This is a genomic window from Kaistella yananensis (assembly GCF_026107505.2).
Taxonomy (GTDB): Bacteria; Bacteroidota; Bacteroidia; order Flavobacteriales; family Weeksellaceae; genus Kaistella; species Kaistella yananensis.
On record NZ_JAPCHZ010000004.1, the window covers coordinates 288,356 to 403,698 of the forward strand.

110 protein-coding genes, 1 other RNA gene and 1 pseudogene (2 of these 112 running past the window's edge) are annotated in these 115,343 nt (G+C 38.9%); 60 read left to right on the forward strand and 52 right to left on the reverse strand.

Going from position 1 to position 115,343, the window contains the following annotated elements:
* The 3 genes from OK344_RS08325 to OK344_RS08335 form a co-directional block, all read right to left on the reverse strand.
* A protein-coding gene (locus tag OK344_RS08325) for a peptide MFS transporter (RefSeq protein WP_265144359.1) crosses the window boundary here: on the reverse strand, window positions 1-1,227 show its 5' portion. Its footprint begins 279 nt before the window's first position; the window shows 1,227 of its 1,506 coding nt (coding positions 1-1,227); its start codon is at window positions 1,225-1,227; its stop codon lies beyond the left edge, outside the window.
* A 134-nt stretch (window positions 1,228-1,361) separates the two neighbouring features.
* A complete protein-coding gene (locus OK344_RS08330; protein ID WP_265144360.1) occupies window positions 1,362-3,026 on the reverse strand; it encodes a peptide MFS transporter in 1,665 nt (554 codons plus the stop codon).
* Between the two features lie 17 nt (window positions 3,027-3,043).
* Entirely contained in the window at window positions 3,044-5,170 is a 2,127-nt protein-coding gene (locus OK344_RS08335) for a S9 family peptidase (RefSeq protein WP_265144361.1), read from the reverse strand.
* 74 nt (window positions 5,171-5,244) lie between these two features.
* Between OK344_RS08335 and OK344_RS08340 the strand changes: the two genes are divergently transcribed.
* Entirely contained in the window at window positions 5,245-5,604 is a 360-nt protein-coding gene (locus OK344_RS08340; protein ID WP_265144362.1) for a hypothetical protein, read from the forward strand.
* A 42-nt stretch (window positions 5,605-5,646) separates the two neighbouring features.
* Here OK344_RS08340 and OK344_RS08345 read toward each other — a convergent pair whose 3' ends face one another.
* The 3 genes from OK344_RS08345 to OK344_RS08355 all read right to left on the reverse strand — a co-directional run bounded on the left by OK344_RS08345 (window position 5,647) and on the right by OK344_RS08355 (window position 8,834).
* On the reverse strand, window positions 5,647-7,002 hold the full coding sequence (locus tag OK344_RS08345) for an AAA family ATPase (RefSeq protein WP_265144363.1): 1,356 nt from the start codon (window positions 7,000-7,002) through the stop codon (window positions 5,647-5,649).
* A gap of 93 nt (window positions 7,003-7,095) precedes the next feature.
* Entirely contained in the window at window positions 7,096-7,608 is a 513-nt protein-coding gene (locus tag OK344_RS08350) for a helix-turn-helix transcriptional regulator (protein ID WP_265144364.1), read from the reverse strand.
* A gap of 134 nt (window positions 7,609-7,742) precedes the next feature.
* Window positions 7,743-8,834: a TerC family protein gene (locus tag OK344_RS08355; protein WP_265144365.1), complete on the reverse strand. Its 1,092-nt coding sequence runs from the start codon at window positions 8,832-8,834 to the stop codon at window positions 7,743-7,745.
* 350 nt (window positions 8,835-9,184) lie between these two features.
* On the opposite strand from OK344_RS08355, the gene OK344_RS08360 reads away from it, so the two are divergent.
* Window positions 9,185-10,291 carry a M14 family zinc carboxypeptidase gene (locus tag OK344_RS08360; protein WP_265144366.1) on the forward strand — a complete coding sequence of 369 codons (1,107 nt, stop codon included), beginning with the start codon at window positions 9,185-9,187 and terminating at the stop codon, window positions 10,289-10,291.
* A 50-nt stretch (window positions 10,292-10,341) separates the two neighbouring features.
* Here the strand turns inward: OK344_RS08360 and OK344_RS08365 are convergent, their stop codons facing one another.
* Complete coding sequence (locus OK344_RS08365) at window positions 10,342-10,845, reverse strand: DUF4920 domain-containing protein (protein ID WP_265144367.1); 504 nt, start codon at window positions 10,843-10,845, stop codon at window positions 10,342-10,344.
* 203 nt (window positions 10,846-11,048) lie between these two features.
* Here OK344_RS08365 and OK344_RS08370 point away from each other — a divergent pair, with 203 nt between their 5' ends.
* From OK344_RS08370 to OK344_RS08390, 5 genes are all read left to right on the forward strand, one after another.
* Complete coding sequence (locus OK344_RS08370; protein WP_265144368.1) at window positions 11,049-12,458, forward strand: APC family permease; 1,410 nt, start codon at window positions 11,049-11,051, stop codon at window positions 12,456-12,458.
* Between the two features lie 197 nt (window positions 12,459-12,655).
* Window positions 12,656-12,880, forward strand: coding sequence for a putative signal transducing protein (locus tag OK344_RS08375; RefSeq protein ID WP_265144369.1), 225 nt, complete (start codon window positions 12,656-12,658; stop codon window positions 12,878-12,880).
* Window positions 12,881-13,025: 145 nt separating this feature from the next.
* On the forward strand, window positions 13,026-13,862 hold the full coding sequence (locus tag OK344_RS08380; protein ID WP_265144370.1) for a 1,4-dihydroxy-2-naphthoyl-CoA synthase: 837 nt from the start codon (window positions 13,026-13,028) through the stop codon (window positions 13,860-13,862).
* Between the two features lie 80 nt (window positions 13,863-13,942).
* Complete coding sequence (menA, locus tag OK344_RS08385; RefSeq protein WP_265144371.1) at window positions 13,943-14,875, forward strand: 1,4-dihydroxy-2-naphthoate octaprenyltransferase; 933 nt, start codon at window positions 13,943-13,945, stop codon at window positions 14,873-14,875.
* An 11-nt stretch (window positions 14,876-14,886) separates the two neighbouring features.
* Window positions 14,887-15,573, forward strand: a complete 687-nt coding sequence (locus OK344_RS08390) for a metal-dependent hydrolase (RefSeq protein ID WP_265144372.1) — start codon at window positions 14,887-14,889, stop codon at window positions 15,571-15,573.
* 2 nt (window positions 15,574-15,575) lie between these two features.
* Here OK344_RS08390 and ffs read toward each other — a convergent pair.
* Window positions 15,576-15,673: signal recognition particle sRNA small type (gene ffs, locus OK344_RS08395), an RNA gene on the reverse strand.
* A gap of 72 nt (window positions 15,674-15,745) precedes the next feature.
* Here ffs and OK344_RS08400 point away from each other — a divergent pair.
* From OK344_RS08400 to OK344_RS08435, 8 genes are read left to right on the forward strand one after another with little or no spacing between them, the layout of a single operon-like run.
* Window positions 15,746-16,321, forward strand: a complete 576-nt coding sequence (locus OK344_RS08400; protein WP_265144373.1) for a DUF4199 family protein — start codon at window positions 15,746-15,748, stop codon at window positions 16,319-16,321.
* Window positions 16,322-16,370: 49 nt separating this feature from the next.
* A complete protein-coding gene (locus OK344_RS08405; RefSeq protein ID WP_265144374.1) occupies window positions 16,371-17,321 on the forward strand; it encodes a glycosyltransferase family 2 protein in 951 nt (316 codons plus the stop codon).
* Between the two features lie 4 nt (window positions 17,322-17,325).
* Window positions 17,326-18,027: a GIN domain-containing protein gene (locus tag OK344_RS08410; RefSeq protein WP_265144375.1), complete on the forward strand. Its 702-nt coding sequence runs from the start codon at window positions 17,326-17,328 to the stop codon at window positions 18,025-18,027.
* Between the two features lie 41 nt (window positions 18,028-18,068).
* Window positions 18,069-19,787, forward strand: coding sequence for a phospho-sugar mutase (locus OK344_RS08415; RefSeq protein ID WP_265144376.1), 1,719 nt, complete (start codon window positions 18,069-18,071; stop codon window positions 19,785-19,787).
* Between the two features lie 35 nt (window positions 19,788-19,822).
* Window positions 19,823-21,076, forward strand: coding sequence for a pyridoxal phosphate-dependent aminotransferase (locus OK344_RS08420; protein ID WP_265144377.1), 1,254 nt, complete (start codon window positions 19,823-19,825; stop codon window positions 21,074-21,076).
* A 3-nt stretch (window positions 21,077-21,079) separates the two neighbouring features.
* Complete coding sequence (kdsB, locus tag OK344_RS08425; RefSeq protein ID WP_265144378.1) at window positions 21,080-21,814, forward strand: 3-deoxy-manno-octulosonate cytidylyltransferase; 735 nt, start codon at window positions 21,080-21,082, stop codon at window positions 21,812-21,814.
* 57 nt (window positions 21,815-21,871) lie between these two features.
* A complete protein-coding gene (locus OK344_RS08430; protein ID WP_265144379.1) occupies window positions 21,872-22,534 on the forward strand; it encodes a histidine kinase in 663 nt (220 codons plus the stop codon).
* A gap of 23 nt (window positions 22,535-22,557) precedes the next feature.
* Complete coding sequence (locus tag OK344_RS08435; RefSeq protein ID WP_265144380.1) at window positions 22,558-23,127, forward strand: glutathione peroxidase; 570 nt, start codon at window positions 22,558-22,560, stop codon at window positions 23,125-23,127.
* A 42-nt stretch (window positions 23,128-23,169) separates the two neighbouring features.
* Here the strand turns inward: OK344_RS08435 and OK344_RS08440 are convergent, their stop codons facing one another.
* The 3 genes from OK344_RS08440 to OK344_RS08450 all read right to left on the reverse strand — a co-directional run bounded on the left by OK344_RS08440 (window position 23,170) and on the right by OK344_RS08450 (window position 27,933).
* Window positions 23,170-24,624 carry an LptF/LptG family permease gene (locus OK344_RS08440; protein WP_088469237.1) on the reverse strand — a complete coding sequence of 485 codons (1,455 nt, stop codon included), beginning with the start codon at window positions 24,622-24,624 and terminating at the stop codon, window positions 23,170-23,172.
* A gap of 99 nt (window positions 24,625-24,723) precedes the next feature.
* Window positions 24,724-25,371 carry an outer membrane lipoprotein periplasmic chaperone LolA1 gene (lolA1, locus tag OK344_RS08445; protein WP_265144381.1) on the reverse strand — a complete coding sequence of 216 codons (648 nt, stop codon included), beginning with the start codon at window positions 25,369-25,371 and terminating at the stop codon, window positions 24,724-24,726.
* Window positions 25,372-25,434: 63 nt separating this feature from the next.
* Complete coding sequence (locus tag OK344_RS08450; protein WP_265144382.1) at window positions 25,435-27,933, reverse strand: FtsK/SpoIIIE family DNA translocase; 2,499 nt, start codon at window positions 27,931-27,933, stop codon at window positions 25,435-25,437.
* A gap of 184 nt (window positions 27,934-28,117) precedes the next feature.
* Here OK344_RS08450 and OK344_RS08455 point away from each other — a divergent pair, with 184 nt between their 5' ends.
* From OK344_RS08455 to OK344_RS08480, 6 genes are all read left to right on the forward strand, one after another.
* Window positions 28,118-28,375: a hypothetical protein gene (locus OK344_RS08455; RefSeq protein WP_265144383.1), complete on the forward strand. Its 258-nt coding sequence runs from the start codon at window positions 28,118-28,120 to the stop codon at window positions 28,373-28,375.
* A gap of 36 nt (window positions 28,376-28,411) precedes the next feature.
* On the forward strand, window positions 28,412-28,705 hold the full coding sequence (locus OK344_RS08460) for a hypothetical protein (protein ID WP_265144384.1): 294 nt from the start codon (window positions 28,412-28,414) through the stop codon (window positions 28,703-28,705).
* Between the two features lie 120 nt (window positions 28,706-28,825).
* Entirely contained in the window at window positions 28,826-30,814 is a 1,989-nt protein-coding gene (hutU, locus tag OK344_RS08465; RefSeq protein WP_265144385.1) for a urocanate hydratase, read from the forward strand.
* A 149-nt stretch (window positions 30,815-30,963) separates the two neighbouring features.
* Window positions 30,964-31,914 carry a fasciclin domain-containing protein gene (locus tag OK344_RS08470; RefSeq protein ID WP_265144386.1) on the forward strand — a complete coding sequence of 317 codons (951 nt, stop codon included), beginning with the start codon at window positions 30,964-30,966 and terminating at the stop codon, window positions 31,912-31,914.
* 87 nt (window positions 31,915-32,001) lie between these two features.
* A complete protein-coding gene (locus OK344_RS08475; protein ID WP_265144387.1) occupies window positions 32,002-33,576 on the forward strand; it encodes a TonB-dependent receptor in 1,575 nt (524 codons plus the stop codon).
* A 72-nt stretch (window positions 33,577-33,648) separates the two neighbouring features.
* The gene (locus OK344_RS08480; protein WP_265144388.1) at window positions 33,649-34,395 is read left to right on the forward strand and encodes a TonB-dependent receptor; all 747 of its coding nucleotides are present in this window, start codon (window positions 33,649-33,651) and stop codon (window positions 34,393-34,395) included.
* 24 nt (window positions 34,396-34,419) lie between these two features.
* On the opposite strand, the gene OK344_RS08485 is transcribed toward OK344_RS08480, so the two are convergent.
* Both OK344_RS08485 and pncA read right to left on the reverse strand, forming a co-directional pair.
* Window positions 34,420-35,961, reverse strand: a complete 1,542-nt coding sequence (locus tag OK344_RS08485; protein WP_265144389.1) for a S41 family peptidase — start codon at window positions 35,959-35,961, stop codon at window positions 34,420-34,422.
* 110 nt (window positions 35,962-36,071) lie between these two features.
* A complete protein-coding gene (gene pncA, locus OK344_RS08490; protein ID WP_265144390.1) occupies window positions 36,072-36,677 on the reverse strand; it encodes a bifunctional nicotinamidase/pyrazinamidase in 606 nt (201 codons plus the stop codon).
* A 211-nt stretch (window positions 36,678-36,888) separates the two neighbouring features.
* Here pncA and OK344_RS08495 point away from each other — a divergent pair, with 211 nt between their 5' ends.
* Genes OK344_RS08495 through OK344_RS08505 form a run of 3 tightly spaced genes read left to right on the forward strand, consistent with a single transcriptional unit; the run spans window position 36,889 to window position 38,323 of the window.
* Complete coding sequence (locus tag OK344_RS08495; RefSeq protein ID WP_265144391.1) at window positions 36,889-37,347, forward strand: DUF1569 domain-containing protein; 459 nt, start codon at window positions 36,889-36,891, stop codon at window positions 37,345-37,347.
* Window positions 37,344-37,718 (forward strand): bacillithiol system redox-active protein YtxJ, encoded by a 375-nt coding sequence (gene ytxJ / locus OK344_RS08500; protein ID WP_265144392.1) that lies wholly within the window; start codon window positions 37,344-37,346, stop codon window positions 37,716-37,718. The genes OK344_RS08495 and ytxJ overlap by 4 nt, the downstream gene beginning before the upstream one ends.
* Window positions 37,719-37,732: 14 nt before the next feature.
* The gene (locus tag OK344_RS08505; protein ID WP_265144393.1) at window positions 37,733-38,323 is read left to right on the forward strand and encodes a Crp/Fnr family transcriptional regulator; all 591 of its coding nucleotides are present in this window, start codon (window positions 37,733-37,735) and stop codon (window positions 38,321-38,323) included.
* Between the two features lie 42 nt (window positions 38,324-38,365).
* Here the strand turns inward: OK344_RS08505 and OK344_RS08510 are convergent, their stop codons facing one another.
* From OK344_RS08510 to OK344_RS08520, 3 genes are all read right to left on the reverse strand, one after another.
* Window positions 38,366-39,232: a sigma-70 family RNA polymerase sigma factor gene (locus tag OK344_RS08510; protein ID WP_039354162.1), complete on the reverse strand. Its 867-nt coding sequence runs from the start codon at window positions 39,230-39,232 to the stop codon at window positions 38,366-38,368.
* Between the two features lie 157 nt (window positions 39,233-39,389).
* Window positions 39,390-39,803 (reverse strand): DUF6157 family protein, encoded by a 414-nt coding sequence (locus OK344_RS08515; protein ID WP_265144394.1) that lies wholly within the window; start codon window positions 39,801-39,803, stop codon window positions 39,390-39,392.
* Between the two features lie 89 nt (window positions 39,804-39,892).
* Entirely contained in the window at window positions 39,893-41,356 is a 1,464-nt protein-coding gene (locus OK344_RS08520) for a T9SS type A sorting domain-containing protein (RefSeq protein ID WP_265144395.1), read from the reverse strand.
* Window positions 41,357-41,449: 93 nt separating this feature from the next.
* Here OK344_RS08520 and OK344_RS08525 point away from each other — a divergent pair, with 93 nt between their 5' ends.
* Both OK344_RS08525 and rbp read left to right on the forward strand, forming a co-directional pair.
* Window positions 41,450-42,313 (forward strand): aldo/keto reductase, encoded by an 864-nt coding sequence (locus tag OK344_RS08525; RefSeq protein WP_265144396.1) that lies wholly within the window; start codon window positions 41,450-41,452, stop codon window positions 42,311-42,313.
* 141 nt (window positions 42,314-42,454) lie between these two features.
* The gene (rbp, locus tag OK344_RS08530) at window positions 42,455-42,799 is read left to right on the forward strand and encodes an RNA-binding regulator (RefSeq protein WP_055043157.1); all 345 of its coding nucleotides are present in this window, start codon (window positions 42,455-42,457) and stop codon (window positions 42,797-42,799) included.
* 70 nt (window positions 42,800-42,869) lie between these two features.
* Here the strand turns inward: rbp and OK344_RS08535 are convergent, their stop codons facing one another.
* The 3 genes from OK344_RS08535 to OK344_RS08545 are packed head-to-tail and all read right to left on the reverse strand — an operon-like array spanning window position 42,870 to window position 45,749.
* On the reverse strand, window positions 42,870-44,645 hold the full coding sequence (locus OK344_RS08535; RefSeq protein WP_265144397.1) for a DUF4153 domain-containing protein: 1,776 nt from the start codon (window positions 44,643-44,645) through the stop codon (window positions 42,870-42,872).
* A 23-nt stretch (window positions 44,646-44,668) separates the two neighbouring features.
* Window positions 44,669-45,142: a BlaI/MecI/CopY family transcriptional regulator gene (locus OK344_RS08540; protein WP_265144398.1), complete on the reverse strand. Its 474-nt coding sequence runs from the start codon at window positions 45,140-45,142 to the stop codon at window positions 44,669-44,671.
* 4 nt (window positions 45,143-45,146) lie between these two features.
* Window positions 45,147-45,749: a phosphatase PAP2 family protein gene (locus tag OK344_RS08545; RefSeq protein ID WP_265144399.1), complete on the reverse strand. Its 603-nt coding sequence runs from the start codon at window positions 45,747-45,749 to the stop codon at window positions 45,147-45,149.
* 119 nt (window positions 45,750-45,868) lie between these two features.
* On the opposite strand from OK344_RS08545, the gene pdhA reads away from it, so the two are divergent.
* The 8 genes from pdhA (at window position 45,869) to OK344_RS08585 (ending at window position 55,053) form a co-directional block, all read left to right on the forward strand.
* Window positions 45,869-46,873 carry a pyruvate dehydrogenase (acetyl-transferring) E1 component subunit alpha gene (pdhA, locus tag OK344_RS08550; RefSeq protein ID WP_265144400.1) on the forward strand — a complete coding sequence of 335 codons (1,005 nt, stop codon included), beginning with the start codon at window positions 45,869-45,871 and terminating at the stop codon, window positions 46,871-46,873.
* A 77-nt stretch (window positions 46,874-46,950) separates the two neighbouring features.
* Window positions 46,951-48,603 carry a dihydrolipoyl dehydrogenase family protein gene (locus tag OK344_RS08555; protein WP_265144401.1) on the forward strand — a complete coding sequence of 551 codons (1,653 nt, stop codon included), beginning with the start codon at window positions 46,951-46,953 and terminating at the stop codon, window positions 48,601-48,603.
* A 90-nt stretch (window positions 48,604-48,693) separates the two neighbouring features.
* Window positions 48,694-49,362, forward strand: coding sequence for an ABC transporter ATP-binding protein (locus OK344_RS08560; RefSeq protein ID WP_265144402.1), 669 nt, complete (start codon window positions 48,694-48,696; stop codon window positions 49,360-49,362).
* A 72-nt stretch (window positions 49,363-49,434) separates the two neighbouring features.
* Complete coding sequence (gene radC / locus OK344_RS08565; RefSeq protein ID WP_265144403.1) at window positions 49,435-50,112, forward strand: RadC family protein; 678 nt, start codon at window positions 49,435-49,437, stop codon at window positions 50,110-50,112.
* A complete protein-coding gene (locus tag OK344_RS08570) occupies window positions 50,109-51,002 on the forward strand; it encodes a hypothetical protein (protein ID WP_265144404.1) in 894 nt (297 codons plus the stop codon). Before radC ends, OK344_RS08570 begins: the two co-directional genes overlap by 4 nt.
* Window positions 51,003-51,037: 35 nt before the next feature.
* Entirely contained in the window at window positions 51,038-51,547 is a 510-nt protein-coding gene (locus OK344_RS08575) for a DUF7935 family protein (protein WP_265144405.1), read from the forward strand.
* 9 nt (window positions 51,548-51,556) lie between these two features.
* Window positions 51,557-52,168 (forward strand): inorganic pyrophosphatase, encoded by a 612-nt coding sequence (locus tag OK344_RS08580; protein WP_088469212.1) that lies wholly within the window; start codon window positions 51,557-51,559, stop codon window positions 52,166-52,168.
* Between the two features lie 146 nt (window positions 52,169-52,314).
* Window positions 52,315-55,053, forward strand: coding sequence for a sodium-translocating pyrophosphatase (locus OK344_RS08585; protein WP_265144406.1), 2,739 nt, complete (start codon window positions 52,315-52,317; stop codon window positions 55,051-55,053).
* 77 nt (window positions 55,054-55,130) lie between these two features.
* Here the strand turns inward: OK344_RS08585 and OK344_RS08590 are convergent, their stop codons facing one another.
* Window positions 55,131-56,033 carry a magnesium transporter CorA family protein gene (locus tag OK344_RS08590; protein WP_265144407.1) on the reverse strand — a complete coding sequence of 301 codons (903 nt, stop codon included), beginning with the start codon at window positions 56,031-56,033 and terminating at the stop codon, window positions 55,131-55,133.
* Between the two features lie 89 nt (window positions 56,034-56,122).
* On the opposite strand from OK344_RS08590, the gene OK344_RS08595 reads away from it, so the two are divergent.
* The gene (locus tag OK344_RS08595; protein WP_265144408.1) at window positions 56,123-57,145 is read left to right on the forward strand and encodes a 3-oxoacyl-ACP synthase III family protein; all 1,023 of its coding nucleotides are present in this window, start codon (window positions 56,123-56,125) and stop codon (window positions 57,143-57,145) included.
* Window positions 57,146-57,177: 32 nt separating this feature from the next.
* Here OK344_RS08595 and OK344_RS08600 read toward each other — a convergent pair whose 3' ends face one another.
* Window positions 57,178-57,360: a hypothetical protein gene (locus OK344_RS08600; RefSeq protein ID WP_265144409.1), complete on the reverse strand. Its 183-nt coding sequence runs from the start codon at window positions 57,358-57,360 to the stop codon at window positions 57,178-57,180.
* 200 nt (window positions 57,361-57,560) lie between these two features.
* On the opposite strand from OK344_RS08600, the gene ppdK reads away from it, so the two are divergent.
* Window positions 57,561-60,401, forward strand: a complete 2,841-nt coding sequence (gene ppdK / locus OK344_RS08605) for a pyruvate, phosphate dikinase (protein WP_265144410.1) — start codon at window positions 57,561-57,563, stop codon at window positions 60,399-60,401.
* Window positions 60,402-60,463: 62 nt separating this feature from the next.
* On the opposite strand, the gene OK344_RS08610 is transcribed toward ppdK, so the two are convergent.
* Window positions 60,464-61,306 (reverse strand): isoaspartyl peptidase/L-asparaginase, encoded by an 843-nt coding sequence (locus tag OK344_RS08610; protein ID WP_265144411.1) that lies wholly within the window; start codon window positions 61,304-61,306, stop codon window positions 60,464-60,466.
* A 74-nt stretch (window positions 61,307-61,380) separates the two neighbouring features.
* On the reverse strand, window positions 61,381-62,268 hold the full coding sequence (locus OK344_RS08615) for a cyanophycinase (RefSeq protein WP_088469205.1): 888 nt from the start codon (window positions 62,266-62,268) through the stop codon (window positions 61,381-61,383).
* Between the two features lie 188 nt (window positions 62,269-62,456).
* Here OK344_RS08615 and cphA point away from each other — a divergent pair, with 188 nt between their 5' ends.
* On the forward strand, window positions 62,457-65,087 hold the full coding sequence (cphA, locus tag OK344_RS08620) for a cyanophycin synthetase (RefSeq protein WP_265144412.1): 2,631 nt from the start codon (window positions 62,457-62,459) through the stop codon (window positions 65,085-65,087).
* A 72-nt stretch (window positions 65,088-65,159) separates the two neighbouring features.
* Here cphA and OK344_RS08625 read toward each other — a convergent pair whose 3' ends face one another.
* Window positions 65,160-65,624: a hypothetical protein gene (locus tag OK344_RS08625; RefSeq protein WP_265144413.1), complete on the reverse strand. Its 465-nt coding sequence runs from the start codon at window positions 65,622-65,624 to the stop codon at window positions 65,160-65,162.
* 898 nt (window positions 65,625-66,522) lie between these two features.
* On the reverse strand, window positions 66,523-67,293 hold the full coding sequence (locus OK344_RS08630; RefSeq protein ID WP_265144414.1) for a hypothetical protein: 771 nt from the start codon (window positions 67,291-67,293) through the stop codon (window positions 66,523-66,525).
* A gap of 818 nt (window positions 67,294-68,111) precedes the next feature.
* Here OK344_RS08630 and dnaX point away from each other — a divergent pair.
* The 6 genes from dnaX to OK344_RS08660 all read left to right on the forward strand — a co-directional run bounded on the left by dnaX (window position 68,112) and on the right by OK344_RS08660 (window position 72,771).
* Window positions 68,112-69,197: a DNA polymerase III subunit gamma/tau gene (gene dnaX, locus OK344_RS08635; protein ID WP_265144415.1), complete on the forward strand. Its 1,086-nt coding sequence runs from the start codon at window positions 68,112-68,114 to the stop codon at window positions 69,195-69,197.
* Window positions 69,198-69,364: 167 nt separating this feature from the next.
* On the forward strand, window positions 69,365-69,790 hold the full coding sequence (locus OK344_RS08640; RefSeq protein WP_265144416.1) for a DUF8439 domain-containing protein: 426 nt from the start codon (window positions 69,365-69,367) through the stop codon (window positions 69,788-69,790).
* Between the two features lie 44 nt (window positions 69,791-69,834).
* The gene (locus OK344_RS08645; protein ID WP_265144417.1) at window positions 69,835-70,902 is read left to right on the forward strand and encodes a chorismate mutase; all 1,068 of its coding nucleotides are present in this window, start codon (window positions 69,835-69,837) and stop codon (window positions 70,900-70,902) included.
* 3 nt (window positions 70,903-70,905) lie between these two features.
* On the forward strand, window positions 70,906-71,073 hold the full coding sequence (locus OK344_RS08650) for a hypothetical protein (protein ID WP_265144418.1): 168 nt from the start codon (window positions 70,906-70,908) through the stop codon (window positions 71,071-71,073).
* 176 nt (window positions 71,074-71,249) lie between these two features.
* Complete coding sequence (gene rsgA, locus OK344_RS08655; protein ID WP_265144419.1) at window positions 71,250-72,176, forward strand: ribosome small subunit-dependent GTPase A; 927 nt, start codon at window positions 71,250-71,252, stop codon at window positions 72,174-72,176.
* Window positions 72,177-72,351: 175 nt separating this feature from the next.
* A complete protein-coding gene (locus tag OK344_RS08660) occupies window positions 72,352-72,771 on the forward strand; it encodes a nucleoside-diphosphate kinase (protein WP_265144420.1) in 420 nt (139 codons plus the stop codon).
* Between the two features lie 75 nt (window positions 72,772-72,846).
* Here OK344_RS08660 and rpe read toward each other — a convergent pair whose 3' ends face one another.
* A complete protein-coding gene (rpe, locus tag OK344_RS08665; protein WP_088469194.1) occupies window positions 72,847-73,497 on the reverse strand; it encodes a ribulose-phosphate 3-epimerase in 651 nt (216 codons plus the stop codon).
* 67 nt (window positions 73,498-73,564) lie between these two features.
* Complete coding sequence (locus tag OK344_RS08670; RefSeq protein ID WP_265144421.1) at window positions 73,565-74,641, reverse strand: M42 family metallopeptidase; 1,077 nt, start codon at window positions 74,639-74,641, stop codon at window positions 73,565-73,567.
* A gap of 57 nt (window positions 74,642-74,698) precedes the next feature.
* Between OK344_RS08670 and OK344_RS08675 the strand changes: the two genes are divergently transcribed.
* Together OK344_RS08675 and OK344_RS08680 are read left to right on the forward strand one after the other, a co-directional pair.
* Window positions 74,699-75,406, forward strand: coding sequence for a DUF4294 domain-containing protein (locus OK344_RS08675; RefSeq protein WP_265144422.1), 708 nt, complete (start codon window positions 74,699-74,701; stop codon window positions 75,404-75,406).
* A 60-nt stretch (window positions 75,407-75,466) separates the two neighbouring features.
* Window positions 75,467-76,201, forward strand: coding sequence for a S1/P1 nuclease (locus OK344_RS08680; protein WP_407936707.1), 735 nt, complete (start codon window positions 75,467-75,469; stop codon window positions 76,199-76,201).
* Here OK344_RS08680 and OK344_RS08685 read toward each other — a convergent pair.
* Together OK344_RS08685 and mnmC2 are read right to left on the reverse strand one after the other, a co-directional pair.
* Window positions 76,196-76,612 carry an NUDIX domain-containing protein gene (locus OK344_RS08685; protein ID WP_265144424.1) on the reverse strand — a complete coding sequence of 139 codons (417 nt, stop codon included), beginning with the start codon at window positions 76,610-76,612 and terminating at the stop codon, window positions 76,196-76,198. The two genes, OK344_RS08680 and OK344_RS08685, sit on opposite strands and share 6 nt — an antisense overlap.
* A 44-nt stretch (window positions 76,613-76,656) precedes the next feature.
* Complete coding sequence (mnmC2, locus tag OK344_RS08690) at window positions 76,657-77,346, reverse strand: tRNA (5-methylaminomethyl-2-thiouridine)(34)-methyltransferase MnmC2 (protein WP_265144425.1); 690 nt, start codon at window positions 77,344-77,346, stop codon at window positions 76,657-76,659.
* A gap of 84 nt (window positions 77,347-77,430) precedes the next feature.
* On the opposite strand from mnmC2, the gene OK344_RS08695 reads away from it, so the two are divergent.
* The 4 genes from OK344_RS08695 (at window position 77,431) to OK344_RS08710 (ending at window position 81,437) form a co-directional block, all read left to right on the forward strand.
* Complete coding sequence (locus tag OK344_RS08695) at window positions 77,431-78,504, forward strand: branched-chain amino acid aminotransferase (protein ID WP_265144426.1); 1,074 nt, start codon at window positions 77,431-77,433, stop codon at window positions 78,502-78,504.
* Between the two features lie 97 nt (window positions 78,505-78,601).
* On the forward strand, window positions 78,602-79,111 hold the full coding sequence (locus OK344_RS08700) for an FKBP-type peptidyl-prolyl cis-trans isomerase (RefSeq protein WP_265144427.1): 510 nt from the start codon (window positions 78,602-78,604) through the stop codon (window positions 79,109-79,111).
* 82 nt (window positions 79,112-79,193) lie between these two features.
* Window positions 79,194-80,246, forward strand: a complete 1,053-nt coding sequence (locus OK344_RS08705; RefSeq protein ID WP_265144428.1) for a peptidylprolyl isomerase — start codon at window positions 79,194-79,196, stop codon at window positions 80,244-80,246.
* 327 nt (window positions 80,247-80,573) lie between these two features.
* Window positions 80,574-81,437, forward strand: coding sequence for a phage tail-like protein (locus tag OK344_RS08710; RefSeq protein WP_265144429.1), 864 nt, complete (start codon window positions 80,574-80,576; stop codon window positions 81,435-81,437).
* A 95-nt stretch (window positions 81,438-81,532) separates the two neighbouring features.
* Here OK344_RS08710 and OK344_RS08715 read toward each other — a convergent pair whose 3' ends face one another.
* The gene (locus OK344_RS08715; protein WP_088469186.1) at window positions 81,533-82,360 is read right to left on the reverse strand and encodes an ion transporter; all 828 of its coding nucleotides are present in this window, start codon (window positions 82,358-82,360) and stop codon (window positions 81,533-81,535) included.
* Between the two features lie 60 nt (window positions 82,361-82,420).
* Between OK344_RS08715 and OK344_RS08720 the strand changes: the two genes are divergently transcribed.
* Window positions 82,421-83,518, forward strand: coding sequence for a Nif3-like dinuclear metal center hexameric protein (locus OK344_RS08720; RefSeq protein WP_265144430.1), 1,098 nt, complete (start codon window positions 82,421-82,423; stop codon window positions 83,516-83,518).
* 4 nt (window positions 83,519-83,522) lie between these two features.
* Window positions 83,523-84,302: a zinc ribbon domain-containing protein gene (locus OK344_RS08725; protein ID WP_088469185.1), complete on the forward strand. Its 780-nt coding sequence runs from the start codon at window positions 83,523-83,525 to the stop codon at window positions 84,300-84,302.
* Window positions 84,303-84,373: 71 nt separating this feature from the next.
* On the opposite strand, the gene OK344_RS08730 is transcribed toward OK344_RS08725, so the two are convergent.
* The gene (locus tag OK344_RS08730; RefSeq protein ID WP_265144431.1) at window positions 84,374-85,573 is read right to left on the reverse strand and encodes a pyridoxal phosphate-dependent aminotransferase; all 1,200 of its coding nucleotides are present in this window, start codon (window positions 85,571-85,573) and stop codon (window positions 84,374-84,376) included.
* 83 nt (window positions 85,574-85,656) lie between these two features.
* On the opposite strand from OK344_RS08730, the gene rsmG reads away from it, so the two are divergent.
* From rsmG to OK344_RS08745, 3 genes are all read left to right on the forward strand, one after another.
* Window positions 85,657-86,292, forward strand: coding sequence for a 16S rRNA (guanine(527)-N(7))-methyltransferase RsmG (gene rsmG / locus OK344_RS08735; RefSeq protein ID WP_265144432.1), 636 nt, complete (start codon window positions 85,657-85,659; stop codon window positions 86,290-86,292).
* A gap of 53 nt (window positions 86,293-86,345) precedes the next feature.
* Window positions 86,346-86,762 carry a hypothetical protein gene (locus OK344_RS08740; RefSeq protein WP_265144433.1) on the forward strand — a complete coding sequence of 139 codons (417 nt, stop codon included), beginning with the start codon at window positions 86,346-86,348 and terminating at the stop codon, window positions 86,760-86,762.
* 92 nt (window positions 86,763-86,854) lie between these two features.
* Entirely contained in the window at window positions 86,855-89,587 is a 2,733-nt protein-coding gene (locus OK344_RS08745) for a PD-(D/E)XK nuclease family protein (protein WP_265144434.1), read from the forward strand.
* 52 nt (window positions 89,588-89,639) lie between these two features.
* On the opposite strand, the gene OK344_RS08750 is transcribed toward OK344_RS08745, so the two are convergent.
* From OK344_RS08750 to OK344_RS08770, 5 genes and pseudogenes are all read right to left on the reverse strand, one after another.
* On the reverse strand, window positions 89,640-90,821 hold the full coding sequence (locus tag OK344_RS08750) for an acyl-CoA dehydrogenase family protein (RefSeq protein WP_265144435.1): 1,182 nt from the start codon (window positions 90,819-90,821) through the stop codon (window positions 89,640-89,642).
* Between the two features lie 77 nt (window positions 90,822-90,898).
* Window positions 90,899-91,642 (reverse strand): NUDIX hydrolase, encoded by a 744-nt coding sequence (locus OK344_RS08755; protein ID WP_265144436.1) that lies wholly within the window; start codon window positions 91,640-91,642, stop codon window positions 90,899-90,901.
* Window positions 91,643-91,653: 11 nt separating this feature from the next.
* Window positions 91,654-92,145: pseudogene (locus OK344_RS08760) on the reverse strand (MFS transporter); the annotation flags it as partial.
* 213 nt (window positions 92,146-92,358) lie between these two features.
* A complete protein-coding gene (locus OK344_RS08765) occupies window positions 92,359-92,538 on the reverse strand; it encodes a hypothetical protein (RefSeq protein WP_265144437.1) in 180 nt (59 codons plus the stop codon).
* Window positions 92,539-92,562: 24 nt separating this feature from the next.
* Window positions 92,563-92,847 carry a hypothetical protein gene (locus tag OK344_RS08770; RefSeq protein WP_265144438.1) on the reverse strand — a complete coding sequence of 95 codons (285 nt, stop codon included), beginning with the start codon at window positions 92,845-92,847 and terminating at the stop codon, window positions 92,563-92,565.
* Between the two features lie 201 nt (window positions 92,848-93,048).
* Between OK344_RS08770 and OK344_RS08775 the strand changes: the two genes are divergently transcribed.
* Both OK344_RS08775 and OK344_RS08780 read left to right on the forward strand, forming a co-directional pair.
* A complete protein-coding gene (locus OK344_RS08775; protein ID WP_265144439.1) occupies window positions 93,049-93,258 on the forward strand; it encodes a hypothetical protein in 210 nt (69 codons plus the stop codon).
* A gap of 14 nt (window positions 93,259-93,272) precedes the next feature.
* A complete protein-coding gene (locus OK344_RS08780; protein ID WP_265144440.1) occupies window positions 93,273-93,407 on the forward strand; it encodes a glycoside hydrolase family 30 beta sandwich domain-containing protein in 135 nt (44 codons plus the stop codon).
* 75 nt (window positions 93,408-93,482) lie between these two features.
* On the opposite strand, the gene OK344_RS08785 is transcribed toward OK344_RS08780, so the two are convergent.
* From OK344_RS08785 to gpmI, 10 genes are all read right to left on the reverse strand, one after another.
* Window positions 93,483-93,995: a hypothetical protein gene (locus OK344_RS08785; protein WP_265144441.1), complete on the reverse strand. Its 513-nt coding sequence runs from the start codon at window positions 93,993-93,995 to the stop codon at window positions 93,483-93,485.
* A gap of 66 nt (window positions 93,996-94,061) precedes the next feature.
* Window positions 94,062-94,520, reverse strand: a complete 459-nt coding sequence (locus OK344_RS08790; protein ID WP_265144442.1) for a hypothetical protein — start codon at window positions 94,518-94,520, stop codon at window positions 94,062-94,064.
* A 287-nt stretch (window positions 94,521-94,807) separates the two neighbouring features.
* Window positions 94,808-97,210, reverse strand: coding sequence for an alpha/beta hydrolase family protein (locus tag OK344_RS08795; RefSeq protein ID WP_265144443.1), 2,403 nt, complete (start codon window positions 97,208-97,210; stop codon window positions 94,808-94,810).
* A gap of 76 nt (window positions 97,211-97,286) precedes the next feature.
* Window positions 97,287-97,715, reverse strand: a complete 429-nt coding sequence (locus tag OK344_RS08800) for a DoxX family protein (RefSeq protein WP_088469172.1) — start codon at window positions 97,713-97,715, stop codon at window positions 97,287-97,289.
* 61 nt (window positions 97,716-97,776) lie between these two features.
* Window positions 97,777-98,652, reverse strand: coding sequence for a GTPase Era (gene era, locus OK344_RS08805; RefSeq protein WP_265144444.1), 876 nt, complete (start codon window positions 98,650-98,652; stop codon window positions 97,777-97,779).
* 96 nt (window positions 98,653-98,748) lie between these two features.
* Window positions 98,749-99,513 (reverse strand): class I SAM-dependent methyltransferase, encoded by a 765-nt coding sequence (locus OK344_RS08810; RefSeq protein WP_265144445.1) that lies wholly within the window; start codon window positions 99,511-99,513, stop codon window positions 98,749-98,751.
* A complete protein-coding gene (gene map / locus OK344_RS08815; protein ID WP_265144446.1) occupies window positions 99,513-100,322 on the reverse strand; it encodes a type I methionyl aminopeptidase in 810 nt (269 codons plus the stop codon). The genes OK344_RS08810 and map overlap by 1 nt, the downstream gene beginning before the upstream one ends.
* Window positions 100,323-100,334: 12 nt before the next feature.
* Window positions 100,335-100,766, reverse strand: a complete 432-nt coding sequence (locus OK344_RS08820; protein WP_265144447.1) for a BT0820 family HAD-type phosphatase — start codon at window positions 100,764-100,766, stop codon at window positions 100,335-100,337.
* Between the two features lie 86 nt (window positions 100,767-100,852).
* Window positions 100,853-101,830 (reverse strand): acyl-ACP desaturase, encoded by a 978-nt coding sequence (locus tag OK344_RS08825; RefSeq protein ID WP_088469167.1) that lies wholly within the window; start codon window positions 101,828-101,830, stop codon window positions 100,853-100,855.
* A gap of 110 nt (window positions 101,831-101,940) precedes the next feature.
* Window positions 101,941-103,470, reverse strand: coding sequence for a 2,3-bisphosphoglycerate-independent phosphoglycerate mutase (gene gpmI, locus OK344_RS08830; RefSeq protein ID WP_265144448.1), 1,530 nt, complete (start codon window positions 103,468-103,470; stop codon window positions 101,941-101,943).
* A gap of 121 nt (window positions 103,471-103,591) precedes the next feature.
* Between gpmI and OK344_RS08835 the strand changes: the two genes are divergently transcribed.
* The gene (locus OK344_RS08835; protein ID WP_265144449.1) at window positions 103,592-104,278 is read left to right on the forward strand and encodes an SIR2 family NAD-dependent protein deacylase; all 687 of its coding nucleotides are present in this window, start codon (window positions 103,592-103,594) and stop codon (window positions 104,276-104,278) included.
* A 166-nt stretch (window positions 104,279-104,444) separates the two neighbouring features.
* Here the strand turns inward: OK344_RS08835 and OK344_RS08840 are convergent, their stop codons facing one another.
* The 3 genes from OK344_RS08840 to OK344_RS08850 form a co-directional block, all read right to left on the reverse strand.
* A complete protein-coding gene (locus OK344_RS08840; protein WP_088469164.1) occupies window positions 104,445-105,089 on the reverse strand; it encodes a response regulator transcription factor in 645 nt (214 codons plus the stop codon).
* A gap of 5 nt (window positions 105,090-105,094) precedes the next feature.
* Window positions 105,095-105,820 carry a sensor histidine kinase gene (locus OK344_RS08845; RefSeq protein WP_265144450.1) on the reverse strand — a complete coding sequence of 242 codons (726 nt, stop codon included), beginning with the start codon at window positions 105,818-105,820 and terminating at the stop codon, window positions 105,095-105,097.
* Window positions 105,821-106,548: 728 nt separating this feature from the next.
* A complete protein-coding gene (locus OK344_RS08850) occupies window positions 106,549-107,103 on the reverse strand; it encodes a hypothetical protein (protein WP_265144451.1) in 555 nt (184 codons plus the stop codon).
* An 86-nt stretch (window positions 107,104-107,189) separates the two neighbouring features.
* Here OK344_RS08850 and OK344_RS08855 point away from each other — a divergent pair, with 86 nt between their 5' ends.
* The 3 genes from OK344_RS08855 (at window position 107,190) to OK344_RS08865 (ending at window position 110,539) form a co-directional block, all read left to right on the forward strand.
* Window positions 107,190-107,858 carry a YggS family pyridoxal phosphate-dependent enzyme gene (locus tag OK344_RS08855; RefSeq protein WP_265144452.1) on the forward strand — a complete coding sequence of 223 codons (669 nt, stop codon included), beginning with the start codon at window positions 107,190-107,192 and terminating at the stop codon, window positions 107,856-107,858.
* 78 nt (window positions 107,859-107,936) lie between these two features.
* Entirely contained in the window at window positions 107,937-109,121 is a 1,185-nt protein-coding gene (locus tag OK344_RS08860; protein ID WP_265144453.1) for a sigma-54-dependent transcriptional regulator, read from the forward strand.
* A gap of 56 nt (window positions 109,122-109,177) precedes the next feature.
* Window positions 109,178-110,539 (forward strand): MATE family efflux transporter, encoded by a 1,362-nt coding sequence (locus OK344_RS08865; protein WP_265144454.1) that lies wholly within the window; start codon window positions 109,178-109,180, stop codon window positions 110,537-110,539.
* A 70-nt stretch (window positions 110,540-110,609) separates the two neighbouring features.
* On the opposite strand, the gene OK344_RS08870 is transcribed toward OK344_RS08865, so the two are convergent.
* The 3 genes in view from OK344_RS08870 to OK344_RS08880 are tightly spaced (at most 20 nt apart) and all read right to left on the reverse strand, a layout consistent with a single transcriptional unit that may run on beyond the window.
* On the reverse strand, window positions 110,610-113,765 hold the full coding sequence (locus OK344_RS08870) for an efflux RND transporter permease subunit (protein WP_265144455.1): 3,156 nt from the start codon (window positions 113,763-113,765) through the stop codon (window positions 110,610-110,612).
* A gap of 20 nt (window positions 113,766-113,785) precedes the next feature.
* Window positions 113,786-114,841, reverse strand: coding sequence for an efflux RND transporter periplasmic adaptor subunit (locus OK344_RS08875; protein ID WP_265144456.1), 1,056 nt, complete (start codon window positions 114,839-114,841; stop codon window positions 113,786-113,788).
* 6 nt (window positions 114,842-114,847) lie between these two features.
* Window positions 114,848-115,343, reverse strand: the final stretch of a protein-coding gene (locus OK344_RS08880) for a TolC family protein (protein WP_265144457.1). 842 nt of this gene lie beyond the right edge of the window; only the last 496 of its 1,338 coding nucleotides appear in the window; its start codon lies off the right edge, out of view; its stop codon occupies window positions 114,848-114,850.

A 115,343-nucleotide genomic window follows, 5' to 3' on the forward strand; every position in this document is an offset into this window, starting at 1 on the left:
TGAAAGTCCGATTGGTGAAAGACAAAGTTCACCCATTGTGTGAATTACATAAAGTGCGATCAACCAGAACATGGAAACTTTGTCCATCATTCCCAGACCGTAAACAGCAAATGCAATAACGACGTATCCTAAAGAAATCAATGCAAGACCAAGGGCCATTTTCTTTGGCGAAGATGGCTCCATACCGCGGTTTCCGAGACGTAACCACATTGAAGAGAACAATGGTGCAAGTATGATAATGGCCAGCGGGTTTACTGACTGGAAGTAACTGGCAGGCATTTCCCAACCGAAAATTGTTCTGTCGGTCTGTCTGTCAGCAAAAATTGTAAGTGAAGCTCCGGCCTGCTCAAATGCTCCCCAAAAGAATATAACAAAGAATGCGAGGATAAAAATCACCATTATTCTTTCACGTTCTTCTTTAGTCAAAGATTTATCGGTAAGAACAATTAATGGCATCACAATCATAGCGCCATAAATGAGGTATCCGATAATATCCAAATCGCTTTGGAACATGGTTTTAAAGTTCATTAAGAAGAAAATAATTGCAATTGAGCCTAAAACCATTCCAAGCTGTGCAATACCAAATTTATTGGTTGGCATCCCGATTGGCTTGTTCTCGTTATCTACAAGCAGTTTGTTTTTTTGAAGCATAAAGGTTATCAAACCGATGACCATCCCAATACCTGCCGCCAGGAAGCCCCATTTGAAGTCAATTTTTTCAGCCAGCGTACCAGAAATAAGCGGTGCGAAGAAAGCTCCCAGGTTGATCCCCATGTAGAAAATGGTAAATGCAGAATCCACCCTGCGGTCTCCTTTCGGATAAAGCTGGCCCACCATCGTTGAAATGTTTGGTTTGAAAAAACCGTTCCCAATGATCAACATGGTAAGACCAATCCACATCAGCGTAATTGCTGAACTGCCTGAAGTGGAAGCACTGAAAAACATTACAAACTGCCCAAGTGCCATAAGTACACCACCAATTTCTATACTTCTTCTGTTACCCAGAAAACGGTCTGCAAGATAACCACCCAGAAGCGGCGTAAGATATACCAGCCCGGTATAACTTCCGTAGATTTGTGAAGCTTCTGCATCATCCATTAAAAGCATTTTCGTCATGTATAAAACGAAAATCGCACGCATACCGTAATAAGAGAAACGTTCCCACATTTCTGTCATAAACAAAAGATAGAGTCCTTTCGGGTGCCCTTTTTGCTCTGCTGTGTCCATATTTTTTTATTTGTTAATAATTGTTAATGAGCAAATATAGTTTTTTTTCTTTTTCAAGGGCTGAAAATTTGAGTTTTTAAAACAGAAAAGTGCCGAATTTCTCCGGCACTTTAAAAACATTGATAAAGAATGGTTTAGTTCACTCCTTTTTCTTTCATGATTTTATTCAATCTTTTCAGAATAGATAAACCAAGAAGGGTAGCGAGAAGCAATAAACCGAAATTTACGATAAAGAAATTAGCCTTGTTCTCATAATCGTACCAGAAACTAGCCAACACTCCCGATAATTTATTACCAATCGAGGTCGAAAGGAAAAATCCTCCCATCATCAGGGCAGTAAGTCTCGGTGGAGATAATTTAGAAACTAAAGACAATCCCATTGGTGAAAGACAAAGTTCGCCGACTGTAATTACCCCATAAGCAGCTACAAGCCACAGTGCAGAAACTTTGAATGCGCCATTATCTCCGGCATACACGGCTCCAACCATCACTAAACACGAGAGTGCAGAAATGAAGAGACCCAATACAATTTTAGCGGGTGTTGTAGGTTCCTTGCCACGTTTTCTTAAGAACATAAAGAAACCAACAACAACAGGCGTTAACACAATTACCCAGAATGGATTCACAGATTGGAACAATTCGGTGTTATAAAGATAAACTTTACCTTCAGGGTTAGCTTCCATAGCTGCTTTCTTCTCAGAAACTTCGTTGCGGAAATAGATGTCTTTTCCCTGTTCTTTTACCGGATTGCCAGCTTCGTCTTTTTGAGCCTGGTATTGGTCATCGTAAACATTTACCTCTTTTGAGGTATAATCTTTAGTTTCAACCAGATAAATGGCTTCCAGAGGTTTTTCAGCTACTGCAGGCACGCTTCTGTCGGTATAATAATTTGCCCATCTCGTTAGAGCGGTTCCATTTTGTTTGAAAACTGCCCAGAACATTAAACTTACCGCAAATATTGCCAGCAAAGCACCAATCGGTCTTTTATCATCTGAATTTGCTTTCACGTAAAGCATCACATAAAAGTAAACTACAGGCAAACATGCGAAGATAAAGGCATCGGTAGAATCACTTCCGAAGATATTTCCCGGAATAACCCAACCAATAATTCCCGCTATAATTGCAGGTACAAAAACTTTAACCAAAACATCAGAAATTTTGGTATCACCTGCCTGAACGGGTTTCATAACGTTGGCTTTCAATATATGCTTTCTTCCCAAAGAGAAAATAAGCAAACCAATGAACATCCCAACTCCGGCGGTGATAAATGCTTCGCCCCAACCGAATTTATTCCTCATAAATGCGGCGATTATGTTACATGCAAAGGCTCCGATGTTGATTCCCATGTAGAAAATGTTATAACCAGCATCTTTATTGAGTTTATATGGTTCTTCTTCGTAAAGATTCCCAAGAAGGGTAGAGATACTTGGTTTGAAAAATCCGTTTCCTAAAATAATTAGCGCCATTGATGTATAAAACATCGGAATTTCCTTAAAAACTCCTAAACCGATATAACCCAGTCCCATCAAGGCTCCACCGATATAAATCGCTTTGATATAGCCCAAAACGCGGTCGGCCAGAAACCCGCCGAGAAATGGGGTCAGATACGTGAGGGCAATGAAGGTTCCAAAGATATCATCTGCATTTTTGTCATTAAAAGCCAGTCCGCCGGTATCTGTAGGATCGATCATATACAGAACGAAAATTCCGAGGATCAGATAATATCCGAACCTTTCCCACATTTCTGTGAAGAAAAGATAGGGTAAGCCTTTAGGGTGTTTGTTTGTGCTTGTCGCCATTTTTAAATATTAAGAGTTTATAAATTTTCTAGGATGAAATCTGTCATTTTCTGATAAAGTTGTGGTCTGGTCTGCCCACCGAAAATGCCGTGATTTTTGTCGGGATACGCCATAAATTCAAACTGTTTTTTGTTCTGAATCAAAGCTTCTGCAAATTCCATTGAATTCTGAAAATGTACGTTATCATCTGCGGTCCCGTGAATAAGCAGGAAATTCCCCTTCAGTAAATTTGCGTATTCTGTTGGTGAATTTTCGTCGTATCCTTTAGGATTTTCCTGTGGAGTTCTCAAGAATCTTTCGGTGTACACGGTGTCGTAATACCTCCAGTTGGTTACAGGTGCTACCGCAATTCCGGCTTTGAAAACGTCTGCACCTTTAGTCAATGCTAAACTTGCCATGTAACCACCATAACTCCAGCCGAAAATTCCGATTCTGGATTTGTCGATATAAGTTTGTTTTCCGAACCATTTTGCAGCTGCAATCTGGTCTTCAATTTCGTATTTGCCAAGGTTCATGTAGGTTGATTTCTTATATTTTGTGCCTTTGTAGCCGGTTCCGCGACCATCTACACAAACAACGATATAGCCTTTCTGTACCAAATGATTAAACCATAATCCATTGCCTGCATCCCAGGAATTTGATACACTCTGCGATCCCGGACCGGAATACTGGAACATAAAGAGCGGATATTTTTTGCTTGGATCAAAATCTTTCGGTTTCAGCATCCAGGCATTCATTTGGTCGCCAGCTTCGTTCGGAACCGTGAAGAATTCTTTGGTAACCATGTTATCTGCCTGAAGTTTCTGCAGCAATTCGTTGTTGTTCTGAAGTTCTTTGATGGTTTTCCCGTTTCCGTCTTTTAAAACATAGGTGAAAGGTTTTGCCGCTGTGGAAGAAGTTTCAATAAAATAATTGTAATTCCCACTGAAACTTGCCCTGTTATTTCCTTCGGAATTAGAAATAAGTGTAGATTTTCCGTTCTGGATATTTACTTTAGAAACTACTTTATTAATGCTTCCTTTTTCGGTGGTTTGAATAAGAACTTCTTTAGTTTTTGGGTTATAACCATAATAATCAGTTACTTCCCAGTTTCCTTTGGTGATTTGTTTTTTCAGTTTTCCGTTTTGGTCGTACCAATAAAGGTGACGGTTTCCGTCTCTTTCAGAACCCCAGATAAATGAGTTGTCATCTAAAAATTCAAGCGTAACATTATCTGTATCCACCCATTTTTCATCGGTTTCTGTAAATAATTTCTGAACGTTTCCTGTCTTTGTATTTACTTTCAGAATATCAGAAGCGTTTTGAGTTCTAGCAGAAGTAATCAGAATAATTTCATCTGCTTTCGCTGTTTTGTACACATTAGGGATGTAGTAATTTTTGAATGCCGATAAATTCAGCGCAGTCGTTTTTCCGGAATCCAAACGGAAAAGCTGTGCAGAAACGACAGAGTTTTTTTCGCCCGCTTTCGGATATTTAAAACGCATTTCCGATGGGTAAAGCTGCTTGCCGTAAATCGGAATATACATTTCCGGAACTTCGGTTTCATCGGACTTCACAAATACAATGGCATCAGAGTTTTTCGTCCATTCATAAAGTTTTGCGTGCCCGAATTCTTCTTCATAAACCCAGTCTGCAAGACCGTTCAGGATATGATTTTTCTTTCCGTCACTGGTAATCTGGGTGATTTTACCAGAACTTAAATCCTGATAAAATAAGTTATTTTCTGCAATAAAAGCCACTTTAGTTCCGTCTGGAGAAAAAGTTGGCTCCTGAACGAAGTTGCCATTATTCAGGTTGATTATTTTGCCTGATTTTAAATCTTTAACATCAAATTTTCCAAGAAATGAATGTCGGTAAATGGGTTCGCTTTCTTTGAGCAGTAAAATTTTAGATTCATCATCACTAAAAATGTAAGACTCAAATCTGCCGTCTACCACATTGCCCTCTTTTTGGGATGTTTTGTAAGAATATTTAGCGATTCCAGTTGGTTCGATAACCACATAATTTTCGCCGTTTTTCAGGGAAGCGATTCCTGAGATTCCTTTGCCACGGTAATATCCGGAATAAATTTTGTCCAGCGTGATTTCCTGTGAGAAAATCATTACGGATGAAAGGATTGCCAAGGATAAAAAGATTTTTTTCATGAATAAAATTTGATAAGATTTCAAAGATAACAATTTTATTAAAAACGGTGTTAAAAGTTGAATTTTACACCGTCTTGGCAAAATTACTGGGCTCGGATTATCAATTTAAAAACACAGATCATGGAAACCTTCAATTCAGAAAAATTAAGCAGTTACCAAATAGATCATCAAAAATTGGTGACAGGTTTGCGACCTATACAGATGCCGAAAGTTACGCAGCAAAATTTGGCGGAAAGGTAGTGGAAATTGGTTTCAGAGACGGTAATGATAATCCTGAAATCACAAGTGATGGTAGACTTATCGAAAAAAACCTGCATTATTTTGTAGATGCAGAACCCAAATACAAAATTATTCACTCTTCAGATACGGGATTCAGGCACTATCTGAAACCCGCAAAAGTGTACGAAATCGCTGTGTTGCTGCCACTATCTTAAAATTAAAATGGAATTGGTAATAATCCATTGTTATTTAATGCGTTATTTATTTGTTTTTTCATCAGTTTTCGTTTGAAAACCAATAGATTTACGTGGAGTTTCTACAACCTTATAAGACTCAAGTTCAATTTTTAAAGCAGCGATTCTTTTAGGGAAATCATCGTAATTATTTACGGACACATCGCTGATAAACTGTGCGACCTGGTTTAGGTATTCTTCGGTAAGCTTCGCTGAAGCATCGCGTCTGGCAGCGTTCAGCAGTTTACTGTCGATCTTTATATTTTCAGAATTATCTTTTAAGTACTGATTTCTGATTCGTTTTTTTAAACTTTGCGTAAAATCTACGATCATTGTATTCGAAAAAACTTTCATTTTAGATGATATATCTTCCCAAAACGGGAGATGATCTGCATTGTTTGCAGTTAATATTTTCATCAGAAGCGCATCTTTTGCAAGATTTTCGGTCATAAAATATAAAATCATTTCCGAACGTTCCCGGGAATTGGGCGGAAATACAGGAATTACCACATCGAATCTGCCCGGAGCAAGAATGTCTTTGTCGATATCAGCAACAGAATTAGCGGAACCTACCATCAGCAAATCCTCTTCTTCGAACCTGCTAATATAATTCAGAACAATTTCTTTAGTTTCTTCGTCGCAGGATAAAACCGTTTTTTTCTCACTTCTTTCACGCATAATATCATCAAAATCTTCCATGAAGAGGAGAGTTTTTTCTTCCTTAAGCATCTGAATCAGAAAATCATTAAAGTTTGTTTTGAGGCCGTCAACAAAGGAAGTGCCGAGATAATATTTTTTTATTTCTTTAAACTGGTAACCAATAATTTCAGCGATTTTATTGGCCCAGAAAATTTTTCCGCTTCCCGGCGGGCCGTAAAGAATGATGCCTGCAGGTTTATGAATTCCCCAATCGGTAAGTGGAGTATTGTTGATAAAAGGATCTAATTCTTTTGAAATATGAAAAAAAAGATCCCGATAGCCAATGAAATCCCGCTCTTTTAAGCTTGTTTTTTTTCCGAAGTAATTGTAAACAAACTCGTAATTGCCGCCTAACTTATGATCGATTCCGAAACTTGAGACAGATGATTTGTACATTCCGTTGTCAAAAAGTCTGGGTTTTTCGCTTTTAATAATTTCTGCAACTTTTTCAGGACTTTGATTGATCGTTCCGGCAATATCTTCTACAGATTTGGTTTGCTCAAGATCTTTTTCATATTTTTTTAAAAATGAAATATTTTCTCTTGCAAACTTTGCAAAATCGTCTTTTACATTAAAATTTGTCGTAATACATTCTGAAAGTTCAAGATCAAAATCCTGAATGAATTTTATCATACTTTCAGGAGATATTTTAAGTTCCTTAGCAAGGTCGGCGAGTTTCATTTCAAGTATTTTTTGTGCCCAATCAAATTACAAAAATTATGCTGAAAAAGTGCTCGCTGATTTCAGAGCTGAAAGTGAGTTGCAAAAAATGTTTTAAGGTTCAAAACTTTCGAACTTTCCGTTTTCAAAGAACCAAACAATTCTTTTTATCTTATTTGCTTCATTCACAGATGTTTGCGTTTCGGTTTTCACTTCCTGTGGAGCTAATCGCTGAGAATCGGCTATTTTTTCCTGAACTGGGACTTGGGGGGAAATATTCGATTCTGGCGAAACAGATTTTGTAACCTTATCGTCTTTTTCCGTTATTCCAAAATTCTCATCTGCAATCAAAGAAAACAAATCGGGAAGTGGTGTGGGTTTTTGCACTTCGGGCGAAGGTTCTTTTTCAGGACTCTTGATCATTTCGCCTTCACCTGTAATAAGCCATTCCCATTGTAGCTCGGGGAACCGCTCTTTAATTTTAATGAGAAAATCAAGTGATGGTTTATTTCTGCCGGAAGTGATGTGCGAAATGTTCGATCGCTGCACATCAATCTCATCGGCAAATTCAGATGAAGATAACTCCGAATAGGAGATCACTTTTGATATTCTTTCGTTCAAATTCATAATTACAAATGTAAATAAATATTCAATAAGAAGAATAAACAAAAGTAAACGAACACAAAATTAATTTATTTACAGAAGTAAAACCAGCACATAAAGTACTGGTTTCATATATGTTAGATGATATTTAATCATGATTACCTGTGTAAATTGTCTTCATGTTCCGGATCAAACTTAAGCTTTCTTTCCTTTTTACGTTCAGGGAAAATAAGAGAGAATAAAATACTTAAACCTAAAATTCCTACAATAATAATCAGGGAATGGCTGGTGGTGAATCCCCAGGCTTCCAGATAACTGTGGGTTAACATCTTCAGACCTATAAATGTCAATAGAACCGATAAGCCTACCTTCAGGAACCTGAATCTGTCGATAATTCCCGCAAGCAAAAAGAACATGGAACGGAGACCGATAATTGCAAAAATATTGGAAAAAAAGACAATATAAGGATCTTTAGTAACCGAAAATATGGCTGGAATACTGTCTACAGCGAAGATTAAATCGGTAGCTTCAATGATAAGAAGTACGAGAAAAAGGGGAGTAACCTTCTTAATCCCGTCAATCGTTACGAAAAACTTATTGCCTACAAAATGATCATGCACCTTAAAGAACCTCTTGGCAAACTTTACGACAGGGTGATTTTGGGTATCGATTTTATCGTCGCCATCTTTATCAAAGAACATCTTAATCCCTGTAAAGACCAAGAATGCCCCAAATACGTACATAATCCAGCTGAACTTTTCGATAAGCGCTGCGCCTACAAAGATGAAGATAAAACGCATTACAATGGCTCCTAAAATTCCCCAAAACAGCACCCGGTGGTAATTCTTCTGGGCAACTCCAAATGCACCGAATATTAGAACCATTACAAATATATTGTCTACCGAAAGCGCGTACTCTACAACATAACCTGTTAAATATTCAAGACCTAAATTCTGGTTATACAACTGTATGCTGTGTTCCAGATCATTGGGAATAACTTTTACCGGATGATGATGTGCTGCGATAACCGATTGTAATTTCGACATACTGTCGATCCCGTGGAGTAGGTGACCGTAGGTAATAAGGATAAAGTAGAAGCACATGGACAGTGCGACCACAAAAAAACTCATCAGGCCGGCCTGTTTCATGGAAATTGTGTCGGATCTTTTCTTAAGAAGTCCTAAATCGAGAGCCAGGATAAAAAAGATAAATACTAAAAATCCAAGGAGAAAAATTGTTTCGTTATTCATATTTAATTTAAAGGGCAAATATACATAATTTATCATTTTTCATGTAATTTACAATTGTGAAAAGTCTTAAATTTAGAGCGAGCCAAAACTACTGGTCGTGTTTATGTTTTTTCCCTACAAATGGAGTTTTCCACACGACTAAGCAATTAAAGTGATTTTAAAAATAAACTTTATTTGATTTTATTTAAATATTGATTTTTAGATACTTACATATTTTAATTAAAATAAATTCAATCCACAAAATTACCAACAGACAAACTGACATTTTGACTTGTTTAATAAATTTACAAAAGTTAATTTATTGAGTTAGCAAAAAAAAAATTAAATTTGAAACTTGTAAAAAATAAATAATGCCAGAAAATCTGCAGTACCGACAAAATCCTAACTTCCCAAACCGGTATATTTCCCCGGAAAAATTATTTTTTTACCTACAGAAGAATTTCAGAAATTATATATCAGAAGTTGGTAAGTCTTATTTAGGTAAACCTATTTATAAAATGAAATTGGGAAATGGCGCCGTAAAAGTGCTTGCCTGGTCGCAGATGCATGGCAATGAGTCGAATGCCACCCATGCGATGCTCGATTTACTTGAAATTTTCAAATATCAGCCACAGTTAAAGGAAACCCTGTTTTCTGAAATAGCGCTGGATTTTATTTTCATGCTTAACCCCGACGGTTCTGAAAAGTGGACGCGTAGAAACGCGCTGGATATTGATATGAACCGGGATTTTTTAAAACTCTCCAGTAAAGAATTTCCCATACTTAAGAAAATTGCAGAAGACGGAGATTACCAATATGGCCTAAATCTTCACGAGCAGCGAACCATTTTCACAACAGATGGTAAAAATCCTGCAACATTATCTTTTTTGGCGCCTTCAGTAAATCATCAGAGAGAAATCAATGAAACCCGCAAAAAAGCGATGGCGGTGATTTCAAGAATTTATGAGAATCTTAATCCGCTAATTCCGAACCAGATTGCGCGTTATTCAGATGAATTTTATCCGACTTCTGTGGGAGATAATTTTTCAAAAATAGGCTTACCGACCATTCTTTTTGAAGGTGGACATTTCATCGATGATTATAAAAGATTCGGCACAAGAAAATACTATACTTTGGCTTTGTATGAAGGCTTAAAAGCAATTGCAGAGTTGAAAGGCGCTACAGAAAACTGGGAAAACTATGAGAAAATTCCAGAAAACAGAGAAACTCATTACGACATTATTTACAGAAACGTAAATCTGAATACAGATTTTGAGTGTATTCTGGATATTGCCGTGCAGTATCGAGAAGAATTGCGTAATGGTGATGATGAAATTTCGTTCGTCCCCATTGTAATGGAAGTGGGCGATATAGGTATTAAAAAAGGCTGGAAAGAGATCGACTGTACCGGAAAAACCTTTGTCTCTGAAAGAAAATTTCCAAAGCTGGATGCTGAAGTCGATTTTAGGATTGAATAAAAAACGGAGTCTGAAATAGACTCCGCATTATCATATATTATTTCAGAAAATTAATTCACCACTTTAATTCCATTTGCTACAAATCGGATTTCTTCCTGTGGTTTTGTAATCGCGTCAATTTCTGCCTGAGATTTTTTAGCATCTTCTGCATAATGTTTCTGCTCATCAACTGAGATAATCTTTGTTTCTGCAGAGCCTTCCAAAACTATATTTTTTCCTTTCAGGGCGGTAGGGACAAAGAATGCATAATCTTTCATCTTAACAAAAAACTTTTCGTTATCATCGGTTTCTACCGTTAACCAACAACCTTTTTTATCACAAACATCGGTAACCTTACCTTTTACCGCAACATTTTCGAGTTTTTTGCTGGATTTCAGTTTCTTTTCGAGTTTTTTCGGAGAAATAGCAGTTTGTTCTGCTTTGGCAGAAACCTGACTTCCGTAAACATCACCTATGGCAGCGTTACCGGCCGGTGGACCTGATTTTTTCTCTGCTTCCTGAGCAAATGATGCAGCTGAAAATACAATGGTCAATAAAAGAATGATTTTTTTCATGATAAAAATTTTTACAAAAATAGCAAATACTTGGACCTGAGTAATATTGTTAAGTCAAAAATTAGGGCCTAAAGATAATTAAATCTTAATTAAATAAGCAATCCGTTAAAGAAAATCAATATATTTATTGCCTTGTAAATTTAATAAACTGGAATTTACCGGAAGTCGAAAAAACGGTAAACTTCAATTAACTGAAAATTTTTATGCAAAAAAAACTCAAACTTTGGGATGCCACAATGCTCGTAATGGGTTCGATGATTGGCAGCGGAATATTTATTGTAAGCTCCGATATGATGCGGAACCTTGGCTCAGGTTACTGGCTGATAGCGGTTTGGGTCATTACCGGAATTATGACTGTTGCTGCTGCAATTTCGTATGGTGAACTCTCAGCAATGTTTCCGAAAGCCGGCGGACAATACACTTATATTACCGAAATTTTTGGTAAAATGACTGGATTTCTTTACGGTTGGGGATTATTTACTGTCATCCAGACCGGAACAATTGCTGCTGTAGCCATGGCTTTTGGGAAATTTACAGCATATTTAATTCCCGCACTTAATAACTCAGATCCTATTTTCCAGAGCGGAACTTTCAAGATTACCTGGGTTCAGATTTTAGCAATTGTTGTGATCCTGCTCCTTACATTTATCAACACCAAAGGCGTTAAAAACGGCAAATTCCTTCAAAACCTATTTACAGCTTCCAAAATAGTTTCTTTGTTAGGAATTATTGTTTTCGGATTTCTTTTCGTGAAAGATTCTCAATGGGCTTCGAACATGAGTTTTGGCTGGAACAGTTTTCAAGATTTTGGTAAAGAAGTAGGAAATGATCTTTTGCCAACCGGCTGGAAATCCATCGGAAGCATCACGCTTCTTGGCGGAATCGCTGCTGCCATGGTGGGTTCGGTTTTCAGTTCAGTAGCTTGGGAAAACGTAACTTTCGTTTCCGGAGAAATAGAAAATCCAAAGAAAAATGTCGTAAAATCAATGGTTCTGGGAACTTCTGTGGTGATGGTTTTGTATATGTTGGTGAATTTCGTTTATCTGAATGCTCTCGACCGCGACGCCATTGCATTCGCCGATAAAAACCGTCCCGCAGTTGCAGCTTCCGAAGTCATTTTCGGAAACCTTGGAACCGTAATTATGGCAGTTTTGGTGATGATTTCCACTTTTGGCTGTATCAACGGATTGGTGTTAGCAGGCGCGCGGGTATTTCAAACCATGGCAAAAGACGGATTGTTTTTTAAACAGGCCATTGCAAATAACCGGAACGATGTTCCCGAAAAATCGCTCTGGATGCAGGGGATTTGGGCTTCAGTTCTTGCGCTCAGTGGGCAGTACGGCGATTTGCTCGATATGATTTCGTTCGTCATTGTGCTGTTTTACATGATCACGGTTTTCGGCGTGATCTACTTAAGAATCAAAAAACCTGGAATCGAAAGACCTTACAAAACCTGGCTTTATCCCGTTACGCCATTAATTTATCTCATTATTGGTACTGCATTTTGCGTCCTCCTCATCTGGTTCAAACCGCAATATACCTGGCCTGGCTTTATTTTAATTTTGCTCGGTCTGCCGGTTTATTGGTACATTAACAGGAAAAAATCTGCTTAGTTTTTATTCAGGAGCAACTAAATTTCGGCTACTTCCGAAATCCCGACCTGCTGTTCATTACAATCTTTTTTCAGGTTGCGTCAGCAAAGCCTCCGAAACCTGAAAAAAGGATTTCCATTGCCATCAGGGCTAGAACTTCATTCGGTTTTTCTTACAGAATTTCCGTTTAATTATGTTATTTTTAGCAAAAAATTGAAATGTCAGCATTAGTTCCCGTTTTCCAGTCATCATATCTTTACGAAATCGAATTGGCCAAAACCAAGCTCGCTTCACGGGATATTCCCAGTTATATTAAAAACGAATACGTCAACAATATTGCTGTATTCCCGATTTCCCAAAACTATTTTCTCCTTGTTAATGAAAGAGATTTTGAAGTTGCCGCTGAGATTCTTCAGGAAAATAACGAAGTCGGAGAAGAATAAACCTTATCTGTTTCAATAAATATTTCTCTAAAAAATCCCGATAAAATTCAGTGAATTTTTTCATGTTTCTCCATCCAAAAACCCTGCGTTTTCCTTTTGAGCTGCCTTATAAATTCCTTATCTTTGGCTCAAATTTTACAAGAAAATGATTGACTGGAAAACCGTAAAAGAATACGAAGATATTACCTACAAAAAATGTGGCGCTGTAGCAAGAATCGCTTTTAACAGACCGGAAGTACGCAACGCCTTCCGTCCCAAAACTACCTCCGAATTATATGATGCTTTTTATCACGTTTCAGAAGACCCTTCTGTAGGCGTGGTGTTGCTTACCGGCGAAGGTCCAAGTCCGAAAGATGGTGGTCATGCATTTTGTAGCGGCGGCGATCAGAAAGCCAGAGGCGAACAGGGATATGTAGGCGAAGATGGACGTCATCGTTTGAATATTCTTGAAGTTCAGCGTTTAATCCGTTTTATGCCCAAAGTGGTGATTGCTGTTGTAAACGGTTGGGCTGTAGGTGGCGGACATTCACTTCACGTTGTTTGCGACCTTACTTTAGCCAGTGAAGAACACGCAATCTTTAAACAGACCGACGCCGATGTTACCAGTTTTGATGGCGGTTACGGTTCTGCTTATTTAGCAAAAATGGTGGGTCAGAAAAAAGCCCGCGAAATTTTCTTTTTAGGAAGAAATTATTCGGCCAGAGAAGCCGAAGCAATGGGAATGGTTAACGCTGTAATTCCTCACGCAGAACTTGAAGAAACGTCTTATCAGTGGGCGCAGGAGATTTTAGGAAAATCGCCAATGTCGATCCGAATGCTGAAATTTGCAATGAACCTAACCGACGACGGTATGGTAGGACAGCAGGTTTTTGCCGGCGAAGCCACAAGACTTGCCTACATGACGGAAGAAGCCAAAGAAGGCAGAAACGCATTCCTGGAAAAAAGAAAGCCCGATTTCGGTGAAAATAAATGGATTTCTTAAATAGATTTTTAGATTATCGATTAGACAGGAAATTTGTACTGTCTAAAGTTTAAAATTTAAAATTTAAAATCTGAAAATTTATGATGGATTGGATACAAGCCGCACGATTGCGCACTTTGCCGCTTTCAATAAGCGGAATTATAATGGGTTCTTTTATCGCAAGATGGCGGATTCTTGAAAACGGAGGAACCTGGGACTGGCAGATTTTTGCAATGGCGCTGCTGGTGACCTTACTCTACCAGATTCTTTCAAACTTTGCAAATGATTATGGAGACGGGATTAAAGGCACAGATAAGTTACGCATTAACGAGGCTGAACAAAGGGCAGTAGCTTCCGGAAAAATCACAGCAAACCAAATGAAGAGTGCCGTAATTCTTTTTGCTGCATTGTCTTTAATTGCGACAGTTGCACTTTTGTATCTGGCGTTTTTCAGAGAAAATCTGATGAACGAATTTTACACTTTTGTAGGACTCGGCGTAGCGTGTATTTTGGCTGCAATAGGGTATACAGTTGGTAAAAAACCGTATGGATATTTAGGATTGGGAGATATTTTCGTGTTCGTATTCTTTGGTTTTGTTTCTGTTTGTGGAAGTTACTTCCTTTTTACAAAAACTTTTCACTGGGACATGCTTTTACCTGCAACAGCTATCGGAATGATGAGCGCCGCAGTCCTTAATCTCAACAATATGCGCGATATCGAAAGCGATGCACTCAGCGGAAAGAAGACCCTTGCCCTGAGAATGGGTTATAGATATGCAATGGTTTACGAAATCGTTTTATTGCAGCTTCCTTTAATCCTGATGTTGGTTTTTATGATGATGAACGGACTGCATACCCAGGGCAATTATTACGCGTTTATCTTTTTTATTCTCGTATTTCCAATGACGGCACTTAGAAGAAAAATCATGCAGACGAAAGAACCAAAAGAACTCGATCCATATCTTAAACAGGTAGGGATTTTTACGCTCGTCATGAGTGTTTTGGTAGCTTTCGGACTTAACTATTTTAATTAAAATCAAAAAAAATGAAAATTCAGTTCCTCGGACAAAACTGCTTTTTGTTCAATTATAACGGTAAAAATATTCTTAGCGATCCATTTTATAATTTCCAGAAAGAAAAATCTAGATTTGATATTACAGCGCAAAAAATTGATTATGTGTTGATTACGCATGCACACGGAGACCATACCGCAGATGTGAAAGAAGTTTTACATCATCATCCGGAAGCACAAATCATCGCCCAGCCAGAAATCTGTGGCTATTTTAACCATCCAAATTCCATCGACATTAATTTTGGCGGTTCTGCTAAGTTTGATGATATGAAGATTTCTATGGTTCCGGCTTCGCATACGTCGAGTTTTCCAGATGGAGCTTATGGCGGTGAACCTTGTGGTTATATGTTCAGATTTCCCGGAAAAAACATCTATTTCGCGGGTGATACAGGCGTAATGGCTGACATGGCACTTTTCCCACAGTTATTCGGAGAAATAGCTCTTGCGATCTTACCGGTGGGTTCGCATTATACGATGTGTGCAAGAAAGGCAAGTTTTGCTGCTGCTGAACTCTTAAAAACAAAGAAAGTAATCGGCTGCCATTTCGATACATTTCCGCCTATTGCGATAAATCACGACGAAGCTTTGAGAATTTTTGAAGAAAAAGGAGTGGAGTTGATATTGCCTAAGTTGGGAGAAATATTTGAAATTAAGGCATAAAAAAATGGCAAGCGATCTACATCACACCGCTACAACCGTTTACCTTTGCTGCGTTCCCACCCTGGAGGATTCACAGGAGCTGGTTGTGTAGGACTTGCCGGTGCAAAGATAAGGCTTTAAATTAAAATTCAAAATTCAAAATAAAAAAAATTCAAAATTTATAAAATCTCTTATGGTTAAAAATGTTTATGGTGTTGGTTTTCTGCTGTTTATTGCAACAATGCTTATTTTCTTTTCGATGTATTTTTTCGGGATGAATGTTGATTATTTCAGCAATTCGATGCTTTTAAATGCATTTTTGCTTCCCGCAGTGTATGTTGCAGGGGCATTTTTATCCGTAAATGCTGCAAAAAAAGAAGGCGTTCCGATGGGTTTTCGGGCAGTTTTTGGGCGTGCTTTCAAACCCATGTTTATCGGTGGTTTGCTTTCGGTTATCAGCATGTTTCTTTTCCTGAATTTCATGGATAAAGATGCCAAAGATTTATTGAACTATCAGTACATCGAAAGGCAGAAAACAGAACTCAACAACGAATACGAAAAAGCAAAAAGTGCCCTGGATAAACAAGAAGAGAAGGCTGAACTCGAAAAGAAATACCAAGATCGCCTGAAAAGTTTTTCCCAGGAAATGATTAAGGATAAAGACATGTTTTCGTTCCGGCAGTTTACGTATTATTTCGCGGCAATCATGGTTTTTTACGTAATTTTATCTGTCTTTTTTGCCAGTTTCTTTAGAAGCAGAATTGAATAGAAAACCATTAAAAATTTTTCACTTTGAATCTATAATTTCAACAACTTAAATGAATTTATCCATCATCATACCTCTTCTGAATGAAGAAGATTCCCTTGAAGAATTGTTTTCAAGAATTCACAGCGTCTGCACCACCGCAAATCTTTCCTATGAAATTTGGTTTGTAGACGACGGAAGCACCGATCTTTCGTGGAGCATCATCGAAAATATGAAAGTTCAGTTCCCTCAGATTCACGGGATTAAATTCTCCAGAAATTACGGGAAATCGCAGGCACTTCATGCAGCTTTTGAAAAAGCACAGGGTGAAGTGGTAATTACCATGGATGCTGATCTTCAGGATTTTCCTGAAGAAATTCCGGAGCTGTACAGAATGGTAAAGGAAGAAGATTACGACATTGTTTCGGGCTGGAAAAAGAAACGTTTTGATAATGTAATGACAAAAAATCTTCCGTCAAAGCTCTTTAATGCAGCGGCCAGAAAAGTTTCCGGTGTCGAACTTCACGATTTCAACTGTGGATTAAAGGCCTATAAAAAGCAAGTTGTAAAATCAATTGATGTTTACGGTGATATGCACCGGTATATTCCGGTTCTGGCTGCCAATGCGGGTTTCCGAAAAATTACAGAGAAAGAAGTACAGCATCAGGCACGACCGTACGGAACATCAAAATTCGGTACAGAACGTTTTGTTCGTGGATTTCTGGATTTAATTACCCTTTGGTTTGTAAGCCGTTTTGGTGGTAGACCGATGCACTTTTTTGGCGCCGTAGGAACGTTGATGTTTATCGTAGGATTTTTATCTGCTTTCTGGCTGGGAGTTTCAAAATTAATTGATGTTTCCAGAGGAATTTATGGTCATTTGCTGACCAATAATGCCTGGTTTTTCATTGCTTTAACGATGATGATTCTCGGTACACTACTCTTCATTGCAGGATTTTTGGGTGAAATGATCATCAGAACCAACCGCGAACACAAAAATTATAATATCGACGAAGTCATTTAATCAAATGAAAAACCTGTTTATTTTACTCCTTGCTTTTTCTGTTATGTCCTGTGGCGAAATCTCTCCGAAAGGAAATATAGAAAACAAAAATATCCCGCTCGAAGAATTTGTAAATCTTAATCTTGAAGGGAAGTTTCGGCTGTTTTATATCAAAAGTGACAGCAGTTTTGTGAATGTGGAAACCTACCCGAACATTTTAAATAACCTGAAAATTAAAGTCAAAGACAAAACGCTGACTATCGAAGAGAAACGTAAGACAAAAGGCGTTGACTTTTATAATATTACCGTTTATTCCAAATATAATTTAGAAATGGTTTCGATCGCAGATTCAGTCGAAATGAACATATCAAGCGAAATTAAAACCGACAACTTTCGGCTGAATTTAAAAAATAATGGTAAATTTATTGGATCCGTAAATTCCCGCCGGGCAGAAGTGGATATGACGGGAAAAAGCCGCGCAAACTTCTTAGGCAATACAAAAGATGCCGTGCTGAAAATTTCGGATACGGCAAGCATTATCGCTCCTTACTGGATTATTGAAAATCTGAACATTGATTCTAAAAACGGAAATTATGCGGAAGTAAATGTAAAGGATTCATTAAAGGAAGATATAAAAAACACGGCGAAAATGGTGTATTATAATGATCCGATCCGCGCATTTACTATTGATAAAACAGCCACCGTACAGAACAAAAAAATGGATTAGCTCCAGATAAAATAATATAAACGCTATCAAATATAAAAAAGATGACAACTTTAGAAAAAGCAAAACTCTGGCTTACAGACACTTTCGACGAAGAAACAAAAAATACCATCCGAACCTGGATCGATACAAATTCTGATGATCTTGAAGATTCTTTTTACCGGGAATTAGAATTCGGAACCGGCGGAATGCGCGGAATTATGGGAGTTGGCACCAACCGACTCAACAAATACACGCTTGGTCAGGCCACTCAGGGTTTGGCAAATTATCTTCATTCTCAGTTTCCTGATCAGGAAATTAAGGTGGCGATCGCTTATGATGTACGTAACAATTCCAAAGAATTCGGGAAAATGTGCGCAGATGTGCTTACAGCCAACGGAATTAAGGTTTTACTTTTCAAAGAACACCGTCCGACTCCTGAACTTTCTTTCACCGTTCGCGACAAAAAATGTAATGCAGGAATCGTTCTTACCGCGTCTCACAATCCGCCTGAATACAACGGTTACAAAGTATATTGGAATGACGGAGCGCAGATTGTTCCGCCTGATGACGAAAACATTATTAAAGAAGTCTATGCTACAAAATTTGAGGATATTAAATTCAACGGAAACGATGATTTAATTGAATGGATCGGCGAAGAACAGGATGATGTTTATATCAATGCCTGCATGGAAAATTCGCTTTATCAGAAAGATAAAACCGGATACGACAATTTAAATATTGTTTTCACTTCCATTCACGGAACCACTTATAAAACCGTTCCTCAGGCTTTGAAAAAGGCTGGTTTCACAAAAGTTGACCTTGTTCGCGAACAGATGATTCCAAGCGGGAATTTCCCAACGGTTGAATCTCCGAATCCTGAAGAACCCGCGGCCCTTGAAATGGCAATGGATTTAGCACGAATCACCAACGGCGATATTGTTATCGGAACAGATCCGGATGGCGACCGATTGGGAATTGCCGTAAGAAATCTGGAAGGTGAGATTCAGTTGCTTAACGGAAACCAGACCAATACCATTCTAACCTATTATATTTTGGACCAGTGGAAAAAAGCCGGGAAAATTACCGGTAAAGAATTTATTGGATCTACGATTGTAACTTCTGATATTTTCATTGATATCGCTCAAAAATTCGGTGTGGAATGTAAAATCGGGTTAACAGGTTTCAAGTGGATCGGTAAAATGATTCGTGATGCCGAAGGTCAGGAAAAATTCGTTTGTGGAGGGGAAGAAAGTTTCGGTTTTATGACCGGAGATTTCGTGCGCGACAAAGATTCATGCGGCTCAATCCTGCTGGCCTGCGAAATTGCAGCGTGGTGCAAAGCGAACGGAAAAACAATGTACCAGTATCTGATCGATATTTACAAAGAAATCGGCATGTACTACGAAGGTTTAATTAATGTGGTAAGAAAAGGAAGAACGGGTGCTGAAGAAATAAAACAGATGATGACAGATTTCCGTGAAAATCCTCCGGCAGAAATTGCAGGTTCCAAAGTAGTTGAAGTTAGAGATTATCATGAACAGACTTCGCTGAATATTACCGACAGCAAAAAATCTGTAATGGACGGAATTCCCAAATCTAACGTACTTATTTATTACACACAAGACGGAACCAAAGTCTGCGTAAGACCTTCCGGAACAGAACCGAAAATTAAATTTTATGTTTCTGTGAAGGATTCAATCGCTTCTGAGCAGGATTTCCGTGAAAAGCTTGTTGTTTTAGAACAGAAAATTAATCAGGTAAAAGCAGATTTAAAGCTTTAAAACTCAAAAATTAAATTAACTAATTGAGCAATCATATGAAAGTATCAAAACTCGCCCAAAATCTTATAGGTTCAGAAATTATTAAAATTGGTAATCAGGTAAATGATCTGAAAACGCAAGGCGCCGAGATCGCCAATCTTACAATCGGTGATTTGGATGCCAATATTTACCCGATTCCCGCAAGACTGAAAGAAGAAATTCAAAAGGCTTACCAAAATAACCTGACCAATTATCCGCCGGCAAACGGCCTTTTGTCTCTGAGAAAAGCTGTTTCCCAAGATTTAAAAAATCGCTGGAATCTTGAATATTCCGCAAATGAAATTTTATTGGCAGGCGGCTCCAGACCTTTAATTTATGCTACTTTCAAAACGATTGTTGATGAAGGTGATAAAGTGGTTTATCCAATTCCTTCGTGGAACAACAACCATTATGCCTATTTGACTCACGCTGAAAAAATTGAAGTTGAAACGTCTCAGTCCAATAACTTTTTGCCGACTGCAGAAGAATTAAAACCTCATTTGGAAGGTGCAGTTCTGCTGGCTTTATGTTCTCCGCTGAATCCGACCGGAACAATGTTTACTAAAGATCAGCTCACCGAAATTTGTGAACTTGTTCTGGAAGAGAATAAAAAACGCGATGAGAATGAAAAACCGCTTTATCTGATGTATGATCAGATTTACGCGATGCTTACTTTTGATGAAGAGCATTTCAATCCGGTTTCTCTTTTACCGGAAATGAAGAAATACACCGTTTTTATCGACGGAACTTCAAAATCTTTTGCGGCAACGGGAGTCAGAGTAGGCTGGAGTTTTGGTCCTACGGAAATTATTGATAAAATGAAATCACTGCTCGGTCACATCGGTGCCTGGGCACCAAAACCCGAGCAGCAGGCCGTTTCGGTATTTTTAGGCGAAACACAAAACGTCGATTTGTTTGTAAAAGACTTTAAAGGTAAAATCGCTGAAAGTTTAAAAATTCTCCATACCGGCATTCAGGATATGAAATCCCGTGGGTTTCTGGTCGACAGCATCAAACCAATGGGCGCACTCTATCTTACCATTAAGCTTGATTATTTAGGAAAAACAAAACCTGATGGCTCACAGATTTCAGATTCTTCTGACCTTGTATTTTACCTGATCAATGAGGCTGGTGTTGCACTCGTGCCATTTTCAGCATTCGGAAATTCTCGTGATATGCCGTGGTTCAGGGCTTCCGCAGGTGGTTTATCCTCAGACGAAATTAAAAGAATGTTACCGCGATTAGAAAATGCACTTTCAAAACTGTCTTAACCGATGAAAATAATCGCCGTTATTCCCGCACGTTATGAAGCCAGCCGATTTCCCGGCAAACTGATGCAGATTTTAGGCGAAAAAACCGTTATTTCTACGACTTATCAGAATGTTTTGGAGACCGGTTTGTTCGATGAAGTTTTCGTGGCAACAGATTCTGAAATTATTTTTGATGAAATCATTAAAAATGGCGGAAAGGCAGTAATGACGTGGCAGCATGAAACCGGCAGCGACCGAATTGCGGAAGCAGTACAAAACATCGATTGCGACATTGTAGTCAATGTTCAGGGGGATGAACCTTTTCTGAAAACAGAACCTTTACAACAGTTGATTTCGGTTTTTAATGACGATTCCGAAGAGAAAATTTCTTTGGCTTCCCTAAAAATTAAACTGAAAAATACAGATGAAATAGGAAACCCGAACAACGTAAAAGTTATTACAGATTACGAAGGTTTTGCGCTTTATTTCAGCCGTGCGGTGATTCCTTATCCAAGAGAAATTCATCGGGATGTAGAATATTTCAAGCATATCGGCGTTTATGCTTTCAGGAAAAACGCGCTCCTCAATTTTGCGAAACTTCCTATGAAACCACTGGAAATTTCAGAAAAAATAGAATGTATCCGTTATCTAGAATATGGAATGAAGATTAAAATGATTGAAACAGATTTTATAGGTGTAGGAATCGATGTTCCTGAGGATTTGGAGAAAGCGAGAGCGATTTTAGGACAGCAGGATTAAGTGCAAAAATCGCTTAAATTCAAAAAGTATATATTTGAAAAACAAACAGACCGATTAATGAGAAAGATATTTTTAGTATTCATCATGTTGATGAGCGGAATTGTCTCCGCACAAACCGCAAAAGAAATCATAGAAAAAAATATAGAACTTTCCGGAGGTTTAACAAATTGGAAATTATTAAATTCAATCACGTTACAGGGAAGACTCACATTGGGGATTAACGACCATTATCCGATAAAGATTTTTCAGGAAAGACCCAACCTTACCAAAACGGTGATTACCATTAATAAAAAAGAAACCGCAATTGAAGGTTACGATGGTAAAAAAGGATATGCGATGAACTACGCAACCAACAAACTTCAGGAATACCCGAATTATGTTGCAGAAAGTTTTGATACCGATTTTATTGATTGGGAAAGCAAAGGATTTGAAGCCAATTATCTGGGTAAGGAGAAAGTAGGCGAAATTTTATGCCACAAGGTTGAATTGATTAAAAACGTAAACAAAACCCTATACTTTTTCGATTCGAAATCTTATATGTTGATAAAGGAAGTGAAAAGTGACGAATCCATAATTTACAGCGATTACAGAAAGGTTGGAAGTTTAATGATGCCATTCAGGATTGAATCGTCTTCGCCTAAAAAAGACAGCGATTATGTTATTTTGCTCAACAAGATTGAAACCAATAAAGTTCTTCCTGCAAATACTTTTAAATTTTAAATAAACAATTTAAAAATTTAATTATGAAAAAAATATTCATCATGCTGTTATCATTTGCGGCTTTCATACAGAGTTGCAGCCAACAGAAAAAAGAAGTTTCACAAGATAAAAATCTCGCCATGAAAAGCATTTACGATTATAAAGTTGAAAGTGGAGACGGCAAAGAAATAAATTTTGCTGATTTCAAAGGAAAGAAAATCCTGATTGTAAACACGGCTTCGGAATGTGGTTTTACGCCGCAATACGCAGATCTGGAAAAAATTTCTAAAGAATATGCAGACCAACTGGTTGTGGTAGGTTTTCCAGCGAATAATTTCGGCGGCCAGGAGCCGGGAACCAATGAAGAGATTGGCGCTTTTTGCCAGAAAAACTATGGAGTTACATTCCCCATTGCCGCAAAAGTTTCAGTAAAGGGAGATGATACCGCACCAATCTTCAAATACTTAACAGATAAGAATTTAAACGGTGTAAAAAATACCACCATCCTCTGGAATTTTACAAAGTTTTTGCTCGATGAAAACGGAAAACTGATCGACAGTTTTGTAAGTACTACAAAACCAACAGACGAAGCAATTACCAAATATTTTAAATAAATAAAAACCGCAACAATAATCAGTTGCGGTTTTTTTATTGTATTAACGGTACCTTTCGTGTTCCTTATTCTTAGAAAATATAGTAATAATCGGCTTGAAGAGGCTTTTGTATTTCTCGATATCAAAGAGTTGAGAATCTGTAAGTGCCTTGTAGGTAAGCCACGCGCCAAAAGGAAACAGCACCATATTCGGTAACCAGGCTGCCAGATAAGGATCCATTTTTCCGGACCACGCCATATTTTCTACAGAGAGATTCAGCACGTAGAAAATAATAAATACCACGATGGCAATAACTACCGGAAGTCCCAGGCCTCCTTTCCTAATGATAGATCCCAAACTTGCACCGATTAAGAAGAAAATTAAACATGTTACTGAATAAGCAAAAATCCGTTGCTGGTAAATAATGATTCGTGAAAAGTAGGCATGTAAGCCCTGGATTTGTTCAACTTTATTAATGTTCAGCTGCTTTACACTTTCAATTTTATTAAAAGCAGAATAGAGTAGCTCCAGCTTCTTTTTCTGCTGCATCGTGTCGATTTTTGGCGTTGGAAGTACTGCTTTCTTCGGTTTGGTCTTATCAATATAACTTACAAAACTGTTGGTTTGATTAATCAATTCATTGCTGATATTTCCGAGAACTACATCGTTTTCTTTTTTTGCCGCTTCAATGGTTGAATTCAGTTCTATAAAATTCTGGAACGAGTAGTCATCAGTAATTTTTTCAGACTCAATTGCTTTATTGATGATATCTGAAATATTGAAATGAGAAACAAGGGTATCAAATTTTATGGCCTGATCTGGCTGTTTCAATCGCTGTTCGTAGCTTACATTACCCAGATTATCTTCAAAAATATGACCGTTAAAAAGCACCAATTTTAAGTAATTACGGTTGTCGGCCTGCACAAATTTCCCTTTTTCAGCAACAATCGACTGCTGGTTTTCATAAGAATTAGCCATTTTATGGATAAAAACCCCTTCGAGATTCTCTCCGTTTTCGCCCGTAATTTTATCAAATTTTACACTGTACCCTGGAATTTGCTGGATAAACTGACCGGGCGTAAAATTCAGAGCAGGTTTTGTTGCCGCAATATTATAGAGCATATTTTTAGCTTTCCGCTGAAAATCGGGGATCACATTGTTTGAAAACAGAAAAAGAAACATCGAAAATATTACGGAAACAAAAAACAGCGGAAGCATAATTCGGGTCAAAGAAATTCCTGCGGCTTTCATCGCGGCCAGTTCATACCGTTCCCCAAAATCCCCAAAGGTCATGATTGATGATAGAAGTATCGTTAAAGGCAACACAAGCTGCACAACGATGGCGGAAAGATAGGAGAGGAGACGGAGAATTTCCCAGTAACTCAGCCCTTTTCCGGTAAACTGCGACAGCCGGATCCAGATGATGTTTACCACAAAAATGAAAAACAGCACACTGAAAATAAAAATAAACGGACCGAAGAAAGTTTTAATGACGTAGCCGTCGAGCTTTTTTATCATGCGTCAAATTTACCAAAAAAAATCACAGAATTTAGGATTGATGGCTTCAAAAAAAAGCCCTCTGTTTTAAAGAGGGCTTTTGAAATTTTTAAAAAAAAATTAAAGTTCAGTATAGATATAGTTTTTATAATCATTTTTATCAAAACTAAACATGTTGCTGCTCAAAGTCTGGTTCACTTTATAATCGCTGATTGCAATCACCGAAACCGAATTGTCTGTAGAAAACTGCTCGAGTTTCACAATCTGTTTCTTAGCATCATTAATAAAGAGGTTAACTTCTTTAATGCCGTTTTTAGTTGTCGGGATTAATTTGATCTGATCAGCTTTTACGCCGTTTACCGTCTTTTTTCCCAGATATTTTACGGTGTAGCCTTTTTTGTATTCACCAATATAATTCAGAGGTGAAAACATCTGCTCATTTCCTGTTGGTTTTGCAACGGTAATTTCCTGATCTTCTTCTGAAATGTTATAAATCTTATTTCCGTCGAAAATCTGCTCGGTACCCATAATTTTCAGTTTGTATTTGTCTTTGGCAGAGTAGAAGATTCCGGGTTCTGTCTTGGTTACGGTTTTACTTGTTCCGGTGCCGTAAACAAATTTAAAATAAACATTGTTCTTCGATTTATAATTCTGCGCAACGGCATCTAATAAACTTTTAGCTTTTGCATCGATTTTCTGTGCAGAAAAACTTGCCGCTGTAGCGAGTGTAAACAATCCAAGAGTAATTTTTTTCAATATGCTTTTCATTCTTTTTTTATTTTTTGGATTAAAATTTTAAAATAAAGTTAAACCATTGTTTAAAGTTTCACCCTATTTGCGCAATTCTTCCAAAAACTGTTCCAAAGAATTTAAGTCGCTAATCTGCACTTCCCTCGCCTTGGCTCCGTTGAAACCGCCTACAATACCGCTTGCTTCAAGCTGGTCCATAATTCTTCCGGCTCTGTTATAACCAAGTTTCAGCTGCCGCTGAAGCATCGAAGTGGAACCTTGTTGGGTGGAAACAATAATTCTCGCAGCATCTTCAAAAAGTGCATCTTTTTCGTTCGGGTCAAAAGCACCAACATTTGAAGTAGATTCTTCGCTGGTATATTCCGGTAGCATGAAGGCACTTGCATAACCTTTCTGTTCACCGATAAATTCTGCAATTTTTTCAACTTCCGGAGTATCTACAAACGCGCATTGAAGACGCAGGATTTCATTTCCGTTGAAATACAGCATATCGCCCTTTCCGATGAGCTGATCTGCACCTGGAGAATCTAGAATGGTTCTGGAATCTACGCTGGAAATCACCCGGAAAGCCGCTCTCGCAGGGAAGTTTGCTTTAATCATCCCCGTAATAACATTTACCGAAGGTCTTTGGGTCGCCACAATAAGGTGAATTCCTACTGCTCTCGCCAGCTGCGCAAGTCGTGCGATTGGCAGCTCCACTTCTTTCCCCGCAGTCATAATAAGATCTGCAAATTCATCTACTACCAGAACAATATATGGAAGATAACGGTGTCCGTTTTCAGGATTGAGTTTTCTTTCGGTGAATTTCTTATTGTATTCTTTTAAGTTTTTACAGAAGGCATTTTTGAGCAAATCATAACGCTGATCCATTTCAATACAAAGTGAATTGAGCGTGTTTATCACTTTATGGGTGTCGGTGATAATAGCGTCGTCACCATCCGGTAATTTTGCCAGATAATGCCTTTCGATTTTTGAATAGAGAGAAAGTTCTACTTTTTTCGGGTCAACCATAACGAATTTGAGCTCGCTCGGGTGTTTTTTATAAAGCAGGGAAGTAAGAATAGCGTTGATACCTACAGATTTACCCTGACCGGTTGCACCAGCCATAAGTAAATGCGGCATTTTTGCTAAATCTGCCATGAAAATTTCGTTGGAAATCGTTTTCCCGAAAACTACAGGCAAATCCATATCCGTATTCTGAAATTTTTGGCTATTTATCACACTGCGCATTGACACCATTGAAGGATTTTTTCGCGGAACTTCAATCCCAATTGTACCTTTTCCCGGCATTGGCGCAATAATGCGGATTCCCAAAGCTGAAAGATTCAATGCGATGTCATCCTGAAGTTTTTTAATGGAAGCTACGCGGATTCCGGCTTCCGGAACGATTTCATATAATGTTACGGTAGACCCTACGGTTGCTTTAATTTCAGCGATTCCCACATTGAAGTTTTTCAGCAAACCGACAATTTTGTTCTTGTTTTCCTCTAATTCGTCCCTGTTGATCGAAATTTCTTCGTTGCCGTAATCTCTCAGCAAATCGATGGTAGGCATCTGGAATTTTGCCAATTCAAGTTTATGGTCATACAGCCCGTGCTTGTCCACAAGTTCCTGCGATTTCTTATCAGATTCATCCAGAATATCTACTGTTTTGGCAACTTCAACTTTAAAATCAATCTCATCGGATTTTGCAGCTGAGGGAATTTCTGTTGTTGAAACTGGGCTTAAATTCAAAGAATTCCCAACACTTTCGGTAACAGTAATTTTAGAAGGTTCCCCATCATCAAATGATGTTTTGTTAGGAGTTTTGATGGTTTCAAAATCATTACTGATTTCAACCTCAGGAAAACCTTTAACCGGAATTTCTGCAGGGGTGGAAACTGTTTTTATATTCTGTGTAGCTTGATTTTCTGTGTCATCCGCCGCAAGTTCCTCAAGCTCTTCATCCGCCTCGAAATTTTCAGACGAGTTGGGCATCATGGCTTTTACCCTTCCAACCGTATTTTCGTTTAAATCATTGAGTTTCGCTTTTACATTGGATGGATTTAAATTGAATTCAAGCACAAAATACAGTGCAATACTTACCAAAAGCACCAGCCAAAGTCCGGCAGATCCGATGACTGATAATAGGAAATCCATAATTTGAAATCCGTAAACGCCACTCAAAACACCCTGTCCTTTGGTAATAGCGCCCATGAAAATCGGCAGCCAGCAAATAAAAAACAGGGAATGACCGATGGTTTTCCACGGCTTGAAATAATTTTTCTTGAAAATTAACATTCCCACAACAAAAAACAGAAAAGCTACGGCAAATGCTGCAATCCCAATACTTTCAAAAATAAAAAAATTGCCCAGCCAGTCACCAATCTTCCCGAAAATATTCGAGGATTGCACAGTTTTATCCAGCATCGTTCCGGCCTGGCTTTGGTCGGCTTTCCAGTTCAGCAGGTAAGAAACGAAAGAAAACGTAAGAACTACAGAAAGGAGAACGAAAAGAACTCCAAAAAATATACGGGGCTTAGAAAGGGTTTTATTTGGTGCAGACGCCTTGGGCGGGGTTGTTTTTGTATTTTTTTCCATAATAAGAATGTGCGCAAATTTAATAATAAATTTAAAAGATTTTTTAGAATTGCCGTAAAATTTCGGTCAAAAAAAGCTTTCCGAAAAGGCTTTTTGAGGAAGTTTAAATTCATTGTTCAATATACTGATTTTGTTTCGGAATAATATTTGAGTATTTTAAAAAAGAACGCTAATATTTGAAATCATGGATCAAAATAAAATAAAAGACTCTGAAGGATTTAAAAATATCAAAAATACTGTTGACCAAAATCCTGCTATTGAAAATAACGGTCAGGAATCATTAACCCGGCTTAAAGATATCCGTAATCCTGAAATGACGAAGGAAAATTTGGTAAAAGATGCCGAAAATGCAATTCCGCCAACGGCCTGGGAAAATCAGCAAAAAGCTTATGATGATGCCTGGGAGAATAATAAAAATCAACAGTTAGGAGAAGAAGTTTAAAATAATAACTTCAGTTTAATCATAAAATACACGATTATGGCGCCAGAAAATAACAAATCAGAACAGGATGCAAAACTCGAACAAATGAATTACAGTCCTGAAAATGACATTTTTAATAAGCAGGAGAAAATTCCATTAGATGGAGACGGAAATCCTGTTCTTAATGAAGACAATACACAGAAAAGTTTGGATGACGGGCTGGATATTCCCGGAACAACTGCTGATGATGCAATGGAAAACATCGGATCAGAAGATGAAGAAAACAATTATTACAGTCTCAGCGATAATGAAGATAATCACGAGGAGACCAATGACGATGTACTTCGTTAAAGGATTACACACTCATATATAGACTACCGCCTCAATGGCGGTTTTTTTTGCATCGATTTCTTTGGATTGTATTTTCGAAATTGAATATCTTTAAAACTTTCAAACAAAGTAAGAATTACAATGACCTTTCAGCAGCAAATACAACAGGGAATTCCCTCTGAACTTCCACAGCCAAAACCTTTTGAACCTCAAATCAATCACGCACCAAAACGCAAGGAAATTCTTAGTGAAGAAGAAGAAAAACTCGCACTGAGAAATGCTTTGCGCTACTTTGATCCGAAATTCCATGCCGAACTTTTGCCGGAGTTTCGTGATGAACTGAAAAAGTTTGGGCGAATTTATATGTACCGTTTCCGTCCGGATTATGAAATGAAAGCCAGACCGATTCCTGAATATCCCGGCAAATCTGAACAGGCAAAAGCCATTATGCTGATGATTCAGAACAACCTGGATTATGCCGTGGCCCAACATCCGCACGAACTTATAACTTATGGTGGAAACGGTGCAGTGTTCAGCAATTGGGCGCAGTATCTTCTTACGATGAAATACCTTTCGGAAATGACCGATGAGCAGACTTTGGTGATGTATTCCGGTCATCCCATGGGTCTTTTCCCGAGTCATAAAGAAGCGCCGAGAGTCGTGGTGACCAATGGAATGATGATTCCGAATTATTCAAAATCCGACGATTGGGAAAAATTCAATGCGCTTGGCGTAACCCAATACGGACAAATGACGGCAGGAAGTTATATGTATATCGGTCCCCAGGGAATTGTGCATGGTACTACCATTACGGTGTTAAATGCTTTCAGAAAAATTAATAAATCACCGAAGGGCGGACTCTTCGTTACCTCAGGTTTGGGCGGAATGTCTGGTGCACAGCCAAAAGCCGGAAATATAGCTGGGTGTATCACGGTTTGTGCCGAAGTGAATCCAAAAATTACTAAAATTCGCCATGAACAGAAATGGATCGATGAAATCCATGAAAATCTTGATAACTTAGTACAGAGGGTTCGTAACGCTCAGGAAAATAAGGAAACAGTTTCTTTAGCTTACCTCGGAAACGTGGTGGAAGTTTGGGAAAAATTTGGAGAAGCAGGCTTGAAAATCGACATCGGATCCGATCAGACTTCACTGCACAATCCATGGGCTGGAGGTTATTATCCTGTAGGGCAAAGTTTTGAAGAATCCAACAAAATGATGGCAGAAAATCCTGAATTATTTAAACAAAATGTTCAGGAGAGTTTAAGAAAACATGCAGCGGCCATTAATAAACATACTGAAAAAGGTACCTATTTCTTCGATTACGGTAATGCGTTTTTATTGGAAGCAAGCCGTGCCGGAGCTGATGTAATGGCAGAAAACCCAACCTTGGGAAGAGAATTTAAATATCCGAGCTACGTGCAGGATATTATGGGACCGATGTGTTTTGATTATGGTTTTGGACCGTTCCGTTGGGTGTGTACCAGCGGCAAGCCTGGAGATTTACAGAAAACAGACGAAATTGCTTCGAAGATTTTAGAAGAGATTATGCAGAATTCTCCAGAGGAAATTCAGCAACAAATGGCAGATAATATAAAGTGGATTAAAGGTGCACAGGAAAACAGACTGGTAGTAGGTTCACAGGCACGAATTCTCTATGCCGATGCAGAAGGTCGAATAAAAATTGCGGAAGCCTTTAATAAAGCCATTAAAAAAGGAGAGATAGGACCGGTAGTTTTGGGTCGTGACCATCACGATGTTTCCGGAACTGATTCTCCTTACCGCGAAACATCCAACATCTATGACGGTTCTAGATTTACAGCTGATATGGCTATTCATAACGTGATTGGCGACAGTTTCCGTGGGGCGACATGGGTTTCGATTCATAACGGTGGTGGCGTAGGTTGGGGAGAAGTAATCAACGGTGGTTTCGGTATGTTGCTCGACGGAAGCGACGATGCCGACCGAAGATTAAAATCGATGCTCTTTTGGGATGTTAACAACGGAATTTCCCGAAGAAGCTGGGCCAGGAACGAAGGCGCATTGTTCGCCATTAAAAGAGCTATGGAACTGGAGCCTGATCTCAAAGTTACGCTCCCGAACTTGGTTGATGATGAGCTTTTTTCTTAAATATATTTTGAATACACAAACACCTGATTATTTGGGTGTTTTTTTTTGTAATAATATCGTCAATAACTTATATAGTATATTTATATTCTAAAGTATTATATTTAGTATTATAATTTACTATTTTTACACCAACAAAAAAATATATTATTATGAAAAAATTATTTAAACTTTCAGCCTTTGTGCTTTTATTCAGTTTTTTATTCGTCTCGTGCGATGAGAGCCGAGATGATGTTGAAACACCAAATACTATTTATGAATTGGCATCGATGGATGCAGACCTTTCTAATTTGAAGGCAGCCATTGATAAAGCAGGATTGGCTTCTACCTTAAGAGCATCCGGAAGTTTCACGGTATTTGCACCTTCTAATGCAGCATTCACGCAATTTCTTGCTGATAATGGTTTTGCGAATCTCAATGATGTTCCGAATGCCGCATTAAAAGAAATTCTCCTAAACCATGTGCTTTCTAATAAAGTGATGGCAGCACAGGTAACTACAGGCTATGTCTCCACATTAGCCAAAGGAAATGCTTCTTCTTCTAAAAATCTCAGTATGTTTATTAATACCGCATCTGGGGTTAAAATCAATGGAATATCAACGGTAACCAAGACCGATATCACAGCAAGTAACGGAGTAATTCACAAAGTTGATAAAGTCATCGGTTTGCCCACGGTAGTAACCCATGCGCTTGCAAATCCTAATTTTTCATCGCTTGTATCCGCACTTACGAGAAACGATATGCCTGATTTTGCGGGAATCCTCAGCGGGACAACCAATTCACCTTTTACCGTTTTTGCTCCTACTAATGCTGCTTTTAGCTCTTTGCTAACCGAGCTGAACCTTCCGAACCTGGCCGCCGTACCTGCAGCAACTTTAGAGAATGTCCTTAAATATCATGTAGTTGCCGGAGCAAATGTTTTATCTACCGATATTACAAATAATATGAATGTTACGACTTTCCAGGGCGGTACTTTTAAAATTACAACCACTGGAGGAGTGAAAATTACAGATGCTAACAACAGAGTTTCAAATGTAATAGCAACAGATGTACAGTGCAGCAATGGTGTAATTCATGCCATCGACAAAGTTCTTTTACCATAGTAGTTTTATTATTTAAATGTTAATGTTTGATAAGCGTCCCTTTCCGCAGGGACGTTTATTTTGTAAATTGCAGAAATTCTCAACTCCATGAAATTTAAATTTGTCATTATTTTCCTCATCAGCACCTTGCCGTTTTTTGCACAAACAGGAAGTATCAACATTAATGTTGTTGATGATTTTTCTAAAAAACCTTTAACTTCAACCGTAACCATTATTTCAACCGGTCAGCAGTTTTCTGGTGATGGAAATGTCTTACTGGCAGATTTATCTGCGGGAAATTACAGTTTTCAGATTGCTGCAACAGGCTACCAAAACCAATCGCTTAACGACATTGCTGTAATCCCTAACCAAAACCTTACTTTTTCTGTAGGACTACAGAAAATGGTGGTACGGGAAAAGGAAATTGAAGGTTTGGTTCTGAAGGCCAAGGTCTATAAAAGTTCTGCAGAGAGTCCGGTTTCCCTGCGAAATATCACGAGCGAAGAAGTGCAGATAAATGCGGGTTCCAACAGAGATATTTCAAAAGCGATTCTTTCGCTTCCGGGAGTTGGAACGACTGCTACGTTTAGAAATGACCTTTTTATACGCGGCGGAAGTTCCGCTGAAAATAAATTTTATATCGACGGAATCGAGGTTCCGGTGATCAACCATTTCCAGACCCAAGGCGCGAGCGGTGGCCCGAGAGGCTTAATTACCATTGATTTTATTAAAGATGTAGATTTTTACAGCGGTGCCTTTCCCGCCAAGAGAAACGGAACCTTATCTTCACTTTTTGAATTCAACCTCAAACAGGCGCGTAAAGATAAAATGGGATACAAAGCCATCCTGGGGCTCGATGACATGCAGCTGATGATGGACGGTCCGCTGAGCAAAGACCAGTCGTGGAGTGGATTATTCTCTGTCCGTAAATCGAATCTGCAATTGCTTTTCAAAGCGATCGATTTACCGTTTTTGCCGAGTTATTATGATACAACATTTAAAGTCTCAAAGAAATTTAAAAACGGTAACGAACTGTATTTCATAGGTCTGGGAGCCATTGATGAGTTTAAATTCAATGAAAATGCTGAACCCACACTCTATAATTTGACTTTAATCGAAAGACTTCCTGTTTCGCCACAGTGGAATTATACGATGGGTGCAGGCTATCGTCATTTGGCAGAAAATGGCAACTGGCTGTTTACCTGGAGCCGGAATATGCTCGACAACCAAGCTACAAAATACTACCGCAATATCGAAACTCCTGAGAATTTGCTGATCGACTATCATTCGCAGGAAAGTGAAAATAAAATCCGTGTTGACCGTAATTTCAGGCTTGGCGATTTTCAGTTGAGTTCGGGTGCTAATGTTAATTTTGCAAGTTATTTTAATGATTCAAATTTAAAGGCGATCACTCAAAGCGGAGCCGTTGCTGACCAATATCTTTCTGAAATGAATTTGGCACAATACGGATTTTATCTTCAGAGTTCACGTAAATTTCTGGAAAGTAAATTGGAGCTTTCCGCTGGTTTCCGAATTGATGGTAGTGATTACTCGGTACTTACTTCAAATCCACTGGAGCAGTTTTCACCACGAATTTCAATGAAATACCAATTAGCTGATCAGTTTGCCCTCAACCTGAATGGCGGAATTTACTATATGCTGCCATCTTATACAGCTTTATGATATGCGCAGAACGGAAATTTAATTAATAAAAACAGTTTAAAATACATTAAAAACTCCCAGATTGTGGGTGGCGTGGAATTTAATGGAAACAATAATCTAAAAATTACTGCCGAAACCTATTATAAAAAATACAAAAACTATCCTTTTTCCCTTCGAAACGGGATTTCCCTAGCAAATTTAGGCGGTGATTTCGGAGTAGTCGGGGCGGAACCTCTCGACAGCAGAGGCGTTGGCGAAACGTATGGAATTGAGCTTTTAGCCCAGAAAAGAACCGTAAACGATTTCTATGGAATCGCTTCATATACTTTCGGCCACTCCAAATTTAGTGATCTTAATGGCGATTTAAAACCATCGAGTTGGGACAGCAGACATATCCTGTCATTAACTGGAGGGAAATATTTCAGCAGGAATTGGAACATCGGAGCAAGATTCCGGTTGCAGAGTGGTTTGCCGGAAACGCCTTACGATCTGGAGAAAAGTCAACTGGTTAATGTGTGGAATATTGCCAATGCACCGGTTTCAGATTATATTTTGCTGAATTCCCAACGCGGGAATCTGGTACATCAACTCGATATAAGAGCAGAGAAGAAATGGATCTTCAACAAATGGCAGATGACTTTCTACGTAGATGTTGTAAATGTTTACGGATCGAAAAACCCAAGCAGACTACCGGTGATCGCACTGGAACGTGACACAAACGGTAACGGAATTGTTACCAACCCTGGTGCACCGCAAAATGAGCAGATCTATCAGCTGAATTACGGGGAGGCAGACCGCACAACACCGCTGCCGTATTTCGGATTTATTTTTGAATTTTAAAAACCACAGCATCCAGCCGGAATGTTATTGGGAAGAATCTTCTTTGATTTTTTCCATAACCCAATCCAGCTGGATGTCTTTTTTTGCAAGAACTTCCTGAAGCGTCGGGATAATTTCATGATCCGGAATCACTCCTTTTTTGGTGTGGGTAAATTCAATACTTGGCTGAATCAGCATTAGACCAATTGGCAGATAGAGTTTAGAATTTGGCAGTTTTTTGGTAGAGTAGCGGCCTGCAACTGTTCCGTCGTTTGCGCCACCGGTTTCTTCACCTACCAGAAAAGCACGTTTTTCATGCTTAAGTTTTGAAGGCAGGATGGAGGCGGCAGAAAAACTGCTCCCGTTGATCAGCACGTATATTTTCCCTTTATAGGTATTTTCTTTTGGTTTTTTGAGCCCGAAAATCCCATTATTCCTGAGGTAAAAACGATCGGATTCTTTCTTTATCGACAGCGCCGTTCCCATCAGATAAAATGGATAACCCGCCACTGCAAATGGTTTTGTAAACCACGAGAATTCTGAGAAGTAATTGGCTTGGTACATTGCCGAAGGCGAGGTAATCTCAATATCATTGATAAACTGAAACTTTTCTGAAACCAAATAAGAATAAAGGTTGTTGATCTCCGCAAGCGAACCACCCAGGTTGTCGCGTATATCCAGGATTAAATATTTTGCAGGTGATTTTTTTAGCGTTTCGAAGCTTTCTCTGTAAAACTTCCGCGAATAGGTTCCCGAGAAAGTTTTGATTTTCATGTAAGCGACAGTGCTGTCTTTAACAGGAAACTGCAGGTCGCGGTTGAAACTTTTGGTAATTACATTATAATCTTTGGTTTTTCCTTTTTCGCTTTTCGTAATTTTTTTGTTGGCGTTTTCTACTTTTTTCTTTTCAGTTTTGGTGATTTTTTCTCTTTTAAGGTAGAATGTTTTAATTTCGTTTCTGTATTGGGCTTCAATTTTCACACTGTCGAGAATTCCGTGTTCTGCGGTGAAATAAGAGGGCCATCTTCTGGCAAGAATATATTTCTGGAAAGTCTGGTTTTCACCATCACTGTTCACGAATGGGCGATAACTTTCCAAGAGATCCTTTACCGGAATATCTTTTATTTTCAGAATTTCTGTACCCACATTCATATTGGGGATTTTTTCGGCATTGTCTTTTACAAATATTCTGTTGCCATCGAGCACGAAATTATAACGGCTGAGTAACCCTTTTTGCTTTTCCAGATTTTTAATTTCTTTTCGCGTTAACCGTTTTTCCAGCGGAACCAATCGAAGATGACCTTCCTTGATCTGTGCAATAACCGGCGCCAGTTTGCGGTAAAACTCATTAGGTTTCAAAGGTTGGCGAATACTGTTTTTTAAACTGTCGAATTTGTAATCCAAAGAGTCTTTAGAAATATACCAATACAGATTTGGATGAAGTTTCTGCAATTTCTTATAGCTGAAATCAACATCTTGTTTCAGTTTTTTTGGCGCAATAAGGATTTCATGTTTTGCGTTATGCTTTTTTACAGAAACACAGGAGGTGAGCAGCGCCAGTAAAAAAAGCTTTAGGGTAGTCTTCAAATTGAAAAATTTTGATAAAAATATATCTTTTAATTCAAATTTAATAATATTAAAAAAACAAAAAAACTCCTCAGATATAATGAGGAGTTAATGTTGAATTTATAAAATTTTTAACCTAAAACCGTGACAGAATTTTGCAGCAATCCGAAGATTGCATCTTTTCCGTTGTCGGGTTTTACATTCACCGCTCGCGTTCCGTTGAAGTGCAGACAAGTTATATAACCCAGCTGTACAGCATCCAGACAGGTAAATTTCACACAGTAATCCAAAGCTAAACCGACGATTTCAAGCAACTGTATGTCGTGATATTTTAAAAAATCGTCCAAACCGGTTTTTACAAAATGATTGTTGTCCTGAAAGCCGCTGTAACTGTCGACTTCCGGGTTTTTACCTTTCTGAACGATGTGGGTTACTTTATCGCGGTTCAGATCCTTATGGAAGTCAGCACCGAACGTGCCCTGAACGCAATGATCTGGCCACATAAACTGTGGAATTCCGTTGAGAATGATGGTTTCGCCAACTTTCTTTCCGTTGTTTGAAGCAAAACTTTTGTGGTTCGCAGGATGCCAGTCCTGGGTAAGGACGATTTGGTCGTATTCATTTTCTTCCATCAGCAGATTGATGTAAGGAATAATTTCGTTTGCTCCTGGCACCGCAAGAGCGCCGCCTTCGCAAAAATCGTTCTGTACATCCACTATAATGAGGGCTTTTTTCATATTTTTCGGATTTGTTTTATAATAACTTTAGGAATTACGGGAAATAAAATTCAGATTTTAAAGCGTAAATTTACGAAACTGTTTTCGCAAAATTTCAGCCAAAAGCATTCAGCAGACAAATCGTCTAAATTTAAGTTTTGAAATATAGAAAACCTGCCAAAAAAATATATGAGAATGAATATCCCCCTGCAAACCACGTCAAAGTCAAAGAATGAGAAAATCGCTTAACAATCCGAAGGATTTCGACGAAATAAAAACCCGGATTTTAAGGATTGAGGAACATGCAGAACGGAAATGGGGAAAGATGAATGCGGCACAGATGTTACGTCACTGCGACCGGATTCTGCAGGTAGGCTTTGGGAAAATAGTGCTGCCGAAGATTAACCCTTTTATAAAATCGATCGGAATTTTAACCAAAATTGAGATGAATATTTTCAATAACGGTATTCCACCGAATATGCCAACTTTTAAAGAAGTTATTATAAAAGAAAATTGTAATTTTGAAAAGTCCCGTGAGGAATTATTAGCTTCTATTGATGAGTTTGCGGAAAAATCAGCAAAAAACAATTTACTTTCGGAGCATGCGCTTTTTGGGAAGATGACAAAAGAAGATTGGGGATTTATGGAATATAAACACCTGGATCATCACTTAAAACAGTTTGGAGTATGAGTATTTTTAATAAAATTTTTGGAAGTTCCGATACAGAAAAGCCGTCACCGGAATTCTGGAATTATATAAATTCTGAAGCAGATCTAGAAAAAGCATTGGAAGAGTCGCACGAAAAAAAAGTTGCAATTTTTAAGCATTCTACAAGATGTTTCATCAGTAAAACAGTGCTAAATAATTTTGAAAAAGAAGTGGGAGAATCTAATAAAGAGGCGTCTTATTATTTTCTGGATTTATTGGCACACCGCAGTATTTCTAATAAAATTGCCGATGATTTGGATGTTGAACATCAAAGTCCGCAGCTTATCGTTGTGGAAAACGGTAAAGCCGTGAAGAACGCCTCCCATCACAGTATTTCTGTGTCTTTAATTTAATTCTGATTATTTCGATGGAAAATATAGAATCCTACCTGTCTGAAATTTTGGAGATTCCAAAAGAAGCGGTTACGCAGTGCAGTAATTTTTATGGCAGCACAAAAGTGTTAAAAAACCAATTTCTTCTGAAGGCCGGTGAAGTGTGCAACGGAACTTATTTTGTAGAAAAAGGCTTGCTGAGGATGTATTCGATTGATAAAAACGGCAAGGAACATATCATTCAGTTTGCGCCCGAAAAGTGGTTGATTTCCGACAGAAGTTCGCTTTATTTCAATGAAAAATCAAATTATTACATTGAAGCGGTGGAAGAATCTGAAATTCTGGTGCTGACGAAAGATTTTTTTGCGAATATTAATCTTGAATTTCCCAACACTGTTGAAAATAATGATTTGCTTTTACAGAAACACATCCGGAATCTTCAAAACCGCGTAAACTCGCTGCTGAGCGATACCGCGGAAGAAAGATATATGAGTTTCATCAAAATGTATCCGGATATTCTGCTTCGTGTTCCGCAGTGGATGGTAGCTTCTTATCTTGGCATCACGCCGGAAAGTTTAAGCCGGGTAAGAAAAGAGCTCGCGAGAAAGAATTTTCAGACTTCATAAAAAAAAGGAACTCGTTTGAGTTCCTTTTCAGTTTTATGTAAATTATTTACCGAGATAAGATTTCAGAATCTTGCTTCTGGTATTGTGTTTCAGTCTTTTAATGGCTTTTTCTTTAATCTGACGCACTCTTTCTCTTGTAAGATCGAAAGTTTCCCCGATTTCTTCTAAAGTCATTGGATGTTTCCCGTTCAAACCGAAATATAAACGAACCAAATCTGCTTCACGAGGCGTTAAAGTTTGCAACGCTCTTTCGATTTCGATCTGAAGAGATTCCAGCATCAAATCTTTATCAGGACTTGGTGATTCACCGGAACGTAAAACATCATATAAGTTAGAATCTTCACCCTCAACCAATGGCGCATCCATCGACAGGTGTCGTCCGGAGTTTTTCATTGATTCTTTAATGTCGTCTTCGCTCATGTCCAAAACTTCCGCCAATTCTTCCGGAGAAGGTGGTCTTTCGTTTTCTTGCTCCAGGTGTGCGTAAGCTTTGTTGATTTTATTGATCGAACCAATTTTATTTAAAGGCAATCTTACAATTCTGGATTGTTCTGCCAAAGCCTGCAAAATCGATTGGCGAATCCACCAAACGGCATAAGAAATAAATTTAAAACCTCTGGTTTCATCATATCTTTTAGCAGCTTTCATCAAACCAAGATTCCCTTCGTTGATTAAATCGGGTAGGGAAAGACCCTGGTTTTGGTATTGTTTCGAAACTGAAACCACGAAACGGAGGTTTGCTTTAATCAGTTTTTCAAGGGCAACTCTATCGCCGGCACGAATTTTCTGTGCCAAATCCACCTCTTCGTCGGCTGTAATCAGATCCACTTTACCAATTTCCTGTAGATACTTGTCAAGCGATGCAGTTTCTCTGTTGGTAACCTGCTTTGTAATTTTTAATTGTCTCATGTATAAAAACCCGTCCACTTTTGGACTGCATTAGATTATACGACACGAGAGCGCAAAAGGTTACAAAATTGTTGAAAAAATAGTTTCTAAGATGTTTTTTTGGTGGTATTTGACGATTTTTAGGTTCAAAAACAAAGAATTCCGCAGGATCAGGAAATTATTTTCTCTTGTTACGCATGGCTTTTACCTTGGTTACAGCATCATCATTCACTAAGTTTTTGTAATCTTCACCTTCCATAGGAAAAATTGCCACTTTTCCTTCACTGTTGTGGTGAATCCCGAAACCGTATCTTTTTGCCAGTGCAGAAGACCGGAAACAAGCCTGACCTTTTGAAAAAAAATCTCTTCGCGCATCGGCTCTGTCTTTTAAGGAAATATCATTTTTCTGCGCGTAACATTCGAACATTACATCATCGGAAGTGAATTTATAAGGATGTTCCGTAATCATTTCAAACTGAATATTCGCTAAAGTTCTGTTGCGTTTTACAGGTGGAATTTCAGCTTTGGAAACCGGAATATCTTCCGATGTTTCGATAAATGTATTCTTATAGTTCGTAGTATGCAGTTTCATATTATTAAATCTTAAGAGGGTTAAATGTATAAAAAAAACTCATTCTGTAGGTAGCAGAATGAGTTCAAATAAATTAATTTGAGCGTCAATTATTTAATAATTAATTTATTAGATTGAATTTTTCCGTCGGAAATATACTGCAGAAGATAGATTCCACTTTTTGCTTTGACAGAAATAGTGTTTTTACCCTTTATTACAATTCCAGAATAAATTGCTCTTCCGGACATATCATTTATTACGATATTTCCTTCCTTAGCCACATCGAAAGTGAATGTTCCGTTGCTTGGATTAGGATAGATGCTGCTTTTTAGCAGATTTGAATAATTTGTAGACATCGGCTGCGCACATAAAAATGGAGTGTAATTTACGGTCCCTTTTGTAGAATCGTCTACACTGTGGAAAATTACACTTTCAACCATGGCATCATCAGATAATTCGTTTTCTCGCCAGCAGTTATTGGTTGCGCTGAGGGGATGTGGAGTATTGTTGTAGAGTGCATAGATCTGGCCACCGTTTCCATTATTATAGAAAACATTTTCACCGATACTTCCTAAGCTTCCGCCGCCAAAATCAGCCTGAGCGGTCCCAATAACTGTAATTCCCCAAAGACTTCCCCGGATCTGATTTTTTTCTACTTTAATAGCCATTACCTGGCTTCCGCTTCCTGAAAGAGATATTCCGCTTCCTCCGTTTGCCGGAACCGGCTCTGTATTATTGTCTGTTAAAATGTTATTTGAAATTGAACCCGAAGAATTATTTCCTGCGACAGTAATTCCGTAACGGTTGTCTTTAATAGTATTGCCTTCAATCTGCGGATGATTTTCGACACCTAATAGAGTTGAAACAGAAACACCGCCAACTTTGGTTAAAGTTCGGTCGCCGATAATGGTGTTGTTAAGGATTTTGGTAATTCCGCTACCACTGGGACCCATATTAATTTGTGGACGGTTAGAGTTCAGTTTGGTGTTGCCGTATAAATAGTTTCCTGTAAATTCTAAGGCAACAGATTGGTTGGCGCCTGAAGCTACTGCAGGAAGATCATTCTCAATGAACTGGGAATTTCTAACAATCGGGTTTCCGGTGGAAAAATTAAGGGATGCTCCCGTAACAAGGCCGGATTTAAAATACCTAACAATAGAGTTTTCCATTGAAAAATTTCCGGTTAAAGCCTGTATTCCGCCGCCATATTCAAAAGTGGTATTTTTAATGGTTACGGCAGCGGTAGATTCTAATCTGATGCCTTTGAAAACAACAGCGGGATCGGTCGCGGTAACTAAAATATTCCCTGCGTTGGTGTTATAAATCCCTGCAATTGTAAGTTGTTTGCCACCATCAATTTTTAGGGTGGTGTCTTCATTCATCAAAAGAGTGTCGCCGTTTGAAATGGTGATATCGGCTGTCATTTGATAAAAAGTACCGTTATTTACAAGAACTGCAGGCGCGGCGGCAGAAAGAGAAGCTAAATTGTACGTAATCCCAGTTCCTGGACTCACAAACTGAGAAAAAGCAAAAGTCGAAGACAGCGTTAAAAATAAAAAGGAGAGTTTTTTCATTATAAATAATTTTTATTCAAATTTAGAAATATTATGCTGAAAATAGTAGAATTTAGTTATCAAAAATTTATTTTTGAATAAATATATAGTATTATGACATTTTCACCTATTATTATAGGAACCATGCGATGGGGAATTTGGGGCGCAAATCATTCAGTTAAAAATGTGCAGCATTTAATTGAAATTTCGCTTGAAGAAGAACTCTTTACTTTCGACCATGCAGATATTTATGGAAACTATACCACAGAAAAACTTTTTGGTGACGCATTCTCAGCGATGAAAATTAATAGGGAAGAAGTACAGTTCATTTCCAAATGTGGAATCGAAATGCCCTGTGAAAACCGAAATTTCAACATAAAATCATACAACTATTCTAAAAATCATATTGTAGATTCTGTTAATCAAAGTCTTAAGAATTTAAAGACCGACTATCTTGATCTTCTGCTTCTGCACCGTCCGTCACCATTAATGAATCCTGAAGAAATTGCTGAAACCTTTGATCTGCTGCGCGACCAGAAAAAGGTGCGGCATTTCGGTGTTTCTAATTTTTCAGTTTCGCAATTTGAGCTTATTAATGATGCTTTTCCTATCATTACGAACCAGATGGAGATTTCGCTAAATAATACCGATGCATTTTATAACGGAACACTGGATCAGATGCTTCTTAAAAAGCTCCGTCCTATGGCCTGGTCGGTAATGGGGGACTATTTTACGCAGCCTTCAGCACAGAATACGAGGATAAAGATAGTTCTTGATGAACTCTGTATAAAATATGGCGCGAAAGAAAGTCAGATTCTGTTAGCTTTTTTACTACTACATCCTGCCAGAATACTTCCGATAATTGGTACTTCAAAAGCACAGACAATCAAAGATTTAAAGAAATCGATGGACTTAAAATTGGAACGGGAAGATTGGTTCAGACTTTTACAGGCTTCTGAGGGGAAAGAGGTTGATTAAAAGATTATTAAAAAAATTGTTTAATTCAATTTAATTTGTAACTTGCACCCGTTTTTATATCCGAAATCAATCTTTGTTCATCAATTGTTGAGTTTCTTTTATAATTTCAACAAAGTATTAATTTTTTTAATTTTTTTTATGATGAACATTTTTGTTTCAAACATCAATTACTCTACAAGAGAAGAGTCATTGCAGGACCTTTTTTCAGAATTTGGCGAAGTATCTTCCGCTAAAATTATTACAGACAGAGAAACCGGTAGATCCAGAGGATTCGGTTTCGTAGAAATGGGCGACGAAGACGGTAAAAACGCGATCGAAGCTTTAAACGGAAAAGAATTGGATGGTAAAGAACTTAACGTTTCTGAGGCTAAGCCAAGAGAAGACAAACCAAGAAGAAGTTTCGACAATAACCGTGGAGGCGGTTACGGTGGAGGAAACCGTGGCGGTGGTTACGGTGGAGGAAATCGTGGCGGTTCAAACTGGTAAGATTTGTATTCAAAATAGTAAAGCGGCTTAAAAGCCGCTTTTTTTGTACCGTATATTAAAGGGGAGAAATTTATCTTGTGCGGATTAATATATACGCATCACTGAAATAAATATTTTCTCTCCCAAAATTTTCACGGATGAGATTGTCGAAAATGATTTTGATATGATATTTTCCCAAATCATGCTCCAGTGTTATATCTGGAACAGAAACACGCCCGGTTCTGTTGCTGTACTTTGCCATCAATACTTTTATTTCCCTACTTGCATCCCAGTTTTCATTGTTGTTTATGGTAATAACTAAAAGTTTTTCTTTTTGTTGGCTGCGTATCGTAAAAACATCCTGCCCAACAGTTAAACCTTCAGTATCCCGAAAATTGCCAACCCTCGCAAAAAAATCATAATCCTGTACAAACATTAGCTTATTTTCTGCTATAAGTTCGAAATTTTCTCCAAAAGAGTTTTTGGTTTTGTCAACATTCGAAAATGCAGACCGAACCTGACTTTGTATTCCGTAGAAATCCCCTTTATTAATCTTATTGGTTATAATTTTTTGATGTTTTAGATTCATATAATTCAAAACAAATTCTTTCTCATCACGTTTTACCAAAAACCCGATTTTATTGGAAATTTCATCTGCAACCGTGTCTGAAACTTTTACACTGAAATCAATTTTACCGTTTTTAACTAAGTTATTTTGATTAAGGATATTTTTAAGTTCCGTTTTCTGACTTCTTTTCGCTACAGAAAATGTATTGAGATAGGGGCAAACCAGCGCAAATAATCCAATCGCAAAAAGACTAATCGGGACAAATTTAATCGTCGCTTTTGGTGTAAAAATAAAATAGAAAACAACCAAAGTCAGCCAAATCGCCAGCAAAAGGACAAAATATCGTGGTTCAGTATATCCGTATTCCAAAATCCTGGTAAAAATTGCGGTGAAAAGCAAAACAAGAAGCGGAATCAGCGTGAAATAAAATATTTTCGAAAATATTTTTACCCAAGAAGTTGTTGATTCATGTTTTAAAGGATGTACAAGCAATAAAGCCAAAATCCCCACAACCGAATAAGCTAAAATTAAATACGATACCCAACCCCTTGGAAGCTCCCAGTTAATCAGGATTTTAGCCGAATATAAATAAAGAATTACCGCATAAATAAGTAAAAGCGGAATTAAAATGTATTGTGTGAAAAATTTGAGGATTACCGGATATGTTCCGTTTTTTTCCAAAGCGGACAGTCCTTTTTCATTAAACAGAAGAAAAATAAAACTGCTGCCGAAAATGGAAAGAAAATAAAAAGTTTCCAGATAATAGCGTTCATTGAAATTAAAGCTGAAAAGTTTATCGATAGCCAGAATCGCCAGTTCTACGCCACCCGTTAAAACACCGGTAAAAACACCGGTAAGAAATATATTGATGAATAAATTCTTGTTATACTGCCAGAAATTCACCTCTTTTTCTTTTCCGAAAAATGCAATAAAAGATACCAAAAGATGTGAAAGAATAAAAGCAGGTACGATTAAAAAAGCATAACGCTCCGTAAAATATTTTTCCTCTTGTGGAAGCAGAAAATAGAAAAATACTAAGAACAAAACACCTGAAATCTCCAGTAAAGTTTGCTTCCCAATCCTTTGCGAAAGCATTTTTAATGCGAACATGAGTGAAATTCCGAGACAGGAAACCAGCGCAAATTTTATAAAAACAAAAAAATAAGGATTTGAATTAAAATTGACGTGCGCAAAACACATCAGCGATAATGAACCCAAAAAAGACATGAGCAAAACCATCGGATAACGCCGAAGAATATCATCGGTTTTCCCGAAAATTTCATTAATTTTTTTTAACATCGTTTTCTTGGTGTGGTGTACGGTTATTTTTTCTTCTTTTTCTCCTTCTTTTTCTCCTTTTTCTTAGGTTTCTTGTCCGAAGTAATTTCTTTCACAAATTCTTTCACAGGATCTTTCTTTTCCGGATCAGCCGTAACTTCAGAAGTAATGTTTCCTATAAAATTCTTTAATTGCGAAGTGGTAATAAGTTGCTTATCATGAAGATATTTCACCAGCTCCTCTCCGGAATTATTGAAATAACTATTAATGAAATTGCCGAGAACGAAATTGCGGTAATTCACATAGGGTATGGCCACTGTATATTTAAAAATCCGACCTTGCTTTTCTGTGGTAAGAAATTCTTTTTCAACAAGAATTTTCATAAAAGTTGAAACGGTATTCTGGTGCGGTTTCGGTTCCGGATAAGCGTCCATTACGTCTTTCATGTATGCAGAATTAAGCTTCCATAAAATGTTCATTAATAGTTCTTCGGAATGGGTAAGCGGGTGTATTTTCATATATTTACTGCTGAAGTTGGATGTTGGTATAAAGATAAATAAAAGAAACCAGAATTGCGATGGCGGCACCGGTAACGACCTCCTTGGCGGTGTGTCTTTTAAGAATTACTCTCGTGATGCCCACTAAGATGGCTATTACTGCCCAAATTATTCCTAACAGCGCACTTTCAGCAAAAAAAAGTGCAGCCACAAAAACATTAAAAGCGGTATGCATGGAACTTTTTATAAAATAATTGCTGATTTGTAGTATAAGAAGTAAAACCATGAGGAATATCATCAGCAGATCAGGGGTTCCGGTAGTAGTGTAATCATAGATAAGATAAACCCCGATACAGGCTGAAATAAAGAAGTAAAGGCTCTTTCTCTGGTTTCGGTTCGATACATCTAAATTGGTGTAATTTCCCTTTTTTACATTCCACACAATCCAGATCACAATCGGCAGAATCGTTAAGAGTAGTATCGGCATAAAGGTTTTCAGCGCTGCTTTTGGCGCAAAATCTTGCGAGCTGACATAAATAAAAAAAATAATCAAAGAAGTCAGCGGATTAAAGAAATTCGAAATGAATTTTGAAACTCCGATAACAGCCGGCGGGTAGGTTTTTAACATACTTAAAATTATGCTTTCAAAAATAAGTATTTTTTAAATGAAGTATGATAAATTTCTCCTGTTATGCTATCAATAAAGACAAAGTTTTTTAGTATTTTTGCGACATATTTCGATTAAACATGAAAGAATTTTCAAAAGAAGTGTATCTTCAATGGTACGAAGAAATGACGATGTGGAGAAGGTTTGAAGACAAATGCCGATCTCTTTACCTTAAACAGAAAATCCGTGGGTTTTTGCATTTGTACAACGGGCAGGAGGCAATTCCCGCTGGTTTTGCCCATGCAATGGATCTTACCAAAGACAGTATGATCACCGCCTATAGATGCCACATTCACCCAATGGCAATGGGAGTTGATCCGAAAAGGATTATGGCCGAACTTTGCGGTAAAGCTACCGGAACTTCAGGCGGAATGGGTGGTTCTATGCACATCTTCAGCAAAGAAAAAAGATTTTATGGCGGCCACGGAATTGTGGGAGGCCAAATCCCTTTGGGAGCTGGAATCGCGTTCGCGGACAAGTATTTTGAAACCGGTGGGGTAAATATCTGTTTCTTCGGAGACGGTGCTGCACGCCAGGGCTCACTGCACGAAACCTTTAATATGGCAATGAACTGGAAACTTCCTGTAGTTTTCGTGGTTGAAAATAACCAGTACGCAATGGGAACTTCAGTGAAAAGAACAGCCAATCACGAAGATATTTATAAACTCGGTCTGGGTTACGAAATGCCATGCCTTCCGGTAGACGCGATGGATCCTGAAAAAGTGGCGGAAGCTGCGTACGAAGCCATCGAAAGAGCAAGAAGAGGCGATGGACCAACATTTATCGAAGCAAGAACTTACCGTTACAGAGGCCACTCAATGTCTGATGCAGAGCCATACAGAACAAAAGAGGAGGTTGCAGAACATAAAAAAGATGATCCAATTGAAATCGTAAAACAAAGAATCCTGGATAACAACTGGGCTACTGAAGACGAACTGAACGCTTTGGATGAAAAATCCAGAGATTTTGTAGAAGAATGTGTTGAGTTCATGGAGCAGTCACCTTATCCAACTGCCGATAAAGTTTACGAATACGTTTACGCTCAGGAAGATTATCCATTCCTTGACAAAATAGAAAATAACTGATAATTACATTTTAAATCCGAAGCTGGGGACCGCAAAATCTCCTGCTTCGGCTTTTTTAATCTCAAATAAGAAAAATTATGGCTGAAGTGATTACAATGCCCCGGCTTTCTGATACGATGACCGATGGGAAAGTGGCCAAATGGCACAAAAAGGTTGGCGATGCAGTGAAAGAGGGCGATATTTTGGCAGAAATTGAAACCGACAAAGCCGTTCAGGATTTTGAATCAGAAGTTAACGGAACTCTCTTATACGTTGGGACAGAAGAAGGAGGATCGTCTCCGGTAGATTCTGTTTTGGCAATTATCGGGAAAGAAGGTGAAGATATTTCTGCACTCAAAGGTGGAAATACTGCCGGAACTACTCCTCAGGAAGCAGCAGGAATTCCCGAAGAAAATAAAACCGAACAGAATATTACCGATGTAGAAACCACAAAACCTGTGGAAAAAGAAGAAGGAACTTCTTCTGCAGAAATCCCTGCCGGTGTTGAAGTGATTACAATGCCGCGTCTTTCCGATACCATGACTGAAGGTAAAGTTGCCAAATGGCACAAAAAAGTGGGTGATGATGTAAAAGAAGGAGATATTCTTGCAGAAATTGAAACCGACAAAGCCGTTCAGGATTTCGAATCTGAATTTAAAGGAACTTTACTTTATGCAGCGGTGGAAGAAGGAGGTGCAAGTCCGGTAGATACAGTGCTTGCCATCATTGGTCCGGCAGGAACAGATGTTTCCGGAATTATTTCCGGCGGAGGAAAAAAAGCCGAAAGTAAACCACAGACTTCTGAAGTAAAAACAGAAACTTCAAATACAGAAACAGCTTCAACTCCTGTTGCAGCTTCTATGGGCGAGCGCGTGGCAATTTCTCCTTTAGCTAAAAAAATGGCTGAAGAAAAAGGAATCGATGTTCATGCTTTGAAAGGAAGTGGTGAAAACGGTAGAATCGTGAAAAAAGATATCGAAAGTTTCACTCCATCAGCTCCGCCTGCGGCCGCAACTCTTGCAGCTAAAGTTGAAGCAAAACCTGCACAGCCTGCAATGAGCTTTGTTCAGGGTGAAGATTCAGAGACGCCGAATTCTCAGGTAAGAAACATCATTGCGAAAAGACTTTCTGAAAGTAAATTTACGGCGCCACACTATTATCTTATTGTTGAAATCAACATGGATAAAGCGATTGAAGCACGTAAAGAAATCAATTCATTGCCGGATACCAAAATTTCATTCAATGATATGGTGATTAAAGCAACTGCGATGGCCTTAAGAAAACACCCACAAGTGAATTCAACATGGCATGCCGATAAAATTGTTCACCACGGAAACATCAACGTTGGCGTTGCAGTAGCGATTCCGGACGGGTTAGTAGTTCCTGTACTGAAAAATGCAGACCAGATGAATTACAACCAGATCTCTGCAGCGGTGAAAGATATGGCCGGAAGAGCAAAATCTAAAGGATTGAAAGCCAACGAAATGGAAGGGTCAACATTCTCGGTTTCTAATTTAGGAATGTTTGGTATTGAAACTTTCACATCAATTATCAACCAGCCGAATTCAGCAATTCTTTCGGTAGGAGCGATTGTTGAAAAACCAATTGTGAAAGATGGACAGATTGTCGTAGGAAACACCATGAAACTTTCTCTTGCATGCGACCACCGTGTGGTTGACGGTGCTACCGGAGCACAGTTTCTACAGACTTTAAGAACGTATTTGGAACAGCCGTTAACGTTGTTGCTCTAAATTTAAACTCATAGTATGAAATCCTTCCAAATAATTTTTTGGAAGGATTTTTATTGACATATTAAAATCATTTTCCCTATTTTTGAAACCATGATAAAAGCAAGCAATATTCATAAGTCATACGGTAATTTGGAAGTTCTGAAAGGAGTTGATGTACATATTCTAGAAGGCGAAGTAGTGTCTATCGTTGGTGAATCCGGAGCCGGAAAATCTACATTGTTGCAGATTTTGGGAACTTTGGATACACCAACCAATCCTTCAGGATTCAACACCCAAATCGCGCTGGCGGGAAAATCGTTTATCGAAATGACCGACAGGCAGCTTTCGAAATTCAGAAACGAGAATATTGGTTTTGTTTTTCAGTTTCATCAGCTTCTACCGGAATTTACAGCGCTTGAAAACGTGTTGCTTCCAACAAGAATTTCAGGAAAAAACGAAAAAGAATCACTCGAAAAAGCCTATTCTCTTTTCGAAGATCTGAATATTGCACACCGCCTTCATCACAAACCCAACGAAATGTCAGGTGGTGAAGCACAGCGGACTGCGGTGGCAAGAGCGCTGATCAACTCTCCGAAAATTATTTTCGCCGACGAACCCACCGGTAATCTGGATTCCAAAAACGCCGATGATCTGCACCAGCTGTTTTTCGATCTCAGAGATAAATATAACCAGACTTTTGTCATTGTAACTCACAACACCCATCTGGCAGATACAACAGACCGAAAACTCGTAATGAAAGACGGGCAGATTATCTATTAAACTTTCATTTTATTCTGTAAAATTTGCTAACTTTAAAAATTAGTTACTCATACTTCTTAAAATTAATCGAGTATGTCCATCAAATTTTTGGCTGAAGACGACAGACCCAGAGAAAAGTTTCTGCTGAAAGGCAAAAATTCGCTCTCTGATGCCGAACTTCTGGCGATCATCATGGGCAGCGGAAACCGGGAAGATTCGGCGGTGGAACTGGGTAGAAAAATTCTGCAGTCAGTAGGAAACAATTGGCATAACTTATCGCTGCTTTCCCTCTCGGATCTAATGAAATTTAAAGGTGTGGGCGAAGCAAAGGCAATTTCTATTGCAGCAGCCCTGGAAATAGGTCGAAGGCGTGCAGCTCAGGAAGTTCCGGAAAAAATTCAGATTCGTGAAAGCAAAGACATTTATAAAGTCCTGCAGCCTTATCTTTCAGATCTTCAGACGGAAGAATTTTGGGCAATATTTCTAAATCAGAACAACCGGATTGTGGGAAAAGCCAGATTATCTTCTGGAGGAATAAACCAATCTGTTGTAGATGTGCGCATTCTGTTCAAGAACTGCCTGGAACATCTTGCTACGGCAATTGCAATTGCTCATAACCATCCCTCCGGTAATTTGAAACCCAGTCAGGAAGATTTGCGAATCACCAAGCAGATTGCAGATGCCGGAAAAATTCTTAACATCCAGTTGCTGGATCATTTAATTATTTCACAGAACGCTTATTTAAGTTTTGCTGACGAAAATATATTATGATTAGATTGGTAAAGTATAGCGATATCGATTTTGCTAAGTATAATGATTGCCTGATGAATGCTGCACAGTATAAATGTTATGCGGAACGCACCTATCTTGATATTACCGCAAGAAAAAAGTGGGATTTACTGGTTTATAATGATTACGATGCCGTAATGCCCTTGCCCTACATAAAAAAAATGGGCATCAAGTTTATCGTAAATCCCAAACTCTGTCAGCAACTCGGTGTTTTTTCAAATTCAGACTCATTAGAAATTAATGATCAGTTTTTGGAATTTTTAGAGAAAAAATTTAGAATCTGGTATTATGCATTTAATGATAAGAATTCTTTCAGCAGATCTTTAGTTCAAAGAAAAAATTTTTTAATCCCCAAAGATTTGTATGCCAACATTTACAAAAGATATTCTCCTAAAAGAAAAAGGAAACTGAGATTGGATCAGGAAGTTGCGGAAAACGCTTTGGTGATAGAAGATATCGACTTTTCCGATGCTGCTTCTTTTGTTAAGGAAAATATGTTGGGTGTTGACAAGCAGAAAGATCTTACAGAGTTTTTAAGGATCTTTGAAGAGTTTCACAGGATAGATTCACTTAAATTTTATGGTTTCATGTATCATTCAAAACTTGTGAATTTAATTGCTGTTCACCTGTCTGGTTCCTCCGCCACACTTTTGGGAACATTCAACGATAAAAACTTTGTAAAACTTTCGGGTGCATCGGTTTTAATCGACCAGGCGATTAAAAATTACGCTGAAAACAGGATTTTTGATTTTGAAGGCAGCGAAATTCCCGCAGTTGAAGAGTTTTTCAGAGGTTTCAGGCCTCAATTGCACCCTTACCCAGTCATTCAGAACTCCAGAAAAGATTTAGTGATAAACTTCTTCAGGAAGTAGCAAATAATTAGTAATTTTGCAGCCTAATATTCTCTATGATCGATTCGCCCTATTTTCCTTACGCATTTGCGTTTTTAATGGCATTGCCCTTTCTGGTTTTCATCAGACAGTTCGTGTTCAGCTACATTAAACTCAAGAATCAGGAAATTAAATTATTAACGGTAAAAGGAAATTCGGAACAGCGCGTACATGCTTACGAAAGGCTTACTTTGTTTCTGGAACGCCTGAAACCGGCAAATCTGGTGACAAAATTCGACAAAAGTTTAGCGCCGCACGAATACGTCTTCCTCATAGAGAAAACCATTAACGAAGAATTCGATTATAATGCCTCGCAACAGCTTTACCTCACCAAAAATACCTGGAAAAATGTGGTAAACTGCAAGAATAGTGTTCTCCGTTTAATACATACGACCTACGAAAATCTCAGCGAGAATGCGACGCTGGATGAGTTTAAAACCGTTTTTTTGATGAATTATATGAACGAAAAAGATTTCATTGCAGAAAGTATTGAAGAATTAAGAAAAGAAAACCTAATTGTAAATTAAAATAAATAAATGATACCAAATTTTAAAGCACATCCTTGGCACGGGATTTCAGCAGGAGCAGAGGTACCTAATGTTGTAAATGTTTTTGTGGAAATTGTACCGAGTGATACCATTAAATATGAAATCGACAAGCAGAGCGGTTACCTTAAAGTTGACCGTCCGCAGCAGTTCTCCAACATTATTCCTGCACTGTACGGATTTATCCCGAGAACGTATTGTCATGATGAAGTCCTTAAACTGGCGATTGAAAGTGGCGCAGATGATGTAGAAACCGGTGACCTCGACCCGCTGGATATCTGTGTACTGAGTTCACACAACATCCACGCCGGCGGAATGCTGATGGAGGCAATCCCAATCGGTGGATTCAAGATGATCGATAAAGGCGAAGCTGATGATAAAATCGTTGCAGTGATGAAAGGAGATCATGCGTTTGGGCATTTCCGGGATATTACAGAATTACCACAGGCAGAAGTAAAGCGGCTGATGCACTATTTCTTAACGTATAAAAATCTTCCGGATGAAGCTGCAAAATGTAGAATTCAGGAGGTGTACGGTGCAGATCATGCCAGAAATGTAATTAAAGCTTCACAAAAAGATTATGCAAACAAGTTTGGCGGCTAAGACCCTCTAAATTCCAATAAAATAACGAGACAGGTGTGTGTACATCTGTCTTTTTTTATTTTTAACTTTAGTTACGATTTTCAAATAAATTGTGTATTTTCGGTTTATGTTTTATTTAATAAAATGTTAACATCAAAAAATAACCTATGAATTTATTTATTTTAGTACCCATCTTTGGTATTATTGCTTTAATCTACACTTTTATCCAGAGTAACTGGGTAAGTAAACAGAATGCAGGTAACGACAGGATGAAGGAAATTAGTGGGCACATTGCCGATGGCGCAATGGCGTTCCTTAAAGCAGAATACAAAATCATGATGTATTTCGTGGTTATTGTTGCTATTTTGCTCGCTTTGATGGGAGCTGGTAATGCCAATTCGCACTGGAGCATTGGTCTTGCATTTATATTCGGAGCAGTGCTTTCTGCTTTGGCGGGTTTCATCGGAATGAAAATCGCTACCAAATCCAACGTAAGAACTGCAGAAGCAGCCAAAACATCACTCTCAAAAGCCCTGAAAGTATCTTTCACCGGAGGCTCTGTAATGGGGATGGGTGTTGCCGGTTTAGCAGTTTTAGGATTGGGCGCCTTATATTTAATCATCAAGCAGATTTTTGCACCGGATGCAGCCGCTAATACCCATGAAATGGAAAAAGCGATCGAAATCCTTACCGGTTTTTCTCTGGGTGCCGAATCCATCGCGCTTTTTGCAAGAGTAGGTGGCGGAATTTATACCAAAGCTGCCGATGTGGGTGCTGATTTAGTAGGTAAAGTAGAAGCCGGAATTCCGGAAGATGACCCAAGAAACCCAGCAACAATCGCAGATAACGTTGGAGATAATGTAGGTGATGTGGCCGGGATGGGCGCCGATTTATTCGGTTCTTATGTGGCAACTGTTTTAGCCACCATGGTTTTGGGTAACGAAACCGTGTCTCCGGATCTTTTCGGAGGATTCGCACCAATCTTATTACCCATGCTGATCGCCGGAATCGGAATTATTTTCTCAATGGTCGGAACTTTATTCGTAAAAATCAGTGAATCGGCAGAATTAGATACCGCTCCCGTACAGAACGCTTTAAACATGGGCAACTGGGGGAGTATTGTATTAACCGCTGTTGCATCTTATTTCCTTGTAAATTATCTTTTACCTGAAACGATGACATTAAGAGGCCACGAGTTCACCAAAATGGGTGTTTTCGGAGCGATTATCGTAGGTCTTGTAGTGGGAACTTTAATGAGTATCATAACTGAGTATTACACCGCGATGGGTAAAAGACCCGTAAAAAGCATCGTAAAACAGTCTTCCACAGGACATGCAACCAACATCATTGGTGGTCTTGCTGTGGGGATGGAATCTACTCTTTTACCTATCCTGGTTTTAGCGGGCGGTATTTACGGATCTTATCTTTGTGCTGGATTATACGGAGTGGCAATTGCAGCCGCCGGAATGATGGCAACAACGGCAATGCAGCTTGCGATTGACGCTTTCGGACCGATTGCCGATAACGCTGGTGGAATTGCAGAAATGAGCGAATTACCGAAGGAAGTTCGTGAAAAAACAGATATCTTAGATGCGGTAGGGAATACCACAGCAGCAACAGGAAAAGGTTTTGCTATCGCTTCAGCGGCTCTAACGGCGCTTGCTTTGTTTGCGGCCTTTGTAGGTATTGCAGGAATTGACGGAATTGATATTTACAGAGCCGATGTATTGGCAGGTTTATTCGTGGGTGCTATGATTCCGTTTATCTTTTCTTCTTTGGCAATTAAAGCCGTGGGAGAAGCAGCAATGGCGATGGTAGAAGAAGTTCGCCGTCAGTTCCGCGAGATTCCTGGAATTCTCGAAGGTAAAGCAGCCCCGGAATACGAAAAATGCGTAGCTATTTCTACAGACGCATCAATCAAAAAAATGTTGTTACCTGGCGCAATCGCTTTGGTTTCTCCGCTTTTGGTAGGATTTATTTTCGGTCCTGAGGTTCTGGGTGGTTTCCTTGCGGGAGCTACCGTTTCAGGTGTATTGATGGGAATGTTCCAGAACAACGCCGGTGGTGCCTGGGATAACGCAAAGAAATCCTTTGAAAAAGGAGTGGATATTAACGGTAAAACCTTCTATAAAGGTTCTGACCCGCACAAAGCTTCCGTAACAGGAGATACCGTGGGCGATCCTTTCAAAGATACTTCAGGGCCTTCAATGAATATCCTGATCAAATTGATGTCGATTGTTTCTTTGGTTATTGCACCAACTTTAGCCATTATGCATAAAGATAAAATTGAAAATAGCAGAAAAGAAAAGCTGGAATCGCTCAATAAAATGATGGGAATAACCACCGTCGCGACAGAAACGCCGGGTATGGATGCAGGAACTTCTGCTACACCACAGGAAGTTAGGGGAGGATTAAATGCTGATGGTGATTATGTATATGACACAGGAAATGTTCAGGAAGTGAAATTAACTGATAAATCCATCTTAATGGGTCAGAACAGTCAAATCTATGCGCTGTATAACGGCATTAAGCTTAAAGATCAGGCTTTATTGGATCCGAACACATGGTTCACCATCGAAAATCTTCATTTCCAAAGCGGAAGCAGCGATTTGAAGCCGGGTTCTGAAGCCCAGTTGAACAATCTTGCGGAAATCCTGAATGCTTATCCCAATGTTAGAGTTAAACTCGGAGGTTATACAGATAATACAGGTAATTCAGATACCAACATGAAACTCTCCAGCCTTCGCGCACAGACTGCCAGATTGAAATTACTCGAATTGGGAATTGCTGGCGACAGGGTGGAAGCCGAAGGTTACGGACCGCTCTTCCCGGTTTGCGAGGCTAACGATACCGATGAGTGTAAAGCACAGAACAGAAGAATTGATGTAAGAGTCCTGAGCTTCTAAAAAATCATTTTTAAAAATAAATCCCGACTGTAAAAAGCCGGGATTTTTATTTTATATGTACTTCGATTTCTAAAAACCTACCACCGCTTTCTTCTTACGTAAATAAAAGTGAGCAGCGTAATAAAGGCCATTAATCCCAACGTCATAAAATACCCCAAAGGCTGGTGAAGTTCCGGCATGTTGTCAAAATTCATTCCGTAGATTCCTGCGATAAACGTAATCGGGAAGAAATACATGGAATAAATAGCCAGAACTTTCATAACCTGGTTTGCCTTCTGGTCGCTCATGGCCAGAAACATTGATATAAGGTTCGTAACTTGGGCATTCAGATGCTCAAAATCGGCGATTACATCTTTGTGTTTGTCTTTCAGGTCGCTTATTTCAGTATCACTCAAGCTTAGGGTTTTAAATTTATCAATCCAGTCCGCAGAAATATTCAGGATTCTGGCATTCAGACCCGATTTTCTTTTCAGTTTATAAAGTCTGCGGATTTGGTTGGAATGGTTGGTCGTCTTCAGAAATATTTCATTTTCAATATTGTCCATCGTTTCCAAAAGGTTCTGTGATTCTTCATCGAACGATTTCATCACTTTTAGAGCCAGTTTCAGCGCAATGGTATCGGTACTGATGCTTTCATACTCCGGAAGGAGAATTTCTTTTTTAAATTCATAAACACTTCTGTTTTTCATCCGGTGAACGGTGATAATAATGTGTTGGAACATGAAAATCCCCAGTTTCGTAGAAATATCGCTGATGGTATTAAGGTTCGTGCGCTCCAGTTCAGTGTTTTCGCGCATCAGAAAAAATTTCACGCCATTGTCCTGCTCAAATTTCGGCAGGTGGTTCGGATCAATTGTATCCTCCAGAAGCAGCGTATTGATATTATATCTTTCATGAAGAAAATTAAGATCCTCCTGAGTTGGAGCTTCCACATCAATCCATTCGCAGTGCTCCTTACGGTAAATTATTTCTATTGGCATTCAACAAAATTAATGATTATTTTCAGTTGGTATTCAAGATTTCCGATTCCTTAAATAAAAATTATATTTGTATAAATTTTTTAATCGTCATGACGAAAAGCATTATCAAAGGAATAGGACATTATGTACCTGAAAACATCGTAACAAACGACGACCTCTCGAAACTGATGACCACCAGTGACGAGTGGATTACAGAACGCACAGGCATCAAAGAACGCCACCACCGCAAAAACCGTAACGATGCCGATGAGACTACGGCATTTTTAGCTTTCAAAGCTTCAGAAAAAGCCTTAAAAATGGCCGCACTCACTGCAAAAGACATCGATTATATTGTTTTTGCTACACTGTCACCAGATTATTATTTCCCGGGGTGTGGCGTGCTGCTCCAGGAAATGTTGGGCTGCGATACCATTGGTGCATTAGATGTAAGAAACCAGTGTTCAGGGTTTGTATATGCGATGAGCGTTGCAAATGCTTTTATTAAGTCAAAGACCTATAAAAACATTCTTGTGGTTGGGGCAGAAGTTCATTCTTTCGGGCTCGATTTTTCTGATGCCGGAAGAGGAGTTTCTGTAATTTTTGGAGACGGGGCAGGTGCCGTAATTCTTTCTGCTTCTGAAGAAGATTCTGCTGGTGATATCTTAGCGGTAAATATGCATTCCGAGGGGAAGTATGCGGATGAACTCTGCACCAAATTTCCGGGATCCAAATACGGCTGGAGCGACCGGATGCGCCTGGAACCCGAAAATGTAACCGATGCTGAAGTTTATCCGGTAATGAACGGAAATTTCGTTTTTAAACACGCAGTAACGAGATTCCCAGAAACGATGATGGAGGCTCTGGAATCTGCCGGTAAAACGGTGGATGATCTGGATATGTTTATTCCGCACCAGGCCAACCTGCGCATCGCAGAGTTTGTACAGAATAAAATGGGTCTTCCGGATAATAAGGTGTTCAATAATATTCAGAAATACGGCAATACCACCGCTGCATCAATTCCTATTGCGCTGAGCGAAGCGATAGAGCAGGGTAAAGTAAAAAAAGGAGATTTGGTACTCCTCTCCGCATTTGGTAGCGGATTTACCTGGGGTTCCGTACTCTTTAATTATTAAAGTAATAAAATGCGTCAACTGACGCATTTTTTTTATTCTGCTTTCAGGGAATCCTCCTTTTGGGCTTCATTTTCAAATGCGGCGGAATCCACTCCGGCATTTCTTCGTTCCTCTACGCTGTGTGAGTCTTTATATTCTTCCCGTTTTTCTTCTTTCTGGGCACAGCTTGCAAATGATAAAGTTCCCAAAATAGCGACTGCAAATAAAGTTTTCATAATTTTCTTTTTAATATTCTGGTTTGCGTGGGTACAAAAATGATGCAATTCTTTTTTCTTTTCATGAATTAAATGAATTTGGTGTGGATATGAAATTTGTCAATATTGATAATTGTCACACTGATATCTGGTTTTTAACTTCAGGTTCTGCGTAAATTTACTTGTATTTTTTAAAGGAAATAATTAAAAATTAACATATTATGACTACCAAAGCCAAAGCAGAACAGCAAGTGTACTCCGTAGACGGAGGAAAAGCAAACGGGAAACAATCAGTGAAAAATCCCATTGCAGAAAACGGTGTCAGCAACATTAAAGACAAGTATGTTTATTCCTTCGGAGGCGGAAAAGCAGACGGTAACGAATCGATGAAAAACCTCCTCGGAGGTAAAGGTGCGAACCTTGCTGAAATGGCGGGGCACAAAGATCTTAAACTGCCGGTTCCTCCTGGATTTACGGTAACCACCGAAGTGTGTACTTATTTTTATAACCACAACAGAACATATCCTGCCCATCTCGAAAAACAGATAAAAAATGCCCTTGCAGAGGTTGAAAAACTTATGGGCAAAAAATTTGGGGACATAAAAGATCCTTTACTCATGTCCGTACGTTCCGGAGCCAGAAGATCAATGCCCGGAATGATGGATACCGTCCTTAATATCGGTCTGAATGACGAAACCGTGAAAGGTTTAATTGAAGTGACCGGTGACGAAAGATTTGCTTACGATGCCTACAGAAGACTCGTAATGATGTATGCCGATGTAGTGATTGAAAAAGCAGGCGGTATGGAACCTGCTAAAGGCAAAGGAATCCGTAAGATTATGGATGAAAGGTTAGGCGACCTTAAAAAAGAAAGAGGGGTAGAACTCGACACCGAAATCTCTGCGGCAGACCTTAAAAAACTTGTAAAAGAATTCAAAGCCTTAACTAAAAAATATCTTAAAGTTGAATTCCCTGAAGATCCATGGGATCAGTTGATGGGCGGAGTAGGCGCTGTATTTGCTTCCTGGAACGGTAAACGAGCTATCGAATACCGAAAAATTGAGAGAATCCCTGATGATTGGGGAACTGCGGTAAATGTACAGGCGATGGTTTTCGGAAACATGGGCGATAATAGCTGTACCGGTGTAGCCTTTACCAGAAATCCCGGAAACGGCGACAACCATTTCTATGGTGAATATTTAGTGAATGCACAGGGTGAAGACGTGGTTGCGGGAATCCGTACTCCGGCACCAATTAACAACGCTTCTAAAAATGATCATTCAAAAGATCTTAAAACTTTAGAAAAATTAATGCCTGCGCAGTATAAAGAACTCAATGAAATCCAGAAACGTCTGGAAAAACATTACCGAGACATGCAGGATATTGAATTTACCATCGAGAAAGGAACGCTGTATATGCTCCAGTGCCGCGTAGGTAAACGGAATGGAGTAGCAGCAGTAAAAATGGCTGCCGACATGTACAAAGAAAAACTTATTGATGCGGATACTGCGGTAATGCGCGTAGGTCCAAATCAGTTGATCGAATTGCTTTTACCGATGATTGATCCCGAAGAAGAGAAGAAAAACAAACCGATAGCTAAAGGTCTTCCTGCCGGCCCCGGTGGTGCTACAGGACGGGTGGTCTTTTCCTCAGAAGAAGCAGTGGAATGGGGACTTAAAGGCGAAAAAGTAATTCTCGTTCGCGAAGAAACTTCCCCTGAAGATGTCGATGGCATGCACAAATCGCAGGCGATTCTTACAACAAAAGGCGGTATGACTTCTCATGCAGCTTTAGTAGCCCGAGGTTGGGGTAAGTGCTGTATCGTAGGTTGTTCAGACATTGAAATTCACGAAAAAGAAAAATATTTTGTAACCAATACGGGAAAAAAAGTTCACGAAGGCGAATGGCTTACCCTGAACGGAACCACCGGTCTGGCTTACGAGGGTGTGCTGCAGCTTTCAAATACCGATCTTAACCAGAACGCATCGTACAAAGTTCTGATGACGCTGGTGGATAAAGCTAAAAAATTAGGCGTTAGAACCAATGCAGATACACCAAAAGATGCACAGCAGGCATCGTATTTTGGTGCTGAAGGAATTGGCCTCTTCCGCACAGAGCATATGTTTTACGGGGAAGGAAGCGAAAAACCTTTATTCCTCCTCAGAAAAATGATTATGAGTACCACAGTGGCAGAAAGAAAAACTGCACTCGATGAACTCTTCAAATTTGTAAAAAAAGACATCAAGGCAACTTTGGAAGTGATGAACGGAAATCCCGTAACCATCCGTCTGTTAGATCCACCTTTACACGAATTCGTTCCTCACGACAAAGAAAAATTACAGGAACTGAGCCGCGAACTTGGCGTACGAATGAGTGTGCTGAACCGCAGAATCCTGGCACTTCACGAAAACAACCCGATGCTGGGCCACCGCGGAGTACGTTTGGGAGTTTCTTATCCGGAAATTACCGAGATGCAGGTTCACGCCATCCTGGAATCGGCAGCTGAACTTCAGAAAGAAGGTAAAAAAGCATACCCTGAAATTATGATTCCTGTGGTAATGGGACGTCACGAATTGCGTCACCAGAAAGAAATTGTCGACAGGGTTTATGATGAAGTTTGCAAACACATGGGTGTAAAAGAAATCAATTTCCTTTATGGAACCATGATCGAAACGCCACGTGCCGCACTGAAAGGGGATTCTCTGGCTACAGTAGCAGATTTCTTCAGTTTCGGAACCAATGATCTTACCCAGATGTCTTTCGGATTCTCCAGGGATGATATCGGTGGATTCTTGCCAAAATATCTTGATCTGAAACTGCTTCCTGAAGATCCGTTTGTATCCATCGACCAAAGCGGTGTTGGGGAACTCATTAAAATCGGAGTGGATAAAGCAAGATCCGTGAAACCTAAACTTAAAGTCGGAATCTGTGGCGAACATGGCGGTGACCCCGAATCGGTGAAATTCTGCCACAGACTGGGTCTGGATTATGTGAGCTGCTCACCGTTCCGAGTACCGATTGCAAGATTGGCAGCCGCGCAGGCAGCGATTGAAACAAAATAAGCTTTGCAATAATAATTTAATACGAAGAGAAACTGTCCCGGAAATGGGACAGTTTTTTTATTTTAATCGAAGACCTCGAACGTTGATCCGTCGAAGCTGGCAAAAACCATGGTTGGATGCGAATCCCGGTGAAAGAAGTTTCCGTTTCGGTCGATGGCGACGGCTCCGGCAAACCCGTCGATTTCTTTTAATTCAGCAAAAGTCTTTTCAAAAGCCTCTTCAAGATTCATTCCGTCAGTGACGCGGGTTACAATCTTCGCGGCAGTGGCATTGCTCACAATATCTTCACCAACTCCGGTACAGCTTACCGCGCAGTATCTGTTGGCATAATTACCGGCTACCGTTGCAGAATCGGAAATTCGGCCAACGATTTCAAAACCTTTGCCTCCCGTGGACGTTGCTGCTGCCAAATGACCGTTTCGGTCGAGTGCCACGCATCCAACAGTGCCTTTCCCGCCGTTTTTCACTTTCGCTTCATATTCTTTTCTGCGTTGCGGAATTTCAGTAGAATAGTCCTCAAATTCATTGGCAGTAGCGTAAGTTTTTGCTCCGTTTCCACCCAAAACCCGGTCGTTTTCTTTCATCAGAACCCTGGCGACCTGAATCGGATTTTTTACATTTTCAATATTGATGACGCCGGAGAACTTCTGGTTTTCACCATTCATCAGCGACGCACTCATCCTGATTTTCCCGTCGCTCTGGATTTGTGATCCGGTTCCGGCGTTATACAGCGTATCATCCTCCAGCAAAGAGACTGCATATACTGCTGTCTCCTCCGCTGTATGGCTCTGCAAATAGTCAAAAGCCTTGGCAGCAATTGCTTTGAGTGAATTTTGTTTGGCTACTTTTACTTCGTGGCTTTGGTCGCTTTCGGAGAAGAAGCCGCCGTGGATGATGATTTTCATGTATTTATGAATAGGATGTTAATAGCTTGCAAAAGCAGCATAGCGGAGCGAACGTAATTAAAAATTTAAATTCCTTAACGTTCCTGTGGGATTGGGCTGTACTGCGAGTTCACGATGGTGAGTTCTTTCGTCTTCAGATCGAAATAATCATTCTGGGACATCACATGAACCGTGAGATTATCAATGGAAATCGGTTGCCCCAGGTCGATCTTGGTAAGATTAGTATCTTTAATGAATCTGCCGTCCACCAGAATCACAAGTCCCGACCCAATGGCCGTCATCGTATCGCCGTGAATAAAGAGACCGGTATCTTCTCCCAGACCAATTCCCAGGGTGCGTGGGTTGTTTACCACGGCCTGAAAAAGTCTGCCGATTCTGCCTCTTTGAACAAAATGTGTATCGACAATAACATTTTCGATAAATCCTAAACCCTGGGTAGTTTTAATTTCACCTTTCAGAAGCGCTTCACTGCTCGAACCCTGATAAATCATGTTTTCAGAAGCTGCTGCAGCGCCTGCCGAAGTTCCGGCATAGATAAAATCCTGCTCCTGGTATTTAAGGAGAATAGCGTCATGGAATCTTGTCCCTCCAAGAATCGAAGTCAGCCTCAGCTGGTCGCCTCCGGTAAACATCACCACATCGGCAGCGTTGGCGCGTGCCACGATAGCATCGCTGTTCGCCTGTTCCCGGTTCTGGATATCGAGGATATTAACGGTTTTCGAACCTAAAAATTCGAATGCTTTTTTATATTCTGGGCCCACAATTTGTGGAATTTGAGAAGCTGTGGTGATGATCTCGATCACCGAATCCTCTTTCAGCCGTGACTCGTTGATGATTTTCCTGAGGATGCCCCTTTCAAAAAAGTTGAGGTTTTTTTCTACATTCTGGTCGTAATCGGTTTCTGCAAAACTGCCTTTATTTACGGCTCCACCGATAATCATTAATTTTCCAACTGGTCTCATAGGATGCAAATTTAAAAAAAATAATCAGAGGCTTAGGCGCTAAATCAAATAAAAATAATACTGAATCACTGATATTTACGCTGTTTATTTATTAATAATTCAGAGTCTGTGTAAAAAATTATGCCGAATTATACTGTTTTTCAATTATCTTTGGTTTTCATACATCAGTCACCTTACACATTTACGTTATGAAAATTGAAAAAATACAGGTTCTAAAAGGCCCGAATATTTGGAGCATCCGTAGAAAAAAACTCATCCAGATGCGGCTGGATCTGGAAGAAGTAGAGCATTTGCCAACCAATAAAATTGAAGGCTTCCGTACGAGGCTCGAAAAACTGATTCCTTCTTTAATCACACACCGCTGTTCCGAAGGGGTTGAAGGAGGCTTCTTTCAGCGTGTGGAAATGGGCACCTGGATGGGCCATGTCATCGAACACATCGCACTGGAGATTCAGACCCTTGCCGGGATGGATACCGGTTTCGGCCGTACCAGGGAAACCAAAACCCCGGGCATTTATAATGTTGTTTTCAGTTATCTGGAAGAAAATTCCGGAGTTTACGCCGCAGAACAGTCCGTGGAAATCGCACGATGTATTATCGAAGCACGAGATTACGATATTGAAGCCTGCATTCAGCAACTCCGCGAAATCCGGGAGCGCGAAAGACTCGGGCCTTCTACCGGAAGTATTGTTGAAGAAGCCGCTGCCAGAAACATTCCGTGGATCCGCCTTGGCCGCAACTCTTTGGTGCAGCTGGGCTATGGCGTCAACCAGCAGCGATTCCAGGCAACAATTACCGGGAAAACCTCATCCATTGCTGTAGACATTGCCTGTAATAAAGAACTTACTAAAAAAATGCTCGATGAGGCCGCTATTCCTGTGCCTTCCGGCGATCTGGTGACAGAACCTGAAGAACTCGAAAGGGTGATCCGCAAAATTGGATATCCGATTGTACTGAAACCCCTGGATGGTAATCACGGCAAAGGATCATCCATCAATGTCAACGACCTCGAAACGGCCAAAATCGGTCTGCAGCATGCGCAAAAGTACTCCAGCAGGGTGATTGTTGAGAAATACATTACCGGTTACGATTTCCGCGTGCTGGTTATCAACCACAAAATGGTGGCGGCAGCGCGCCGGGTGCCTGCCCATATTGTAGGCGATGGAGAACTCAGTATCCGCCAGCTCATCGATAAAGAAAATCTTGATCCCAGAAGAGGCTACGGGCATGAAAATGTGCTTACTGAAATCCTTGTCGACAAAGACACGAATGAACTTCTTGAAAAACTGAATTATACCCTCGACACCATCCCGCAGAAAGGTGAGGTGGTATATCTTAAATCTACCGCTAACCTTTCTACAGGCGGTACTTCCATCGATGTTACAGATATGATTCACCCCGAGAACGTTACCATGTGCGAACGTATTTCCAAGATTGTTGGTCTTGATGTATGCGGAATTGATATCATGGCAGAAAACCTTACACAGCCGCTCAAGGAAAGCGGTGGCGCGATTTTGGAGGTGAACGCTGCTCCCGGATTCCGCATGCATTTGGCTCCAAGCGAAGGACTGCCAAGGAACGTAGCCGCGCCGGTAGTCGATATGCTTTATCCTCAGGGCAAACCTTTCAGAATTCCTATTATTGCGGTAACCGGAACCAACGGAAAAACCACCACCACAAGACTCATTGCCCATATCGTGAAAAATAACGGCTACAGAGTAGGCTTTACCACCTCTGACGGGATTTACATCCAGAATACCATGCTCACCAAGGGCGATACTACAGGACCAATTTCCGCAGAATTTGTCCTTAAAGATCCTACCGTTGAATTTGCCGTACTGGAAACTGCCCGCGGTGGAATCCTGCGCTCAGGTCTGGGATTCAGTTCCTGCGATATTGGCGTACTGACCAACATCAAAGAAGATCATCTGGGGCTCAATGATATTCACAACCTCAAAGATTTAACCCGCGTTAAAAGGGTAGTCCTCGACTCGGTGAAGAAGGGCGGCTGGAGTGTCCTGAATGCTGACGATGAATATTCCATGAGGCTCATGCCTGATATTGATTCTAAAGTGGCGATTTTTAGTCTCGACGAGAATAATCCTCATATTGTAAAATTCGCGAAGGCAGGTAAAGTGACCTGTGTGTACGAAGAAGGGTTTATCACCATCAAAAAAGGCGACTGGAAGATCAGAATCGTGAAAGCCATCAATGTGCCTATCACCATGGAAGGAAAGGCTAGGTTTATGATTTCCAATGTGTTGGCAGCCAGCCTTGCGACATATTTACAGGGCTTTGAGATCGAAGATATCGCAAACTCACTCCGTACTTTTATTCCAAGTCCTGCGCTTACGCCGGGAAGGCTGAATATCTTTAAATTCAAGAAATTCAAGGTCCTCATCGACTTTGCCCATAATCCTGCAGGTTACGAGGCTATTGAAGATTACCTCAAAAATGTTGATTCGCCAAAGAAGATTGGAATCATTTCCGGAGTCGGAGACCGCCGCGACGGCGATATCCGCGAGTGCGGCAGAATTGCAGGCCGCATGTTCGACCATATCATCATCCGGAACGAAAAGCACCTTCGCGGCAGGACCGAAGAGGAAATCAACGCTCTGGTGATCGACGGGATGCAGAGTTCGGGTAAGGATGTAAGCTACGAAATCATTCCAAAAGAAATCGATGCGCTGAAACACGCCATGAGCCTCGCCGAAGAAAACACCTTTATCACGGCCCTGAGCGACGTCATCTCAAACGCGATCGACCTCGTGCAGGAATACCAGCACAAAGAAATTCTGGAAGAAGGCAATACGCTTTAAGAATTCGTTTTAAAATAGAAATCCTTTCAAATGAAGGGATTTTTTTATGGATAAATGTGTAATTTCTGCTTATTAATTACTCTTTTTCTTTTTGTAAAATAAAATGAAAATAATAAAGGTTAAAAGGTATAAAGCTGAAAGAGAAGCAATATAGATTTTCTGTTTTCGGTGGTGTTCCGAGAGTTGCGCATTTTCAATCATAAGTTGCTTTAATACTTTATCCGGAGCCGTAAGCAGGTCCTCATAAGATATTTCAAAGTTGTCCTGTGTTGAAATTTCTTTAGCTAAGTTGTTCTTCAGTTGCTCCAAAAGTGCAAAATCACTTACGCTTAATTGAGATATTTCCTGTGTTGCATAGCAAAATGAAGAGTAAAAGAAGGTGGTATCCGGTTCTACATTGGCAAAAATCAGAAACTTACCTTTCTCTTTAAAAATGATATCACAGGAATTGAACTGCTGTCCGAATAATGTAATTTCTTTACTCCTGAAGTCAGGCGCAGACGATTTGTAAACTTTTTCTATTTTTGCTTTCGCCAAAGAGTTTTCTACCTCCCAATATCCCGTTTTGTAGGTTGTATTTACATCATATATATCAACGGTAAATACAAAATCTGCTGATTCAAAAGAGTTCTTGATCGTAGGAGTTCACACTTACAGGCCGAAATGTTGATGGATGTCAGGAGTGAAAAAAGTAGTAAAAGATATTTCATAGACAGATAATGATGTTTCGAACTAATTTTTGAAGTGCTCAGATAGGTTTTTTCTGAAAATTATGAAGCAGTTTATTCAGGATGAGGATAAGATCAATAGAATATGTTGTGCGTAGTTTTTTATTCAGATTCTATTAGGATAAAATTCCCAGAATTGATCATTATGTGAAAATCGATTCTATAAATAAATTCAAATTTGGAATTATTATTCTTTTTAAAGGTGTAAAATGGATGTCGTTTGTTTAACATTTTTTGAAATTCCGTTAAATTGTTGTCATCTATTATTTCTTTTTCGATTACCAAACTACAATCATTATTTTTTTCGATTTTACGACTGATTTTAGAATTGCTTTCATAAAAAGTAATGGAATCATTCAAAATTCTAAACTCAAATTTTGGATGCTTTTCGAATTGTTTATCGAATTCTACTTTATATTTCCCATTTGGAAGTATACAGTTTTGTGAAAATAGATTGTTAGTGAAAAACAAAATACAAACTACAATCAAGTTAATTTTGATTGAGTTATAATATAATATTTTATCAAATATTTTCAATGTCGTTTTTCAGAATATTTGTTTAAAATTACGCACAACGTTTTGGCGCTTGGCGAAGAAGCGGATTTCGAATTACTAAACTGTCTTCAAGCACTGAACTTGATACGAAGCACAAGGCTTCATTTAAGCACTAAACCCGCTTTTTTGCCAAACTCCTGTCAGCACCAGTATTATTCTGTCGGGTTAATAATTGTGTATCCACTGTCACCATAAATTAAAAACTTTCCATTATTTATTCCTGTCAAGCCTGGTGAATAGTCGCCAAACTTTATTACCTCTTTTTTATTTCTGTCCCACGAGAAAAAACTTCTCTTGTCGTTATAGCTTGAATGAAAAATAATCTTGTCTACGGTGCTTGATATTGCTGATGTTCCAGAAAAGTCATTTGGGGTTTCAAAGCTTTCAAATTTAAAAGTGTCAAGATTAAGTTCAAATACTTTTAGGTCAGTATATGCGTAAAACAAAACTTTGTTTGTCCCGTGTTTGCAAATACAGTAACAGTCAGCAATTACCATATCTCCTGCACTTGAATTAACACCAAATTCTTGTTGTCCTTCAAAATCAAACACGGCAAGTCCATCTCCGTTTGGTCCGTCACCACCGTAAACCCCTTCGTCAAAATACGTTATTATAATTTTGTTCCGATGAACGATGATATCCTCTATTCCGTCACCAGCTAAAAATGACTTTACTAATTGTCCGCTGAATTTAGAAATATAACCGTTGTTGTCTTTCTCTGTCCGACTGTCAGCAATGAAAAATGTTTCGTTGTCAAGTCTGCGAATAATCGGAAAGCGTAAGTCGATTTCTATTTTTAAATTATGGTCGTTTGTTACAACCGTTTTGTTGTCAGTAAACGCAATGAAATTGCCTTGGTCGTCAGCGTCAAGGTTTAAAATTTTACTTTGTCCTGCGTCAATATGTGTTGTCTGTTCGGTCATTCTTAATATTGGTGCTAACTTACTTATATGTATCACTCCGTAATACAAACATCCCAAAATTTGTAGATATTGGTATCACTGTTATGATATATATGTATTCAAATATAATAAATGTATTGGATAATTATTTTTGTTTCCTCAAACTTTTGCTACTTACATGGTACTGTTGATAATAAATGCGCAGTAAATAAGGCATATAACTACAACTGTACATTTAACTGAGCATCGTTTTAAAATTAAGATGGGCGTTCCGCATCAGTTTTTATCTCAAAACAGTGGTAACTCAAACTTCTCTCTAATTTCAAGTATATAATCTACTTCCGCCATACTTTACTTTTCCATCAAATAAAATAAAATCAGCGTATACAGTTGCAGGAATCACCATTTATCATTAAATTTACAACACATTACAAATCAGCACGTTATTGCCCGATTCAAATTACCGATAATCATTTTTTTACCTGATTAATTTCTTTGTAACCCCTTTTCACAAGCAGATACCAAAGGTTGAGCCATACTTGCGCCATACTTGCGCCATACCATCGTGCAGGAAAAGTAAGGTATTCTTAACGTCTCCCTGTACATTTCTTCAAGTCTTATCCGAGTCTTGTTCGGATCTCCTTCACAAAAAGGGGTTGTTTTGGGAATCATTTCCAAAGGAATCTACAGCTTGTGTGCTTTTAATGTGATAGGTATTGAGGAGTGGGGGGATTCGGTGTATTTCTTTTAAGTTATTGATGCAGAATTAATCCATAAAACCCTCACTAATTTTCTCACAATTATTTTACTCATCTCAATAATTTCCTTATTTTTGACCAATGGAAAATTTCGTGGTTTCTGCAAGAAAATACCGCCCTCAGGAGTTCGATACTGTGGTAGGGCAGGCGCATATTACAGATACACTGGAGCATGCTATTCACGAAAATCAGCTCGCACAGGCACTCCTGTTCTGTGGTCCGCGTGGAGTAGGTAAAACGACCTGCGCCAGGATCCTCGCCCGTAAAATCAACGAAAGAGACGGTTCTACCTCCGAAGACGGCTTTGCCTACAACATATTCGAACTGGATGCTGCGTCCAACAACTCCGTTGAAGACATTCGCGAACTCACCGACCAGGTACGCTTTGCACCTCAGGTAGGAAAGTACAAGATTTATATCATTGACGAGGTGCACATGCTCTCCTCAGCGGCGTTCAATGCCTTCCTTAAAACACTGGAAGAACCGCCTGCGCATGCCATCTTTATTCTCGCCACCACCGAGAAACACAAGATTATTCCTACCATCCTTTCACGTTGCCAGATTTACGATTTCAAACGGATTACCATTGAAAACATCCAGAGCCACCTGAAGAATATTGCGGATAAGGAAGGTATCGCATTCGAAGACGACGCGCTTTACCTCATTGCCCAGAAGGCTGATGGTGCGCTGCGTGATGCACTTTCCATCTTCGACAGACTGTCAACCTTTACCCAGAAGAACATCACTTTGGCCAAAGCCGCCGAAGTCCTCAATATCCTCGATTACGACCAGTACCTGAATATTGTGGACCTGGCGCACGAAAACAGAATTCCCGATGTGCTTTTCGCATTCAATGAGATCGTGAAAAAAGGCTTCGATCCCCACATCTTCATCGCAGGATTGGGCAGCCATTTCCGCGACCTTATGATGGCGCAAAATCCCCATACTCTGAACCTCATCGAAGTAGGCGAGAAGACCAAAGCAAGATTCTCCGAACAGAGCAAAAAATGGAATGCCCAGCAGCTTATCGACGCCATTGAAATCTGCAACCATGCAGACATCAATTATAAGAATTCCAAGAATCCACGGCTTACGATAGAGATTGCTTTAATGCAGCTTTCGTCCCTCACGGCGAACGGTGCCGAGCCTAAAAAAAAAAGTATCTGATATTATCGCCGCTTCTTAAAACTGCGGTATCAGTTCCACAAACCCCCAAACCTGAAACCAAAACACCCGTTGCTGCAGAGCTTCCCCAGAAGGAAGAACCTGTAGTTCAAAAGACAGCGGCACCCATTGCGGCGCGCAAGGTTTCTTCTAAATTCAGCATCACTGCCGTGTTACAGCAGACCGAAGAAAAGGAAGAAGCAACGGAAACCACGGCAAAGGAACATCTGCCAAGCAATCACTTCACCGAAACCGATCTCCGCACCGAGTGGCAGAAGTTCCTCACAGAACTTAAGAAAAGAGATATCATCATCTACAGCGCCATAAGTTCTTTCATCCTGCAGAAAAAGGACGAAAACACCATTGAAATCACCTATCCGTCAGATTCTGCAAAAAGCGAGTTCGAGAAGGTACGGGCAGATTTCTTTAACCATTTTATGCACAAAGTAAGTCATTTCAATATCGCAGTTGAGTACAAAAACGATGTTACCCTGAAAAAAGAAATCATGACCAAACGGAAGATTTTTGATAAATTTGCAGAAATCAATCCTGTTTTAAAAGAACTCGACGAAATCTTTAAGTTTGATCTGAACTAAAATAATCAAAACAATGCCAATGAAATTTGGCTTTTTATCATAGCATGAATTTAAAAGAACTGAAGAACAACTGGGTAAAAGATTTTGCCTCTCCCTTAATTATTGCCGGCCCCTGCAGTGCAGAAAGCGAATCGCAGATGCTGGAAACCGCTAAAAGGATAAAAGAATCCACAGACTCCGTCTCTATTTTCCGTGCCGGAATCTGGAAGCCGCGAACAAAACCCAATGGGTTCGAAGGCGTAGGAGTCATCGGTCTCAACTGGCTGAAGAAAGTAAAAGAAGAATACGGCTTCAGAACCGCTACCGAAGTAGCCAATGCCCACCATGTGGCAGCCGCTCTGGAAGCTGACGTCGACATCCTGTGGATTGGCGCGCGTTCTACCGTAAACCCTTTCACCGTACAGGAAATCGCCGAAGCCCTGAAAGGAACCGATAAGCCCGTCTTCGTAAAAAACCCTGTGAACCCTGATCTTGCCTTGTGGATTGGCGCTCTGGAAAGACTTCTGGGCCAGGATGTAAAGAACTTAGGCGTTATTCACCGTGGCTTTTCAACCTACCAGAAAACCAAATACCGCAATATCCCAAACTGGCAGATTGCGCTGGATTTCAAGCAGCAGTTTCCCAACATCCCGATGCTGGTAGATCCTTCGCATATCTGCGGCAACAGATCCGGTTTGGCGGGGATCGCGCAGGAAGCCCTGAACGTTGGCTACGAAGGCATGATTATAGAAACCCACGGCAATCCCGACGATGCCTGGAGTGACGCTTCACAGCAGATTACCCCGGAAGTGCTTGCAGAATTGATCGGGAATTTACAGATAAGAAATTCCGATATCTCTGCATTCGATGATGAAATGGGCCGTCACCGTACCCTTATTTCTGACCTCGATTTCCAGCTGATTGAAATTCTTTCCCACAGGATGAAAATCTCAGAAAAGATCGGTACGCTCAAGAAAGAAAACAATATTGCCATCTTTCAGCCGGAGCGTTGGAAAATCATCACCGAATACGCAACCCAGAAAGCTGATGAAACCGGAATGTCGCCTGATTTCATAGAGAAAGTCTTTAAAGCAATTCATGAAGAGTCAATTGAAATCCAGAATAACATCTAACAGATGAGCGACTTTAAATTATTGAGTGATGTATTATTGGAAGCGTTCAGAAATGAACTTAGCGACCAGCTGCTCTATTCAATAAATGAAGCCGGTGATACTGAAATTGAAGTTGGTTATTTTGATTTTTATAATGCAGCAGCTCGGGCTTGTGGAAAAGTGGTTTTTTAGTAGCCTATTTTAAAGAAAAAGAATTTGCTCTTGAGACCGAAAAAAGCTATTACCAAAAATCTTCAGGACTGCTATTACAATCTGAGAAAAACAGGATTTGAATATGAGGATACTGATTTCTCAAAAGCCATAAATTTTATGCTAATGTCATCAAAGGCAATAATCATTAATAACAAATGAAAGGTCTTGTCACCAAATCTACCGGAAGTTGGTACCAGGTTCTGGATCAGGGAACAGGAAGGTTTTTTGAAGCCAGGATACGTGGCAAATTCAAGCTGATTAAAACCCGGCTTACCAATCCGCTGGCGGTAGGAGATAAGGTAGAATTCTCTCTGGAACAGGATGATGTCGCCTGGATCACGAGGATTGAACCCAGAAAGAATTATCTCATCAGAAAATCGGTGAACCTTTCGAAAGAAGCGCACATCATCGCCTCAAACATCGATGTAGCCTGCTTTATCTACACCCTGATACATCCAGAAACATCACTGGGCTTCCTCGACAGGTTTTTGGCCTGCTGCGAAGCCTACAACATCAAGCCGCTGATCCTCTTCAATAAAATGGATATCCTAAATGATGCTGCCCGCGAGCTGGTGGAAGAAACAGAAGCGCTGTATCAGAATATCGGTTACCAGACTTTGGAGATTTCATCTTACTCAAAACTTAATCTGGACACGCTTCAGGATATCATAAAAGACCAGGTTTCTGTGTTTTTTGGCCATTCTGGAAGCGGGAAATCTACACTTGTCAACGCCCTGCAACCGGATCTTAATCTGAAAACATCAGAAATATCATCATCTCAACTCAAAGGAAAACACACTACTACCTTTGCACAGATGCATTTCTGGGAATTTGGGGGCAGTGTAATCGACACGCCTGGTGTAAGAGAATTTGCGATGATTGATGTACAGAAGGAAGAAATTCAGCATTATTTCCCGGAAATATTCCGTGTCGGAAGAGCATGTAAGTTTCACAACTGTATGCATATCAACGAACCCAAATGTGCGGTACTTCAGCAGCTTGAGACCGGAGAAATTGAGGAGACCCGCTACGCAACCTACCTGAAACTTATGGAAGAGGCAGAGGAAATCAATGCCCAATAAAAAACCCAGCCGAGGCTGGGTAAAAACTAATAACCATGAAAACTCAAATTAAACATGAGAATCGGAAATTAATTTACAACTTCCATGCCAAAATAAATTGGCTTCTCATAAAAGGAATTTTCGGTACAAATATATAAAAGTTTTTGTACTTTTGCGCCAGATAAAAACAAGATATATGTCAGGTAAAATTACATTCACCATGATTAAGCCGGATGCAGTAGCAGATGGTCACATTGGTGCTATTTTAGGGAAAATTGCAGAGGCAGGTTTCAAAATCAAAGCAATGAAACTTACACAGTTAACAGTTGCTGATGCTAAGAAATTCTACGAAGTTCACGCTGAAAGACCTTTTTATGGGGAATTGGTAGACTTCATGAGTTCAGGACCAATCGTTGCAGCAGTTCTTGAGAAAGATAATGCTGTAGAAGATTTCAGAACATTAATCGGTGCTACAAACCCTGCAGATGCTGCGGAAGGAACCATCAGAAAAATGTTTGCAAGAAGCGTAGGCGAAAATGCGGTACACGGTTCAGATTCTGACGAGAATGCTTTAATCGAAGCTGGTTTCCATTTTTCAGGAAGAGAGATTTTCTAAACCTGCAAAGTATACAACTGAAAAAGTCCCGGCTCGTGCGGGACTTTTTTATGCAGTGATGGTAAGGAACTGAACTTAGATCTTCAGAAGCTCAATCGTGCGCTCAGGGCTTTCTGACGAGAACACTGCATTACCTGCAACCAAAACATCTGCACCTGCTTCAAATAACTTCGCAGCGTTTTCAAGGTTCACACCGCCGTCAACTTCAATAAGCGCGGTAGAGTTGTTTGATAGAATTAAATCTTTTGTTTCTGCTATCTTTTTGTAGGTGTTCTCAATGAATTTCTGTCCGCCAAATCCCGGGTTTACACTCATCAACAAAACCAGGTCAACATCAGCAATAATATCTTCCAGCATCAGAACGGGAGTAGCAGGATTCAGTACAACACCGGCTTTTGCCCCTTTGTCCTGAATTAAACTGATGGTGCGGTGCAGATGCGTGCAGGCTTCGTAATGCACAGAAACCAAATCGGCGCCCATACTGATGAATTCTTCAACGTACTTTTCCGGCTCCACAATCATCAGGTGCACATCGACAAACTTCCTGGTATGCTGCTGAATGGTTTTCATCACCGGAAACCCGAAAGAAATATTCGGTACAAATCTTCCGTCCATTACATCTACATGAAGCCAGTCGGCCTGCGAGTTATTCAGCATTTCGATATCACGCTGCAGGTTTCCGAAATCTGCCGAGAGTAGTGACGGAGCGATTAATTTTGTTTTCATTTTACTTTTTTATTCTTTTACTTTTACCTTTTTACTTTTATTTTTTGTCTATTCCCCTGACTCTTTCTTAGTGATATTTCAGATTCATGTCCGGTTTTATGTTCAGCAGCGTTTCATAAATCAGCTGAATGACATTAAATACATCTTCTTTAGAAACCATTTCTACGGTAGTGTGCATATATCTTAAAGGAAGTGAAATGAGTGCTGAAGGTACACCGCCGTTGGAATGAGCAAATGCGTCGGTATCTGTCCCTGTCGCACGGCTTGCAGCTGCCCGCTGAAAAGGAATTTCCTTCTTTTTAGCGGTATTTACAATCAACTCCCTGATGACGTGATGTACACTTGGAGCAAAAAATACCACCGGTCCGTCGCCACATTTCTGGTCACCTTCTTTTTTCTTTTCAATCATCGGAGTGCTGGTATCGTGCGTAACATCAGTGATGATAGCAATGTTCGGTTTAATGGTATCTGCAATCATGTCTGCGCCATATAAACCAACTTCTTCCTGCACAGAATTGGTGATATAAAGCCCGAACGGGAGTTTCTTCTTGTTTTCTTTCAGCATTCTGGCAACTTCAGCAATCATAAATCCGCCAATTCGGTTATCTAAAGCGCGGCAGACAAAATATTTGTCGTTCAGCTGGAAAAATTCATCCGGATACGTAATCATGCAACCAACGAAAATGCCTAAATCTTCAACTTCTTTTTTGGAGGTCACCCCACAATCAATAAAAATGTTTTCAAGTTTAGGGACGGGTTCATTGGAGTTTACTCCTCTGGTATGAATTGCTGGCCAGCCGAAAACTCCTTTTACAATGCCTTTTTCTCCGTGAATATTAACCACTTTCGATGGGGCGATCATCTGGTCGGAACCCCCGTTTCGGATCACGTAAATTAATCCGTCATCGGTGATATAGTTTACATACCACGAAATTTCGTCGGCATGAGCTTCTATAACCACTTTGAATTCAGCTTCAGGATTGATAATTCCATAGCAGGTTCCGTAATGGTCGAACTCAATTTTATCAACATAAGGTTTAATGTAATTCATCCAGATTTTCTGCCCGTTATGCTCATAACCTGTTGGCGATGCTGTGTTTAAATACTGTTCTAAAAATTTTAATGATTTATTTTCAAATTTCATAGATAAAAGGAATGAATTTTGTTACTTTAAAGCTTGATTTTATACGAAGTAAAAATAATGAATTTTAACAAACCAGTCTTATTATTTCTGCTGTTTTTAGGACTTAATGCAAATGCTCAGCGGGATTCGGTTGTTATCGCCAAACCCATCAGTCAATATCCGCCAGAGTTGCTGAAAACAGACGAATACGGAAATAAATATTATTACGACGAAGCCCAGAAGGCTAAGATATACGAAATTGATGGTGAGAATGTGGTAGTGATGGATGAATTAGTCCTTTTAAACAAGCCGAGATTCAATAACCAACTGGACCAAAACTACTATTTTTTCCTCAATAAAAAGCTCAACCGTGTTTATCCGCTGTTTTTAACTGCCCTGGAGCAGTACACCGATATTCAGGATGACATGAAAGCGCTGGACCGCAGAGATCAGAAGAAATATGTAAGTGAAAGACAGAATGCTTTGGCTTCCCAGTACGAAGCACAACTGAGAGATTTAACAACCACGGAGGGAAGGGTTTTCGCAAAACTGATGAACCGTGCTACAGGAAAAACCGTATACGAAATTATTAAGGAACTCCGCGGAGGCTGGAGTGCCTTCTGGTGGAATGTAAAGGGAAATCTCGCGGATATAGAGCTTAAAGAACCATACGACCCTCACCGGAACCGCACCGATGAATTTCTGGAATCATTGCTCCAAAGCAATTGGAATGCAGGATACTTTCTTCCTTATCCCGGTTACCAAAAATTTAAAATTAAGAAATAATTTATGAGAAAAATTCTTTTCAATCTGGTGCTGCTTACTGCAGTATCGGCGTCTAACCTTATGTATTCATACGGTGTTACTGGGCACCGAGTTGTTGCAGATATCGCAGAAAACCACCTGACCGGAAAAGCCAAAAGACATCTGAAGAAAATTATAGGAGACCAAAAACTGGCTTACTGGGCCAACTGGCCGGATTTTATAAAATCTGACACTACTGGTGTTTGGAAGCACACTGACCAGTGGCATTATGTAAACATCAATCCTCAGGATAATTTCAAATCTTTTTCCGGCAGTTTGAAGGCTCAGACCGGACCTAATTTATATACCCAGATTAAAACACTTTCGGCTCAGATTAAAGATAAAAAGACATCAGCCAAGGACCGCGAGATTGCGTTAAGATTTTTAATTCACCTGGTGGGCGATTCTTCCCAACCGATGCACGTTGGCAGAGCAGAAGATTTGGGTGGCAACAGAATAAAACTCAAGTTTTTTGGGGAAAATACCAATCTCCATTCTTTGTGGGACTCTAAACTTATAGATTTCCAGAAATACAGTTATTCCGAATACACAATGCTTCTGGATGTGAAATCAAAAGAGGAAGTAAAGAAAATACAGGCAGGAACGCTCGAAGAATGGCTGTATGACAGTCACCAAAGCGCCAATAAAATCTACGCAAATACATTAATGGATGGGTCGTATGCTTACGATTATAACTACAAATATGCAGATTTAATGGAACGCCAGCTGCTATACGGAGGATTGAGATTGGCTAAAATCCTGAATGATATTTTATAACAGCCTTTCTTTCAGTTTTTCAAACGCAATCTTATCTACAGGCAAAATAAATGGGTTTCCATCGGTATCGATGGGAATCCATTCTGTTTTTTCAATACAGGGATCCATGATAAGAAACTCGTTTTCATCGATGATTTCAACAAGGTAATATACTGTTAAAAGCTGCTCATTGTCCCGGAACCGCGAAACTACAAATTCTTCCTGCGTATAAAGATGTCCGAGGATATTGATTTTTACATTCAGTTCTTCTTCGAATTCGCGGTGCAGGCAATCGAGGACTCCTTCACCAAATTCAAGACCGCCACCGGGAAGTTTCATCAGCTGTTCCCCGGCATATTCTTCATGCAACACCAGTACCTTTCGATCTTTAACTGCGGTAGCGTACACCCTTATATTTAATTTGTCGATCATGTGTCAGTTTTCTATAAAAACAAAGTTAATAAATTAAGATATAATTAAGATTTCTCTGTTTTCAGTTTTATGGCATTGATCATTTCGCGTTTTCCCGGAGGTCCTGCTTTTTTTTCTACATTAAAGTTGAGTTCTTCTAATATCCTGCGTACACTGCCTTTGGAAGAGTAGGTGGTAAGCAGTCCGCCTGTCTCCATTTTGTCGGCAACCATTTCAAAAAGCGGTTTTTCCCATAAATCAGGTTGTACTCTGGCACCGAAACAGTCGTAATAAACAAGGTTAATTTTAGGTAATTCCAGCTCTTTAAGATCAAAAAAGTCGCAGTGATATTTTGTGAAAAAGAAGTTGGGCAGCAATTCTGTGGTTTTGTTCCATTCACACTGGTGTAATTTGCGGTTGTATTCCTTCATATTTGGTTCATCAAAAAAGACTTCATAACCCAATTCCTTAACTTCACCTTCATTTACGGGGTATTTTTCAATGGTATAATAATGAATAACATGATTTTTATCAGTTTTCAAAAATTCATCAATTGTTACTAAAACATTAAGTCCTGTGCCAAAACCGAATTCTAAAATATTAATTTCATAATTATTTAGGCGTTTTAATCCATGATCAATAAATACATGTCTTGATTCCTGTAACGCGCCGTGATGCGAATGGTAGTTTTCGTTTAAATTGCTGATATACAATGTTTTGCTTCCATCAGAAGTGGTTTTAATCGCTCTTTGCATTTCAATTTTTTTCAAAATTAATTTAAAATTTTGATATTTAAAAAATTATGTTAAATTTGTAGAACATCAAAAAAAATTTTTAATATGATAATTCAAAAATCTACCAATCCGAGAATTTCAACTTTTGATCCTGAGAATTTTTCGTTTGGAAATACTTTTATCGACCACATGATTATCTGTGAATATGAAAACGGAAAATGGGGTGATGTAAAACTTGTACCTTACGGTCAGTTGCCTTTTTCACCTGCGATGATGGGCGTAAATTACGGACAGGCTTGTTTTGAGGGTATGAAAGCTTATAAGGATAAAGACGGGCAGGTTTTTCTTTTCCGTCCGGAGAAGAATTTCGCAAGAATCAATAAATCAGCGTCGCGCTTGGCAATGCCGGAGGTGACTGAAGAAATGTTTATTGACGGTTTGAAAGCCTTGGTAGATATCGACAGAGCATGGATTCCACAGGGTGAAGGGATGTCGCTTTACATTCGTCCGTTGATTTTCGCTACGGAAGAAGCATTGAAAGCAAGAGTAGCTAATAAATATATGTTTGCTATTGTGGCAACTCCGGCAAAAAGTTATTACTCAGAGCCCGTTTCTGTGTTGATTTCAGATTTTTATTCGAGAGCGGCAAGTGGAGGTGTAGGTTCTGCAAAAGCAGCCGGAAACTATGCAGCATCTTTTTATCCGACACAGTTGGCTATAGAGCAGGGTTACGAGCAGATTATCTGGACCGATGATGCTACTCACCAATATTTTGAAGAAAGTGGTACGATGAACGTTTTTGTAAGAATTAACGATACCATTTATACGCCGCCAACATCTGAAAAAATTCTTGATGGGGTTACTCGTGACAGTTTTATTCAGCTGGCAAAAAGACGGGGAATTGAAGTGAAAATTGAACCGGTAGCAGTGAAAACTGTAATTGAAGCACAGAAAAACGGAACTTTAAAAGAAGTTTGGGGCGTGGGAACTGCTGTTGTTACCACTGTTTTCAAAGCGTTAGGTTACAACAGTGAAAAACTGGATCTTCCTAGCCTTTCTTTGGAAGAAAGTTTTGCGTTGACATTGCAGAAAGATTTGGTAGATATTCAGACCAATAAAGTTGAAGATCCTTTCGGATGGAGAGTATTGGTAGAAAAAAACATTTTGGAAACTGCCTAAGCTTCCATTAAAAACATATCTGGAAACCGGGAAAAATTTTATCCCGGTTTTTTCGTTTGAGCATATGGGGCGAATTCCTTATTTTCGCAAAGTATTTATGCAGAAATTAATCATCATATCATCCTTACTGCTCATTGGCTGCGCCCAGAATCAACAGGTACATCCGCCCGTTGGTGGAATTCTCAGTGAAAAAGATCTGAACACCTCCAAAAACAGGGCAAAAAACCTAAATCAGATGGAAAGGACCCAGATCCAGGATTGGATCAATAATCAGGCGGAAAAATTTTATCCGATGAGTCTGAATTACTGGGTTAATATTGAGAATCTTCAGCAAAATCAAAAAAAGCCAGACGGCGAAACCATATCTTACGAATATGAAATTTACGATTTCGTCAAGGTGAAACTTTATGATAAACCAAAGCGGAATGTAAATGTTCAGTTTGGCCGTTTTGAGGATTTAAAAGCAGTAGAGGATGCCCTTCGGTATTTGGATAAAAATCAGGAGGCAACTTTGTTAGTCCCTTCAATATTAGCTTTCGGAACATACGGTGATAATGATAAGATCCCGAATGATATGCCTTTGATTATCAAAATTAAAGTACTTTAAAATAAAATTAATGCTAAAGAAAAATTTTTTAATCGCAATAGCAGCAATTTCGCTGTCGAGTTGCACTCCAATTTATAAAAAAATGAACGTAGACAAAGAAACTTACGAAGGTTTGAAAGATGGCCTTTATGCAAATTTCCAGACTTCCAAAGGAAATATGATTGTGAAATTCGAAGACAAAAAAGCACCGGTAACCGTTGCTAATTTCGTCGGTTTGGCAGAAGGAAAAATTGAAAATAAAGCAAAAGCTAAAGGAGTTCCTTATTATGACGGAACGATTTTTCACAGAGTGATTAAAGATTTCATGATTCAGGGAGGCGATCCGAAAGGAACCGGCATGGGAGATCCCGGATACAAATTTGATGATGAAAAAAATGATCTTCAACACAGTGGAAAAGGAATCCTTTCAATGGCGAACTCCGGACCGAACACCAATGGTTCTCAGTTCTTCATCACTGAAGTGGCGACTCCTTGGTTAGATGGCAGACATACCATTTTCGGAGAAGTTGTTAATGGAAAAGAGGTGATCGATTCTATCGCAAATGTTGAAAAAGGACCCCAGGATAAACCTAAAACCGATATTGTTTTAGAAAAAGTATCAGTATTCACTAAAGGTGACGAATATAAAAACTACGATGCTGCTGCCATCTTCAATGAAGGAAAAGGAAAGATACAGGAACACAACAAAGCAGCAACCGCAAAAATTGAAGCTGACAAGAAGAAAAAAGCTGAAGAATTTGCAGCAAACCAGCAAAAATTAGTTGATGATTTAAAAGCCGGAATGCAGGTAACACCTTCAGGACTGTATTATAAAATCACCAAAACTACGGATGGCATTGCTCCACAACGGGGTGACGAGGTAGCGGTACATTATGCAGGTAAACTTGTTGACGGAACAGAATTCGATTCTTCATTCAAAAGAAATCAGCCGATCGATATCCCAATCGGAGTTGGTCAGGTAATTAAAGGCTGGGATGAAGGAATCATGCTTCTCAAAGAAGGAGAAGCTGCTACTTTATTGATTCCATCTGACCTGGGTTACGGATCCGCAGGTGCAGGCGGAGTTATTCCACCAAACGCATGGTTAATATTCGACGTTGAATTGGTAAACGTTAAAAGTAATTCTACAAGATAAATTTAACTTATTCTTCAAATAAAAAGAACACTCCTTGAATTTGGAGTGTTTTTATTTTATGCGTACAATAGTTTTTATAATTCTTTTGTTGATAAATTCACCTCTTTTATTTACCCTTTTAATACACAAAAAAAGCTGCTATTTAGCACTATTCCAAGGATGCCCTACACACAGTCTTGGTTTGGGAAAGGAATATTTAATAGACGGAATCGATTAGTATGTTTTTCATGAATTGTAATATATAACAAAATAATTTATTAAAAAAAGGTGTTTTGACGGTATTTTATTCTATCCCTTAGTGGTAATTTTAAATCGTAAAAAACACACATGATGAGAAAAAAAATTATTTTAGGAATGTCGTTAATCCTATTTACGATTTCACACGCGCAGGTGGGAATTAATACCGCCACTCCGAATGGAGCTACAGTACTGGATATCAGTTCAAATGAAAAAGGAATCCTTATACCACGGCTGAGCGATACGGAGCGAAATACCAAACTTGCAGACAATGATCCTCTTACCGTACCTCCTGCAGGAGTGGTGAATGCAAATTTGAGTACTGGTACGTTAATTTATAACACTTCATCAGACCGGTTTGAGTTCTGGGATGGATTTGTTTGGAGACAACTGTTTGTTGCTACCAGTTCTGTAGCGGGAAATGATGGCGTGGTAAAAGTTGAATCCGGCGCAGGTGGGGTAAAACCAACCGTAAACCTTAGTGCTAGCGGAAATACCTACGGAACTCCCCAACAAATTTTGTACACTACACCGCTTACTTTTGCGCCTTCGCCTACAACCAGCTGGCCGGAAACAACGGTACCTTATCCCGGGAACACATCAAACATCTACACAGGCACTACACCGGCAACCCAACGTTGGAGAGAAAATCTTATCATGGGACAGGTGCATGTCTGGAGAATAATGGCTACTGTAACTGCGGGATCCAATTCCTCAGGATCTGTATTGGCTACTTTCAAAAATCCTGATTCGGGTTTTGAAATTAATGCAATTGCCCTGTTACCTTCAGGCTCAAGTGGAGTACCTAAAGTAGTGACGTTCTACTTTTACACCATCGCAGATCAGTTAAGCATCCCCGAAGAAGGAAAAGGCTATCAGTTATGGATGACTGCCGATCAAACGGCTAATGTACGTGTAGACTCCGTAACCAGGGTATCATTATTCAAAGACTAATGCATAAACAGAATAAAGGGTAAAATCTGAAACCTGAGACCTAAAACACAAATTTTGAGAAGAAAAGGAGATGCGCTAAAATGCATCTTCTTTTTTTATACCACTTTTTCGCCGCAGATTTTGCAATAACGCGAATCATCATCAATATCCTCATTTCCGCACCGGTCACAAACTTTCTCCAGATTTTGGCGTTTGTTGCGCATTTCTGCGGTTACAATTCCTGTCGGCACAGCAATGATAGAATAACCGGCAAGCATTAGTAGAACTGAAAGGAATTTACCGAGTGGTGTACCCGGCGAAACATCACCATAACCCACTGTTGTTACAGTCACTACCGCCCAGTAAATACTCTGTGGAATGCTTTCAAATCCTTCTCGGTGACCCTCGACCATGAACATCAGCGAACCCACGATTACACAGAATATCACTAAAAATAACAGGAAAATATATATTTTTCGTGAACTGTGTTTCAATGCTCTTACGATGAAATAACCATCGTTCATGAAATCCAGAAGATTGAAAATTCTGAAAACCCTCAGCATTCTCAGCATTCTTAAAATCAAAAAGTACTTTGTAATGGGGAAAAACAGACTCAGGTAAAAAGGAAGGATTGCCAGAAAATCGATGATTCCAAAAAAACTGAAGATATATGCTTTCTTATTTTTAATGGTAAGAACTCGTAACACATATTCAACCGTAAAAAATGCAGTGATGATGATTTCAAGAATTACAAAAACAAGATGGAGCTTAGCATCGAAAATCTTTACACTTTCCATCATGACGATGAAGGTGCTTAATAAGATAAGAACCAAAAGAACAAGGTCGAAGAGCTTACCAAGTTTAGTGTCTGAAAGAAAGATAATACGGTAAACCTGACGTTTCCATTTCGTGCGTTCGGATATAAAGTTATGTTCCTTTTCCATAGGTGTAATTCAAAATTAAATGTAAGAAATAATTCTTACTTTCGCTACAAACTTAAGAAAATGACAGTAAAGGAAATGGTTTCTGAAATAGAAAAAAAAATCGCTCTAAAACAGGCAGAAGATTTTGATAATGTTGGATTATTGTGCGGTAATCTGCAGCGTAATGTTACCGGAATACTTGTTTGTCATGACGCTTTGGAACAAGTCATCGACGAAGCTGTTTCCAAAAAAGTAAATTTTATTGTCACCTTTCATCCCATTATTTTTTCAGGTTTAAAGTCAATTACAGGAAAAAACTATGTAGAACGGGCAGTTTTAAAAGCGATGGAGAATAAAATTGCAATTTATGCGATTCATACAGCTTTTGACAATGATTATTTTGGAGTTAATTTCAGGATTTGCGAGGAATTAGGTCTTAAGAATCAGAAGATTTTAATACCAAAAACCCAGAACCTTAGAAAGCTGGAAGTATACGTTCCGAATAATTATAGAGAAGCTGTTAAAAACGCCCTCTTTAAAGCTGGCGCAGGAAATATAGGATTTTATGATGAGTGCAGTTTTACGGTTCAGGGTAAAGGAACGTTCAGACCGATTGAAGGTTCAAATCCATTTTCCGGAATCCAAAATATCCGTGAAAATGCTGATGAGCAGATGGTTTCTGTAATTTTTGAACACTATAAACAGCATCAAATGATGGCTGCGTTGAAGAATGCGCATCCTTATGAGGAAGTCGCTTACCAAATCATCACACTCGAAAACGAAAATCAATATTCCGGATTAGGAAGATTTGGTGACCTTAAAATAGAAATGGATGAGACGGATTTCCTTAAGTTTGTAAAAGAAAAATTCAGTTTAAAGATGATTCGTCACTCTCAGCTTAACAACAAAAAAATAAAAAGCGTAGGTGTTTTGGGCGGAAGTGGTGCAAGTGGCATAAAAGCCGCGCTTTCGCAGAACTGTGATGCGTATTTAACGGGGGATGTAAAATATCATGAATTTTTTCAGAATGAAGGCAAAATGCTTATTTGCGACATCGGTCATTTTGAGTCTGAACAATTTGTAACCCAACAATTAATTGAGATTTTATCGGAAATTTTTCCTAAATTTGCAGTCTCAAAATCTGTTGAGAATACAAATCCTGTAAATTATTTTTTATAAAAATATGGCTAAAAAAACTGTAGAAATCTCTGTTGAAGATAAGTTAAGGGCGCTTTATGACCTGCAAATCATCGATTCAAGATTAGATGAAATCCGCAATACAAGAGGTGAATTACCAATTGAAGTTGAGGATCTGGAGATTGAAATCGAAGGTCTGGAGAAAAGAGCTGATAAATTTCAGAACGAAATAAAAGAACAGAATGATGAAATCAATACAAAAAATGAAGTCATCAATCATGCGAAAACCCTGATCGACAAATACAAAGCTCAGCAGGAAACGGTAAGAAACAATAAAGAATTTGAAGCCTTAGGAAAAGAAATAGAATTCCAGGAGCTTGAAATTCAGCTGGCTGAAAAAAGAATTAAGGAATTTGGAGCGAAAATTGCGCATAAAAATGAGACTTTTGAAGAGCTGAACAATAAAATCGAAGAACTTAAAAATCACCTGAAATTCAAAAAAGAAGAACTGGAAAGTCTGGTTGCTGAAACCCAGAAAGAAGAAGATTTCTTAGTTGAAAAATCGCAGGAGTTTGCAAAAAATATCGACGAAAGATTGCTGGCTTCTTATCAAAGAATCCGTACCAATTCACCAACAGGGCTTGCTGTTGTAGGTTTGGAAAGAGGTGCGCCAAAAGGATCCTTCTTTACACTTCCTCCACAAAAGCAGATGGAAATTGCGCAGAGAAAAAAAATTATCATTGATGAACACAGCGGAAAAATCCTGGTTGATGATGATTTGGTAAACGAAGAAAACGAAAAAATGAAAGACATTATTAAATTTTAATAATTTTTCATAATAATAACAAAGGTTCGAATATTTTCGAACCTTTGTTATTTGGTGGTTGTGTGTATAATTTATTCAATAATCGCTTCTTCCAGACAAACTTTTATCCTGTTCATGGCGTCTTTAAGCTCTTTTTCAGAAGCTGCATAAGAAAAACGGATACAGTTTGCATTTCCGAAAGAAACGCCACCCACCGTTCCTACATAGGCGTTTTCAAGCAAAAACATCGCAAAATCATCGGCGTCTTTTATTTCAGTTCCGTTTAAAGTTTTACCGATATAGAAAGAAATATCCGGAAAGAAATAAAACGCTGCTTCAGGATAATTCACCTTGAATCCGGGAATTTCTTTCATCAGATGATAAACGATCTCTCTTCTTTTTTTAAATTCATCAATCATATAACGGTATGCCGAAGGATCTGTTTTCAGCGCAGTTACCGACGCTTTCTGTGCCATCGTATTGGCGCCGCTCGTCATTTGTCCCTGAATTTTTTCGCAGCCTTTCGCGAGCCATGTTGGGCACGCAGAGTAGCCAATTCGCCAGCCTGTCATTGCGAACGCTTTCGACATTCCGTTGATAACGGCGGTTTGCTCATAGACCTGCGGGAATTCAGCAATTGAGGTATGTTTCCCGTCGTAATTTATAAATTCATAAATCTCATCAGAAATAATGGTGATTTGCGGATATCTGGCAATCACATTCGCGATTTTTTCCAGTTCTTCATACATATAAACACTTCCCGACGGGTTACACGGCGAACTGTAAAGTAATACTTTAGTTTTTGGCGTAATTGCTTTTTCGAGCTGTTCGGCGGTAATCTTAAATTCAGTTTCAATTGATGTTTCCACAAAAACCGAAGTTCCGCCCATCATTTTCACCATTTCATCATAACTCACCCAATAGGGAGCCGGCAGAATCACTTCATCCCCGTCATTAAGCACCGACGCTAAAACATTTAAAATAGCCTGTTTGGCACCATTGGATACGCAAATTTGAGAAGGAATATAATCGAGATTGTTATCGCGCTTCAGTTTGTCACAAATGGCTTGCCTTAAATCAAGAAATCCCGGAACAGGCGAGTAGTGGCTGAAATTGTTATTGATTGCCTCAAAAGCCGCTTCTTTAATGTTTTTCGGAACATCAAAATCGGGTTCTCCAAGTGTTAAACTTATAACATCCAGTCCGTTGGCTTTCATTTCCCGAACTTTGTTACTCATTACAAAAGTCTGCGAAAAGCTCATTCTGTTAAGCCTTTCAGAGTGTTTTTCCATAATCATTCTTAAATCTCCCAAAGATAATTTTTTTCTGCAAAGTTCTGAACTTGTTTTTTTAAATTTGTGGAAATTATATTTAAATGCCTGCTGAACTTATAGAAAAGTATTTCCCGAACCTTACCGAACAACAGATAGAACAGTTTAGTAAACTGGAAGAACTCTACGGAGAATGGAATGAAAAAATAAATGTGATTTCCCGCAAAGATATGGATTCGCTTTACGAAAAACATATTCTGCATTCTCTCGGAATCGCAAAAGTGATGGAATTTGCTCCGAACACAAAAGTTCTCGATATTGGAACCGGCGGTGGTTTCCCGGGAATTCCGCTGGCTATTTTGTTTCCGCATTCGCATTTTACGCTGATCGATTCTATTGGTAAAAAAATCACAGTTGTAAAAGAAGTTTCGCAGGCAATTGGATTAAAAAACGTGACCGCAGTTCATGGCAGAGCTGAAAATTTAAAAGAAAAATTCCATTTTGTTGTAAGCAGAGCGGTAACACAGATGCCGGTTTTTCTACGATGGTTGAAGGGAAAATTCGAAAAAGAACAGTTTAACCCTAAACACAACGGCGTTCTTTATTTAAAAGGTGGCGATTTATCTGAAGAACTCGCCGGAATGAAAGCGGAAATCTTTGAACTGAATAAATTTTTTGATAGTGAGTTTTTCGAAACCAAAAAAGTAGTATATTTATCTAAAGGAAATTTCAATTCATAATTCATCAGATTAAAGCAATTATTGATATTATTGCACTAATAAATTTCAATTTTATGAGAACAATATTCAAATCCATTTTCGTTGCTCTTTTGATTTTCAGTTTGGCAAGTTGCAACGACCGTTTGGAAGGTGATGAGATTTTAAGTACAGAACCATTGAAAATAGACAGTGTAAAAATCGCCCAGGATACAATGGATATCTATACTACGCAAACGATAAAAACCTATTCACTATTCAGTACGCAGTGCGAAGGATTTTATGGATATGATTATCAGCACGTGGCACCTTTGGAGCGTAAAGTAATATCATATAAATTTAAAACTTCAGCCAGCTGTGGTGAAGTTGCGACAAGAGTTTCACAGATCAATTTCAGGCCACAACAAACCGGAACTTATGTTTTCAGATTCTGGAACGGCAAAGATACAGCCGGTGCAAATATCTGGATCGAAAAGAATATCGTGGTTCAATAATTAAAGTTCAAAATATAGAAAAAACATCAGAATTATTTTATTTCTGATGTTTTTTTATGAAATTATGCTTATTTTTCATCTTTGCATTCTTTATGAAATTTCTCAATAAAATCATCACCGAACTGTTGTCACAAACTTCGGATCTCTCAAAATTCAATATTGTTCTTCCCGGAAAAAGACCTGTTGTTTTCATCAAAAAAATACTGAAAGAAAAGCAATATTCCGGATTTTTGCCAAACTTTTTCACAGTGGAAGATTTAATACGTGACCTTTCCGGCAAACAGCATCTGCAGGGAATTTCGCTCTGGCTTTTCGCATTCGAAATCTACCGCGAGATTCAGCCTTCGGAAGATTTTGCTTCCTTTCTTAAATGGTTTCCAACGCTGCTGAAGGATTGGGATGATATCCTGAAATTTTCAGAAAGCGATGAGCAGGTTTTGGTCTATATGTTCGACGAAGAACGTATTAAAAACTGGTCTGAAAACCTTGGCGAATCAGAAGACAAACCGAGAAGAAAGTTCCTGAATTTCTGGCAGAAGATGAATGTTTTTCTTCCGATCCTAAAAGAGAAACTTACAGAAAAAAACTGGGCAACTTCAGGCATGATTCATGAAACAGCAAATAGAAAAATTATAGATTTTGCCCAGAAAACTGATCAGAAATTCGTTTTCTGTGGTTTTAATGCATTTACGCCGGTCGAGGAACAACTGGTAAAAAGTCTGCTTCAGTGGGATAAAGCGCAGTGTTTTTTTCAGGCTGATGACTATTACATGAATGATGAACGGCAGGAAGCTGGCAAATTTCTTCGCAACCATAAAACCTGGAAAGAATTTAATGAAAGTCGCCCGTTCCAATGGGTTGAAAACGATTTTGCACAGGAAAAACGGATTAAAGTTTATGAGGTTTCCGGAAATATTACACAGGCCAAAGTACTTCCCGAAATTTTTAAAGAAATAAAACCTGAAGATCTGTCGAAAACTGCAGTGGTTTTGCTCGACGAAAACTTGCTTCCGGCAACTTTAGACGCGATCAGCGCGGTGGAATATCTTAATATTACCATGGGTTTTCCGCTGAAGAATCTTGCTTTCAGTAATGCGATTAAAAAACTGTTTTATCTTCAGAAACAGCTTGAGCAAAAGGATTCTTCCTACTATTACAATGATGTGCTTGCGGTACTGGAGGAACTTCCGAATGATGAATCCGACAGAGAAATTATCGCTGTTTTCAAAACTACAATCGAAGAGCGAAACATTGTCTATATTTCTAAAAAACAGTTTGGGGAATTGCTTTCAGAACTTTCTTATTTCAAACTTTTTCAGAAGCCCGGTTCTGTAAAAGAATTCCTGGATTTGCTCATCAATTACTGTTACGTATTGAAATTCAGACCGCTGGATGATATTCTCTACGAAAATATTGCGCATTTCGAAAAGAGTTTTAAAATCATTAAAAATCAGCTTTCACCTTACAATTTTCAGATAAACATGGACACCCTGGAGGTTCTGATCAATCAGTTGGTAAATTCCGAAGCGATTGATTTTCAGGGCGAGCCGTTGGCAGGTTTACAGGTGATGGGACTTTTGGAAACAAGGCTCTTGAACTTCGAAAATATTATTTTGCTCTCTGCGAACGAAGGTAAATTGCCGCTCGGAAATTCACAGAATACCTATCTGCCGTTTGATATCAGGAAACATTTCGGTTTGCATACTTTTTTAGAAAACGATGGGATTTATGCCTATCATTTTTACCGCTTAATTCAGGATTCGAAGAATGTTCATCTACTTTTCAACGCCTTGGGTTCAGGGGTGAATACTGGGGAAAAAAGCCGGTTTATTACCCAAATGGAGATTGAAGACAGGCATCACGAGATTGAAAATATCATCATCGAAAATTCTTCAGATCCGATTCGCCAGGAACCGATGCATATTGAAAAAACCCCGAAAGTCCTTGAAAAACTGAATGAGTGGAAAAAGAAAATTTCGGCTTCGCATCTTACCTCTTATATTTATAATCCTGTAGATTTTTATCTCACCAAAATTCTTAATACAAGAGAAACCAGTGAAATTGAAGAAGAACTTTCTCAGCGCAGTTACGGTAATCTCGTGCATTATTCGCTTCAAGATATTTATGAAAAATTTATCGGTAAGGAATTAACTGTAAGTGATTTAGATATTTCTAATGAAGTGATTATTGATGTAATTAACCGCGCGATAGAAAAGCTGAAACACCAAACTGAATTTTACGAAAAAGGGATGAATTTCATTCATAAATCCATCGCAGAAAGGGTAGTACGCAGTGTAATTGATTACGACAGAAATTTGTTGGAACAGGGCAACTCGCTTGAAATTTTAAGCGTTGAAGGAAACTTTGAAGGTGTGCAGTTTTTCCTTGATAGTGAAAAAACGGATCCCGTTTATTTTTACGGATTTATTGACCGTGTTGACCGCCTTAACGGAAATCTCAGGATTATTGATTTTAAAACGGCGAAAACTAAAAATCTTTCGCTCTCGGTTCCGAAAAAGGCTGAAGACGAAGAAAAACTTGAAAAATTATTTTTCAGAGATGATTATAAGCAGGCGATGCAGCTTTGTGTGTACGCTTATTCGGTTTTAAATGAAGAAAAATATCCGGATAATTTTCTGCAATGTGGAATCTGGAGTTTTGCTGAAGTGAACAAAGGTGTGCAGAATCTTCATCTTTTTGGAGAAAAAGAAATCTCGCGAGCGCTTTTAGAAACTCCGATGAGATCAATAAAAAATGTAATTCTCGACATTCTAAATCCGGAAATTGAGTTCGTTGAAACAGTGAAAGAAACCTGGGGTAATTAACGAAAAAGCCTTCAGATTTCTGAAGGCTTTTTGTATTGTAAAGAAATATTTTTTATCCGAAAGCGTTGATTCCTGTAACATCCATGCCAGTGATCAGCAAATGGATATCGTGCGTTCCTTCGTAAGTAATAACCGATTCTAAATTCGCGGCATGACGCATCATCGGGAATTCGCCCATGATTCCCATTCCGCCGAGCATTTGCCGGGATTCTCTGGCAATATCAATCGCCATTTTCACATTGTTTCTTTTCGCCATTGAAATTTGTGCCGGGCTTGCTTTATGTGCATTTTTAAGGTTTCCTAACTGAAGGCAAAGTAACTGTGCTTTGGTAATTTCTGTTAAGAATTCAGCAATTTTTTTCTGCTGTAACTGGAATGAAGCAATAGGTTTTCCAAACTGTTTTCTTTCTTTGGAATACTGAAGTGCGGTACAGTAACAGTCGATTGCAGCGCCGATTACGCCCCACGAAATTCCGTAACGTGCAGAATTTAAACAGGAGAGCGGACCTTTTAATCCCACCACTTTAGGTAATAAATTTTCTTTAGGAACTTTTACATTGTTGAAAACCAGCTCACCGGTTTTTGAAGCCCGAAGGCTCCATTTATTATGAGTTTCGGGAGTTGTAAAGCCATCGAAGGCACGCTCAACAATCAATCCCTGAACTTTTCCTTCTTCATTTTTTGCCCAAACCACTGCAATATCGCAAAGCGGAGCGTTGGTAATCCACATTTTGGCACCGTTCAGTAAATAGTGGTCACCTTTATCTTCGAAATGAGTCTCCATAGAACCTGGATCAGAACCGTGATTAGGTTCGGTAAGACCGAATGCCCCGATCATTTCTCCTGAAGCCAGGTGTGGTAAATATTTATGTTTTTGTTCCTCAGAACCATATTCGTTAATCGGGAACATTACCAGTGAACTTTGTACAGAAGCGGCAGAACGAACTGCAGAATCACCTCTTTCTAGTTCCTGCATGATAATCCCGTAGGAAATCTGATCGAGTCCGGAGCCGCCGTATTGTTCAGGAATATACGGTCCAAGGGCACCGATTTTCCCCAATTCCTTCATTAGATTAGGAATATCGGTATGATTTTGTGCTGCCTCATCTATTTTCGGCATCACAAAACTTTCAACCCAATCTCTCACGGATTGCCGGATTAATTTGTGTTCATCAGTCAAAAGATCATCTATTAAATAATAATCCGGAATGGTTGTAAGCGGGTAGTATGACATAATTTTTAGTTTTGCCTAAATTAGGATTTTTCGCAAAGGTGAGGAAATCTTTCGGCAAAAAATAAGCAGTTTAATATTTATTTTTTGTCGGCAAACTTGTAGAGATACGGTGCTTTATTGGCAGAACCATCGAAAAATTTCTCGAGTCGTTCCAATGAGTTAAGGGCCAAGATTTTACGCTGAAAATTATTTCTGCGGAATTTTTCATCAAGCACAGTTTCATACACGGTTTGGAGTTCCTTCATGGTAAATTTTTCGGGCAGCAGATTACTGGCGACAATTTGGGTGTCGATATTTTTACGGATATGCTCTAAACCGCAGTTGATAATTCTTTCGTGATCGAAAGCCATTTTCGGAAGTTTATTTACTTCGAACCATGCGCATGTTTCGTTAAAAGCATTGGGAAAAGTATCTACCAATGAAAAATCGATGAGACTGCAGTATCCTACCGTGATAAAACGCTGAAAAATCCAGTGATCTGGCGGAACGTCGATCTTTTTATTCTTCAGTAGAATCTGGTGAACATTATTCTCCGTTCGGTTTTTGCGGCCGAAAGTGTGAAACTGTTCTAAAAAAATATCCGAGAGGTGAGTTCGTTCATAAAGCACACGGCAAGCAGCTTCGCGTAGATCTTCATCATTAAAGACAAATCCGCCCGGCAAATACCAAAGATCTAAATCGTGATATTTTAGCAATAAAACTTTCAGAATATCGTGATGAAATCCAAAGATTACACAATCCACCGAAATATGCTCTACAAAGTCTCTGGTATCGATGAGCTCCTGTAAATTCTGTTTGTTTTTTGAGTCGTCTACTTTCATATGTAACAAAACTAACAATTATTTTCTTTTTTTGAGACATAAGACCTGAAATAAATAAAACTTAACAATAATAAAACAATAACAGCCCCCGAAATAAATAGCGCGTAATATCCACCGTACTCAAACTGAAATAGATACGACATAATAACGGATCCGACAGAACTTCCCAATGACGAAAAAATTACGATAAGACTTGTAAAAAGATGTATTTCTGCCCTACGGATGTGGTTAATCGTTTGAGAACTGATGACAGGATAAAGTGGTGAAAGAAATAATCCTATCAATGGGAAAATAAAGAGTGTAATCTTCAGATAACCATTTGTAACCAGCGTTTGGAATAAGAAAAGCATCAGAAGAATGGCTATGGTACAGCCAATAAAATATCTTGCCAAAGAAAAATGCTGAATAATTCTTGCAGTTACAATTCTTCCGACGTAAGAAAAAAGTGCCAGAAACGCCGAGGCCTGCAGGGCAAAAAAAGAATTTACATTTAGATGTTTTTTGTAGAAAGAGGGGAGCTAGGAATTAAAATTCTGCTCAATAAACACAATAGAAAAAATAATAAGAAAGAAGAGAAAATATTTGCGGTTGAAGAATCCTGTAATTTCACTAAAAGAAAATATCTGTGAATGCTCAGCATCCGCTAAGACTTCTGTCTTCATCAGCAGAAAAACATTGGCGAAAGCTAATAAAGAAATAATCCAGAATCCGAACTTCTAGTATTCTGAATATGGGCTGGAGGGAAGCCAGCCAAAACCAATATTTACTACAAATATTCCGATCATAAACGAAGCTTCCACACTGCTCATGACTTTCGCAAGCGAAATCTCCTGTAAAATATTGTTTCTTAAAATACCGTAAACCGAAATTTTAGCCACCGAAAAGCAGATTCCCATAATTGCGAACCAGAGTTTAAAAAATCAGAAACCTCCTACAAACGGCAGTAAGATACAACAAACGGCTACAATTAAAAGTGAAAAAATTAAAGAAGTTTTGCTGCCGAAACGGTTAATAAATGTTGCGGCGAACAGCGAGAAAATCGCTATTGGTAAATCCTTAAAAGCCTCGAGAAATCCCAGATTAGTATAAGAGATATTCGTTGCTGAGAGTTGAAGAATAATCACTCCCATACAGTTCAGAACCATCGAGAAGATTAGAAAACTGATTTTAAGAGGAAGTGCAATCTTGGAGTAATTCTGAATCATCTTTAAAAAAACAGATTTTTTATTGCTGAGTTAATATTTCGGGAAGAAAAATTAGCTTCCTGAAACTAATTTTTAACAAAAATTAAGTATTTAAAGCCTCAAAAATAGGAGAAAAATTGAAATAAATTAAAAAAATAATTATTGTATTAAAAAAAAGTATACATTTATTGTCTCAAATTGAGATAATAAAAACTATATAAAATGAATTTAAATTATTCTAAAAGTCTCGGGTTAATCGCCGTTCTTTATTTCACTGTTGGAGTTAATGCCCAGGTTGCAGATTCGTTGAAAGAAAAGAAGATTGAAGAAGTAGTGGTGATTAACTATGGATCTGTGAAAAAGAAAAACGCAACCAGTGCTATTAGTCGGGATCGCAGAGAATTGGTAATTCATCGAACAGAGCAGCCTTAATTTCGACCGCTTTCATGAATGAGAACGGTGAACTGGTAACCGTTATCATGAATGAGTCTGATCAGGACATCGAAACTTATTTATGGATTGAAGGGCAGGCTGCTAAATTATCAGCGCCAGCACATTCAATTCAGACTGTTGTACTATAATCAGTTTTATTTTTTCAAAGAAAAGAGCAACCATTTCTGGTCGCTCTTTTTTGTTTTTCTTAAAATTAAAAGCACTTATTTTGATTTAAAATTTTTCTCAAAGTCTGTACAGTCAACAGATTTCAGCGTGTGTCCCTCATATTTTAGCTGGGCGGGATTTGCATAGAAATCTCTGTTCCCTTCGGTTTTATGCTCACCAATTCCTTCAATCAAATTTCCGTCTTTTCTAAGGAAATAAATTTCACGGTCGGAAGTGGTACCTTCTGCCTCAAATGTATAACTTAATTTAAGTGTATCACCGTTTTGGGTTCCCATCACATCACCGATAGAGCTGTCTTTTTCGAAATTTTTATAACGCATTTTTCCCGTTATCGTACCGAGATTGTCATCTAAAGAGACAAAAAGCGTGTCTTTTCCAGCTACTTCCATATAACAGGTCTGTAGGGTAGAAGATTCAAGAGGTTCGTTGCTTTCAGGAACAACAACAGTAGAATCTGCCGTAGCTTCAGTAATAACTGTTTCATTAGATTTTTTCTCACAACTTACTGCTGAAAGAACGATAAATGCTGATAAGAAGAAGTTTTTCATAAAGTTTATTTTTTTGTGGGGAAATAAATTTAAAATTGAGCCTTATGTATATTATGTTAAGTCGGATCAGAAATTACATTCAGTTTTGCTAAAAACAAAACTCTTGTTAAAATCGATTTTTGTAGGATCTGAAAAAACTGTAGTGGAATCATTAATTTTTTCAACTTCACCAATGCCTTCATAGAGTTTACCGGATTTTTTCAGAAGATAAATTTCGTTGAAACTGATATTTCCGCCGGTTACAGTTCTGGACAATAACTTCAGTGTATCTCCGGATTTGGTTCCTGTGAAAGTTCCTGATGACGAATTGCTGGCCTGCGGATTATTGTACAGTAAACTTCCCGTTATATTTCCGGCAGAATAAATTACAGAAAGTTTTACGGAATCCTGACCGTGTACAGCTTCATAACACGTTTCTAAATTTTCTGATGCCTGAGAATCGGCTGCAAGATTTTTTTTATCAGAATTTTGATTACAGCTGAATAAGGAAAAACCAATTGCAGGTATTAAAAGAAAGTATTTCATACTGATGATATTTACGGTTATAGAATTGAGCAAATATACGGTTACAGAAAAGTAACAATAACGGTTAAAAACGCAGTAAAGATAGTGATAATTTATTTTTTTATTAAAAAAGGTAAAATTATAAAAAACTCCTATAATTTATATTATGTTAAATTGGATTATTTTCAGATAAAGGAGTTTAATGTTTTTTTATTAGAATATATGCTTCTATCCATTCTCATAAAAATGCGGTAACCTAAACCACAGATATTAAAAAAGTCTTCCGCATTACGGAAGACTTTTCATTATTATTTTTTCAGACATTTCTCAAGGAACTGATCCTGCTCCCATAAAACATGCAGAATACTTTCTTTGGCTGCATACCCATGAGATTCTTTTGGCAAAAGTACCATTCTTACCGGTGCACCAAGATTTTTCAGTGCCTGGAAGTACCTTTCCGTTTGCAAAGTAAATGTTCCCGGATTATTATCAGCTTCACCGTGAATCAGCAACATTGGCGTTTTCATCTTGTCAGCATTCATAAATGGCGACATGGTGTTGTAAACTTCCGGTACATCCCAATAATTTCTTTGCTCAGACTGGAATCCAAACGGCGTAAGTGTTCTGTTATAAGCCCCGCTTCTGGCAATTCCACAAGCATAATCTTTAGAATGCGTCAACAGGTTTGCAGTCATAAATGCGCCGTAAGAATGTCCGCCAACTGCAACTTTGGATCTGTCGATATAGCCTAATTTATCTACGGCATCAATGGCTGCCTTACCGTTGGCAACCAACTGAGGCAAAAATGTGTCGTTCGGTTCTGCTTTTCCTTCACCAATAATCGGGAAAGCAGCATCATCCAAAACCGCGTAACCTTTGTTTACCCAATAAATAAACGAACCGTAACTTGGGAAAGTAAAATCGTTAGGATTTTGGGTGTTTTGTCCTGCCGTATTTTTGTCTTTGTATTCTGTAGGATAAGCCCAAATTAGCAGAGGTAATTTTTCTTTCGGGTTTTTTCTGTCGAAGTTTGCCGGCAGATAAAGCGTTCCGGTAAGTTCTACTCCATCATTTCTTTTGTATTTAATTACCTCTTTGTATACATTTTTAATGCTTTCAAAAGGATTTGCGAAATGAGTTACCGCAGTTCCCTTTCCGTTTTTAATATTTCTGATAGAATAATTCGGATATTGGTTGGATGACTGTTCTACCACAAGAACATTTCCGGATTTCGCATCTAAAATATCGATGATATTTTCTTTGGAATTCTTCAGTTTCGAGGTGTAAATTCTCTTTTTCAATGAAGAACTCATATCTACTTCATCAATAAAAGGAAACTGGCCGTCTTTTGTAAATCCTTCGCCTACAAGATACGCTTTGTTGTTTTTGGTATCAATAACCGTTCTTCCGTATTGGTTTTTTGTCGTATTAAAGTTACCCGGATCACTGTAAACATCCTGATAATTGCGGTCGTCAATGATTTTTGAACTGTTATTCTTTAAATTGATGAGATAAGATTTGGTATTTCTCGTATCATACCAACTGTCGGAAATAATGGCGAAATCTCCATTTGACCAATCGATACCGCTGAAACGCTGTTTGGTTTTAAAAAAAGATTTCGGTGTATTGTTGAAAGGTGCTTCCCAAAGGAAAATCTCGTCGCGGTAATCTACATTTTTAGATTGGTCGCCTCCATCTAAAGCTTCTGCATATACTAAAGTTGCAGGCTGATCGTCTCTCCAGCTCATATTTCTCTTTCCCGTTCTTACCGAAGAAAATCCTTTAGGCATAATTTCGGTGAGCGGAATTTCATTTACAGTTTTCACTGAATTTCCGTCTTTATCGAAAACTGTAGAAGTCATCGGGAAACGGCTCAGCGGAACGATATACGAATAAGGCCGCTGGATGGTCGTAAGCATCAAGTAGCTTCCGTCCGGTGAAAAACTCATCCCTGAATAAATTGCTGCCGGCTTGAAAGGCTGCTGGTTCCCGTTAAGCGAAACTTTTACAAGTTCTGCTTTGGCTAAAGTTTCGAAATTGGCTTCATCCTGTGGGTTTTTAAGCAAATCCTGATAAGTTCTGTTTTGGGATAATTTTCCGTCAGCGTTTGAAACCGTAGGTCCGGCCGGAAGCATTTTTTTATCATCAATCAGCGCACTTCTGCTGGCAGGAATCTGCTTTACCAAAAGTGTTTCCGAATCTTTCATCCAAACATACGGAGTGCCTAAATTGGCATTTAGATGATCGCCTGTAAGTTTTTTTGCGGTAGCAGTGGCCAGATCAAGTATCCAAAGTTCTACTCCTTTGGCTGTGGTGTTGGTAAATGCAAGTTTCTTTTCGTCTGGTGAAAAGCTGGTGTAAGCAATTTTAGCGTTCGCTGGAAGCCCTTTAACCTGAATTTCGGTCTTGTCTTTTAATCTTCTGACTTTTAAATTGTTAACATAAGTAATGGTACTCGAAATATTGGTCACAGGATTTACCCGTAAACCTGCAAGGCGCATTTCTTCCTGATTAAGATCATCAAGAGATTTGTACGTTGGGCGGTAAGAAAAAATGAGCCATTCCTTTTTACTGTCCATCATTACACTTGGTGCCCGCTGGAAATCTGCAAGCTGAAGAATTTCAGCAGAAGGCTGCTGGTAGGTTATGCTCTCTTGCGCAAAGGTAAATCCTGCGTAGAGAAGGGCAACTAATGTTAGTTTAATTCTCATAAATATTAGATTTGGTTTTATAAAAAAATGCAGAAACTTGCGTTAATGCATTTGTAATTTTCAATGTAAGCTGATGTTACCAATTGTTTTCTTTCCTTCTGCCAATCATGTAATCGACCGAGAATTTCCCCGGACCGAAAGCAAAAAGCATGAGATAAACAGAGAGATATAGCAAACTGGTTTCTTTTTTCTGGAAAGGATCTCCGCCGTGTACAATAAGTCCGGCAACTGCCATTGTAATGATCAGAAAGAATACTGCAAACCTCGTAAAAAGGCCGAGGATGATAAAAATAGAACACACAAATTCAGCAAAAACCGCTAAGGTGAGCGATGTTTTAGCACTCAGACCCATAAAACTGAAAAACTGAATTTCTTCACCTGACAGCAAGTCCTGCAGCTTAGGAAAACCATGCGACAGCATTGCAAAACCAACAAAAATTCTAATAACAAGAAGAACAATATCTATAATTAAAGGATTGCTTTTCGTTGAAGTAAAATAATTCATGTATCAATTTTTACCAAAAATAAGAAAATCCTTTGTAAAACGCAATGGCTGGGCTTTTTGTTTATCGATATCCGAAATTCTTTAAATCCCTTTCATTTTTCCGCCAGTCTTTTTTCACTTTTACAAAAAGATTCAGATGTATTTTTTTGGCGAAGAATTTTTCCAGATCAAGTCGCGCTTCGGTTCCAACTTTCTTAATGGCTTCACCTTTATGACCGATAATAATTCCTTTTTGGGTGTCTCTTTCAACATAAATAATGGAGTCAATGAAGATAATTCCTTCTTTTTCCTTAAACATTTCGGTAACAACTTCTACAGAATACGGAATTTCTTTCTCGTAATTCAACAGGATTTTTTCACGGATCGCTTCGTTAACGAAGAATCTTTCAGGCTTATCGGTATAAAGATCTTTATCGTAATATGGTGGATTTTCCGGAAGCAAAGATTTCAGTTTTGGTAAGATTACTTCGGTATTGAAACCTTTTAAAGCAGAGATAGGAAGAATTTCAGCCTTTGGAATTCTTTCGTGCCACTGCTCCATTGCTTTTTCAAGATCTTCCTGGTTGGATTCGTCAATTTTATTGATCAGAATAAGAACCGGAACCGGAATTTTATTGAGTTTTTCTACCAAAAATTCAAAAGGTTCAGTTTTATCTAAAATATCAACAATAAACAAGAAAACATCGGCATCCTGAAGAGAATCCTTCACAAAATCCATCATTTTTTCCTGCAAACCGTACTTGGGATCCAAAACTCCCGGCGTATCCGAGAATACAATCTGTAAATCTTCTTCGTTATACATCCCGAAAATCCTGTGTCTTGTGGTTTGTGCTTTCTGGGTTACGATTGCGAGTTTTTCGCCCATCAGTTTATTGAGAAGTGTCGATTTCCCGACATTGGGTTTCCCAACGATATTTACGAATCCTGCCTTGTGCATTTTAATTGAAATTTAAGTGATTTTTCAGAATGGTGATGAATCGGAATTCCCTGTTCTGAAAACTATCTTGCAAAGATAGCGATAATTGAATTGTTATTATTTGAAAACTACCGGAAGGATTTCATTTTCAATAAGACCAAATTTTTTTCGGTCTTCATCGGAAAATTTTCTTGAATAAAAATTGATATCGGTTTGAAAACCAACACTTTTTAGTCTTTCAAAGTAATCCATTCCGTACCAGCGAACGTGGTCGTACTGACCGAAATGTTTCTGCCTTTCTTTAGGATCTTTAATACTGAAATCTTCGTAGGTTTTTTCTAAAGAATTCTTCATCGGAACCTGAAAAATTCCCCATCCGCCTTTTCTCATTATGCGATAAAGCTCGCTCATCGCCTTTCTGTCGTCTTCAATATGCTCCAAAACGTGATTGCAAAAAATGATGTCAAAGCTTTCATCTTCAAAAGGTAGATCCAGAATATCTGCTTTTACATCAACAATCGGTGAAAATAAATCGGCTGATGTATAGTCCAGATTCTTCATTTTTTTGAATTTCCTTAGAAATTCCTGTTCAGGCGCAATGTGAAGAACTTTGTAATTTTTGGTAAAAAAATCGGTTTCATTTTTCAGATAAAGCCACATTTGGCGGTGTCTTTCGAGACTTAAAGTTCCCGGAGAAAGTGCATTTTCGCGCTGTCTTCCGTATCCGTAAGGTAAAAATTTACGGTAAGATTTGCCGTCGATTGGATCCGTGAATGTATTGCCTTTAAACAACTGATAAATCAACGGCCGAAGAAAAATGCTTAAGTTAATAAGCATTGGTCTTGGGATTTTGTTTAAAAGGAATTTGGCGATTTTTTTCATTAAAAATCCAGCGTAAATGGTTTTTCTTCGTCGCTTACAATTCCCAGCGCTTCATAAATATAGCTGAATGTTGAAAGCAAAACGGGTTTGCCATTAATAATACAAACATCATGTTCGAAATGCGCAGAAGGTGAATTGTCGAGAGAAGTCACCGTCCATCCATCATCGTGAAACTTCACTTTTTCGGTTCCTAAATTTACCATAGGTTCGATGGCGAGTACAATTCCGTCTTTTAAAACTTTTCCGCTGCCTTTTCTGCCGTAATTCGGAACCTGAGGATCTTCGTGCATTTTTCTGCCCAAACCGTGCCCAACCAATTCGCGCACAACACCATAACCGTGTTTTTCACAATGTTCCTGAATGGCATTGGAGATATCTCCTACTCTTTTTCCGCGGACGCACTGTGCAATGCCTTTGTATAAAGATTCTTTGGTAACCTTCAGCAGTTTTTTGGTCTCTGGAGCTACTTCGCCCACCTCGAATGAATAGGCATGGTCCCCATAAAAACCATTCATATACACACCACAATCCACTGAAAGGATGTCGCCTTCCACCAAAGGTTTGTCGTTCGGAATGCCGTGTACTACTTCTGCGTTAGGCGAAATACAAAGGTTTTTTGGGAAACCGTACATTCCTAAAAATGCAGGTTCGCCACCATGATCCCGGATGAATTCGCCACCAAGTTTATCCAAATGGTTGGTTGTAGCGCCGGGTTTTATTTCTTTGGCAAGCATTCCTAAAGTTTTGGAAACGAGTTGTGCACTTTCGCGCATCAGCCTCAGCTCGTCGAGTGTCTTTAATATAATCATAGGAAATAACTTTTACCAGAAAAGTCCTTTTTTCTTGTCTTTTTTCATTTTAGAATAGGCTAAAACTTCTGAGCCTTCAACACGGAATTCGATTCTTTCATTGATGATGTTATAGATTTCGCCCCAACCCGGAAATCCGCCGAGGTTTCTGTCATCGATAAATAAATCGGCATCAATTTTTCGCGAAGCTTGTGAATGATCAAAAATTTCACCTTCAAAACTTGAATTAACGGCATAAAATTCAACACCATTTTTTTTGCAAAATTCTACAGCTTCATCTAAAGTTTTACCGTGTCTGTAAGTCCACAAAATTAATCTGTAACCTTCGGACTGAAGTTTTTTAAGGGTTTCAAATGCAAAAGTTTTGGGTTTGCCAATTCCGGGATATGCGTCTTCAACAATAGTTCCGTCGAAATCAATGGCCAGTTTTTTATTGCTTTTCATTATTCTAAAATTTCAGATGTGCAAAGATAATAAATAAAAGAGCGGTTGAAAAACAACCACTCCCAGAAATTAATTATTATGCTGTATTATGATTTTACCCATTTAAACTGGTATTCTAAATCAGGAGTTGCAATTCTGTCGGTAATTCTTTGAAGCCTGGCCGGAAGTTTCATTAGATATTCCTGTGCTTTTTCAGCTTTTTCGGTAAGTCCGGAGATATGTTCAATTTTCCAGTCTGCAAGAAGATCACTGAGAATGTTGATGTAATCCTGACCGGTGTAAACCATAGCTCTTTGTGCCGCATCGGAGAAATGTCCCCAAAGTTCACCTGCTTTCTGGCCAGATTCGCGCATTAGGTGTGCAGGCATTACGATTTTTTTACGCATCATGTCTTCAAAAGCAAGCATCATTTCGGATGGATCCAGTTCGAATATTCTTGTAACGAACTGTTTGTAGGCTTTTGCATGTCGGGCTTCGTCAGCAGCGATCACACCACACATTCTCGATAATTTGGTATTTCCTGTCTGTTTGGCAAGAGAGCCTACTCTACGGTGAGAAATATTGGTTGCCGTTTCCTGAAAACTGGTATATACAAAATTTCTGTAAGGATCCATAGACGTTCCGATATCGAAACCGTCCTGAATTAAATACTGTGTGGTAATTTCTACTTCGCGCATATTTACGCGCCCACAGAGATAAAGATATTTGTTCAGCAAATCGCCGTGACGGTTTTCTTCGGCAGTCCAGCTTCTAACCCACTGCGACCAGCCGGATCTGTTTTCCTGTTCTACACCGTCGATTCCCATAATCCAGGATTCATAACTCGGCAATGCCTCTTCGGTAATACAGTCGCCGATTAGGGTAACAAAAAGATCGTATCCCATTTCCTGAGCATAGGTCTGAAGCTCCTCTACATCGTGCTTAAAACTATCTGCAGAGGGATCCGGAAGGAAATCTGTAGGTTGCCAAATTTTTTCAACAGGCGTTAAATAGGAGGAAATAAAGTCATCAACTTCTTTACCTAAATTCCGCATGACTTCAATTCTCACTAATTTATTATACATTATTTTGCTTTTTAGAAGGGACAAATATATATTAAATTTTAGTATTTCATGCATAGCTTTTTTGAAAAACTAAAATTTAATCGCCTAAAAAGATATTATTTTATTTAAAACTAACTTACAAGAATTTCTCCGGTCATGATTTCCGGAACCGGAACGCCCATTACTGTTAAAATTGAAGGAGCAACATCACCCAATTTACCAGGTTTTAAATTCCATGCTCGGTCTTTATCCATTACGATCAGCGGAACCAGATTTGTTGAATGTTGTGTATTCGGACTTCCGTCCGGATTTTTCATCACATCAGAATTTCCATGATCCGCAAGAATGAAAACGGCATAACCGTGTTCATAACCCGCGGTTGCAACTTTCTGGATGCAGGAATCTACGGTTTCCGCAGCTTTCACGGCCGCAGAAAATACGCCAGTATGGCCTACCATATCGGTATTTGCAAAATTCAGGCAGATAAAATCTGCTGTCTCATTTTCGATTTCCGGGAGAATTTTTTCTGTAATGTCATAAGCAGACATTTCCGGTTTGAAATCGTAAGTCGGAACATCTTTCGGGCTTGGGCAAAGCAATCTTCTTTCTCCTAAAAATTCGTCTTCTCTTCCGCCGGAAAAGAAAAACGTAACATGCGGATATTTCTCAGTTTCTGCTACCCTAATCTGGGTTTTTCCGTTACGCTCTAAAATTTCGCCGATGGTTTGCTCCAGAACCTTTTCGTCGAAAACCACTTTAATGTTTTTATAATCTTTATCATAGTTCGTCATTGTAACATAATAAAGATTCAGATGGTTCATTCCAAATTCAGGAAAATCGTTCTGTGAAAGGACTTCTGTAATTTCCCGCCCGCGATCCGTCCGGAAGTTGAAACAGAAAACCACATCATCATTTTCAATCTTAGTAACAGGCAAATTACTTTCTTTTAGGCAAATAATCGGACGCATGAATTCGTCGGTAATTCCGTCTTTATAACAGTTGTCGAATGTAGATAAAATATCATGTGTAGGCTCACCTAATCCTTTTACAAGGGCATCATAAGCTAATTTTACACGCTCCCATCTCTTATCACGATCCATCGCGTAATATCTTCCGGTAACTGAAGCGAGTTTCCCTGTCGTAAGTTTCATGTGATCTAAAATTTCTGCGATAAAACCCTTCCCCGAATGCGGATCACAGTCGCGTCCATCAGTAAATGCGTGCACAAAAACATCGTCATTCAAGCCATACTCATGCGCTGCGGTGAGCAAACCTTTTAAATGATTGATATGGGAATGAACGCCTCCATCAGAAACCAATCCAATAAAATGAACTTTTTTCTTGTTCAAACTCGCATATTCAAACGCCTGGGTAATTACATTTTCTTTTCCTAAAGTTGCATTTTCGACAGCCATGTTAAGTTTTACCAGATTTTGATAAACAACCCTTCCGGCGCCTAAATTCATGTGGCCTACTTCCGAATTCCCCATCTGCCCGAAAGGCAAGCCGACAGCAATTCCGCTGGCTTCCAGCGTTGTATTAGGGAAATTATTATAACAGGAATCGATAAAAGGGGTGTTTGCCTGAGCAATAGCTGAAACTTCCGGGTCAGTTCCTAATCCCCACCCGTCCAATATGGCTAAAATGGCTTTCTTTGACATTTTGAATATATTTTATTATGCTTACAAATTTAGCGATTTTGTAAACAATTTCCATAAATTTAAGCCGCAGTCTTTTAAAGCAGGTTTTAGCAACATTAATAATTATTTTTAAAGTAGAATCATGAAAAAGAAATTGGTAGTATTTTCCGGTGCAGGGATTTCTGCAGAAAGCGGCGTGAAGACTTTTCGGGATTCAAATGGGTTGTGGGAAAATCACCGCATTGAGGATGTAGCGAGTTTTGAAGGATTTCAAAAAAATCCGCAGATGGTACTTGACTTTTATAACGCTAGAAGAAAACAACTTTTGGAAGTAAAACCAAATGCTGCACACTTAATATTAGCGGAACTGGAAGCGTTTTTTGATGTGGAAATTATTACCCAAAATGTAGATGATCTTCATGAAAGAGCGGGCTCAAGTAAGGTTATCCATCTTCATGGTGAACTGTTGAAAGTACGTCCACTTAATTCAGAAACTGAAATTTTCCACTGGGAAAAAGATTTATATGTGGGTGATTGCGATGCCAATGGTGTTCAGCTCCGTCCGCACATTGTTTGGTTTGGTGAAATTGTTCCTGAAATGGAGAAGGCAATTCAGTTAGCTTCAGAAGCAGAGATTTTTTTAATTATCGGAACTTCTATGCAGGTTTATCCGGCTGCTGGGCTTATAGATTATGTTCCGGCGAACTGCGAAATTTTTGTCATCGACCCAAATCTTGAAAACAGTTATGCAAAATATGAGAACTTTTTTAAAACTTCCGCGACTGAAGGAGTGAAGATTTTGAGGGAGCTATTGATGCGTAAATATTAAAAATTGTAAACATGCTTTAAGCGATTTAAATACTTACTTTTTTGGTATTTAAAAATAAAAAAGAACCAGCCAAAAACCGGTTCTCTTTTTTTCATTATTTGTGTCATATTTGATACCACAAAAGTAATTAATAATTATCTTAAAAATACCGTGAAAACACCCTTTTTTAACATAAGTTGTGTTTTATTGCAAAAAGAACAATACCGACGCGGGTTTTTACATTAAGTTTCAGAAAAATTGAATCTCTGTAACCATCTATGGTACGGGGACTTACGAACATCTGATCTGCAATTTCCCTATAGGTAAGTTCGGAGCAGGCAAGTTTAATAAATTCCAGTTCACGGTCTTTTAAAGTTTCATTCAGGTTTTTCATGAATTTTTCTTCAGTTTTAATTTTCAAAAGACTCTGGGTAACCATATCGGTATAAAAAATGCCTTTTTCATGCACGATATTAATGGCATTAAAAAGAATATCGGGCGACATATCTTTGAGCAGATAGCCTTTAGCGCCGGCTTTCATCATTTTAATAATTGTTCCTTCATTATCCTCCATTGTTAAAGCGATTACTTTGAGATTAGGAAATTTACGTGAAATTTCCGCCGTCGTTTCAATACCGTTTTTAATCGGCATATTAATGTCCATTAAAACAACATCGGGATAAGTTTTTACTTTCTCCAGCTCGTCTATAAAATCCTGTCCGTTGAAACAGTTCATCGTAACCTGAAAGTTAGGATTCAGTGAAATCATATTTTCAAGCGCTTTAGAAACCAGCTTGTGATCATCCACAATTGCAACTTTTACAGCTTCCATGTTTTTTATTTTTTGGGATATATAAGTTTTAGAACTGTACCCACATTTGCTTTACTTGTAATCTGCAAATCTGCATTCATCATCAAAGCTCTTTTCTTCATATTGTTAAGTCCGGAACCGTCTGTCTTCCCTCCTTTAATTCCTACCCCATTATCCTGAATGATTATTTTCAGTGTTTTGGGACTGTCTTTAACTTCTATATTTAAGTTTTTCGCTTTTGAATGTTTAAGTGTATTATTCACACTTTCCTGAATGATTCTAAAGATGATAACCCCATCTTTCGGGTTAATTTCAATATCATGTTTATTGCTACGGAGTTCAATGTCAATTAATTTCAGTCTGGCAATTCTGTTCATTTCGATTTCCAGGGTATCAATAAGTCCGAAATGCTCTACCTGATCCGTTATAAAAGTTTTTGACATATTCCTAATGTCCTGAATGGTTTCCCCCAGCAATTCGTTAATCTCCGATAAACTTACATTAGCCATTTCATCACACTGTGAAATCAATTGATTAATCATAAGTTTGGCTACAGAAAGCTTCTGGCCAATATCGTCGTGCAGTTCCTGACCTATATAGTTTAAAGTAACTTCGCGCATCTCAATCTGTGCAAGGGTAAGTTCCTGCTGAAATTTCATGTCATTCTCTTTTTGGGAAAGCAACAACTCGCCTTTTTTTCTTACGTAGAATACATAGATCAAAACCATCATTAATACTACGGACAGTATCATGATGGTTGAAATTATAATCAATATGTCAACTTCATTGGCTTTCAATGATTATCCATAATTAATATTTCTTTTCTACTAAAAAAAATACCTGCCAGCATAATGGTATATCCCGTAAAGTTAACAGAATAAAGTAATATGAGAAAAATATTTTTAGAAATTGATAACTGAATTGCATTTTTACTCATAATAATCAGCGGTAAAACGCCCAAATAAATTACAATAAGGCTTATGGAAACCCAGAAAGGATAATAGGTTATAATGTTAAATATTTTCTCGGAATTAAATGTTTCAAAGAAAAAAAGCGTAATGGAAAGCAAAAGCAGAAATATTGTGATAAAGTATGTTATATAAGGAAGAAATGAAAAGAAATCATCTATAAATATTACTGACAGTATAATATTCAGAAAATTTAAACAGATAATTCCTAACTGTATAATCTTCGAACGCCGCTTTTCGAGAATTTTATAGTAATAAATGAGAACCGTACTTAAAGAACAAATAATTACTCCTCCGGACATAAATGGTGTTGAATTATATTGTTCTCCATACATTATTTTACCGATGGTCGCGAATAATTCTGATAGGAATACAAAAATCATGGATATAATAAAATACCAGATCTGCGGCCCCAAATGTTTTCTTCTAATGATTAATAAAATAATAATAATAAAATAAATAACCAGTAAAGCACCGGTTAAATACAATCTGTTAATTTCCATAGCATTGGTCTAGTAAGGAGGGTTTGCCGAAGAAAAATCCATACCTGGAACGCCTTCGATTTCTTCACCTTTCATTGATGAACTTTGTTTTGTAGAAGATTCTTCCTTATCATCAGAAATTACCGTCGGAATTAAATAAACAGTCTGATATCCATAGAGTTTGGAGTCTAACCGGGAATCAAAATCACCTTTTTCAGGATATTGTCCCATTTTTATTTTTATTCCTGTTACCTTCTGATTTTTGCTTTCGGCTTCTTTTTTTGCAAAAGCGATATAGCCTTCCAGATCTTCTAAAGTATACCAAAATTCACGGGAATCTGGGTTGTTCTTACTACGTTTTTCGTTGATATACCTGTAGTTGTTTACGGAGTAAGTCGAATCCAGTTTCAACATGAGATCTTTATCAATCATTTTTTTCTGGTAACTGCCGGTAACTTCTGTCTGGGTCACTTCTAGCTTACCTTCGCCGGAATTTTCCTGCTTACTTGCCTGATTACAACCTGCTAAAACAATCGTTGACAGCACACACAGCAACCCACCGAAAGTATAGATTTTTATTTTCATAATTTTTATTTTAACCAAAAATACTTTATATTTGATTACGAAATACAGTAAAAACACCCTTTTTTACTGATTATGCAAAAAACCTCATGTCTTCTAAAGAAATCAACACCAATTATCAAAGAGTTAAGAACAATTTACCAGATGATGTACAGCTTGTTGCGGTATCAAAAACTCATCCTGCAGAAAAAATAATGGAGGTTTATAGCCTTGGCCAGCGTATATTCGGTGAAAATAAAGTACAGGAACTCCGTGAAAAGCAACCGCTGCTTCCAAAGGATATTCAATGGCATCTGATCGGCCATTTGCAAACCAATAAAGTAAAATATATCGCAGATTTTATTGATACAATACAAAGTGTAGATTCAGCTAAACTATTGGAAGAAATAGACCGACAGGCAGCCAAGCATAACAGGAAAATTAAGATTCTGCTTCAGGTGAAAATAGCAGAAGAAGAATCTAAATTCGGTTTAGAAATTCATGAAGCCAAAGAACTTTTCACAGATTGGTTGAACGGTAATTATCCAAACATACAAATACAGGGCTTAATGGGAATGGCGACGTTCACCGAAAATAAAGACCAGGTGATGAAAGAATTCACTTTCCTGAAACAAATATTCGATAAAATGTGTCTGCAAAAACCATTAAAAATTTTATCAATGGGAATGAGCGACGATTACCCACTCGCCATCACTTGTGGAGCAAATTCTGTCCGAATAGGGTCCGCCATTTTCGGGCAAAGACAATATGACCTGTAATTCGTTTTAGGTACGTTTATTGCTACATATTCTGCAAATTCTAAAACTGAATTTTATTAAATCCATAAATTTTTATTAATGCAAAAAATCTTAATTGTTGAAGATGAAAAAGCCATTTCTGGCGTACTTCAAAGTATCCTTTCCGATGAACTGCCGGATTACGAATTTGTAATTGCCGAAGACGGTCTGGAAGGATTAAAGCATATTGAGAAAGAAGATTTCGCTTTGGTGGTTTCCGATATTAAAATGCCTAAAGTTTCGGGTACTGAACTGTTGAAACAGGCTTTACAGTTAAAACCCGACACTACTTTTGTAATGATTTCCGGACATGCAGACATCGATACTGCGGTAGATTGTCTGAAGGAAGGTGCTTATGATTTTATATCGAAACCAATTGACATTAACCGCCTTATTACGAGTGTAAAAAATGCTTTAGACAAAAGAAACCTCACCAGAACCAACCAGGTTCTTAAAGTAGAAAACACGACTTTAAAAAAGAAAGTCAATAAAAAATACCAGATGATCGGTCAGTCTGCTGCCCTGAAGAAAATTCAGGACATGATAGAAAAAGTAGCAACTTCCGATGCCAGGGTTTTAATTACAGGACCAAACGGAGCCGGAAAAGAACTTGTAGCCCACTCCATACATGCGCAAAGTGACCGAAGCAAAGGGCCAATGATTGAAGTAAACTGTGCAGCAATTCCCTCGGAACTTATTGAATCTGAACTTTTCGGTCATGTGAAAGGAAGTTTTACGGGAGCGATTAAAGATAAGCAGGGGAAATTCGAACTTGCAAATAACGGAACCATTTTCCTTGATGAAATTGGTGATATGAGTCTTGTTGCACAGGCAAAAGTACTTCGTGCACTGCAGGAAAGCAAAGTTTCGCCTGTTGGCAGCGATAAAGAGATTAAGGTTGACGTTAGAGTTTTGGCGGCCACCAATAAAAATATGAAAGCCGAAATTGAAGCCGGAAAGTTCAGAGAAGACCTTTATCACAGGCTTTCGGTTATTGAAATTTATGTTCCACCGCTGGATGAACGAAAAGAAGATATTCGACTGTTGGTTGAACATTTTTCAAAAATTATCTCTGAGGAACACGGAACCGCACAAAAAGCTTTTGATGAGAAAGCCATTGCAGCCCTCGAGAATTTCAGTTGGACCGGTAATATCCGGGAGCTCCGTAACGTAGTAGAACGGCTCATTATCTTAGGCTCAAATCCGGTTTCGGCAGAGGATGTTGAGAATTTTGTAAGGAAATAATAACATTAAATAAATAAACCAGGAAGTTTGCAGTATTTTTGCTGCAAATTTTTTTTATGAAATTTTTCAATAAGCAATACACCAAAGCGTGTCTCACACTGGCGCTTCCGGTAATGATTACACAGGTGGGCCAGGTTTCGGTTAATTTATTCGATAATATTATTGTCGGTAAACTTCTGGGTGCGCAGGCTCTGGCATCGGTTTCCCTGGGAAATGCTGTGTTTTTCTCGATTTTCGTATTTGCGCTGGGATTTTCATTTGCTATTCCGCCATTGGTTTCTGAGGCACATTCGCAGGAAAAGCACAGCGTCATCAATTCTGTATTCCGCCATGGATTTGTCATTAATATCGGCATTGGTTTATTGCTGATGATACTTCTCTATGCTGCCATGCCTCTCCTCTATCACATGGATCAGCCGGAAGAAATTATTCCTGACACGATAGGTTTTCTCAGCATTATGACGATAAGCATCCTACCGTTCATGGTTTTCCAGACACTGCGTGAAGTTTCCGAGGGTTTGTCGTATACAATCGGTGTTACCAAAGCTACCATTATTGCAAACGTTATTAATGTTGGTTTGAATTATGTTTTCATAAAAGGAATGTTCGGATTTCCTCCGATGGGCGTAAAAGGTTCTGCCTTAGCCAGTTTAATTGCAAGAATTTTTATGATGGTATTTCTTTACTATGTATTGCTGAAAGAGGAAAAAACAAGAAGATACATCAAAGCATTTTCTTTAAAAATCGCAGAATTTTCCAAAGAAATGTTCAGAAAAATGCTGAAAATAGGATTTCCTACTGCGTTACAAATGTTTTTTGAAGTTACAGCATTTGCGGGTGCTGCTTTCATCTGTGGTCTGGTATCGGCAAAAGACATTGCATCACACCAGATTGCACTCTCAATGGCATCATTTACCTTTAATCTCTGTGTCGGATTCAGCGTGGCATCAACCGTTTTGATTGGCCGAAAATTAGGAGAAAGGGACTATGTGGGATTAAAAAATATAGGCATTAATAACCTGAAACTCGTATTTATTTTTATGTTTGTTTGTGGTTTGTTTTTTATCATCGGAAGACACATTCTGCCCACATTCTTTACGAAACCTGAAGATGTAGATGTGGTTCAGCTTGCTGCAAAACTCATGATTATCGCTGCACTGTTCCAACTTTCGGATGGTATTCAGGTGGTGGCTCTGGGAAGTCTCCGGGGAATACAGGACGTGAAAATCCCATCAATCATCACCTTTATCGCCTACTGGCTTATTGCAATTCCGTTGGGTTATGTACTTTGTGTTCCGCTAAAGATGGGCGCTTTCGGCATGTGGATTGCCCTTGGTCTTGGTCTAACTGTTTCAGCAGCTTTGCTTGTTTACAGGTTTTTGAGTCTATCTCAAAGAAAAATCAATGCTGCGATATAATTAAATATTTAAATAATAAAAAAATCCCTGAAATAACTTCAGGGATTTTTTTATTTAGAAAAGTTGTTGATTAAAAATCAATTTCCTGTTCTGGATGGATGTGCTCGTAATCAGCCACCATTTCTTCTTCGTAGTTTGTTTTTTCCTTTTTAGAAAAACGGTATTCCAGTTTTACAACGATCAGATATACCACAGGTACAATGATCAGCGTAAGGAAAAGCGATGAAATTAGACCACCAATGATAACGATCGCCAGACCATTATTCATTTCCGCAGCAGCACCGGAAGCCAACGCAATTGGAAGCATACCGAAAACCATCGCAATGGTTGTCATAAGAATCGGTCTTAACCTTGCATGGTTCGCCTGAATCAGCGCGTTCTCAATGGTTTCGCCTTTATCGAGTCTGTGGTTGGCAAAGTCTACGAGTAATATCGCATTCTTGGCTACAAGACCGATAAGCATAATGATACCAAGAATCGTAAAGATATTTAAACTCTGGTTGGTTAATGCCAGTGCCCAAAGTGCTCCGATAAATGATAACGGAATTGAGAACAGTACGATGAACGGTTTCAGAAAGTCATCGTAAAGTACCACCATAATCATGTAAACAAGCATAATCGCAGCCAGTAAAGCTACTCCCAACGTTCCGAAACCTTCGCTTTGGTTCTCCATATTACCTCCCCAAACCCAGTTTACACCGGCAGGTTTTTTAACTTCAGCCATTTTTGCTTCCCATTCGGCAGCTACGGCTCCGGTTGTTTTTCCTACAGTCTGTGCCTGAACGGTAACGGAAGGTGAACGGTCATAACGCTCAAGCAACGCCGGGCCGGAAGTAAAGTTGATGTCTGCAAACTGCGATAACTGAATTCTGAAACCATCTTTATTAACAAAGTTGATATTCCGCACGTCATCAATACTTGTACGGTTGGCTTCATCCAGGATGATATTGATATCATATTCATTGTTTCCGGTACGGAATTTATTGTCGGTATTTCCACTGAAAGCGGTTCGCAGCGTTTGTCCTACTGTAGCAACATTCAACCCGAGAGATGTCATCTTATCACGGTCTACCGTAACTGAAATTTCCGGATTTCCTTCTTCTACACTCAGTTTTATTTCAGAGGCACCGTCAATTTTATGCAGTTGCGCTTCGGCAGTTTTTGCATAAGACATTGCGTCTTCTAGGGTGGTTCCGGTTACCGTCATTTGGAGCGGAGCCTGTTCTGCTCCCATAAATCCAACCGGTACCGTGGTTACTTTGGCACCCACCAATACTTTTTCAAGTTCACGTTTCAGCTTGGCAGCATATACTTTGGTATCATCTTCTCTTTCAGATTTAGGCACCAATTCAAGACTGATTTCAGATTTATAGTTGGTAGACTGCATTGCGCCCATACCTCCACTCACCTGACCTACCGAGGTAATCATCTTTACGATTTCAGGTTTTTGCGCAAGATATTTTTCTGCATCCTGCGTGATAAAATTGGTTTCTTCAAGAGAAGTGTCTTTCGGCATTTCAATCTGTACCAGGAATTCTCCTTTATCAGTTCCCGGGAAGAAATCGGAGCCGATGTAACCCATTGCTGCCAATGCAATTGCACTAACAAATAAAATAATGGTAATCCCGAAAGTTTTCAATTTGTTTACTAAACTCCATTTCAGGATTCCTTCTATTTTGTGGGTAAACCAGGTAAGTCCGTCCTCGAATTTTTCAAGTATTTTACCAAAGAAAGATTTATTGTCAATAACTTCCAGCTTTCCATAACGTGAGAAAAGCCAAGGTACAACGGTAAAAGATACTAACAATGAAAGCAATGTTGCGATAATCACCGTAACACAGAACTGGGAAATAATATCTGAAACCAAACCGGAACTCATCGCGATCGGAAGAAATACCACTACAATTACCAAGGTAATGGCAGTAACGGTAAAACCAATTTCTTTTGCTCCGTCATAAGATGCACGCACTTTATTCTTGCCCATCTCCATGTGGCGGTGAATATTCTCGATAACTACAATTGCGTCATCCACAAGAATACCAACCACAAGGGAAAGCCCAAGCAAACTCATAAGGTTCAAACTGTAACCCAGAATATACATCCCAATAAATGTCGCAATAAGCGATGTTGGAATCGCCACCATTACAATAAGCGCGTTTCTGAAACTGTGTAAGAAGAACATCATTACAAACGCCACAAGCCCAATAGCAATCAATAAATCTTTGATTACAGCATTCGCCGCTTCAAGGGTAAATATGGAAGTATCACTGGCTATTGCAATTTTGATGTTACGGTCTTTGTACTGCTCCTGAATCTGAGCGATTTTCATCTGCACCAGTTCACTTACCTCTACTGCATTGGCATCAGTCTGCTTCTGTACCTGGAGCATCATGGTATTTTCCTGATTGATACGAGCAATTTTATCTGCTACCTTCTGCGTATCCTGAACTTCAGCAATGTCTGAAAGGCGGATGTTCTGACCATTTTTTGAAGAAATGGTAAGATTTCTGAGTTCTTCAACTGATGAAATTTTTCCTGCAAGACGGATGAGTGTGCTGTTTTCACGGGTCTTCAAACTTCCCGTTGGGAAATCGAGGTTTGACATGGTGATCATCTGCTGAACTTCGGGGATGGTAAGTCCGTAACCTTCAAGTTTTTCCTGATTAAGGTTGATGCGGATTTCGCGTTCCTGTCCACCGATGATGTCTACTTTTGATACGCCGGGAATCCTAGAAAATTCAGGCTGAATTCTTTGGTCAATGAGTTCGTAGAGTTCATTCTCAGTCAAATTACCGGTTACCCCCATTCTTACAATCGGCATATCCGAAAGCGAGAACTGGGTAAGCGAAGGTTCATCGATATCTTCTGGAAGATCGGAACGGATCGCATTAATCTTGCGCTGGGCTTCATTCAAAGCAAAATCCACATCGGCATCATTATTAAACTGAATGATAACTACCGAAAGACTTTCGTATGATTTGGACTGAATTTTCTTTACGCCTTCCAAAGCCGAAACCGCGTCTTCTATTTTTCGGGAAACTGTATTTTCTACCTCCGCCGGCGATGCACCGGGATATACTGTGGCTACGGTTACTACCTTTACTTCGAATTTTGGAATAAGCTCGTAATTGAGCTGGGTATAACTGAAGAGCCCACCAATGATCAGTAATGCGAGCATTACGATGACCAAACTGGGTCTCTTAATCGATACTTCTGCTAATTTCATTTATTTATTTTTACCGATTATTACTTAAGTTTACGGATAGGAGTTTTATCTGTCAGGTTAATCTGGCCGCTGGTTACAACTTCGTCACCAGCCTTCAAACCACTGATAACTTCTACACGGTCGCCGTAGTTTACACCTCCTTTAATCTTTGTAAGATAGGCGATATTGTTTCTTACAACAAACACCTGATTATCACTTACACTTCCCACAAAAGCATCACGTGGAATGGTAAGTACGTTGGTTGCACCACTTCTGTTGAATATTGCGGTTCCGTACATTCCTGCTTTTAGTTTATTAAAACTGTTCGGTACTGTAATTTCTACCGGGAATTTTAATGCGCCGGAAGCTGATGGTGCAATAAATGTGATTCTTCCGTCAATCGCTCCTTCAATCACATCAGGCTGAACTTTTACTGTATTTCCTACTGAAAGCTGGCTGACCATAGACTGATCTACATCTACCTTAAGTTTTACCGATGAGATATCTACAACTTCAACAATAGGAGTTCCGGCACCAACAACAGTTCCAACTTCTACAAATTTCTGGTTTACGATTCCGCTTACTTTTGAAACCACATTGGTATCGCCCGACTGAAGGTTTGCAGACTGTAACTGAGTTCTGGCGTTTTTAACCTGAAGTCTTGCCTGATCGAGCTGCAAAGCAGTAACTCCACCTGTTTTATAAGCCTGTTCATAACGGTTTAGGGCCATAACTGCATTATCCAGATTTGCTTTTGCACCTGAAACATTAACATTCAGTTTTTCACCGGCAAGTCTTCCGATACTTTGTCCGGCTCTTACATAACTTCCTTCTTTAACGTAAAGAGCGATAAGCTGCCCGCCCATTTCTGCGGAGATCTGCGCCTGACGGTTTGGAAGGAAAGTTCCGTTAACAGAAAATTCTCCGCTTACATCTTCGGTTTTTACAGTGGCGGTACGAACTGCTACATCCTTATTTTTCTCTGCTACAACAGCCACTTTCTCTTCGTTGCTTTTTTTGTTGCGCTGAAGGATAAAGAAAAAAGCCACACCAATCCCGAGGATGGCCAATATTGTAATGATGGTATTTTTTTTCATAGTTTATTAATTAATATCGTTTAAAGTTTTTAGTTTACCTTGAGATTTCAGCAGGTCGATTTCTGCAAGTTTGTAATCGAGCTTTGCTTTTGTAAGATTATTTTTTGCTTCGGTGAGATCGCGCTCCGCATCCAAAATATCATTAAGTGTAGCGAGACCGTGCTGGTAATTGCTTCTTGTATTGGAGAGCACGTTTTCGGCCAGCTTTACGTTTTCTTCCTGCATGCCGATCATGGTCATGTTATTCTCCAGTTTAGTAATCGCATTTTTATGTTCAAGATCTAATCCAAGTTGTGTTTCTCTTAAATCTGCCTGGGCTTTTTCAATTTCAATTTTGTTCAGTTCAACCCTTGATTTTGTCGCGAAACCGTTGAAAATAGGAACTCGAATATTGAGCGCAATGGATGCCATATCCGACCAATAAACGCCATCATCTTTGCCGTTCCACAAAGGCATTTTTTGTCCTTGCCCAAGGAATCCGTAATTAGCGCTGAGGGCTGCG

Bases quoted from the DNA above. Each gene is read 5' to 3' on its own strand.
- OK344_RS08675 (WP_265144422.1), top strand. From the start codon at position 74,699: ATGAATTTTAACAAACCAGTCTTATTATTTCTGCTGTTTTTAGGACTT.
- OK344_RS08680 (WP_407936707.1), top strand. From the start codon at position 75,467: ATGTATTCATACGGTGTTACTGGGCACCGAGTTGTTGCAGATATCGCA.
- OK344_RS08670 (WP_265144421.1), bottom strand. From the start codon at position 74,641: ATGAAATTTGAAAATAAATCATTAAAATTTTTAGAACAGTATTTAAAC.
- OK344_RS08845 (WP_265144450.1), bottom strand. From the start codon at position 105,820: ATGATACTGTCCGTAGTATTAATGATGGTTTTGATCTATGTATTCTAC.
- OK344_RS08865 (WP_265144454.1), top strand. From the start codon at position 109,178: ATGAAATTTTTCAATAAGCAATACACCAAAGCGTGTCTCACACTGGCG.
- OK344_RS08860 (WP_265144453.1), top strand. From the start codon at position 107,937: ATGCAAAAAATCTTAATTGTTGAAGATGAAAAAGCCATTTCTGGCGTA.
- era (WP_265144444.1), bottom strand. From the start codon at position 98,652: ATGCACAAGGCAGGATTCGTAAATATCGTTGGGAAACCCAATGTCGGG.
- OK344_RS08590 (WP_265144407.1), bottom strand. From the start codon at position 56,033: ATGCCAATAGAAATAATTTACCGTAAGGAGCACTGCGAATGGATTGAT.
- ytxJ (WP_265144392.1), top strand. From the start codon at position 37,344: ATGAGTATTTTTAATAAAATTTTTGGAAGTTCCGATACAGAAAAGCCG.
- OK344_RS08415 (WP_265144376.1), top strand. From the start codon at position 18,069: ATGACAACTTTAGAAAAAGCAAAACTCTGGCTTACAGACACTTTCGAC.
- OK344_RS08630 (WP_265144414.1), bottom strand. From the start codon at position 67,293: ATGACCGAACAGACAACACATATTGACGCAGGACAAAGTAAAATTTTA.
- dnaX (WP_265144415.1), top strand. From the start codon at position 68,112: ATGGAAAATTTCGTGGTTTCTGCAAGAAAATACCGCCCTCAGGAGTTC.
- OK344_RS08715 (WP_088469186.1), bottom strand. From the start codon at position 82,360: ATGGAAAAGGAACATAACTTTATATCCGAACGCACGAAATGGAAACGT.
- OK344_RS08330 (WP_265144360.1), bottom strand. From the start codon at position 3,026: ATGGCGACAAGCACAAACAAACACCCTAAAGGCTTACCCTATCTTTTC.
- OK344_RS08495 (WP_265144391.1), top strand. From the start codon at position 36,889: ATGAGAAAATCGCTTAACAATCCGAAGGATTTCGACGAAATAAAAACC.
- OK344_RS08380 (WP_265144370.1), top strand. From the start codon at position 13,026: ATGATTGACTGGAAAACCGTAAAAGAATACGAAGATATTACCTACAAA.
- OK344_RS08420 (WP_265144377.1), top strand. From the start codon at position 19,823: ATGAAAGTATCAAAACTCGCCCAAAATCTTATAGGTTCAGAAATTATT.
- OK344_RS08580 (WP_088469212.1), top strand. From the start codon at position 51,557: ATGATACCAAATTTTAAAGCACATCCTTGGCACGGGATTTCAGCAGGA.
- OK344_RS08750 (WP_265144435.1), bottom strand. From the start codon at position 90,821: ATGTCATACTACCCGCTTACAACCATTCCGGATTATTATTTAATAGAT.
- OK344_RS08780 (WP_265144440.1), top strand. From the start codon at position 93,273: ATGAATGAGAACGGTGAACTGGTAACCGTTATCATGAATGAGTCTGAT.
- OK344_RS08615 (WP_088469205.1), bottom strand. From the start codon at position 62,268: ATGAGACCAGTTGGAAAATTAATGATTATCGGTGGAGCCGTAAATAAA.
- OK344_RS08545 (WP_265144399.1), bottom strand. From the start codon at position 45,749: ATGTTAAAAACCTACCCGCCGGCTGTTATCGGAGTTTCAAAATTCATT.
- OK344_RS08510 (WP_039354162.1), bottom strand. From the start codon at position 39,232: ATGAGACAATTAAAAATTACAAAGCAGGTTACCAACAGAGAAACTGCA.
- rsmG (WP_265144432.1), top strand. From the start codon at position 85,657: ATGCCTGCTGAACTTATAGAAAAGTATTTCCCGAACCTTACCGAACAA.
- OK344_RS08820 (WP_265144447.1), bottom strand. From the start codon at position 100,766: ATGAAAAGCAATAAAAAACTGGCCATTGATTTCGACGGAACTATTGTT.
- OK344_RS08705 (WP_265144428.1), top strand. From the start codon at position 79,194: ATGAACGTAGACAAAGAAACTTACGAAGGTTTGAAAGATGGCCTTTAT.
- OK344_RS08650 (WP_265144418.1), top strand. From the start codon at position 70,906: ATGAGCGACTTTAAATTATTGAGTGATGTATTATTGGAAGCGTTCAGA.
- OK344_RS08505 (WP_265144393.1), top strand. From the start codon at position 37,733: ATGGAAAATATAGAATCCTACCTGTCTGAAATTTTGGAGATTCCAAAA.
- OK344_RS08400 (WP_265144373.1), top strand. From the start codon at position 15,746: ATGGTTAAAAATGTTTATGGTGTTGGTTTTCTGCTGTTTATTGCAACA.
- OK344_RS08795 (WP_265144443.1), bottom strand. From the start codon at position 97,210: ATGAGAATTAAACTAACATTAGTTGCCCTTCTCTACGCAGGATTTACC.
- hutU (WP_265144385.1), top strand. From the start codon at position 28,826: ATGACCTTTCAGCAGCAAATACAACAGGGAATTCCCTCTGAACTTCCA.
- OK344_RS08345 (WP_265144363.1), bottom strand. From the start codon at position 7,002: ATGAAACTCGCCGACCTTGCTAAGGAACTTAAAATATCTCCTGAAAGT.
- OK344_RS08440 (WP_088469237.1), bottom strand. From the start codon at position 24,624: ATGATAAAAAAGCTCGACGGCTACGTCATTAAAACTTTCTTCGGTCCG.
- OK344_RS08430 (WP_265144379.1), top strand. From the start codon at position 21,872: ATGAGAAAGATATTTTTAGTATTCATCATGTTGATGAGCGGAATTGTC.
- OK344_RS08355 (WP_265144365.1), bottom strand. From the start codon at position 8,834: ATGAATAACGAAACAATTTTTCTCCTTGGATTTTTAGTATTTATCTTT.
- OK344_RS08685 (WP_265144424.1), bottom strand. From the start codon at position 76,612: ATGATCGACAAATTAAATATAAGGGTGTACGCTACCGCAGTTAAAGAT.
- OK344_RS08875 (WP_265144456.1), bottom strand. From the start codon at position 114,841: ATGAAAAAAAATACCATCATTACAATATTGGCCATCCTCGGGATTGGT.
- kdsB (WP_265144378.1), top strand. From the start codon at position 21,080: ATGAAAATAATCGCCGTTATTCCCGCACGTTATGAAGCCAGCCGATTT.
- OK344_RS08745 (WP_265144434.1), top strand. From the start codon at position 86,855: ATGAAATTTCTCAATAAAATCATCACCGAACTGTTGTCACAAACTTCG.
- OK344_RS08350 (WP_265144364.1), bottom strand. From the start codon at position 7,608: ATGAATTTGAACGAAAGAATATCAAAAGTGATCTCCTATTCGGAGTTA.
- OK344_RS08720 (WP_265144430.1), top strand. From the start codon at position 82,421: ATGACAGTAAAGGAAATGGTTTCTGAAATAGAAAAAAAAATCGCTCTA.
- OK344_RS08660 (WP_265144420.1), top strand. From the start codon at position 72,352: ATGTCAGGTAAAATTACATTCACCATGATTAAGCCGGATGCAGTAGCA.
- OK344_RS08870 (WP_265144455.1), bottom strand. From the start codon at position 113,765: ATGAAATTAGCAGAAGTATCGATTAAGAGACCCAGTTTGGTCATCGTA.
- OK344_RS08520 (WP_265144395.1), bottom strand. From the start codon at position 41,356: ATGAAAAAACTCTCCTTTTTATTTTTAACGCTGTCTTCGACTTTTGCT.
- OK344_RS08450 (WP_265144382.1), bottom strand. From the start codon at position 27,933: ATGGAAAAAAATACAAAAACAACCCCGCCCAAGGCGTCTGCACCAAAT.
- cphA (WP_265144412.1), top strand. From the start codon at position 62,457: ATGAAAATTGAAAAAATACAGGTTCTAAAAGGCCCGAATATTTGGAGC.
- ppdK (WP_265144410.1), top strand. From the start codon at position 57,561: ATGACTACCAAAGCCAAAGCAGAACAGCAAGTGTACTCCGTAGACGGA.
- OK344_RS08555 (WP_265144401.1), top strand. From the start codon at position 46,951: ATGGCTGAAGTGATTACAATGCCCCGGCTTTCTGATACGATGACCGAT.
- OK344_RS08470 (WP_265144386.1), top strand. From the start codon at position 30,964: ATGAAAAAATTATTTAAACTTTCAGCCTTTGTGCTTTTATTCAGTTTT.
- menA (WP_265144371.1), top strand. From the start codon at position 13,943: ATGATGGATTGGATACAAGCCGCACGATTGCGCACTTTGCCGCTTTCA.
- OK344_RS08855 (WP_265144452.1), top strand. From the start codon at position 107,190: ATGTCTTCTAAAGAAATCAACACCAATTATCAAAGAGTTAAGAACAAT.
- OK344_RS08850 (WP_265144451.1), bottom strand. From the start codon at position 107,103: ATGAAAATAAAAATCTATACTTTCGGTGGGTTGCTGTGTGTGCTGTCA.
- map (WP_265144446.1), bottom strand. From the start codon at position 100,322: ATGATTATATTAAAGACACTCGACGAGCTGAGGCTGATGCGCGAAAGT.
- OK344_RS08775 (WP_265144439.1), top strand. From the start codon at position 93,049: ATGAATTTAAATTATTCTAAAAGTCTCGGGTTAATCGCCGTTCTTTAT.
- OK344_RS08725 (WP_088469185.1), top strand. From the start codon at position 83,523: ATGGCTAAAAAAACTGTAGAAATCTCTGTTGAAGATAAGTTAAGGGCG.
- OK344_RS08435 (WP_265144380.1), top strand. From the start codon at position 22,558: ATGAAAAAAATATTCATCATGCTGTTATCATTTGCGGCTTTCATACAG.
- pncA (WP_265144390.1), bottom strand. From the start codon at position 36,677: ATGAAAAAAGCCCTCATTATAGTGGATGTACAGAACGATTTTTGCGAA.
- mnmC2 (WP_265144425.1), bottom strand. From the start codon at position 77,346: ATGCAAAGAGCGATTAAAACCACTTCTGATGGAAGCAAAACATTGTAT.
- OK344_RS08360 (WP_265144366.1), top strand. From the start codon at position 9,185: ATGCCAGAAAATCTGCAGTACCGACAAAATCCTAACTTCCCAAACCGG.
- OK344_RS08765 (WP_265144437.1), bottom strand. From the start codon at position 92,538: ATGGGAATCTGCTTTTCGGTGGCTAAAATTTCGGTTTACGGTATTTTA.
- OK344_RS08390 (WP_265144372.1), top strand. From the start codon at position 14,887: ATGAAAATTCAGTTCCTCGGACAAAACTGCTTTTTGTTCAATTATAAC.
- OK344_RS08740 (WP_265144433.1), top strand. From the start codon at position 86,346: ATGAGAACAATATTCAAATCCATTTTCGTTGCTCTTTTGATTTTCAGT.
- OK344_RS08410 (WP_265144375.1), top strand. From the start codon at position 17,326: ATGAAAAACCTGTTTATTTTACTCCTTGCTTTTTCTGTTATGTCCTGT.
- gpmI (WP_265144448.1), bottom strand. From the start codon at position 103,470: ATGTCAAAGAAAGCCATTTTAGCCATATTGGACGGGTGGGGATTAGGA.
- OK344_RS08730 (WP_265144431.1), bottom strand. From the start codon at position 85,573: ATGGAAAAACACTCTGAAAGGCTTAACAGAATGAGCTTTTCGCAGACT.
- OK344_RS08365 (WP_265144367.1), bottom strand. From the start codon at position 10,845: ATGAAAAAAATCATTCTTTTATTGACCATTGTATTTTCAGCTGCATCA.
- radC (WP_265144403.1), top strand. From the start codon at position 49,435: ATGTCCATCAAATTTTTGGCTGAAGACGACAGACCCAGAGAAAAGTTT.
- rbp (WP_055043157.1), top strand. From the start codon at position 42,455: ATGAACATTTTTGTTTCAAACATCAATTACTCTACAAGAGAAGAGTCA.
- OK344_RS08570 (WP_265144404.1), top strand. From the start codon at position 50,109: ATGATTAGATTGGTAAAGTATAGCGATATCGATTTTGCTAAGTATAAT.
- OK344_RS08335 (WP_265144361.1), bottom strand. From the start codon at position 5,170: ATGAAAAAAATCTTTTTATCCTTGGCAATCCTTTCATCCGTAATGATT.
- OK344_RS08645 (WP_265144417.1), top strand. From the start codon at position 69,835: ATGAATTTAAAAGAACTGAAGAACAACTGGGTAAAAGATTTTGCCTCT.
- OK344_RS08585 (WP_265144406.1), top strand. From the start codon at position 52,315: ATGAATTTATTTATTTTAGTACCCATCTTTGGTATTATTGCTTTAATC.
- OK344_RS08475 (WP_265144387.1), top strand. From the start codon at position 32,002: ATGAAATTTAAATTTGTCATTATTTTCCTCATCAGCACCTTGCCGTTT.
- OK344_RS08600 (WP_265144409.1), bottom strand. From the start codon at position 57,360: ATGAAAACTTTATTTGCAGTCGCTATTTTGGGAACTTTATCATTTGCA.
- OK344_RS08460 (WP_265144384.1), top strand. From the start codon at position 28,412: ATGGCGCCAGAAAATAACAAATCAGAACAGGATGCAAAACTCGAACAA.
- OK344_RS08560 (WP_265144402.1), top strand. From the start codon at position 48,694: ATGATAAAAGCAAGCAATATTCATAAGTCATACGGTAATTTGGAAGTT.
- OK344_RS08800 (WP_088469172.1), bottom strand. From the start codon at position 97,715: ATGAATTATTTTACTTCAACGAAAAGCAATCCTTTAATTATAGATATT.
- OK344_RS08755 (WP_265144436.1), bottom strand. From the start codon at position 91,642: ATGAAAGTAGACGACTCAAAAAACAAACAGAATTTACAGGAGCTCATC.
- OK344_RS08710 (WP_265144429.1), top strand. From the start codon at position 80,574: ATGATGAGAAAAAAAATTATTTTAGGAATGTCGTTAATCCTATTTACG.
- OK344_RS08375 (WP_265144369.1), top strand. From the start codon at position 12,656: ATGTCAGCATTAGTTCCCGTTTTCCAGTCATCATATCTTTACGAAATC.
- pdhA (WP_265144400.1), top strand. From the start codon at position 45,869: ATGAAAGAATTTTCAAAAGAAGTGTATCTTCAATGGTACGAAGAAATG.
- OK344_RS08610 (WP_265144411.1), bottom strand. From the start codon at position 61,306: ATGAAAATCATCATCCACGGCGGCTTCTTCTCCGAAAGCGACCAAAGC.
- rpe (WP_088469194.1), bottom strand. From the start codon at position 73,497: ATGAAAACAAAATTAATCGCTCCGTCACTACTCTCGGCAGATTTCGGA.
- OK344_RS08695 (WP_265144426.1), top strand. From the start codon at position 77,431: ATGATAATTCAAAAATCTACCAATCCGAGAATTTCAACTTTTGATCCT.
- OK344_RS08370 (WP_265144368.1), top strand. From the start codon at position 11,049: ATGCAAAAAAAACTCAAACTTTGGGATGCCACAATGCTCGTAATGGGT.
- OK344_RS08535 (WP_265144397.1), bottom strand. From the start codon at position 44,645: ATGTTAAAAAAAATTAATGAAATTTTCGGGAAAACCGATGATATTCTT.
- OK344_RS08575 (WP_265144405.1), top strand. From the start codon at position 51,038: ATGATCGATTCGCCCTATTTTCCTTACGCATTTGCGTTTTTAATGGCA.
- OK344_RS08405 (WP_265144374.1), top strand. From the start codon at position 16,371: ATGAATTTATCCATCATCATACCTCTTCTGAATGAAGAAGATTCCCTT.
- OK344_RS08540 (WP_265144398.1), bottom strand. From the start codon at position 45,142: ATGAAAATACACCCGCTTACCCATTCCGAAGAACTATTAATGAACATT.
- OK344_RS08790 (WP_265144442.1), bottom strand. From the start codon at position 94,520: ATGAAATACTTTCTTTTAATACCTGCAATTGGTTTTTCCTTATTCAGC.
- rsgA (WP_265144419.1), top strand. From the start codon at position 71,250: ATGAAAGGTCTTGTCACCAAATCTACCGGAAGTTGGTACCAGGTTCTG.
- OK344_RS08785 (WP_265144441.1), bottom strand. From the start codon at position 93,995: ATGAAAAACTTCTTCTTATCAGCATTTATCGTTCTTTCAGCAGTAAGT.
- OK344_RS08525 (WP_265144396.1), top strand. From the start codon at position 41,450: ATGACATTTTCACCTATTATTATAGGAACCATGCGATGGGGAATTTGG.
- OK344_RS08840 (WP_088469164.1), bottom strand. From the start codon at position 105,089: ATGGAAGCTGTAAAAGTTGCAATTGTGGATGATCACAAGCTGGTTTCT.
- OK344_RS08700 (WP_265144427.1), top strand. From the start codon at position 78,602: ATGCAGAAATTAATCATCATATCATCCTTACTGCTCATTGGCTGCGCC.
- OK344_RS08515 (WP_265144394.1), bottom strand. From the start codon at position 39,803: ATGAAACTGCATACTACGAACTATAAGAATACATTTATCGAAACATCG.
- OK344_RS08835 (WP_265144449.1), top strand. From the start codon at position 103,592: ATGAAAAAGAAATTGGTAGTATTTTCCGGTGCAGGGATTTCTGCAGAA.
- lolA1 (WP_265144381.1), bottom strand. From the start codon at position 25,371: ATGAAAAGCATATTGAAAAAAATTACTCTTGGATTGTTTACACTCGCT.
- OK344_RS08455 (WP_265144383.1), top strand. From the start codon at position 28,118: ATGGATCAAAATAAAATAAAAGACTCTGAAGGATTTAAAAATATCAAA.
- OK344_RS08825 (WP_088469167.1), bottom strand. From the start codon at position 101,830: ATGTATAATAAATTAGTGAGAATTGAAGTCATGCGGAATTTAGGTAAA.
- OK344_RS08770 (WP_265144438.1), bottom strand. From the start codon at position 92,847: ATGATTCAGAATTACTCCAAGATTGCACTTCCTCTTAAAATCAGTTTT.
- OK344_RS08810 (WP_265144445.1), bottom strand. From the start codon at position 99,513: ATGAAAAAAATCGCCAAATTCCTTTTAAACAAAATCCCAAGACCAATG.
- OK344_RS08595 (WP_265144408.1), top strand. From the start codon at position 56,123: ATGACGAAAAGCATTATCAAAGGAATAGGACATTATGTACCTGAAAAC.